Annotated in this window: 99 protein-coding genes, 8 tRNA genes and 1 riboswitch (1 of these 108 cut by a window edge); of the genes, 51 read left to right on the top strand and 56 right to left on the bottom strand. The window is 72.0% G+C overall.

Features of this window, described 5'->3' with window-relative positions; translation table 11 throughout:
• The 7 genes in view from ACZ6YG_RS19695 to ACZ6YG_RS19665 are tightly spaced (at most 9 nt apart) and all read right to left on the bottom strand, a layout consistent with a single transcriptional unit that may run on beyond the window.
• On the bottom strand, positions 1 to 167 hold the start of the coding sequence (locus ACZ6YG_RS19695) for an ADP-ribosylglycohydrolase family protein (protein WP_466018799.1). It extends 976 nt beyond the left edge of the window; the window shows 167 of its 1143 coding nt (coding positions 1-167); its start codon is at positions 165 to 167; its stop codon lies off the left edge, out of view.
• Entirely contained in the window at positions 164 to 1132 is a 969-nt protein-coding gene (locus ACZ6YG_RS19690) for an ADP-ribosylglycohydrolase family protein (RefSeq protein ID WP_466018798.1), read from the bottom strand. The genes ACZ6YG_RS19695 and ACZ6YG_RS19690 overlap by 4 nt, the downstream gene beginning before the upstream one ends.
• Before the next feature lie 5 nt (positions 1133 to 1137).
• Positions 1138 to 2328, bottom strand: a complete 1191-nt coding sequence (locus ACZ6YG_RS19685) for an ADP-ribosylglycohydrolase family protein (protein ID WP_466018797.1) — start codon at positions 2326 to 2328, stop codon at positions 1138 to 1140.
• Positions 2325 to 3635 (bottom strand): ABC transporter substrate-binding protein, encoded by a 1311-nt coding sequence (locus ACZ6YG_RS19680; protein WP_148030725.1) that lies wholly within the window; start codon positions 3633 to 3635, stop codon positions 2325 to 2327. The genes ACZ6YG_RS19685 and ACZ6YG_RS19680 overlap by 4 nt, the downstream gene beginning before the upstream one ends.
• 9 nt (positions 3636 to 3644) lie before the next feature.
• Positions 3645 to 4463 (bottom strand): carbohydrate ABC transporter permease, encoded by an 819-nt coding sequence (locus ACZ6YG_RS19675; RefSeq protein WP_148030724.1) that lies wholly within the window; start codon positions 4461 to 4463, stop codon positions 3645 to 3647.
• Positions 4460 to 5371, bottom strand: coding sequence for a carbohydrate ABC transporter permease (locus ACZ6YG_RS19670; protein WP_466018796.1), 912 nt, complete (start codon positions 5369 to 5371; stop codon positions 4460 to 4462). The genes ACZ6YG_RS19675 and ACZ6YG_RS19670 overlap by 4 nt, the downstream gene beginning before the upstream one ends.
• On the bottom strand, positions 5368 to 6417 hold the full coding sequence (locus ACZ6YG_RS19665) for a LacI family DNA-binding transcriptional regulator (protein ID WP_466018795.1): 1050 nt from the start codon (positions 6415 to 6417) through the stop codon (positions 5368 to 5370). The genes ACZ6YG_RS19670 and ACZ6YG_RS19665 overlap by 4 nt, the downstream gene beginning before the upstream one ends.
• A 563-nt stretch (positions 6418 to 6980) precedes the next feature.
• Here ACZ6YG_RS19665 and mihF point away from each other — a divergent pair.
• Positions 6981 to 7286 (top strand): integration host factor, actinobacterial type, encoded by a 306-nt coding sequence (gene mihF / locus ACZ6YG_RS19660; protein WP_101784984.1) that lies wholly within the window; start codon positions 6981 to 6983, stop codon positions 7284 to 7286.
• A 350-nt stretch (positions 7287 to 7636) separates the two neighbouring features.
• Here mihF and ACZ6YG_RS19655 read toward each other — a convergent pair whose 3' ends face one another.
• Both ACZ6YG_RS19655 and ACZ6YG_RS19650 read right to left on the bottom strand, forming a co-directional pair.
• Entirely contained in the window at positions 7637 to 8284 is a 648-nt protein-coding gene (locus ACZ6YG_RS19655; protein WP_148030722.1) for a response regulator transcription factor, read from the bottom strand.
• Positions 8275 to 9522 carry a sensor histidine kinase gene (locus ACZ6YG_RS19650; protein WP_148030721.1) on the bottom strand — a complete coding sequence of 416 codons (1248 nt, stop codon included), beginning with the start codon at positions 9520 to 9522 and terminating at the stop codon, positions 8275 to 8277. The genes ACZ6YG_RS19655 and ACZ6YG_RS19650 overlap by 10 nt, the downstream gene beginning before the upstream one ends.
• Positions 9523 to 9709: 187 nt before the next feature.
• On the opposite strand from ACZ6YG_RS19650, the gene ACZ6YG_RS19645 reads away from it, so the two are divergent.
• From ACZ6YG_RS19645 to ACZ6YG_RS19635, 3 genes are read left to right on the top strand one after another with little or no spacing between them, the layout of a single operon-like run.
• The gene (locus ACZ6YG_RS19645) at positions 9710 to 10981 is read left to right on the top strand and encodes an acyltransferase family protein (protein ID WP_466018794.1); all 1272 of its coding nucleotides are present in this window, start codon (positions 9710 to 9712) and stop codon (positions 10979 to 10981) included.
• Between the two features lie 6 nt (positions 10982 to 10987).
• Positions 10988 to 11491: a GNAT family N-acetyltransferase gene (locus ACZ6YG_RS19640; protein WP_148030719.1), complete on the top strand. Its 504-nt coding sequence runs from the start codon at positions 10988 to 10990 to the stop codon at positions 11489 to 11491.
• Positions 11492 to 11520: 29 nt separating this feature from the next.
• A complete protein-coding gene (locus ACZ6YG_RS19635) occupies positions 11521 to 14019 on the top strand; it encodes a DEAD/DEAH box helicase (RefSeq protein WP_148030718.1) in 2499 nt (832 codons plus the stop codon).
• Here the strand turns inward: ACZ6YG_RS19635 and ACZ6YG_RS19630 are convergent.
• From ACZ6YG_RS19630 to dusB, 3 genes are all read right to left on the bottom strand, one after another.
• The gene (locus ACZ6YG_RS19630) at positions 14016 to 14477 is read right to left on the bottom strand and encodes a GNAT family N-acetyltransferase (protein WP_148030717.1); all 462 of its coding nucleotides are present in this window, start codon (positions 14475 to 14477) and stop codon (positions 14016 to 14018) included. The two genes, ACZ6YG_RS19635 and ACZ6YG_RS19630, sit on opposite strands and share 4 nt — an antisense overlap.
• A gap of 272 nt (positions 14478 to 14749) precedes the next feature.
• Positions 14750 to 15313: a hypothetical protein gene (locus ACZ6YG_RS19625; protein WP_148030716.1), complete on the bottom strand. Its 564-nt coding sequence runs from the start codon at positions 15311 to 15313 to the stop codon at positions 14750 to 14752.
• Positions 15314 to 15364: 51 nt separating this feature from the next.
• Complete coding sequence (gene dusB / locus ACZ6YG_RS19620) at positions 15365 to 16474, bottom strand: tRNA dihydrouridine synthase DusB (RefSeq protein WP_466018793.1); 1110 nt, start codon at positions 16472 to 16474, stop codon at positions 15365 to 15367.
• A gap of 89 nt (positions 16475 to 16563) precedes the next feature.
• Between dusB and ACZ6YG_RS19615 the strand changes: the two genes are divergently transcribed.
• The 4 genes from ACZ6YG_RS19615 (at position 16564) to ACZ6YG_RS19600 (ending at position 19726) form a co-directional block, all read left to right on the top strand.
• Positions 16564 to 16635, top strand: a tRNA-Gly gene (locus ACZ6YG_RS19615).
• A 14-nt stretch (positions 16636 to 16649) separates the two neighbouring features.
• Positions 16650 to 16720, top strand: a tRNA-Cys gene (locus ACZ6YG_RS19610).
• Between the two features lie 4 nt (positions 16721 to 16724).
• Positions 16725 to 16799, top strand: a tRNA-Val gene (locus ACZ6YG_RS19605).
• A gap of 173 nt (positions 16800 to 16972) precedes the next feature.
• The gene (locus ACZ6YG_RS19600) at positions 16973 to 19726 is read left to right on the top strand and encodes a heparinase II/III family protein (RefSeq protein ID WP_466018792.1); all 2754 of its coding nucleotides are present in this window, start codon (positions 16973 to 16975) and stop codon (positions 19724 to 19726) included.
• Between the two features lie 82 nt (positions 19727 to 19808).
• On the opposite strand, the gene ACZ6YG_RS19595 is transcribed toward ACZ6YG_RS19600, so the two are convergent.
• On the bottom strand, positions 19809 to 20438 hold the full coding sequence (locus tag ACZ6YG_RS19595) for an alpha-ketoglutarate-dependent dioxygenase AlkB (protein ID WP_148030713.1): 630 nt from the start codon (positions 20436 to 20438) through the stop codon (positions 19809 to 19811).
• Between the two features lie 138 nt (positions 20439 to 20576).
• Between ACZ6YG_RS19595 and ACZ6YG_RS19590 the strand changes: the two genes are divergently transcribed.
• The gene (locus ACZ6YG_RS19590) at positions 20577 to 21335 is read left to right on the top strand and encodes a VOC family protein (protein ID WP_148030712.1); all 759 of its coding nucleotides are present in this window, start codon (positions 20577 to 20579) and stop codon (positions 21333 to 21335) included.
• A gap of 24 nt (positions 21336 to 21359) precedes the next feature.
• A complete protein-coding gene (locus ACZ6YG_RS19585; RefSeq protein WP_466018791.1) occupies positions 21360 to 22685 on the top strand; it encodes an MFS transporter in 1326 nt (441 codons plus the stop codon).
• Here ACZ6YG_RS19585 and ACZ6YG_RS19580 read toward each other — a convergent pair whose 3' ends face one another.
• Genes ACZ6YG_RS19580 through ACZ6YG_RS19560 form a run of 5 tightly spaced genes read right to left on the bottom strand, consistent with a single transcriptional unit; the run spans position 22686 to position 26283 of the window.
• The gene (locus ACZ6YG_RS19580; RefSeq protein WP_466018790.1) at positions 22686 to 23219 is read right to left on the bottom strand and encodes a CGNR zinc finger domain-containing protein; all 534 of its coding nucleotides are present in this window, start codon (positions 23217 to 23219) and stop codon (positions 22686 to 22688) included. It abuts the gene before it with no gap.
• Between the two features lie 18 nt (positions 23220 to 23237).
• A complete protein-coding gene (locus ACZ6YG_RS19575; protein WP_466018789.1) occupies positions 23238 to 24185 on the bottom strand; it encodes a WD40 repeat domain-containing protein in 948 nt (315 codons plus the stop codon).
• Between the two features lies 1 nt (position 24186).
• The gene (locus tag ACZ6YG_RS19570; protein ID WP_466018788.1) at positions 24187 to 25176 is read right to left on the bottom strand and encodes a WD40 repeat domain-containing protein; all 990 of its coding nucleotides are present in this window, start codon (positions 25174 to 25176) and stop codon (positions 24187 to 24189) included.
• A gap of 46 nt (positions 25177 to 25222) precedes the next feature.
• Positions 25223 to 25591: a DUF2203 domain-containing protein gene (locus ACZ6YG_RS19565; protein WP_148030708.1), complete on the bottom strand. Its 369-nt coding sequence runs from the start codon at positions 25589 to 25591 to the stop codon at positions 25223 to 25225.
• Positions 25592 to 25602: 11 nt separating this feature from the next.
• The gene (locus ACZ6YG_RS19560) at positions 25603 to 26283 is read right to left on the bottom strand and encodes a GntR family transcriptional regulator (protein ID WP_315970604.1); all 681 of its coding nucleotides are present in this window, start codon (positions 26281 to 26283) and stop codon (positions 25603 to 25605) included.
• A gap of 91 nt (positions 26284 to 26374) precedes the next feature.
• Here ACZ6YG_RS19560 and ACZ6YG_RS19555 point away from each other — a divergent pair, with 91 nt between their 5' ends.
• Positions 26375 to 27676 (top strand): MFS transporter, encoded by a 1302-nt coding sequence (locus ACZ6YG_RS19555; RefSeq protein WP_466018787.1) that lies wholly within the window; start codon positions 26375 to 26377, stop codon positions 27674 to 27676.
• A 75-nt stretch (positions 27677 to 27751) separates the two neighbouring features.
• On the top strand, positions 27752 to 28684 hold the full coding sequence (locus ACZ6YG_RS19550; protein WP_397197410.1) for an SPFH domain-containing protein: 933 nt from the start codon (positions 27752 to 27754) through the stop codon (positions 28682 to 28684).
• Here ACZ6YG_RS19550 and ACZ6YG_RS19545 read toward each other — a convergent pair.
• The gene (locus tag ACZ6YG_RS19545; RefSeq protein WP_466018786.1) at positions 28681 to 29976 is read right to left on the bottom strand and encodes an MFS transporter; all 1296 of its coding nucleotides are present in this window, start codon (positions 29974 to 29976) and stop codon (positions 28681 to 28683) included. The genes ACZ6YG_RS19550 and ACZ6YG_RS19545 overlap by 4 nt on opposite strands.
• A 200-nt stretch (positions 29977 to 30176) precedes the next feature.
• Here ACZ6YG_RS19545 and ACZ6YG_RS19540 point away from each other — a divergent pair, with 200 nt between their 5' ends.
• Positions 30177 to 30944, top strand: a complete 768-nt coding sequence (locus ACZ6YG_RS19540) for a sirohydrochlorin chelatase (protein ID WP_148030703.1) — start codon at positions 30177 to 30179, stop codon at positions 30942 to 30944.
• A gap of 73 nt (positions 30945 to 31017) precedes the next feature.
• Positions 31018 to 31536, top strand: a complete 519-nt coding sequence (locus ACZ6YG_RS19535) for a GNAT family N-acetyltransferase (protein ID WP_466018785.1) — start codon at positions 31018 to 31020, stop codon at positions 31534 to 31536.
• 1 nt (position 31537) lies between these two features.
• On the opposite strand, the gene ACZ6YG_RS19530 is transcribed toward ACZ6YG_RS19535, so the two are convergent.
• Positions 31538 to 32671 carry an epoxide hydrolase family protein gene (locus ACZ6YG_RS19530; protein WP_466018784.1) on the bottom strand — a complete coding sequence of 378 codons (1134 nt, stop codon included), beginning with the start codon at positions 32669 to 32671 and terminating at the stop codon, positions 31538 to 31540.
• Positions 32672 to 32715: 44 nt separating this feature from the next.
• Between ACZ6YG_RS19530 and ACZ6YG_RS19525 the strand changes: the two genes are divergently transcribed.
• Positions 32716 to 33669: a helix-turn-helix transcriptional regulator gene (locus ACZ6YG_RS19525; protein WP_466018783.1), complete on the top strand. Its 954-nt coding sequence runs from the start codon at positions 32716 to 32718 to the stop codon at positions 33667 to 33669.
• Positions 33670 to 33741: 72 nt separating this feature from the next.
• Positions 33742 to 34182, top strand: coding sequence for a hypothetical protein (locus ACZ6YG_RS19520; RefSeq protein WP_466018782.1), 441 nt, complete (start codon positions 33742 to 33744; stop codon positions 34180 to 34182).
• Positions 34183 to 34208: 26 nt separating this feature from the next.
• Here ACZ6YG_RS19520 and ACZ6YG_RS19515 read toward each other — a convergent pair whose 3' ends face one another.
• Positions 34209 to 41942 (bottom strand): CHAT domain-containing protein, encoded by a 7734-nt coding sequence (locus tag ACZ6YG_RS19515; protein WP_466018781.1) that lies wholly within the window; start codon positions 41940 to 41942, stop codon positions 34209 to 34211.
• Between the two features lie 163 nt (positions 41943 to 42105).
• On the opposite strand from ACZ6YG_RS19515, the gene ACZ6YG_RS19510 reads away from it, so the two are divergent.
• Complete coding sequence (locus ACZ6YG_RS19510) at positions 42106 to 42510, top strand: nitroreductase family deazaflavin-dependent oxidoreductase (protein WP_148030697.1); 405 nt, start codon at positions 42106 to 42108, stop codon at positions 42508 to 42510.
• Here the strand turns inward: ACZ6YG_RS19510 and ACZ6YG_RS19505 are convergent, their stop codons facing one another.
• Positions 42511 to 43989 (bottom strand): Nramp family divalent metal transporter, encoded by a 1479-nt coding sequence (locus ACZ6YG_RS19505; protein WP_148030696.1) that lies wholly within the window; start codon positions 43987 to 43989, stop codon positions 42511 to 42513. It lies immediately after the preceding gene.
• A 66-nt stretch (positions 43990 to 44055) separates the two neighbouring features.
• Complete coding sequence (gene glgA, locus ACZ6YG_RS19500) at positions 44056 to 45225, bottom strand: glycogen synthase (protein WP_466018780.1); 1170 nt, start codon at positions 45223 to 45225, stop codon at positions 44056 to 44058.
• Between the two features lie 170 nt (positions 45226 to 45395).
• Between glgA and glgC the strand changes: the two genes are divergently transcribed.
• Entirely contained in the window at positions 45396 to 46631 is a 1236-nt protein-coding gene (gene glgC / locus ACZ6YG_RS19495; RefSeq protein WP_148030694.1) for a glucose-1-phosphate adenylyltransferase, read from the top strand.
• 24 nt (positions 46632 to 46655) lie between these two features.
• The gene (locus tag ACZ6YG_RS19490) at positions 46656 to 46955 is read left to right on the top strand and encodes a hypothetical protein (RefSeq protein ID WP_466018779.1); all 300 of its coding nucleotides are present in this window, start codon (positions 46656 to 46658) and stop codon (positions 46953 to 46955) included.
• Between the two features lie 36 nt (positions 46956 to 46991).
• On the opposite strand, the gene ACZ6YG_RS19485 is transcribed toward ACZ6YG_RS19490, so the two are convergent.
• Positions 46992 to 47438, bottom strand: a complete 447-nt coding sequence (locus ACZ6YG_RS19485; RefSeq protein ID WP_466018778.1) for a MarR family winged helix-turn-helix transcriptional regulator — start codon at positions 47436 to 47438, stop codon at positions 46992 to 46994.
• A 91-nt stretch (positions 47439 to 47529) separates the two neighbouring features.
• On the opposite strand from ACZ6YG_RS19485, the gene ACZ6YG_RS19480 reads away from it, so the two are divergent.
• Together ACZ6YG_RS19480 and ACZ6YG_RS19475 are read left to right on the top strand one after the other, a co-directional pair.
• Positions 47530 to 47808 (top strand): DUF3040 domain-containing protein, encoded by a 279-nt coding sequence (locus ACZ6YG_RS19480; protein ID WP_187281075.1) that lies wholly within the window; start codon positions 47530 to 47532, stop codon positions 47806 to 47808.
• A 62-nt stretch (positions 47809 to 47870) separates the two neighbouring features.
• Entirely contained in the window at positions 47871 to 48410 is a 540-nt protein-coding gene (locus ACZ6YG_RS19475) for a hypothetical protein (RefSeq protein ID WP_219547537.1), read from the top strand.
• Here ACZ6YG_RS19475 and ACZ6YG_RS19470 read toward each other — a convergent pair.
• The 8 genes from ACZ6YG_RS19470 to ACZ6YG_RS19435 all read right to left on the bottom strand — a co-directional run bounded on the left by ACZ6YG_RS19470 (position 48400) and on the right by ACZ6YG_RS19435 (position 54298).
• Entirely contained in the window at positions 48400 to 48726 is a 327-nt protein-coding gene (locus ACZ6YG_RS19470) for a hypothetical protein (protein WP_148030689.1), read from the bottom strand. The genes ACZ6YG_RS19475 and ACZ6YG_RS19470 overlap by 11 nt on opposite strands.
• 53 nt (positions 48727 to 48779) lie before the next feature.
• Positions 48780 to 49262, bottom strand: coding sequence for a hypothetical protein (locus tag ACZ6YG_RS19465; protein ID WP_148030688.1), 483 nt, complete (start codon positions 49260 to 49262; stop codon positions 48780 to 48782).
• A gap of 155 nt (positions 49263 to 49417) precedes the next feature.
• A complete protein-coding gene (locus ACZ6YG_RS19460) occupies positions 49418 to 50005 on the bottom strand; it encodes a thioredoxin domain-containing protein (RefSeq protein WP_466018777.1) in 588 nt (195 codons plus the stop codon).
• Positions 50002 to 50526: a MauE/DoxX family redox-associated membrane protein gene (locus ACZ6YG_RS19455; RefSeq protein WP_148030686.1), complete on the bottom strand. Its 525-nt coding sequence runs from the start codon at positions 50524 to 50526 to the stop codon at positions 50002 to 50004. The genes ACZ6YG_RS19460 and ACZ6YG_RS19455 overlap by 4 nt, the downstream gene beginning before the upstream one ends.
• Before the next feature lie 6 nt (positions 50527 to 50532).
• Positions 50533 to 50817 carry a hypothetical protein gene (locus tag ACZ6YG_RS19450; RefSeq protein ID WP_148030685.1) on the bottom strand — a complete coding sequence of 95 codons (285 nt, stop codon included), beginning with the start codon at positions 50815 to 50817 and terminating at the stop codon, positions 50533 to 50535.
• A 587-nt stretch (positions 50818 to 51404) separates the two neighbouring features.
• Positions 51405 to 52133, bottom strand: coding sequence for a sulfotransferase-like domain-containing protein (locus ACZ6YG_RS19445; RefSeq protein ID WP_466018776.1), 729 nt, complete (start codon positions 52131 to 52133; stop codon positions 51405 to 51407).
• Positions 52130 to 53113, bottom strand: a complete 984-nt coding sequence (locus ACZ6YG_RS19440; protein ID WP_466018775.1) for an aldo/keto reductase — start codon at positions 53111 to 53113, stop codon at positions 52130 to 52132. The genes ACZ6YG_RS19445 and ACZ6YG_RS19440 overlap by 4 nt, the downstream gene beginning before the upstream one ends.
• Positions 53114 to 53152: 39 nt before the next feature.
• Positions 53153 to 54298, bottom strand: coding sequence for an argininosuccinate synthase domain-containing protein (locus ACZ6YG_RS19435; protein WP_466018774.1), 1146 nt, complete (start codon positions 54296 to 54298; stop codon positions 53153 to 53155).
• A gap of 873 nt (positions 54299 to 55171) precedes the next feature.
• Between ACZ6YG_RS19435 and ACZ6YG_RS19430 the strand changes: the two genes are divergently transcribed.
• The 9 genes from ACZ6YG_RS19430 to ACZ6YG_RS19390 are packed head-to-tail and all read left to right on the top strand — an operon-like array spanning position 55172 to position 68065.
• On the top strand, positions 55172 to 58252 hold the full coding sequence (locus ACZ6YG_RS19430) for a non-ribosomal peptide synthetase (RefSeq protein ID WP_466018773.1): 3081 nt from the start codon (positions 55172 to 55174) through the stop codon (positions 58250 to 58252).
• 5 nt (positions 58253 to 58257) lie between these two features.
• Positions 58258 to 58434: an MbtH family protein gene (locus tag ACZ6YG_RS19425; RefSeq protein ID WP_148030680.1), complete on the top strand. Its 177-nt coding sequence runs from the start codon at positions 58258 to 58260 to the stop codon at positions 58432 to 58434.
• Positions 58435 to 58451: 17 nt separating this feature from the next.
• Positions 58452 to 61745: a non-ribosomal peptide synthetase gene (locus ACZ6YG_RS19420; RefSeq protein WP_466018772.1), complete on the top strand. Its 3294-nt coding sequence runs from the start codon at positions 58452 to 58454 to the stop codon at positions 61743 to 61745.
• The gene (locus tag ACZ6YG_RS19415; RefSeq protein ID WP_466018771.1) at positions 61745 to 62566 is read left to right on the top strand and encodes a thioesterase domain-containing protein; all 822 of its coding nucleotides are present in this window, start codon (positions 61745 to 61747) and stop codon (positions 62564 to 62566) included. Before ACZ6YG_RS19420 ends, ACZ6YG_RS19415 begins: the two co-directional genes overlap by 1 nt.
• A complete protein-coding gene (locus ACZ6YG_RS19410) occupies positions 62563 to 63699 on the top strand; it encodes an acyl-CoA dehydrogenase family protein (protein WP_466018770.1) in 1137 nt (378 codons plus the stop codon). The genes ACZ6YG_RS19415 and ACZ6YG_RS19410 overlap by 4 nt, the downstream gene beginning before the upstream one ends.
• Positions 63696 to 64631: an acyl-CoA dehydrogenase family protein gene (locus ACZ6YG_RS19405; protein WP_466018769.1), complete on the top strand. Its 936-nt coding sequence runs from the start codon at positions 63696 to 63698 to the stop codon at positions 64629 to 64631. Before ACZ6YG_RS19410 ends, ACZ6YG_RS19405 begins: the two co-directional genes overlap by 4 nt.
• 30 nt (positions 64632 to 64661) lie before the next feature.
• Entirely contained in the window at positions 64662 to 66029 is a 1368-nt protein-coding gene (locus tag ACZ6YG_RS19400) for an aspartate kinase (RefSeq protein ID WP_148030675.1), read from the top strand.
• Positions 65992 to 67422, top strand: coding sequence for an MFS transporter (locus ACZ6YG_RS19395; protein ID WP_466018768.1), 1431 nt, complete (start codon positions 65992 to 65994; stop codon positions 67420 to 67422). Before ACZ6YG_RS19400 ends, ACZ6YG_RS19395 begins: the two co-directional genes overlap by 38 nt.
• Positions 67423 to 67462: 40 nt before the next feature.
• The gene (locus ACZ6YG_RS19390) at positions 67463 to 68065 is read left to right on the top strand and encodes a CGNR zinc finger domain-containing protein (RefSeq protein ID WP_466018767.1); all 603 of its coding nucleotides are present in this window, start codon (positions 67463 to 67465) and stop codon (positions 68063 to 68065) included.
• 20 nt (positions 68066 to 68085) lie between these two features.
• Here the strand turns inward: ACZ6YG_RS19390 and ACZ6YG_RS19385 are convergent, their stop codons facing one another.
• Positions 68086 to 68646 carry a GNAT family N-acetyltransferase gene (locus tag ACZ6YG_RS19385; protein ID WP_364232344.1) on the bottom strand — a complete coding sequence of 187 codons (561 nt, stop codon included), beginning with the start codon at positions 68644 to 68646 and terminating at the stop codon, positions 68086 to 68088.
• A gap of 226 nt (positions 68647 to 68872) precedes the next feature.
• On the opposite strand from ACZ6YG_RS19385, the gene cysD reads away from it, so the two are divergent.
• Together cysD and cysC are read left to right on the top strand one after the other, a co-directional pair.
• Positions 68873 to 69763: a sulfate adenylyltransferase subunit CysD gene (gene cysD, locus ACZ6YG_RS19380; protein ID WP_148030671.1), complete on the top strand. Its 891-nt coding sequence runs from the start codon at positions 68873 to 68875 to the stop codon at positions 69761 to 69763.
• Positions 69763 to 71607 carry an adenylyl-sulfate kinase gene (gene cysC, locus ACZ6YG_RS19375; RefSeq protein WP_148030670.1) on the top strand — a complete coding sequence of 615 codons (1845 nt, stop codon included), beginning with the start codon at positions 69763 to 69765 and terminating at the stop codon, positions 71605 to 71607. Before cysD ends, cysC begins: the two co-directional genes overlap by 1 nt.
• A gap of 124 nt (positions 71608 to 71731) precedes the next feature.
• On the opposite strand, the gene ACZ6YG_RS19370 is transcribed toward cysC, so the two are convergent.
• The 8 genes from ACZ6YG_RS19370 to ACZ6YG_RS19335 form a co-directional block, all read right to left on the bottom strand.
• Positions 71732 to 71806 (bottom strand) — tRNA-Pro (locus ACZ6YG_RS19370).
• A 176-nt stretch (positions 71807 to 71982) separates the two neighbouring features.
• On the bottom strand, positions 71983 to 73065 hold the full coding sequence (locus tag ACZ6YG_RS19365; RefSeq protein ID WP_466018766.1) for a mechanosensitive ion channel family protein: 1083 nt from the start codon (positions 73063 to 73065) through the stop codon (positions 71983 to 71985).
• Positions 73066 to 73085: 20 nt separating this feature from the next.
• Positions 73086 to 74081: a ribonucleotide-diphosphate reductase subunit beta gene (locus ACZ6YG_RS19360; RefSeq protein WP_148030669.1), complete on the bottom strand. Its 996-nt coding sequence runs from the start codon at positions 74079 to 74081 to the stop codon at positions 73086 to 73088.
• 12 nt (positions 74082 to 74093) lie between these two features.
• Complete coding sequence (locus ACZ6YG_RS19355; protein ID WP_466018765.1) at positions 74094 to 76259, bottom strand: ribonucleoside-diphosphate reductase subunit alpha; 2166 nt, start codon at positions 76257 to 76259, stop codon at positions 74094 to 74096.
• A 91-nt stretch (positions 76260 to 76350) separates the two neighbouring features.
• Positions 76351 to 76547: riboswitch (cobalamin riboswitch) on the bottom strand.
• Between the two features lie 32 nt (positions 76548 to 76579).
• The gene (locus tag ACZ6YG_RS19350) at positions 76580 to 77497 is read right to left on the bottom strand and encodes a tripartite tricarboxylate transporter substrate-binding protein (RefSeq protein WP_466018764.1); all 918 of its coding nucleotides are present in this window, start codon (positions 77495 to 77497) and stop codon (positions 76580 to 76582) included.
• Between the two features lie 75 nt (positions 77498 to 77572).
• Positions 77573 to 78295, bottom strand: coding sequence for an SAM-dependent methyltransferase (locus ACZ6YG_RS19345; RefSeq protein ID WP_261808453.1), 723 nt, complete (start codon positions 78293 to 78295; stop codon positions 77573 to 77575).
• A gap of 97 nt (positions 78296 to 78392) precedes the next feature.
• A complete protein-coding gene (gene glmS / locus ACZ6YG_RS19340) occupies positions 78393 to 80213 on the bottom strand; it encodes a glutamine--fructose-6-phosphate transaminase (isomerizing) (RefSeq protein ID WP_219547579.1) in 1821 nt (606 codons plus the stop codon).
• A 9-nt stretch (positions 80214 to 80222) separates the two neighbouring features.
• On the bottom strand, positions 80223 to 80498 hold the full coding sequence (locus ACZ6YG_RS19335) for a hypothetical protein (RefSeq protein WP_466018763.1): 276 nt from the start codon (positions 80496 to 80498) through the stop codon (positions 80223 to 80225).
• A 181-nt stretch (positions 80499 to 80679) separates the two neighbouring features.
• Between ACZ6YG_RS19335 and ACZ6YG_RS19330 the strand changes: the two genes are divergently transcribed.
• From ACZ6YG_RS19330 to ACZ6YG_RS19295, 8 genes are all read left to right on the top strand, one after another.
• The gene (locus ACZ6YG_RS19330) at positions 80680 to 83295 is read left to right on the top strand and encodes an N-acetylmuramoyl-L-alanine amidase (protein WP_466018762.1); all 2616 of its coding nucleotides are present in this window, start codon (positions 80680 to 80682) and stop codon (positions 83293 to 83295) included.
• Positions 83296 to 83381: 86 nt separating this feature from the next.
• A tRNA-Gly gene (locus ACZ6YG_RS19325) sits at positions 83382 to 83453 on the top strand.
• 15 nt (positions 83454 to 83468) lie between these two features.
• Positions 83469 to 83539, top strand: a tRNA-Cys gene (locus tag ACZ6YG_RS19320).
• A 51-nt stretch (positions 83540 to 83590) separates the two neighbouring features.
• A tRNA-Gly gene (locus tag ACZ6YG_RS19315) sits at positions 83591 to 83662 on the top strand.
• Positions 83663 to 83681: 19 nt separating this feature from the next.
• A tRNA-Val gene (locus ACZ6YG_RS19310) sits at positions 83682 to 83753 on the top strand.
• A gap of 221 nt (positions 83754 to 83974) precedes the next feature.
• On the top strand, positions 83975 to 84790 hold the full coding sequence (locus ACZ6YG_RS19305) for a mechanosensitive ion channel family protein (protein ID WP_148034451.1): 816 nt from the start codon (positions 83975 to 83977) through the stop codon (positions 84788 to 84790).
• A gap of 146 nt (positions 84791 to 84936) precedes the next feature.
• Entirely contained in the window at positions 84937 to 85206 is a 270-nt protein-coding gene (locus tag ACZ6YG_RS19300) for a hypothetical protein (RefSeq protein WP_219547583.1), read from the top strand.
• 33 nt (positions 85207 to 85239) lie between these two features.
• The gene (locus tag ACZ6YG_RS19295; protein ID WP_148030663.1) at positions 85240 to 86175 is read left to right on the top strand and encodes a ribose-phosphate diphosphokinase; all 936 of its coding nucleotides are present in this window, start codon (positions 85240 to 85242) and stop codon (positions 86173 to 86175) included.
• Between the two features lie 16 nt (positions 86176 to 86191).
• On the opposite strand, the gene ACZ6YG_RS19290 is transcribed toward ACZ6YG_RS19295, so the two are convergent.
• The 6 genes from ACZ6YG_RS19290 to ACZ6YG_RS19265 form a co-directional block, all read right to left on the bottom strand.
• Positions 86192 to 86503 (bottom strand): DUF6401 family natural product biosynthesis protein, encoded by a 312-nt coding sequence (locus tag ACZ6YG_RS19290; protein WP_219547587.1) that lies wholly within the window; start codon positions 86501 to 86503, stop codon positions 86192 to 86194.
• Positions 86504 to 86533: 30 nt separating this feature from the next.
• Positions 86534 to 87667, bottom strand: a complete 1134-nt coding sequence (pcaDC, locus tag ACZ6YG_RS19285; protein WP_466018761.1) for a bifunctional 3-oxoadipate enol-lactonase/4-carboxymuconolactone decarboxylase PcaDC — start codon at positions 87665 to 87667, stop codon at positions 86534 to 86536.
• Positions 87664 to 89136, bottom strand: coding sequence for a lyase family protein (locus ACZ6YG_RS19280; RefSeq protein ID WP_466018760.1), 1473 nt, complete (start codon positions 89134 to 89136; stop codon positions 87664 to 87666). The genes pcaDC and ACZ6YG_RS19280 overlap by 4 nt, the downstream gene beginning before the upstream one ends.
• 289 nt (positions 89137 to 89425) lie before the next feature.
• Positions 89426 to 89917, bottom strand: coding sequence for a dioxygenase family protein (locus ACZ6YG_RS19275; protein WP_466018759.1), 492 nt, complete (start codon positions 89915 to 89917; stop codon positions 89426 to 89428).
• Positions 89917 to 90582 carry a protocatechuate 3,4-dioxygenase subunit beta gene (gene pcaH, locus ACZ6YG_RS19270; RefSeq protein ID WP_148030659.1) on the bottom strand — a complete coding sequence of 222 codons (666 nt, stop codon included), beginning with the start codon at positions 90580 to 90582 and terminating at the stop codon, positions 89917 to 89919. The genes ACZ6YG_RS19275 and pcaH overlap by 1 nt, the downstream gene beginning before the upstream one ends.
• 14 nt (positions 90583 to 90596) lie before the next feature.
• Positions 90597 to 91754, bottom strand: coding sequence for a 4-hydroxybenzoate 3-monooxygenase (locus ACZ6YG_RS19265; protein WP_148030658.1), 1158 nt, complete (start codon positions 91752 to 91754; stop codon positions 90597 to 90599).
• Positions 91755 to 91834: 80 nt separating this feature from the next.
• On the opposite strand from ACZ6YG_RS19265, the gene ACZ6YG_RS19260 reads away from it, so the two are divergent.
• The 4 genes from ACZ6YG_RS19260 to ACZ6YG_RS19245 all read left to right on the top strand — a co-directional run bounded on the left by ACZ6YG_RS19260 (position 91835) and on the right by ACZ6YG_RS19245 (position 95618).
• Positions 91835 to 92590: an IclR family transcriptional regulator gene (locus ACZ6YG_RS19260; RefSeq protein WP_148030657.1), complete on the top strand. Its 756-nt coding sequence runs from the start codon at positions 91835 to 91837 to the stop codon at positions 92588 to 92590.
• 28 nt (positions 92591 to 92618) lie between these two features.
• Positions 92619 to 93461: an SDR family oxidoreductase gene (locus ACZ6YG_RS19255; protein WP_219547593.1), complete on the top strand. Its 843-nt coding sequence runs from the start codon at positions 92619 to 92621 to the stop codon at positions 93459 to 93461.
• Positions 93462 to 93549: 88 nt separating this feature from the next.
• Positions 93550 to 94125 carry a helix-turn-helix domain-containing protein gene (locus ACZ6YG_RS19250; protein ID WP_148030655.1) on the top strand — a complete coding sequence of 192 codons (576 nt, stop codon included), beginning with the start codon at positions 93550 to 93552 and terminating at the stop codon, positions 94123 to 94125.
• 77 nt (positions 94126 to 94202) lie between these two features.
• On the top strand, positions 94203 to 95618 hold the full coding sequence (locus tag ACZ6YG_RS19245) for an NAD(P)/FAD-dependent oxidoreductase (RefSeq protein WP_148030654.1): 1416 nt from the start codon (positions 94203 to 94205) through the stop codon (positions 95616 to 95618).
• Here the strand turns inward: ACZ6YG_RS19245 and ligD are convergent.
• Together ligD and ACZ6YG_RS19235 are read right to left on the bottom strand one after the other, a co-directional pair.
• On the bottom strand, positions 95615 to 96796 hold the full coding sequence (ligD, locus tag ACZ6YG_RS19240; RefSeq protein WP_148030653.1) for a non-homologous end-joining DNA ligase: 1182 nt from the start codon (positions 96794 to 96796) through the stop codon (positions 95615 to 95617). The genes ACZ6YG_RS19245 and ligD overlap by 4 nt on opposite strands.
• Positions 96797 to 96928: 132 nt before the next feature.
• The gene (locus tag ACZ6YG_RS19235) at positions 96929 to 100345 is read right to left on the bottom strand and encodes a BTAD domain-containing putative transcriptional regulator (RefSeq protein ID WP_466018758.1); all 3417 of its coding nucleotides are present in this window, start codon (positions 100343 to 100345) and stop codon (positions 96929 to 96931) included.
• 55 nt (positions 100346 to 100400) lie between these two features.
• Here ACZ6YG_RS19235 and ACZ6YG_RS19230 point away from each other — a divergent pair, with 55 nt between their 5' ends.
• Complete coding sequence (locus ACZ6YG_RS19230; protein WP_466018757.1) at positions 100401 to 101678, top strand: FAD-binding oxidoreductase; 1278 nt, start codon at positions 100401 to 100403, stop codon at positions 101676 to 101678.
• Between the two features lie 10 nt (positions 101679 to 101688).
• On the opposite strand, the gene ACZ6YG_RS19225 is transcribed toward ACZ6YG_RS19230, so the two are convergent.
• Together ACZ6YG_RS19225 and ACZ6YG_RS19220 are read right to left on the bottom strand one after the other, a co-directional pair.
• Positions 101689 to 102438: a crotonase/enoyl-CoA hydratase family protein gene (locus ACZ6YG_RS19225; protein WP_466018756.1), complete on the bottom strand. Its 750-nt coding sequence runs from the start codon at positions 102436 to 102438 to the stop codon at positions 101689 to 101691.
• 30 nt (positions 102439 to 102468) lie between these two features.
• Positions 102469 to 103731: an amidohydrolase gene (locus ACZ6YG_RS19220; protein WP_466018755.1), complete on the bottom strand. Its 1263-nt coding sequence runs from the start codon at positions 103729 to 103731 to the stop codon at positions 102469 to 102471.
• A gap of 135 nt (positions 103732 to 103866) precedes the next feature.
• Here ACZ6YG_RS19220 and ACZ6YG_RS19215 point away from each other — a divergent pair, with 135 nt between their 5' ends.
• From ACZ6YG_RS19215 to ACZ6YG_RS19205, 3 genes are all read left to right on the top strand, one after another.
• Positions 103867 to 104526 (top strand): trimeric intracellular cation channel family protein, encoded by a 660-nt coding sequence (locus tag ACZ6YG_RS19215; RefSeq protein WP_148034449.1) that lies wholly within the window; start codon positions 103867 to 103869, stop codon positions 104524 to 104526.
• Between the two features lie 84 nt (positions 104527 to 104610).
• Entirely contained in the window at positions 104611 to 105003 is a 393-nt protein-coding gene (locus tag ACZ6YG_RS19210; RefSeq protein ID WP_271278089.1) for a hypothetical protein, read from the top strand.
• A gap of 1 nt (position 105004) precedes the next feature.
• Positions 105005 to 107416: a DUF4132 domain-containing protein gene (locus ACZ6YG_RS19205; RefSeq protein WP_466018754.1), complete on the top strand. Its 2412-nt coding sequence runs from the start codon at positions 105005 to 105007 to the stop codon at positions 107414 to 107416.
• On the opposite strand, the gene ACZ6YG_RS19200 is transcribed toward ACZ6YG_RS19205, so the two are convergent.
• Both ACZ6YG_RS19200 and ACZ6YG_RS19195 read right to left on the bottom strand, forming a co-directional pair.
• The gene (locus ACZ6YG_RS19200; RefSeq protein WP_148030646.1) at positions 107394 to 107966 is read right to left on the bottom strand and encodes a DUF1707 SHOCT-like domain-containing protein; all 573 of its coding nucleotides are present in this window, start codon (positions 107964 to 107966) and stop codon (positions 107394 to 107396) included. The two genes, ACZ6YG_RS19205 and ACZ6YG_RS19200, sit on opposite strands and share 23 nt — an antisense overlap.
• A 42-nt stretch (positions 107967 to 108008) precedes the next feature.
• A complete protein-coding gene (locus tag ACZ6YG_RS19195) occupies positions 108009 to 108641 on the bottom strand; it encodes a TetR family transcriptional regulator (protein ID WP_466018753.1) in 633 nt (210 codons plus the stop codon).
• A gap of 12 nt (positions 108642 to 108653) precedes the next feature.
• Here ACZ6YG_RS19195 and ACZ6YG_RS19190 point away from each other — a divergent pair, with 12 nt between their 5' ends.
• A complete protein-coding gene (locus tag ACZ6YG_RS19190; protein WP_466018752.1) occupies positions 108654 to 108998 on the top strand; it encodes a type II toxin-antitoxin system VapC family toxin in 345 nt (114 codons plus the stop codon).
• A gap of 56 nt (positions 108999 to 109054) precedes the next feature.
• Here ACZ6YG_RS19190 and ACZ6YG_RS19185 read toward each other — a convergent pair whose 3' ends face one another.
• Complete coding sequence (locus tag ACZ6YG_RS19185; RefSeq protein ID WP_466018751.1) at positions 109055 to 109399, bottom strand: hypothetical protein; 345 nt, start codon at positions 109397 to 109399, stop codon at positions 109055 to 109057.
• 338 nt (positions 109400 to 109737) lie between these two features.
• Positions 109738 to 110178, bottom strand: coding sequence for a winged helix-turn-helix transcriptional regulator (locus ACZ6YG_RS19180; protein WP_271278084.1), 441 nt, complete (start codon positions 110176 to 110178; stop codon positions 109738 to 109740).
• 114 nt (positions 110179 to 110292) lie between these two features.
• On the opposite strand from ACZ6YG_RS19180, the gene ACZ6YG_RS19175 reads away from it, so the two are divergent.
• Positions 110293 to 111216, top strand: coding sequence for an NADP-dependent oxidoreductase (locus ACZ6YG_RS19175; RefSeq protein ID WP_466018750.1), 924 nt, complete (start codon positions 110293 to 110295; stop codon positions 111214 to 111216).
• Between the two features lie 155 nt (positions 111217 to 111371).
• Here ACZ6YG_RS19175 and ACZ6YG_RS19170 read toward each other — a convergent pair whose 3' ends face one another.
• A complete protein-coding gene (locus ACZ6YG_RS19170; protein ID WP_466018749.1) occupies positions 111372 to 112592 on the bottom strand; it encodes a DUF6119 family protein in 1221 nt (406 codons plus the stop codon).
• Positions 112593 to 112608: 16 nt separating this feature from the next.
• Between ACZ6YG_RS19170 and ACZ6YG_RS19165 the strand changes: the two genes are divergently transcribed.
• Complete coding sequence (locus ACZ6YG_RS19165; RefSeq protein ID WP_466018748.1) at positions 112609 to 113061, top strand: tetratricopeptide repeat protein; 453 nt, start codon at positions 112609 to 112611, stop codon at positions 113059 to 113061.
• Positions 113062 to 113107: the final 46 nt, after the last annotated feature.

Genomic DNA, 113107 nt, shown 5'->3' with positions numbered 1-113107 from the left:
CGGGCGTTGCGCCAGTCGTCGTTGAACGGCGGCACGATGCCCTCGACCCGGCCGCCGTAGCGTTCCACGATCTGCTCGGGGGTCCAGCCCTCGGTCGCGCCGCCCAGCGCGTCACCGACCGCCGCCCCCGCCACGCAGCCAGTCGCCCTGTCTTCAAGCGGCGTCATGAGAGTCCTTTCAGAAGTTCGATGAGATCTTTGCCCGCCAGCTCCGGCAGGCAACAGCCGGCGAGCGTGCGGGCCGGTGTGATCCACCCCTCCGGGATCGCACCGTACCCCCCGCAGGCCCCCGTGAGCGCGCCCGTGAGCGCGGGGGCCGAGTCGGCCAGCGCGGCCAGGCACGCGGCGGCGGGCACGGCCCGGCCGAGCTCGCCGTCCGACGCCTCGGTCAGGGCGAGCGCGGCGGGCACGGTCAGCGCGGCGCCCACCCCGTAGCTGTAGACATGGTCGAGCAGGGCCGCGTCCAGCGCGGGCACCGCGCCGAACGGGTCGCCCGCCGCGCGGGCGGCGGCCAGCGCCAGGCGGGCGTTGTGCCCGATGGCGGTGTCCTCCGGCAGTACGGCGAGCGCGGCGCCGACGGCCTCGGCCGCCGAGCCGGTGGCGACGGCCTCGGCCACGGCGGCGGCGACGGCGCGGGCCCCGAGCAGGCCGTCTCCGGCGTTGGTGACCTGGGCGTCCTCGTCCGGTGCCGCGCCGCGCAGGCCGTAGGCGACGGCTCTCACGGCGGCGGCGTCGTCGAAATGGTGCGGGTTGTCGTGGCCGCTGGCGGGCGGCTCGACGCCTCTGGCCAGGTTGTCCAGGGCGGTGGCGACCGAGACGCGGGCTCTGATGTCGTCGCGGCCGACGAGCGCCCGGAACGCGTCGGCGCGCGGCGTGTCCATGGTGAGCAGCGTCCAGGCGAGCCATTCCGCGTCGTCGGACGGGCCGACGGCCAGCGGCGCGGTCGGCTGGTTGAGCGCGAACGGCACCGGCAGCGTGGTGAGCCTGTGCTCCTCGGCGAAGGCGTCCAGCTCCCGGTGGAGTCTGCGGCTCCACGGGGCGTGCAGCGCGGCCCGATGCCTGGCCGCGGGCCAGCCCGCGGCGTCTCCCACGGCGAGCCCGATGACGGCTCCCGCGATCCTGTCCCCCGACATGCGTCCTACAGCCCTTCCATCCGCTCGTCGCCGGCATCCGGCCCCGCCGTTCCGCCTCCGGCCGCATCCGCGGATCCGCCCGGCCCCGCCGGAGGCCGTCCAGCCGCACCGGCAGATCCCGCCGGGCGGGGAAGTGCCGCCGATCCCGGCGTACCCGCGGATTCCGTCGTGGTTCCCCCGGGAGGCCCCGATCCCGCCGGGTTCTCGCCGGCGCGGCCGGGTCGCGTCGCCCGGGTGCTCGCGGTTGCGTGAGCGGTGGCGAGGTCGTCAGCGACGTCCCGTATGTCCCGGCCCGCTACGACCGGCAGGCACTTCCCGGTGGCGGGGCCGATCCTGGCCGCCCAGCGCGCGGGCACGCCGCGCTCGCCCCGCGACGCGCCCGCGACGGCGCCCGCGATGGCGCCGATGGTGTCGGCGTCCCTGCCCAGGCTCACCCCGAAGGTGACGGACTCCTCCACGTCGCCCGCGCCGTACAGGTAGGCGGCCAGAGCCAGCGCCACGGCCTCGGGGGCGACGTCGGTCCACGGGTAGTGCCTGACCACGACGGCCTCGTGCAGCGCCACGGCCGGGTCGGCGGCGCCGAGGGCGGCGCGGGCGCGGATGATGTTCCTGGCCGTCCACGAGTCGGCGGGCACCGCCGACAGCGCCGCCTCCACCGCGTCGGACGGATCGGCCCCGGCCATCGCGGCGGCGACGGCCGCGGCGACCGCGCGGCCGCCGAGTATGCCTTCGCCCGACTGGCTGACCCGCCCGTCCTCGGTCACGAGCCGGGCCGCCTCCGCCGGGTCCCCCGGGCAGAACACCCCGTACGGGGCGGCCCGCATGGCGAGCCCGTCGGACCACCCGTGCTGGTGGACCAGCCCGGTCAGCGGCGGCTCCAGCCCGCGCCGCAGCGCCTGGACGGTGCCGAGCTCGGAGAACCCGGCCCCGCGCATCGGCCCGGTCACGGCCGGGATCACCCGCTCCCGGTACGCGGCCGCGACCAGCGCGGACGTCAGCCCGTGCCCGTGCTCGGCCAGCAGCCCGGCGGCGAAGATCGCGTACTCGGTGTCGTCGGTGCCGCCGCCCTCGATCTCGGTGAGCCGCCCCCAGCGGTGGCGGATCTCCGCCGGGGTGAGGTTCTCGGCGGGCGCCCCGAGGGCGTCGCCGGCCGCCAGGCCGAGCAGACACCCCCGGGCCCTGTCGCGATACGTCACCGCTGATACCGCTCCAGCACGTCGTTGCCCTCCTCGACGAGCCGCTTGGCCGCCTCGTCCAGGGTGACCTTGTTGGCGAAGAACTCCTGCAGCACCGGCGTCGCCACCTTGCTCTTCCACTCGTCGTAGCCGTTCACCTTGAGGAACGGCGCCACCACGAGGTCCTTGGCGGAGGCGGTGGCGACGTCCCAGCCGTCCTCCTGGCCGGTGATCGACGGGTCGGAGGCGGCCTCCTGCGAGGTCGGCAGCAGCCAGTCGCCCTTGGCGAGGCGGGCCTGGTTCTTGCCGTTCAGGAAGAACGACATGAACTGGATGGCCTGCTCCTGGTGCTCGCTGTCGGCCGACACCGACAGGGTCTGCGACACCGCGCCCTGGTTGGAGGTGGTGCCCTTGAGCGGCGGCAGCGTCACCCACTCGAAGCCATCGGGGGCCTGCTCGGCCACCTGCTGGCGCAGGTAGACGCCGACCGGGAGCATCGCGTACTTGTCGGCGAAGAAGCCGGGCAGCGGGTCGGCGGTGCCCATGCCGAGCGCCGCCGGGTCGGCCGTCTTGTCCTTGTAGAGCTGGTCGTGGATGCGCTGCAGGACCGCCTTCTCCTCGGGGCCGACCTTGACGGTGGTCTTGCCGCCGGCGGTCTGGAAGAAGGTGCCGTCGAAGTTCAGCGCCAGGTTGAGCACCTTGTTGACCGGCGACTTCATCGGCCAGGCGACGCCGTACGTGTCGCCCTTGGTGAGCTTCTTGCTCGCGTCGGCGAACTCGTTCCACGTCCACGGCTCCGCGGGCGTGGGCATGCGCACCCCGGCCTCGGTGAGCAGCTTCTTGTTGGCGATGATGACCTGCGACTCCTGGAGGAACGGCACGCCGAACACGCCCTGGTTGCCGCTGCCGTCGTCGAAGGTGACGGTGTCCCAGGCGGCCTGCGGGATGTCGTTCTGCAGGGAGGCGGGCAGCTTGTCCTTCAGGTCGAGCAGGTAGCCCTTGGACGCGAAGCCGGCCAGCGCGGGCGAGTCGTCGTGGAAGACGTCCGGCGCGTCCCCGCCCTCGAACGAGGTGACGAGCTGGTCGTTGACGTTGTCCCAGCTGCCCTGGACGTAGGTGACCTGGATCTCCGGGTTGGCCTTGTTCCACTCCTCGACGATCGCCTTGTTGGCCTCCACCGACTCCTTCTGCCAGGCGAGGCTGAGGAAGTCCAGCTTGACCGGTTCGCCCGACCCGCCCGAGGAGTCGCCGGTGTCCCCGCCGCCGCTGCCGCACGCGGCGGCCAGCGCGACGACCGCCACCGCCGCCAACGCGGATTTGATACGCATCTGAGCCTCCTAGCCCTTCACAGCGCCGGCCATCAGGCCGGACCTGAGCCGTCGCTGGATGATTGCGAAAAAGATCAAGCTCGGGATCGTCGCCATCAGCGACGCCGCGGCCAGCGGGCCGAGCCTTGCCACTCCCTCGGGGCCGGTGAACCGCACCAGCGTCAGCGGGAGCGTCATCACGTCCGGGTCCTTCAGGACCACGAGCGCGAACAGGAACTCGTTCCACGACGAGATGAACGAGAACAGCAGCGTCGCCACCACGCCCGGCGCCAGCAGCGGGGCGACCACCTTGACGATCGCCCGCATCCGGCCGGCGCCGTCCACCGCCGCGGCCTCCTCCAGCTCGCGCGGCACCGAGCGCACGTACCCCTGGAGCATCCACAGCGCGAACGGCAGCGTGAACGTCACGTGCACCGCCACCAGCCCGGCCAGCGTGTTGACCAGGTCGAGCTCCCGCATGACCATGAACAGCGGGATGATGATCAGGATGAACGGGAACACCTGGCTGACCAGCACCCATCCGAGCGCGATCCGCTTCAGCACGCCCTGGTAGCGGGCGAGCGCGTACGCGGCGGGCAGCGCGACCGCCACGGTCAGGAACGCGCTGGCCAGCGCCACGACGAGGCTGCGCAGCCCGGCCCCGACCAGGTCCTGCTCGCCGAACGCGGCGGCGAAGTTGGCCAGCGTCGGCTCCCGGGGGATCCAGGCGGGGTCCAGGCTGGCCATCTCCTGCGGCGTCTTCAGCGCCGTCGACAGCAGCCAGACCAGCGGGAAGCCCAGGAAGACCAGGTAGACCAGCAGCGCCGCGTACTGGGGGATCCTTCTCATGACGCCTCCCTCAGCTGCCGCCACAGGTAGACGCCGAGCAGGGCGAGCACGACGACCACGATGGCGACGCCGAGCGCGGCCGCGTAGCCGAAGAAGCCGTAGCGGAACGCCTCCTCGTACGCGAACAGCATCGGCAGCCGCGTCCGCCCGCCGGGCCCGCCCTGGGTGAGCACGTAGACCAGGCTGAACTGGTTGAAGTTCCACACGAAGTCGAGCGAGGTGATGGCCACGATGACCGGGCGGAGCTGGGGCAGCGTGATGTTCCAGAACCGGCTCCAGGTGCCCGCCCCGTCCATCGCGCCCGCCTCGTACAGCTCCCTCGGGACGGTCTGCAGGCCCGCCAGCAGCACCACCGTGGTCTGCGGCATGCCGCTCCAGACGCCCATGACGATGACGGCGGGCAGCGCCCAGGTGAAGTCGGCCAGCCAGTTGATGTCGGTGCCGAGCGTGCTGTTCACGATGCCGGCGTCGGGGTGGTAGACCAGCCGCCACATCAGGCCGATCACCACGGGCGGCATCGCCCACGGCACCATGGCCAGCACCCGGGCCACGCCGCGCAGCGCCAGCCGCTCGTTGAGCAGCAGGGCCAGCCCCAGCGAGGCGAGGAACTGCAGCGCGGTCACCGAGACCGCCCAGATCATCCCGACCTGCATGGACTGCCAGAAGTCGTCGTCGCCGAGCAGCGCGGCGAAGTTGTCCAGGCCGGCGAAGCTGGTGACGTGGTTCCTGCCGGACTCGGCGTCGGTGAACGCCAGCGAGATCCCGTACAGCAGCGGCCCGACGCTGAAGATCAGCACCGGCACGAGCGCGGGCAGCAGGAGCACCCACATCTCGCGGTTCTGGCGCGGCCCGCGCCCACTCCGCCGGCGACCGGCGGGCGGCGCGGGCCGCGTCGCCGTGGCCGTCACGGCGTCCCCCTCTCCGCGCCGGGCGCCTGGTACGGTGCGGGCTCCTCCCCCGTCGTCGAAGCCCGTACCGCGAGGCGCGGCGGCACGGTCACCCTGCGGGGCTCCCTGTCGCCGTTCTTCAGCCGGTCGACCAGCAGCTCGGCGGCGGCCTTGCCACGTTCGGCCGACCCCAGCGAGACGCTGGTGAGCGACGGCCAGGAGGCCGCCGCCAGGTCGGTGTCGTCCATGCCGGCCACCGCCACGTCGTCCGGCACCCGCCGCCCGGCCGCGCGCAGCACGTCCAGCGCGCCGAGCGCGATCAGGTCGTTGGCGCACATCAGCGCGTCGACGTCGGGCCGCCGCTCCAGCAGCGCCGCGACGGCCCTGCCGCCCTCGGCGCGGTAGAAGTCGCCGATCTCGACCAGCTCCTCGTCGTACGGCATCCCGAGATCTTCCAGCGCCTCCCGGTACGCGGCCCCGCGTGCGGCGCCGGGCACCGTGTCGGTCGGGCCGTTGACCATGCCGATCGTGCGGCGGCCGAGCCGGTAGAGGTGGTCGATGGCCAGCTTCACGCCGGTGCGCGAGTCGGCCCTGACGTTGTCCACAGGCGTGCCCTCCGGCACCGACCCGATGATCACCACCGGGGCGCGGGCCGCGGCCAGCATGTCCAGGTGCTGCTCGGTGACGCGCAGCGGGCTCATGATCAGCCCGTCCACGTACCGCTCCCCCAGGCTGTGCAGCACGTCGATCTCGTCGGCCACCACCGCGTCCGTGGAGTGCAGGACGAGGCGGTAGCCGGCGGACTTGAGCACCGGCTGGATCTGGCGCAACATGGCGAGGTAGGCCGGGTTGCCGACGTCGGCCATGGCGAAGGCGACCTGGTGGGTGCGGCGGGACTTCAGGGAGCGGGCGACGGCGTTGCGCACATATCCGAGCTCCTCGGCGGCGGCCATCACCTTCCGCACGGTCTCCTGCCGGGTGGGCAGGCCGTTGAGCACCCGCGACACCGAGGCGATGGAGACACCGGCGCGCTCGGCGATCGTGGTGATCGTGGGTCCGTCGGCCAAGGCTGTCCCTTCCATGTACGTAAACGATTTCAGCAAAGAGACTGTAAACGTTTACTGCGTGTGCGCCATGTAACCCGCCCGCCACGTCCCCGGTCAAGTCACGATCCCATCACGCGCGACACGCCCGGAAAACAGGAGTGTGATGAAAACCACGCTTCAGGGGCAAAACCGGGCCTCGGGGGCATGACGCACCGGGTGCGCGGGCCGAGCGGGACGATCATCAGATGGCGGGCGTCCCGGACCGGCGGGCGGCACCCGCGCGAGCCTCCGCCCGGAGTCCGAATCCGAGGGCGTCATGCCTGGTCAAAGGCCCTTTCGGCACCATCTGACGCCGTATCCCGGCACCTCGGGGCTACGGTGAGTCGTAAAGCGTGGCCGGTGGCGCGGTCGTCCGCGGCGGCGCGCCCGGGTGGGAGACGCCGTGCGGCGGAGCGGCCGCCACGGCCCCGCGGACACGTTGAGCGGCGCTTTCCGCTACACGAACCGCTGGTATCCGCCATGATTAGCCACTGCACTACGGGTAACAGAATCCCCGATCGTTAACTCCCCGAGGAGAACTACTGATGGCACTTCCTACTCTCACCCCCGAGCAGCGCAAGGCGGCGCTGGAGAAGGCCGCGGAGGCCCGTGCCGCCCGCACCGCCCTGCTGGCGAAGGTCAAGGCGGGCGAGCTGTCGTTCTCGCAGCTGCTCGAGCGCGACGACGACATCGCCAAGAAGATCAAGGTGTCGCAGGCCCTGCGCGCCGTGAAGGGCGTCGGCCCGGCCAAGGCCACCGCTCTGATGGAGGAGGCCGGCGTCGACGAGAAGCGCCGCCTCGGCGGCCTGGGCGCCCAGCAGCGCAAGAAGCTGGTCGAAGCGCTCGGCTGACCACCGGGCGGCCAGGTCCGCGCGATGCCCGCGCGGACCGGCCGGCGACACCGGGATCGGCCGGCACCGAGGGATGCCGGCCGTCGCACGAAGGGGATGACCGGGCCGAGTGGGGGCTGACGGGCGGATGTCACCGCCCCGAGGCGGGCCCGGTTCCGGCTGGCGCGACCAACGGGCACGCCAGCTGCTCCGGCCCTCGCCGGGGCAGGCCCGGCGGTCGGCACGGCCGCCCGCCGCACCGGCACGACCACCGCCCAGGGCGGCCCCGGGTCGCGCCGCGGGGATGACACGCGCTCAGGAGCCGCGCGGCAGAGCGACGCGCTCAGGCGCGCGTCATCATCACAGCGCGCTCAGGACCGCAGATAGGCCAGGACGGCCAGGACCCGGCGATGCTGGTCGCTGTCGTCGGCGTAGAGGCCGAGCTTGCTGAAGATGCTCCTGATGTGCTTCTCCACGGCCCCGTCGCTGATGACGAGCTGCCTGCCGATGGCGGGGTTGGACTTCCCCTCCGCCATCAGGCCCAGCACCTCGCGCTCGCGCGGGGTGAGCGAGGCGAGCGGGTCGTCCCTGCGCCTGCGCACCATCAACTGCGACACCACCTGCGGGTCGAACACGGTCCCGCCCGCGGCGACCCGCCGCAGGCCCTCCAGGAACTCCTCCACGTCGACGACCCGGTCCTTCAGCAGGTAACCCACCGCGCCCCTGGCGTCGGCGAGCAGGTCGTCGGCGTACGACACCTCGACGTACTGCGACAGGATGAGCACCGGCGCCCCCGGCACCAGCTCCCTGGCCCGCACGGCGGCGCGCAGCCCCTCGTCGGTGAAGCTCGGCGGCATCCGCACGTCCACCACCGACACGTCCGGCCGGTGGGCGGCCACGGCCTCGACGAGGGCGTCACCGTCGCCGACGGTCGCCACCACCTCGCAGCCGAACTCCTCGAGCAGCCTGACCAGGCCCTCCCTGATCAGCACGGCGTCATCGGCCACGACTACACGCACGGCACCTCCGCTACGATCACCGTCGGCCCGCCTTCCGGCGAGCTCACCGCGAGCTCCCCGTCGACGGCGCGGAGCCGGTCGGCCAGCCCGGCGAGACCGTGTCCCTTGGCGACGTGCGCGCCGCCGACCCCATCATCCCCGATGCTCAGCACCAGGCGATCACCGGTGTGCACCAGCCGGATGGTGCAATGGGATGCCCGGCTGTGCTTGGCCACGTTGGTGAGCGACTCGGCGACGACGAAGTAGACCGCGTTCTCGACCGCGGCGTCGTACCGGCCGGTGGCCCGCACGTCCAGGTCGACGGGGACGGTGCAGCGGCCGGCGAGGGCGGCCAGGGCGGGCGCGAGCCCGCGGTCGGACAGGACGGGCGGGGCGATGCCGCGCGACAGGGCGCGCAGCTCGTCGAGCGTCTCTCGGGTCGAGGTGATCGCGGACCTGATCGTCGCCTGGGCGGCCTCGGGGTCCTTGTCGAGCTGCCGCTGCGCCCGCGACAGCTCCATGGCCAGCGACACCAGCCGCTGCTGGGGGCCGTCGTGGATGTCGCGCTCCAGCTTGCGCAGCGCGTTGGCCTCGGCGGAGACCGCGGCGGCGCGGCCCTCGGCCAGGTCGTCGATGCGCTCCTGCAGCTCGGCCACGCCGGTGAGCAGCACCCGGCCGAGACCGGCGCGCAGCAGCGAGGAGCCGCGCACCACGAACGGCATGATCAGCAGGAACAGGAACCCCAGCGTCACGTAGAAGACCAGGTTGACCAGGTAGCCGTCGCCCAGGCCGAGCAGCTCGGGCAGCTCGACGTTGCCCGGGATGCGCGAGGTGACCAGGCCGTAGATCGGATAGGTCAGACCGGCCAGGGGCACCGCCCAGAAGACCGTGGTGAGCACGAACGACACCAGCGCGAGCGGGAAGTTCACGATGGCGTGCAGCAGGTCGAGCCAGGACTGGCCGCTGGTGAGCGGGTTGATGATCCGGCGGAAGCGGCCGGCGCCCGGCGGCGGCGCCTTGTAGCGGGGGCGTACGGGCGGGCGTTTGAGCACGTCGGAGAGCCAGCCGCGCTCCGCGTCGGCGAACAGGCGGGCGGCCAGCATCGTCCCGGCCAGCACCGGCACGCCGATCCACACGACCATGCCGCCGAGGCCCGCGGCCAGCCCGGCGATCGAGATCACGAAGGCGAGCGCCGTCGCGGGGAACCCCACGAGCGTGTAGCGGGTGTCCAGCAGAACCCGCCTTGTCAGGGAGCGCATGCCCCAAACGCTAAGGCCCTCGCGTGCCCTTTTCGACCCGGTCTGCCGGTGTCAGGGGGTGGGGACAGCCCTACCCCCGGCGGTCCTGCCGGCCTGCCCGGAAGACGGTGGCGCGCGTCAGTGTGCCCGGGAGCCGCGGACGGAAGCCTTGAACCCATCGTTCCCCCGATGAATCGAGGCATCCCCGATGACCGTCCTGCTGGAGCGGCCGCGCACCGCGCCGCCCGCCGCACGCGATCCGTTCATCGACGTCCTGCGGGTGCTCGGCATGGCGCTGGTGGTGCTGCAGCACTGGACCATCCCGGTGCTCGGCTACGACGGCGCCCGGCTGACCACCGGCAACGCGCTGGCCACGCCGGGCGTGTGGGTGGTGACGTGGATCAGCCAGGTGATGCCGCTGGTGTTCTTCGCGGGCGGGGCGGCGAACGCGATCAGCTTCCGCCGCTCCGCCGCCGGCGGGCCGCGCTGGCTGACGGGCCGGCTGCGGCGGCTGGCCTGGCCGCTGCTGCCGCTCGCCGCGGTCTGGATCCCGCTGCCGCACCTGCTGCTCGCGCTGGGCGTGCCCGAGCAGCCGCTGCAGGTGGGGGCCCGGCTGACGGGCCAGCTGCTGTGGTTCCTCGCCGTCTACCTGATCGCCGTGGTCGCGACCCCGTACCTGCTGGGCCTGCACGAGCGGTACGGTGCGCGCGTGCCGATGGCGCTGGCCGCCGGGGCGGTGCTGACGGACGTGGCCCGGTTCGCGTCCGGGATCGACGCGGCCGGCTACCTGAACGTGGTCTTCGTGTGGCTGGCGGTGCACCAGCTCGGGTTCCTGTACGCGGACGGGCGGCTGAAGCGGCCGGGCCTGATGGCGGCCTGCGGGTACGGGGCGGCGGCGCTGCTGGTCGCGTTCGGCCCGTACCCGGGCAGCATGATCGGGCTGCCCGGCGCCGAGACCTCGAACATGGCGCCGCCCACGCTGGCGATCATGGCCGTCGGGTTCGGGCAGGTGGGGCTGGCCGTCCTGCTGCGGGAGCGGATCCTGCGGCTGCCGCTGCGCCGCCTGCTCGCCTGGGCGGGGCCGCGGATGATGACCGCGTACCTGTGGCACATGCCGGCGCTGTTCGCGGTGACGGGCGTGGTCGTGGTGGGGCTGGGCGTGCGCACGCCCGAACCCGGCGGCGGGGACTGGTTCGCGGGGTGGCCGCTCTGGTTCGGGCTGCTGTGCCTGGTGCTGTGGCCGCTGATGCGGTGGTTCGCCCGGTACGAGGAGCCGCCCGCGTTCGCGTACGGGATCGCCGACTGGGGCATCGCGCTGGCGGCGGCCGCGCTGGTCGGCGGCGGGCTGCTGACGCTGACCGTCGCGGGGTTCGCCCCGGGGGCGGCGCCGGTGGCGGCGGTCGCGGCGATCGCGGGCGGGCTGTGGCTGACGAGGGTGAGCGCGCCGAAACGCGACCGTCATCTCGCCGGGGCAGAATGACACGCCATGACGACCATCCGCCCGCCGGTCGAGTCCGATCTGCCCGCCGTCGCCGCGGTCTATGCCCACTACGTCACCGAGACCGTCGCCACCTTCGACGAGACGCCGCCGACCGTGGACGAGTGGCGGGCGAAGGCGGCGGCGATCACCGGGGCGGGGCTGCCGTTCCTGGTGGCCGAGGAGGACGGCGAGGTGCTCGGGTTCGCCTACGCAACCCGCTACCGGCCCAAGCCCGCCTACCGGCACACGCTGGAGGACACCGTCTACCTCGCGCCCGGGGCGACCGGGCGCGGGCTCGGCGGGATGCTGCTGGCCGAGCTGATCGCCGCCGCCCGGCAGGCCGGCGCACACCAGCTCGTCGCGGTCGTCGCGGGCAGCGGCGACGAGACGGCGTCGCTCAACCTGCACGCCGCCTTCGGGTTCGTGGAGGCGGGCCGGCTGCGCCGGGTGGGGTTCAAACACGGCCGCTGGATCGACACCACGCTGCTCCAACTCGGCCTGGGGTCCTAGCATCCCGCAGACTTCGGCAGGATAGAGGTGTGAGCCTTCTCATCGACCGCCTGCCCGACGAGATCGACGCCGATCCCGACACCATCTACGAAGCGTTCGCCTCCTGGAACGCCGAGAGGGGGCTCACGCTCTATCCCGCCCAGGAGGAGGCGCTGATCGAGGTGGTCTCGGGCAGCAACCTGATCCTGGCCACCCCCACCGGCTCCGGCAAGAGCCTGGTCGCCGCCGGCGCCCACTTCACCGCCCTGACCCGCGACCAGCGGACCTTCTACACCGCGCCCATCAAGGCGCTGGTGTCGGAGAAGTTCTTCGACCTGTGCGCCGTCTTCGGCACCGAGAACGTCGGCATGATGACCGGCGACGCCAGCGTCAACCCGGGCGCGCCGATCATCTGCTGCACCGCCGAGATCCTGGCCAACGTGGCGCTGCGCGACGGCGCCAGGGCCGACATCGGCCAGGTGGTGATGGACGAGTTCCACTTCTACGCCGAGCCCGACCGCGGCTGGGCCTGGCAGGTGCCGCTGCTGGAGCTGCCGCACGTGCAGTTCGTCCTGATGTCGGCGACGCTCGGCGACGTGTCCATGTTCGAGCGCGACCTGACCCGGCGCACCGGCCGCCCGACGGCCGTGGTCAAGAACGCCGAGCGGCCCGTCCCGCTGGTCTACTCCTACCGGATGACACCGCTGCACGAGACGCTCGAGGAGATGCTGTCCACCTCCCAGGCCCCCGTCTACGTGGTCCACTTCACGCAGGCGGCCGCCATGGAGCGGGCCCAGTCGCTGATGAGCATCAACATGTGCACCAAGGCCGAGAAGGAAGCGATCGCCACGATGATCGGCGGCTTCCGGTTCACCACGCGCTTCGGCCGCGCCCTGTCGAGGCTGGTCCGCCACGGCATCGGCGTCCACCACGCGGGCATGCTGCCCAAGTACCGGCGGCTGGTCGAGCGGCTGGCCCAGGCAGGGCTGCTCAAGGTCATCTGCGGCACCGACACGCTCGGCGTCGGCGTCAACGTGCCGATCCGCACGGTGCTGTTCACCGCGCTGTCCAAGTACGACGGCAACAAGGTGCGGCGGCTGCGCGCCCGCGAGTTCCACCAGATCGCCGGCCGGGCGGGCCGCGCCGGGTTCGACACCATCGGTTACGTCGCCTGCCAGGCCCCCGAGCACGACATCGAGAACGCCCGCGCGCTGGCCAAGATCGGCGACGACCCGAAGCGGCGGCGCGGCTACGCCCGCAAGAAGCCGCCGGAGGGGTTCGTCGGCTGGAGCGAGGAGACGTTCCAGAAGCTCCAGCAGGCCGAGCCCGAGCCGCTCCAGTCCCGGTTCAAGGTGAGCAACGCGATGCTGCTGGCCGTCATCAACCGGCCCGGCGACTGCTTCCAGGCGATGAAGCACCTGCTGACCGACAACCACGAAGACCGCAAGTGGCAGCGGCGGCACATCAGCCAGGCCATCGCGATCTACCGGTCGCTGCTGGCCGGCGGCGTCGTCGAGCAGCTCCGCGAGCCCGACGAGCAGGGCCGCCGCGCCCGGCTGACCATCGAGCTGCAGGAGGACTTCGCGCTCAACCAGGCGCTGTCGACGTTCGCGCTGGCCGCCTTCGAGCTGCTCGACCGCGAGTCGCCCGGTTACGCCCTCGACATGGTGTCGATCGTCGAGTCCATCCTGGACGACCCGCGCCAGATCCTGTCGGCCCAGCTGAAGAAGGCGCGCGGCGAGGCCGTCGCCGAGATGAAGGCCGACGGCGTCGAGTACGAGGAGCGCATGGAGGCGCTCGCCGAGATCATGTACCCGATGCCGCTGGAGGACCTGCTGCTCGGCGCGTACGAGACCTACCGGCGCGGCCACCCGTGGGTCGGCGACTACACCGTCAGCCCCAAGTCCGTGGTCCGCGACCTGTACGAGCGGGCGATGACGTTCAGCGAGTACATCCAGTTCTACGAGCTGGCCCGCTCCGAGGGCACCGTGCTGCGCTACCTGGCCGACGCCTACCGCACGCTCTCGCGTACCGTCCCCGAGCACCTGAAGACCGAGGAGTTCGTCGACCTGATCGAGTGGCTCGGCGAGCTGGTGCGCCAGGTCGACTCCAGCCTGATCGACGAGTGGGAGAAGCTCGCCAACCCCGGCGAGGCGCTGGAGCGGCGCGACCAGCTGGAGACCAAGGTGCGCCCGGTCACCGGCAACCCTCGGGCGTTCCGGGTGCTGGTGCGCAACGCCATGTTCCGGCTCGCCGAGCTGTGCGCGCTGGAGAAGGAGGCGGAGCTGGAGGAGCTCGCTCCCGACGTCGACTGGGGCGCCGCGCTCGACGCCTACTACGACGAGCACGAGGAGATCCTCACCGACGCCGACGCCCGCGGGCCGGCGCTGCTGCGCATCGAGGAGGAGCCCGGCGTGTGGAAGGTCCGCCAGACGGTGAAGGACCCCGCGGGCGACGGCGACTGGGGCATCGACGCCCAGGTCGACCTGACGGCGTCCGACGAGGAGGGCCACGCCGTCATCCACGTGCAGGGGCTCAACCGGCTCTAGGAAGTCAGCGCCCTCGTCATGAACACGCTGTTGGGGTCGGGGCGGTAGTCCGCGAACGGCTCGCAGAAGGTGAAGCCGAATTTCTCGTACAGCCGCCGCGCCGGCAGGTAGAACTCGGCGGAGCCGGTTTCGAGGCTCAGCCGCCGGATCCCCATCCGCTCCGCCTCGGCGATGATGTGGGCGAGCAGGAAGGACGCCACGCCACCGCGCTTGCGGGCGGTGGCGGTGCGCATGGACTTGAGCTCGGCGTGTCCGGGGTCGAGCCGCTTGATCGCGCCGCAGCCGACCAGCGTGCCGTCGTCCCACACGGACCAGAACGTGATCTCGGGGCGGCGCAGGCCGTCGAGGTCGAGGGCGTGTTTGCTCTCGGGCGGCGTGGTGGACAACATCTCTCTGACGTGCTCGTCCAGGAATTTGGCGATCTCGTCGCCGGTGAGGTCGTCGACCACGATCTCCATTTGCGCCCCCTCCGCTCGCCGATTGACGGTACATCTCCCGCGTTAAGGGGATGTTTCGGCGTTTTCACGGAGGGAGACTCTCTCCCCGGGGTCCTGGGCTGGCCCCCGCGAAGAGCAGCCCCGGCTCCCGGCGGGGAAAGAAAAAGCCGTGTGCCGGAATGGACTGGCAAGGGCATTCCGGCACACGCCTGTTAATTCATAATCGCTTCACGATGTTCGGCGTCTCGTCATGACAATGTCCCAAGATCGTGACATTTCGCCTTCCGGGCCTCTCAGCAGGCGGCAATCCTGCAGATCTTGCCCAGCATCTTCTTGCTGTCCTTGATCTGCATCTTGAAGTCCGAGGTGGCGGGCTTGCTCCACTCCCCCGCGACTGTGTAGATCACCAGCGCGTTCGCGCGCCGCGTCACGATGCCGCGCTCGCCGCCGATGGCCACCCGCCTGCCGCTGTAGGCCTGGCCGGTGACGGCGATCGACTCGTCGCCGAGCTTCACCCGCTTGCCCGTGAACCGGTAGCTCTTGGTGCCGCAGGCGGAGACCGCGGAACGGATGTCCCGCATCGCCTTCTCGGCCCCGGCCTTCGAGGTGTAGAGGATCACCTGCTCGGACTTCGAGTAGTCGGGCACGGCCGTGTAGATGAGGGTCTTGGCGGCCTTCCGGCCGGACCGGGCGAGCGTCGCCCTGTCACACGGGTTGACGACGAGCCGCGCGGCGGTCCGCCCGCTCACCGCCCAGCTGTGCTCGGGGTTGTCATCCTTCTTGGCGGCCGCCTTCTCGTACAGCATGAAACCGTCGGGAATGGCGACCGCTGCGGCTAACAGGAGTATGGAGATCATGGTCCCCGATGGTACGAGCCGCCGATGCAGGGATTCTTGCAGCCCGCTTGCTCAGCCGCCGGAGACGTCGGACTCGGCGTCCTCGGGGACGACGGTGTCCCAGGCGTCGTCGAGCCAGCCTTCAGGCAGGTGGACCTTGGTCCGCTCGCCGGACTTGCCGCGCGGCGTGTCGGTGTGCGGCGGCCACGGCTGGTCAGGGTCCAGCTCGGCCAGCCCGGCGCGCAGCTCGTCGAGCGAGTCCGCCGTCGTCACCCGCCGCCGCGCCTCGGCGCCCACGGTGAAGCCCTTGAGATACCAGCCGATGTGCTTGCGGAAGTCGGCGATGGCGTAGCGCTCGGTGTCGAACGCCTCGACCATCATCGTGGCGTGCCTGGCCATCGTCCGCGCCACTTCGCCGAGTGACGGCCTGGCCCGCTCGGCGCTGCCGTCGAACGCGCTCCGCAGATCCCTGAACAGCCACGGCCTGCCGAGGCAGCCTCGGCCCACGACCACGCCGTCGCATCCCGTACGGGCGACCATCCGCAGCGCGTCGTCGGCGGACCAGATGTCGCCGTTGCCCAGCACCGGGATGTCGGGCACCGCCTCCTTGAGCCGGGCGATGGCGTCCCAGTCGGCCGTCCCGCCGTAGTGCTGGAGCGCGGTGCGCGCGTGCAGCGCCACCGCCGCGACGCCCTCCTCGGCCGCGATGCGGCCGGCGTCGAGGTAGGTGAGGTGGTCGTCGTCGATGCCCGTCCGCATCTTCATGGTGACGGGCAGCGGTCCCGCGTTCGCCACCGCCGCACGCAGGATCCGCCGCAGCAGGTTGCGCTTGTACGGGAGCGCGGAGCCGCCGCCCCGCCTGGTGACCTTGGGTACGGGGCAGCCGAAGTTGAGGTCGACGTGGTCGGCCAGGTCTTCCTCGGCGACCATCTTGACCGCCCGGCCCACCGTCACCGGGTCGACCCCGTAGAGCTGGAGGCTCCTGGGCCGCTCCGGCTCGGCGAAGCGGATCATCTTCATGGTCTTGGCGTTCCGCTCCACCAGGGCGCGGGAGGTGATCATCTCGCACACGAACAGCCCGCCGCCCTGCTCGCGGCAGAGCACCCGGAACGGCGCGTTCGTGATGCCCGCCATCGGCGCCAGCACCACCGGCGGCCACACCTCGATCGGCCCAATCTTCATCCTTGAAGTTGTAGCGCAGGTCCGGCGGGAAGCGGTATTCGCACGGGTGAGGCGGGGCGGCGGGAAATTCGCTAGAGTAGTCGGGCAACGCGGAAGTGGCTCAGTGGTAGAGCATCACCTTGCCAAGGTGAGGGTCGCGGGTTCGAATCCCGTCTTCCGCTCGGACAGGTTGCCCGGTGGAGTGGCCGAGAGGCGAGGCAGCGGCCTGCAAAGCCGTGCACGCGGGTTCAAATCCCGTCTCCACCTCGACGGACGATTAGCTCAGCGGGAGAGCGCTTCCCTGACACGGAAGAGGTCACTGGTTCAATCCCAGTATCGTCCACCATCTCCACGAAGCCCCCGGACCACCCGGGGGCTTCCGCATGTACGGACCATGGTCAAGTCCGCGAGCCCCGGGGTGTTCCGAGGGCCGGGGAGCGTCGGCATACCGGCGACATACCGGGCGCTCGTACTCTTGCGCGGGTGCGTTTTCACAGGTGCTGGACCAGAACCGCTGCCGTGTTGCTCCTCGGCGCTCCCCTGCTCGTGACGGTTTCCCCCGCCGAGGCGAGACCCCTGTCGGACAGGAGTTTCTTCGGCGAGTGGAAGAACGGCGCCTGGGTCGCGGGGTCGCGGTTGTCGTACACAGAGCCGGGACTGACGGCCATGCAGAACGCGGTCAAGGCCGGCGACCATGCCCTGGCCAAACGGCGGTTGCTCGAATATTTCCGGACCCGTCCGCCGATCTCGGCCGGGACCTTCTCCCACCCCGACTGGCCGGGAGCCGTGGAACTGACCGCGGACCACATCTGGACGCTCGCCGGCGGCGAGGTCTACATCGACACGCTGACGGTCGGCCCCGCCGAGACCACGGTCACCACCGACGTGACGAGCAGCGTCACCGGCGGCCGGAGCGGCTTCTTCCTGATGAGCCGGTACAAGGACGCGGTCGTCGCGAACTTCCACAGCAGGAGCAAGGGAGAGGGCAAGCCCACCCTCCGGCTGACCTTCACCGACGGCTCGGCGAAGACCCTGGTGCCTACCGACGACACCCACATCTGGGCGGGCCACCCGGGCAACGTCTACGGCGACAAGTACCTGCTGCGGGTCGCCGACCAGGGCAAGGGCCCGTTCACGGCCGCGACGAGCAAGGCCTACTTGCAGTTCGACCTCGACGGGCTGCCCAAGGTGAAGAAGGCCGAGCTGACGCTGACCGGCAAGGCGGACGCCAGGAAACAGGTCATGCTGTTCGGCAACGGCGAATCCTTCGACGAGGACACCCGTACCTGGAACAACACCGTGCAGTACACCTACTCCTGGCAGGGCGACCCCGACGGTTTCGACTGGAAGCAGCCGGCCGGCGCCGACAAGGAGTACTACGTCCAGCTCCCCCGCTTCTACTTCGCGGGGCCGCTGGCCGCCGCCTACCAGCGCACCGGCGACGAGAAGCACGCCCGCGCCCTCATCGGCATCATGACCGACTTCATCAAGGACGCCGACGCCTACGACTCCGACGAGGGCGCCGGCTCGTACCCGAACAGCCTCTCCGTGGCGCGCCGCATCCAGAACTGGATCCCCGCGTACGAGATCCTGCGCAAGAGCCCGTCGCTGACCCCCGAGGCCAACGCCGAGATCCTCAAGGCGTTCAACAGGGCTGGCCTGCATCTGCAGGAGAGCACCCAGGGCGCGCCGAACTGGAGGCAGACCCAGAAGGTCGTGCTGCTGCACCTCGCGGTGTACTTCCCCGAGTTCCGCGTGGCGGACAAGTGGCGCGCCGACGCTCTCGGTTTCCTGGAGGGGCAGCTCGACGACTCGACCTACCCCGACGGCGGCTACTGGGAGGCGACGGACGGGTACGCCCGCGGTTACGCCTCCCAGTACGTGGACATCGCCCTGTTCATGCGCCAGCACGGGATCGAGTTCAGCTCCGCCACCAAGGGCAAGCTGCGCAAGCTGGCCCGTTTCCTGATGGATCAGACCTTCCCCAGCGGCTACAACGCCATGTACGGCGACAGCGACACGAAGGACATGCGCTCGACGCTGAGAAGGCTGGGCGAACTGCTGGGCGACCAGGAGCTGATCTACGTCGGCACCTCGGGCGGCTCGGGGCGAAAGCCCGCGCACACCTCGTCGCTGTATCCCGACACCCGGGTGGCGGTCAGCAGGTCCGGCTGGCACGCCCAGGACTCGTACCTGCGGCTGAACATCGACCGGGGCAACCACAGTCACCCGGACGAGCTGGCGGTCACCGTCTACGCCCACGGCAGGCCGCTGCTGCCCGACATGGGGACGTTCACCTACAGCCAGGACCCGCGGGCGGAATGGCTGAGGAAGAGCACGGAAGCGCACAACACCATCGAGATCGACAACAAGGCGCAGGATTCGAAGGCTCCGGGGGCGATCACGCACATGGTCACCAACCCGGTCTTCGACCGGATCGGAGCCCACAGCGAAGCCTCCGCCGGGGCGCTCCACGAACGGTCCATCCTGGCCCTGCACTCGGGCCTGTGGCTGGTCTCCGACCGGTTGAAGCCCAAGAGCGGCGGAGCGCACCGCTACGAGCAGAACTGGCACTTCGCCTCGGACGCCGAGCCCTCGCTGCGGTCCGGTTCGAAGGCGGCGGCCACGGCCTTCGGTACGGGCGCGAACATCACCGTGGTGCCCGCCGACCCGGGCCAGGTCAGCGCCTCGCTGCGGGCCGGTTACCACGCTCCGTACATGTACCAGGTGCAGGACGCCAAGTACGCGTCGTACGTCAAGACGGTCACGGGCGGGACCACCTTCGACACCCTCCTGCTGCCCTCCACCGGAGCTGCGGACCCATCGGTCGCCGTAAAACGCCTCCCCGTCAGCGGCGCCACGCCGTTCGAGGCGACCGCGCTGAACCTGAACCTGGGCGCGCGCGGCGAGGGGGTGTACTACAAGTCCTGGAACAAGCAGGCGTCCCGGTCGTTCGGGCCGTACGACTACGACGGGAAGATGTTCTACACCGAGACCGGCGCCGCGGGTCAGACGGTCGTGATGATGAGCGGCACGTCCATCGAGCATGACGGCGCCACCCTGGTCAAGTCGCCCGTCGAGGTGCCGGACCTGGCCGTGCGCGTCGGGACCGACGGCACCGTCCGCATCGACGGCAGCGGCCTGACCGCGAGTACCGACCAGGCGCGCGCCATCGCGATCGCCGCGCCGGGGGCCACGAAGGTGGTCCTGAACGGCACGCAGGTGCCCTTCACCCGTGACGGCGCACTCATCTACGCGGCGGCCGTCGCGTGACGACGGGTTCGGCCGGGCATGCCCTCATGGCGGGCGAGTGGGCCGCGGCCGCGCGGCTCAGGCGGGCCGGTGACCCGGGCCGTCAGCGGACGCCGCGAGGGCGGAACTGGATGCTGATGCGCGGCCCCGCCGGGCGGGTGGTCTTGGGGACGGCGTGTTCCCACGTGCGCTGGCAACTGCCGCCCATCACGATGAGGTCGCCGTGACCCAGGTCGTAGCGGAGTGACGAGCCGCCGCCGCGCGGGCGGAGCAGCAGAGGGCGCGCGTAGCCCACGGACAGGATCGCCACCATGGTGTCGTGGGCGGCGCCGCGGCCGATGGTGTCGCCGTGCCAGGCCACGCTGTCGCGGCCGTCGCGGTAGTAGCACAGGCCGGCCGTGGCGAACGGCTCGCCCAGCTCTTCGCGGTAGTGCTCATCGAGGACGCGCCTGGCGTCGGCGAGCACCGGGTGCGGGAGCGTCTCGCCCTCGTCGTAGAACTTCAGCAGCCGCGGCACGTCGACGACGCGGTCGTACATCTTGCGCCGCTCGGCCCGCCACGGCACCGACTCCGCCAGCCGCTCGAACAGCTCGTCGGCTCCCGACAGCCAGCCCGGCCGCACGTCGACCCAGGCGCCCCGGTCGAGAGGGACGCGGCGGACCGTCGAGCCGAGCGGCCCCACGGCGAGTTCCTCGTTCAGGCTCAGCAGAGATGCTTGGTAAACAGCCGCCATACCACCGAGTGTAGGTGATCGTTCAAACATGTTTTCGACTGTGCCGGATCCCGCGGGCGGGGCATGAAGGACGAGAAGAATCGCGTGGCGTCGTCCCGGGCCGCAGCGGGGCCGCCACATCCGATCGAGGAGCACGTCATGCTCACCACTGAGTTCCTGCCGGGCAGCCCGTGCTGGGTCGATGTCGGCAGCCCCGACATCGAGGCGACCGCAGGCTTCTACAGCGACCTGTTCGGCTGGCGGTTCCAGCCGGCGATGGAGGGATACGGCTTCTGGCAGGCCGACGGCAAGACGGTCGCCGCGGCCGGGTCGGTGATGGAGGAAGGGGCCGCCGCGTCCTGGATGGTCTACTTCCAGACGCCCGACTGCGACGCCACCGCCAAGGCGGTCGAGCTGGCCGGCGGGCTGGTCCGCGCCCAGCCGTTCGACATCGAGGGGCAGGGGCGGATGGCGCAGTTCACCGACCCCGCGGGGGCGGAGTTCGCGGCCTGGCAGCCGGGTGGCACGCGCGGCCTCGACGTGGTGACCGATCCGGGGTCGTTCGCCTGGGCCGAGCTGTTCGTGCCCGACACCGACGGCATCCGCGGCTTCTACCGGTCGGTGTTCGGCTGGCGGTTCGACGACGTCGACATGGGAGATCTGACCTACCCGGTGGTCTCGCCGGCCGAGGGCGGCGCCGACTCGTCGATGGCGGGGCTGGTGGGGCTGCCGCCGGGTGACCGGGCCCACTGGGTGCCGTTCTTCGAGGTGCCCGACTGCGACGGGGTGGTGGCCAGGTGCCAGGAGCTCGGCGGCACGGTGCGCACGCCGGTGGACGACGTGCCGGGGGTGGGGCGGATCGCCTACCTGTCCGATCCGCACGGGGCGCGGTTCGCGGTGATCACCAGCACGGCCTGAGCGCGCCGGTGTAACGTCTCCTGGGTGTTGACACGTTACATGCTCGGCGCCCTCGCCTCCCGTACCGGCGACGAGATGTCCGGGCCCGCGCTGCTGGTCGCCGGGCTGGCCGTGACCGGGTCGCCGGTGCTGGCGTCGTCGCTGCTGGCGGGGCTGACCGTGTCGGCGGCGGCCGGGGGGCCGCTGCTGGGCGTGGTGCTCGACCGTACCCGCAGGCCGGGGCGGGTGCTCGGGTGGTGCCTTGGGGGTTACGGCGCGGGGCTGCTCGTGGTGCTGGCCGGGCTGGGGCGGCTGCCGGACGCGGCGCTGATCGGGGTGGCCGTGCTGACGGGGTTGCTGGGGCCCTCGCTGAACGGCGGGTGGACGGCGCAGCTGCCGTCGGTCGTCGGGGCCGGGCGGCTGCCGCGGGCGAACGCGCTGGACGCGATGAGCTACAACGTGGCCGCGCTGGCCGGGCCTGCGCTGGTGGGGGTGATCGCGACCGCCGCCGGAGGAGAGGCGGCCGTCGTGGTCGGCGTGGTGCTGCTGGTGGCGGCCCTGCCCGCGGCCCGGGTGCTGCCGGCGCGGGAGGAGAGGCTCGGGAAGCCGGGGGCGGTCCGGGAGGAGCTCGCGGCCGGGTTCCGCGCCATCGCGGGGAACCGGGCGCTGCGGCGGGCGACCGTGACGTCCATGGTGTCGATGGCGGGTCTGGCCATGCTGATCGTGGCCGCGCCGCTGCTGGGGCTGCGGCTCGCGGGCGACGCCGGGTACGGGGCGCTCCTGCTGGCGGTGACGGCGGGAGCGGCCCTGGCGGCCAACGCCGTGATCGCGAGGGTGGGGGTGCGGTGGCGGCCTTTCCGGACGGGACGACAAGCTGGTATCGCGAGGGCGGGGGTGCGGTGGTGGCCTCTCCGGACGGGACGACAAGGCAGTGCCGCCGTGGCGCGGGCGGGGATGGGGTGGGACACGGTGATGGTCGTGTCCACCCTGTTGATCGGGGTGGGGACGTTGGTGGCGGCGGTGGCGGGGTCCTTTGCGGTGGCGGTGGTGGCAGCCGTGGTGGTGGGCGTGGGTGAGGGGCCGCAGCTCACGGCGCTGTTCGCGGTGCGGCATCGGGAGGCGCCTGAGCGGGTGCGCGGTCAGGTGTTCACGACCGGGGCCAGCTTGAAGATCACCTCGTTCGCGGCGGGTTCGGCGCTGGCGGGGCCGCTGGTGGCCTTGTCCCCGGGAGCCGCGCTGCTCGCGGGGGCGGGCGTCCAGCTTCTGGCCGTGGCGGCGTACGGTCTGCTCTCGCTCCCCCGGTCGGCCCTGGAAGGACCTACTCCGTACGGTCCTGACGAAGCCGCGGACGAAGAAGCACAGTCGGGGTGATCAGGCTGGGCGGGTGGAGCGGTAGGCGGCTACGCGTTCGCGGGTGGCGCAGCGTGGTGTGCAGTAGCGGCGAGGGCTGCCGCCGCCCGCGTGCAGGAAGGGGCGGCGGCAGGTCGCCGACGCGCACAGGCCGCCGGGGACGCGCTGGTGGTCGGCCAGGAGGACGGCGAAGGCCATCGCCGAGGACGCCTGGAACCATTCGCCCCAGGGCGCGTCGTCGTGGCCGTCGACGTGCACGTGCCAGCCGGTCGTGCCGTCGTGGCTGGTCAGGCGGGGCGGCCCGGCGGCGGCCGCCAGGAGGCCGTTGAGCAGGGCCGCCGCCGCGCCGGGGCCGGGCGCGGCGAGGACCTCGACGAGCCGCCCGGCCGCCTCCCGCATCGCCCGCACGTCGGCCCCGGTGAGGTCGAGCGGCCCCCGCTCCCCGTGGGCGCGCAGCACCCGGGCCACCGACTCCGCCGTCGCGTCCTCGTACAGCAGGACCGTGCACAGGTCGACGGCCCTGGCCGCGATCGCCTTGGTCGAGTGATCCTCCACGTTCCCGAGCGTAGGGGGTCAGCCGCCGCAGGCGGCGACCACGAGCGAGTCCTTCAGCACCGTGTAGCGGTCCCTGAGCCTGACCGCGCCGGTCCCGGTGTCGATCTGGACGACGTTCATCCGGCCGGCCTGGGTGGTGAGGTGGAGCGTGACCTGCCGGTCGCCGGTCCAGTCGATGGCGTTGAGGTCGCCCTTGGGCAGCTTGACCGGGACCCGGCCGAGCACCTGGTCGGTCTCGACGTCGTACAGCACGAGCTGGGACTTGCCGGCGACGAACGCGGCGGCGGTGCGCCCGTCGGCGGCCAGGGCGAGCGGCATGTTGGCGGAGACGAGCTGCGGCGGGGTGGCGCGGGAGACGAGCTCGCCGGTGTCGGCGCGGACCACGACGTCCGTCACGGCCTCGTCGGCGTCGACGGTGGTGAGGACCTCGCCGCCGTCGCCGCTGAAGTCCACCAGGGTCTCGCCGCGCGGGAGCGTGCCGAGGCGGGCGCCGTCGGAGGTGTCGAAGATCCGCACCTGGCCGGTGCCGATCGTGACGGCGAGCCGGCCGCCGTCGTCGGACAGGACGAGCCCGACCTCGTACTGCGGCACCCGGGGCACCGCGCCGGCCGGCAGCAGGGTGACGCCGCCGCCGAGGGTGCGGACGGCGAGGCGGTGGGAGTTCTTCGCGAAGTACGCGACCTTCGTGCCGTCGCCGCTGACCGCGACGGGCGCGGGGAGGTACTTGTAGGGCTTGCCGTCGGCCTTGAGCGCGACGGTCTGCGCGTCGGCCAGGACGCGCTGCTCGCCGCTGTGCATGACCAGCCGCCACGGGCCGCAGGGCAGCCGGCCGTCGTCGCCCCTGTCGCAGCCCTTGATGGAGGCGTAGCGGACGGCGTCGTGGTGCGGCGCGGCCTGGGCGGGCGCGGTCAGGGGCACGGTCAGTGGCACCGCCAGCAAGGCGGCGGCCAGCAGGATGACCTTCATGTCACTCTCCCGCGACGGTGTAGAAGTAGGAGTCCTTGCCGGTCGTGTAGCGCTCGGTCTGCTTGACGGCGCCGGTCGCGGGGTCGGCGGTGAGCACCCGGACCACGGCCGTGCCGCCCTTCCCTCTCCCGGGCACGGCGACCGTGAGCTTGCCGCCCTCGCCCCACCGGGCGGTGAACGGGGTGTCGCCGGGGTCGAGCGCGAGGTCCACGCCCTCGGTCAGCTTGCCGGTCGCCAGGTCGTACAGGCGCAGCCGGGGCGGTTTGCCGCGTTCGGGGTGGCCGGAGACGACGACCGCGACGGTCCGCCCGTCGCGGGCCAGCGCCTTGACCGGCGCGTTGGCCACGACCTGCGGCGGCGTGCGCCTGACGGAGGTGCCGTCGGGCTCGTGCACGACGAGCGCGGTGGTGTTGTCGGCGGTGACGCGCTCGGTGAGCACCCGGTCGCCGCCGGGGCTGAAGCCGATCGGGGTGTCTCCCCCGCGCAGCTCGGCGGTCCGGCGGGTGGCGAGGGTGTAGAGCTTGGTGGGCACGCGCTCGGCCTGGTCGAGGTAGTCGACCAGCACCCGGTCGCCGGCGGGCGACAGGGTGAGCGAGACCAGGTCGGTGCCGGCGCCCTTGGGCAGCAGCGACCTGGGCAGCACGGTGCGGCGGCCGCTGGGCAGGTGCCACACGACCAGGCGGTGGTCGCCGGACCGCTGGTGGGCGACGGACCGGCCGTCGGCGCTGACGGCGAGCGGGGCGGCCTCGCCGGTGCTCCTGCCGCGCCGGTCGACGCTGACCCCGGCGACGGCGGAGCTGGTGGTCACGCCGCCGCCGGGGGCGAGCAGCCGCCAGGTGGGACACGGGACCGTGATGCCGGATCTCTCCGTACAGGTGGGTATCCACGCCAGGCCCACCTGAGCGGGCCGGGCGTGCGCGGCGGGCGCCCAGGCGACCCCGCCGAGGACCGCGGACGCCAGGAGGGCGGCGGTCGCCGAGCAGATTCTCATGCTCACTTGGACAACCGGCGGGCCGCACCCGCGGATCACGGATGCGTCACGTTCGGGGCAACGGCCGGCGGCCGGGGAAGCCGAGCTCCGAGCGGTGGTACCAGCCCAGCTCCGGCTCGCCCTCGATCCAGCACAGCCGTACGGACGCGCCGTCGAGCACGGCGGGGAAGTCGAGCAGCACGGGCGCGATGCCCTTCACCTCCAGGCCCAGGCCGGCCCAACGGGACAGGATCTCCTGCATGCCCGCCTCGATGCCCTTGATCTCGGGCAGCCCGCCTAGCGGGGAGACGCCGCCGGTGTCGCGGTCGTAGGTGATCTCGGCGAGGTCGGCGCGGGCGGCGACGAGCTCGCGGGCCTCGGCGAGGATCCGCGGCATCAGCGAGCGCGCCTCGGCGACGGAGAAGAGCCTGTCCATAGCCGGGAACGTTAGCGGTTCGGCTCGTAGGCGCGGAGCAGGAGCTGCTCGGCGTGGTCGAGATAGCCGTCGAGGTAGGCGGCGGCGCGGTCGGGCTCGCCGGCCTCGATGAGCTTGAGCAGCTCGCGGTTGCGGTCGAGGAACGGCTCGTGGAAGTCGCGCGGGTTCTCCATCACGTGGAAGACCAGGCGCAGCTCGGCCAGGAGCTGGCGCATCGCCTCGTCGAGCCTGGGGCTCTGGTTGAGGGTGACGAGGGCCTGGTGGTAGCGGATGTTGGCGGTGCCGACGGCCCGCCAGTCGCCGGCCTCGGCGGCCCGCTCGGCGTCGGTCATCGCCTCGCTGATCTGCGCCAGCGCCTGCGGCGTCGGGGGGCGGCGGACGGCCGCGCCTTCGAGCACCCGGCGCACGCGGTAGAGGTCGGAGACGTCCTCGGCCGACAGCACGCGGACGAACACGCCCCTGTTGAGCCGGTGGTCGAGCAGCCGTTCGTGGCTGAGCAGCCGGAACGCCTCGCGCAGCGTGTTGCGCGAGACGCCGAGGGCCTCGCAGATCGACTCCTCCGACAGGCGCTGGCCGGGCATGAAGAGGCCTTCGATGATCCGGTCGCGCAGGATGTCGGCGACCCGCTCGGCGGTGCTGCTGCGCCCGAGGCGGGATCGGTCTTGTGCGAGGCCGGCTACTGCGTCGTCCACAGGCAACAGGAAATCATCGAACAAACCTCTTGTCGAATCGTTCAACGATCCTTACGTTGAAACGGTGACCCTCTGAACGAAGGAGCGATCGATGTCCGGCTCCACCCCCCAATCCCGGCGGGTGATCCTCGCCAGCCTGATCGGCACATCGCTGGAGTGGTACGACTTCTTCCTGTACACGACCGCCGCCACGCTGGTCTTCGGCAAGCTGTTCTTCCCTACCTTCGACCCGCTGAACGCGACCCTGCTGGCCCTGACCACGAACGCGGTGGCGTTCGTCGCCCGGCCGCTGGGCGGGATCGTGTTCGGGCACTTCGGCGACCGCACCGGGCGCAAGACGGTCCTGGTCGTGACGCTGCTCGTGATGGGCGTCTCGACGTTCCTCATCGGCGTGCTGCCCGGATACGACACGCTGGGCGTGCTGGCGCCTGTCATGCTCGCCACGCTCCGGTTCGTGCAGGGGCTCGGGCTCGGCGGCGAGTGGGGCGGCGCCGTGATCATGTCGCTGGAGCACGGCGACCCGCGCCGCCGCGGATTCAACGCGAGCTGGCCCCAGGTCGGCGTCCCGGCGGGATACGTGCTGGCCACCGGCCTGCTCGCGATCCTGTCGTTCACGCTCCCCGACGCCGCGTTCATGTCGTGGGGCTGGCGGGTGCCGTTCCTGCTGTCAGGGCTGCTGGTCCTCGTCGGCCTGTGGGTGCGCCTGAAGATCACCGAGTCGCCGCTGTTCGCCGAGGTCGAGCAGAAGGGCGCCAAGGCGCGGATGCCGCTGCTGGAGGTGCTGCGCACGCACCCGCGCGCGCTGCTGTCGGCCTTCACCGCCCGGATCGGCGTGGACGTCGCCTTCTACACCTTCACCGCGTACATCCTGGTCTACCTGACCGGCCCGCTGGGCCTGGACCGGCAGGTGGGGCTGAACGCGGTGCTGATCGCCTCGGCGCTGCAGCTCGGGCTGATCCCGCTGTTCGGCTCGCTGTCGGACCGGTACGGGAGGCGCCCCGTGTACTTCGCCGGCGTCGTGGGCGCCGCGGTCTGGGTGTTCGCGTTCTTCCCGCTGCTGGAGACCCGGTCCACGTTCCTGATCATCGTGGCCGCCGTGGTCGCGCTCGTCACCCACGCGGCGATGTACGGGCCGCAGGCGGCGTTCATCGCCGAACTGTTCAGCACCCGGCTGCGCTACAGCGGGGCCTCGATGGGCTACCAGGTGGCCGGCATCGCGGGCGGCGCGCTCGCCCCGGTCATCGCGATCAAGCTCGTCGACACGTTCGGCACCACGCTCGCGGTGTCGGTGTACGTGGTGATCGCGCTGGCGATCACCACCCTGGGCCTGGCCATCGCGCCGGAGACGCGGGACCTGGACCTGGCCGCCGAACCGATGCCGCAGCGCACCTGAGACCGCCCCTCCTGGAGTTGCCGCGAGAGCCGCGGGCGGCGGCTGCCACCGCCGCCCGCGGGGGGAAGGACGACCATGCGAACCGCCCTGCTCGTGATCGCCGCGCTGATCTGCGTGCCGACGCTCGTCGGACTCGTCGGGGGCCTGGAGAGGACCGACGCCGGCGAGGTGGCCGTGGTCCGCGACGGCGGCTGGTTCGACGACAACCAGGTGCGCGAGGTCATCCCGCCCGGCTCCGGCCTGACCTGGGCCGGCCTGTGGTCGTCGGTGCACCCGTACCCGGCGCAGCAGCGCTTCTACACGATCACCGCGGACGCCAGGCGCGCCACCACGCTGGGCGTGGACGTGGTGACGGTGCCCAGCGGCGACGGCGTGAACCTGGGCGTCGAGGGCACCCTGTACTTCACGCTCAACCTGGATCCGGCGACGCTGAAGACCTTCGACGACAAGTACGGCACCCGTACCTTCCGCGGCCAGGACGACTCCTTCCTGTACGCGTGGGAGGGCGACGAGGGGTGGACCGCGTTCTTCGGCCAGGCGGTCCGGCCGGTGATCGACAACGCGCTCCGCACCGAGGTGGGCGCCCGGCGCTGCGCCGAGCTGGTGCCGTCGTGCGCACTGCTGGAGAGCTCGGCGCTGAAGCCGCGCGACAGCAACACGAACATCAGGGCGGTGCAGGACGGGGTGAACGCCGCGCTCGCCCGCGACCTGCCGCGCACGCTCGGCGGCGCGTTCTTCACCGGCATGACCTTCTCACTGTCGCGGATCACGCTCCCGGCCGAGGTGCAGAAGTCGGTGGACCGCTCGCTGGCGGCCGGCGCCGCCGTCTCAGAGGCGCAGGCGAGGGTGGCGCAGGCCGAGGCGGAGGCCAGGGCCAACCAGGCCAGGCAGGACGGCTACGACAAGTGCCCCGCCTGCGCCGAGATCGACAAGCTGAAGTCACTCCCCCAGGGGATCACCGTCTACGCCCCGGGGAACCAGGACGCGGTCGTCGTGCCCACCCGCTAGGCCCGGGGCTCGCCCGGAACAGGGGCACGGGTGAGCCACGGGCCCTTGAAGGCGGCCAGGGTCAGCAGGAACAGCACCTGGCCGCCCAGCCCGACCATCAGCCACGTCTCCCAGCCGGCCGCGGCGACGACCTGCGGCGAGACCACCAGCATCGCCACGATCATGACGCGGACGACCATCCCCCACAGCCCGAGCGCGGAGCCCTGCAGACGGGCGTCCACGTCCTCGGCGTTCTCGGAGAAGTTGGCCATCCACGGCACGTACGCGATGCCCAGGGCCAGGAACAGCAGCGCGTACACGACCACCACGTGGGTGGCCGAGGCGCCGGCGCCGACCAGGCCGATGAAGTAGGCCAGCGCGGCGATGGTCAGCACGGTCCCGGCGGCGGTGAACGGCTTGCGCAGCCGCAGCCGGTCGGAGATCCGGCCGACCGCGATGACGGCCAGCGCGTTGAGCACGATGCCGAGCGCGACCACGCCGTTGGCGGCCGCCGCGGCCATGCCGAACGCGGTGACCAGGATCGTCTGGCCGAAGATGGCGAAGGTCCAGTAGAGCACCTGCCAGCCGGTGTTGCCGAGCACGTGCGCCCACAGGTGCGGGTGCCGGAACAGCTCTCTCAGCTTGCCCGGGTCGATCTTCTCCTCGGCGCTCACCTCCGCCTCGGCGTCCATGACCTGGGCCCGCAGCGCGGCGGACGGCTCGGCGATCTGCCAGATGATGATCGCGCAGAGGGTGAGCGAGACGACGCCCATGAGGATGGCCTGCGACTGCCAGGCGTTGCCGAACAGCGGCAGCGTCAGGCTCGCCAGCGCGGAGGCCAGGAACGAGGCGCCGACCGGGCCCCAGGTCCAGAACGCGAACGCCTGCGCCCGTCCCATCCGGGGCGAGAAGTCGCGCACCAGCGAGGCGGTGATGGTGATGCCCGCGCCCTCGATGAAAAGCATCAGGCAGCGGACCGCGAGCAGCCCGCTCACCGAGTCGACGGTGGCGAGCAGGAAGTTGCAGGCGGCGGTGACGGTGAGCGTGGGCACCAGGATGGCGACCCGTCCCCACCGGTCCGACAGGATGCCGCCGAACCCGGCGGACACCCCGCCCACCAGCACCGAGAGCGCCGCGATGAGCCCGTACTCCTCCAGCGACATGCCGAGGTCGGTCATCAGCAGCGGCAGGATGGTGGCGATCGTGGTCTCGAAGTTGGCCACCAGGCTGGCGAGCACCGCGATGGCGAGCAGGCGGACGCGGCGGGCGCCGACGGGATAGACGCTGAGCTCGCGGACGTAGAACGGCTTCATCCCCAACCTCCGGGGCACGAGCGGGACAAAGGGTCGCTCTAGAACGCGTTTCTAGTAGATCCACAGTTTGCTGCTGAACGCGCGCAAGTCAACGCCCACGAGCGTCACGATGTGATCTCGGTCACCATTTCGCACGTTGTAACGCAATCGCCGCCGATTCCCAGAACCTGATCGACCGTTTACGCATAAACTGCGCGCCTGTGAGCCTCCCTGTACGTGAACGTTCCCCCCGCCCGGGCGGCGGCCGGCACCGGCGGCCGGTCCCCACGTCCCTCCCGCCGGACGCGCCCGTACTCGTGCTCGCCGCGCCCGGCAGCGCCACCGGCGTGGCGGCGGACATCGCCGCCGTGGTGCGCGTCGACAACCCCCAGATCGAGGTACGGCTCACCACCGTGGACGAGCTGGCCCCGGCGCTGCCGGAGGGCCGGGACGCGATCGTGGTGCCCCTGCTCACCTGGGACGATCCGGCCGTCCTCGGCCAGATCGGCCGGGCCGTCGCCGACAGCGGCTCGGGCGCCGTCGTGACGGGCGCGCTCGGCCCGCACCCGCTGCTGGCCGAGGCGCTCCACATCAAGCTGGCCGAACGCGGCCTGGCCAGGGCCGACCGGGTGCGCCTGCTCAACGTCCACAGCCCCGTCGACGCGGTCATCCTCGGCACGACCGGTGGCGAGCAGGCCGTGCACGCGGCACAGGCGACCGCGGTGCTGCTGGCCTCCCGGCTGACGCTCCCGGTGGTGGCCGCCTCGCTTGACAGCGAGCCCGGAGTCGCCGTGGCCGCGGACCGGCTGCGTGCGGCCGGCGCCCAGCGGCTGGCGCTCTCGCCGTGTGTGATCGGCCACGAGGCACCGGCTGACCTGGGGCGACGCGCGGCGGAGGCGATCGGCGCCGGCCACGCGGAGCCGATCGGCGCGCACAGCATGATCGCCGAACTTGTCGCCCGCGCTTACGGCAGTCAACTGGCCACTTGACAAGGGCTTGTAGAGATCACTCAAGTAGCGTTACCGTCGGCCCATGTGCGAGGTCGTGTGCAAAGGTGAGCGTTTGTGGCTTCGTGAGGTCACCGAGTCGGATGCCGCGCCACTGCACGCGATCTACGGAGATCCGGCGGCCACCCAGCACATGCCGTTCCCGCCCCGCACGGTCGGGCAGGTGGCCGAGGTCGTGCGGGAGGCGGTGGCCGCCGCCGCCGAGAAGCCGCGCCGCCTGTACGCGCTGGCCGTGCTCGACCCCCACGACCGGAGCGTGATCGGCGTCGCGCGGCTGCACATCGACGCCGAACGCCCGCACTGCGCCGAGATCGGCCTCGGCCTGCGCCCCGACCACTGGGGCCGGGGCATGGGCACCGACCTGGTGCGGCTGCTGCTGACCTTCGGCTTCAAGCAGCTCGGCCTGCACCGCATCTGGGGCGCGCGGGCCCCCGCCAACCTGCCCGCCCAGCTGGCCATGCTGACGGCGGGCATGGTCGAGGAGGGTCGCCTGCGCCACCACGTGGCCGCCCCCGACGGCTGGCGCGACTCGGTGATCCACGCCGCGATCGAGGACGAGTGGCGCGGCCGCTGACTCAGCGGACCAGCGCGAAGAACGCCCGGACGTCCCCCACCAGCAGGTCGGGCGCCTCCATCGCGGCGAAGTGCCCGCCGCGGTCGAACTCCGACCAGTGCACGATCTTGTGCTCGCGCTCGGCGACGCGGCGGACCCCGGGGTCGCCCGGGAAGACGGCCACCCCGTGCGGGAGCGCCGACGGCTCCTGCCCGCGGCCCCAGGACGCGGCGCTCTCCTTGTACAGCCGGGCCGAGGAGCCCGCGGTCCCGGTGAGCCAGTAAATGCTGATGTTGGTGAGGAGCTGGTCGCGGTCCACCGCGTCCTCGGGCAGCTCGCGGGCCGGGTCGGTCCACTCCTTGAACTTCTCGGCGATCCAGGCGAGCTGCCCTGCCGGCGAGTCGTGCAGGCCGTACGCGAGCGTCTGCGGCCGGGTGGACTGGATCATCGCGTAGCCGGAGCCGTCCTGGTCGCCGTAGACGGCCAGACGGGCCCGCTCGGCCTCGGTCAGGCCCTCCAGCTCGGCCGGATCCCCGCTCGGGAAGCCGAGCCCGCCGTTGACGTGCACCCCGACGACCCGTTCCGGGTCGAGCCTGCCGACCATCGGGGAGATGACGGCGCCGGTGTCGCCGCCGTGCGCGCCGTACCGCCCGTAGCCGAGCCTGCGCATCAGCTCCTTCCACGCCGCCGCGACCCTGGCCATGTCCCAGCCGCGCTCGCGGGTGGGCCCGGAGAAGCCGAAGCCGGGGAGGGACGGGGCGACGAAGTGGAAGGCGTCGGCCGGGTCGCCGCCGTGCGCGCGGGGGTCGGTGAGCGGGCCGACGACCTTCATGAACTCGGCCACCGACCCCGGCCAGCCGTGCGTGACCAGCAGGGGCAGCGCGTCCGGCTCGGGTGAGCGCACGTGCAGGAAGTGCACGTTCTGTCCGTCGATCTCGGTGGTGAACTGCGGGAACGCGTTGAGCGCCGCCTCGTGCGCGCGCCAGTCGTAGCCGGTGCGCCAGTACTCGGCGAGTGCTCGCGCGTACGGGACCCCGTACGACCAGCCGGCGCCGTCCAGCTCGTCGGGCCAGCGGGTACGGGCGAGGCGCTCGCGCAGGTCGTCCAGGTCGGCCTGCGGGACGTCGATGCGGAAAGGCCGGATGTCGTTGTCCATGACGCCCACGCTAGAAGCCGGTTAGGACAGTTACAGTCCTAGGTGTGCTGGAGACCTCGGCTCGACTGCTGAAACTGCTGTCCCTGCTGCAGACGCGGCGCGACTGGCCCGGCGCGGAGCTGGCCGGGCGGCTCGGCGTCTCGGCCCGTACGGTGCGTCGCGACGTGGAGCGGCTGCGGGAGCTGGGCTACCAGGTGCACGCGTCGGCCGGGGTGCCCGGTTACCGGCTCGGCGCGGGCAGCGACCTGCCGCCGCTGCTGCTCGACGACGAGGAGGCGGTGGCGGTGGCCGTCGGGCTGCGCACGGCCGCGCAGGGCGGCGTGGCGGGCATCGAGGAGACCTCGGTGCGGGCGCTGGCCAAGCTGGAGCGGGTGCTGCCGTCGCGGCTGCGCCACCGGGTGAACGCGCTGCAGTCGATGACCGTGCCGCTGACCGGCGGCGCGCCCGCGGTCGAGGCGGGCACGCTGTCGGCCATCGCGGCCGCCTGCCGCGACCACGAGGGCCTGCGCTTCGACTACCGGGCCGGGGACGGGACGGTCACGGAGCGGCTGGTGGAGCCGCACCGGCTGGTGGCGTCGGGACGGCGCTGGTATCTGGTCGCGTTCGACCCCGGGCGGGACGACTGGCGGGTGTTCCGGGTCGACCGGCTGCGGCTGCGCACGCCGAACGGGCCGCGGTTCGCGCCTCGGGAGCCGCCTGCAGAGGACCTGGCGGCCTACACCTCACACAGGATCTCCAGCGCGCCGTACCGTTACCGGTGCCGGGTCATCGTGCACGCGCCCGCGGAGACGGTCGTGGCGCGCATGCCGCCGTCGGTGGCCGCCGTGGAGCCGCTCGACGGGGGCGGTTGCCTGCTGACCAGCGGCTCCAACTCGCTGGACGAGCTGGCGTTCTGGCTGGTGTCGCTGGGGATGGCCTTCGAGGTGCGCGAGCCGCCCGAGCTGGCGGCGCACCTGCGGGTGCTGGCGCGCAGGCTGGCCGACGCGGCGGGCGGCTGAGACGCCGGGTGTCGGCGCGGGGAATTGTCGGTGGCGGGCCCTACCATGAGGCTCCTCACGGAGGGATGGCCCATGCTCGACTCGCTGATCGTGCCCCTGTTCGTCACCACCGACCTGCCGCCCCGGGCCGAGCTGGCGGAGTTCGGCGAGCTGGTCGCCGGCACGGCGCGGACGCTCGGCTACGACGCCTTCCTGTCGGGCAAGGTGTTCTGGCTCGACCGCCCGGTGCTGCCCGGGCAGCGGCCCGCCGCCAAGACCGAGTCGCGCTTCGCCGGGATGCTGGGCCACCTGGCGGTCTCGGGGGACGCGCATCCGGTCCGTGAGGTGGTGGCCGACCTGCGCACGGCGATCGGCGCGGCCGTCTCGGTCCGCTACGGCGACGCCGGCGCGCCGCCCGCCGTGTTCGCCATCCGCGACCGCGACGTCCGCGAGCGCACCCCCGACACGGCGCTCCACGTCGACACCCGCGACGCCCCGGCCGAGCTGGTGACGGTAGCGCGGCCTTACCTCTGACGGCCCGGCCTGCTTGTCGTGGCCCTTCAGGCGGCCAGTCCTATCAGGGTGTAGGGGGCCCACAGGTCCGGGCGCGACGACCCGTACAGCTCGCGTGACTCCAGCATCGCCGCCCTGAGTGCCCTGCCCGGGCCCGCGGCGGCCAGCCGGGCGTGGAAGGACGGCAGCAGCTCCCGCGCCACCTCGGGGTGCGCCGGCCACTGCGGCAGCAGCGCGGCGGCGGCGCCCGCGCGCAGCAGGGCGTGCCCGAGCGCTGTCACGCCCGCGCCGCCGGGTGTCGGCTCGCAGCCGCTCACGGCGACGAGCCGGGCCTCGATCCGCAGGTCCATGAGCGCGCGGGCGTTCAGCAGCCCGCCGGGAAGGCGGATCCCCGAGCCGTACGGGTCGGCGCCGTCGTAGCAGGCCGGGCAGGCCAGGTGCACGGTGTCCCAGACGCCTTCCAGATCGCGGGCGGCCGCGGTGACCGGCGGGCTGCCCAGCACCGCGGCGACGGCGGCCGCGTCCTCGCCCTGGCCCGCCACCAGCGTCCGGCCGCCGTGACCGGCTCGGCGCAGCGCCTGCCGGGCCAGCGCGGCCGCCGACGGCGCGTATGCCACGGCGTAGCGGTCGAGCAGCAGCCGCCCGCCCGGGGCGAGCGCGTGCAGCGGCAGCCCGTGCAGGTCGCCGTGCGGCAGCAGATACAGCACGTCGAGATCGTCGCCGAGCGCCTCGATCGCCTCGCCGAGCAGCAGGTCGGCGACCACCCGCCACAGCTCGGCCCGCCTCCGCCCGCCGTCGCCAGCCCTCGCCGTCGCGGCGAACTCGGCCAGCAGCTCCGGCCCTGCCGAGGTGGCGAACGCGCGCGGCCTCGCCCATCCCGCGCGGTGCGCCACCACGCTGACGAGCGCCTCCCCGGTGTGGAACGCGACGACGCCGCTTCCTTCCGGCAGCAGGTCCAGGAGCCGGCCCGGGTCGACGCCGATGGACCGCGCGACGTTCTCCTCCAGCCCGAGCAGCGTCTCCTTGGCCCGTTCCGCATGCGCCCAGGCCCTGGCCCCGCGCCCCAGACGGACGGCCAGCCCCACCGCCCTGGAGCGGAGCCGCTCGGCCGCCGCCGAACCCGTGTCGTCCAGCTCACCGGCCCGCTCGGCGTCCGCCAGTGCGGCCGCCAGCTCACCCAGCTCCTCGCCCGCCGCCGCCCTGGTCGCATACGCGGCGGCCAGCTCCGCCCGATGCGCCCCGCCGAGCCCCGGCACGCGCCCCCCGCCATCGTCCCCGTCCGACCACAACCCCCCACCCACAGCCGCCCCCGGCCCACTCAGACGGCCCTCACCCACAGCAACCGGCCCTTGGGGCTCAGCTGCAACCACGTCCGACCGCCCCGCGCCCTCGACGGGCGGATTCTGCACCTCACCATCCGGCTGCCGCGTGCCCTCAACAACCGACCTCTGCTCGCCTCCAGCCCAGTCCGGCCGCCCCGCGCCCTCGACGGCCGACCCCTGCACCTCACCATCCGGCCGCCCCGCGCCCTCAACGGCCAGCCGCTGTACCTCACCATCCGACCGCCGCGCGCCCTCGACCACCGGCCCGGAGCCCTGCGGCTCATCTCCGGCCGGTTCCCGCTGGTGTAGGCCGCCGAACAGCTCCGCCCGCTGGGCGCCGCCGACATCAGGATCCGCCCACTGCGCGCCGCCGACACCAAGGTCCGGCGGCTGTCCGCCGGCGGCGGCAGTCGGTCGCTGGGTGCCGCCGCTGAACGGCGTCGGCCGCTGAACGTTCCCCGTTGTTGGCTGGGTGCCGGCTTCGAGGAGGTCGATGGCTGCCGAGGCGCGGGCACGGGCGGCGGTGAACCGGCCGGCGCGCAGGTCCAGAGCGCCGAGTTCGGCCAGCGCCACGGCCTGGCCCTCGCCGAAGCCGATCCGCTGTGCCAGCGACAGCGCCTCGGCCAGGCGGTCGACGTCGCCCAGCCGGCCCAGCGCGATCAGGTCGCGCACCACGGCTCGCTGCCGTCCGCGCGCCCGGTCGATGTCCAGGGCCCGTTCGGCGAGCCGTGCCGCGCTGTCGCGTTCTCCTCTGGCCGCGTGTACGGGGGCCAGTTCCCCGCACACGGTGGCCACGGTCGCGTCGTCGCCGACGGCCTCCCCGAGCGCCAGCGCCTCCTGGTAGAGAGTTGCGGCCTCGTCCACGTCTCCCTGGCGGAAGCGCGTCCTCGCCCGTACGGCCAGCAGCGACGCCCGCATGCCGCGCCAGGCAGGGCCGGCGGCGAGCGCGAGCGCCTCGGCGAGCACCGCCCCGGCGTGCGACCAGCGCCGGTCCTCCGCCAGCGCCGCGCCGAGCGCCCCGAGCGCGGCCACCAGCCGCACCGGCATCGCCTGCCCGGACTCGCGCGCCAGCCGGACGGACTCCGCCAGGTGACCGATCGCCTCGGCCGTGCGCCCCAGCGCGACCGCGGCGGCGCCACGCCCGCGCAGGTGCTCGCTCAGCAGGCCGTCACGCAGGTCGCACCCATGCTTCGCGTACTCGTACGCGGCCTCAGGATCGTCCGCCTCCAGCGCCAGCGCGCACAGTTTGGCCAGCAGCCCGGAGCGGCGGCGCGGGTCGGCGGCGGCGCCGGCCGCCTGCCGTGCCAGCGCGAGCGCCCCGGACAGATCGCCTGCCGCCTCGGCCTCCTCGATGCGCACCCGCTCGGCCAGCCGTTCGGCCAGCTCCGGGTCCGCGCCGCCGCGCCGCACCGCGGCCAGCGCCTGCGCCAGCGCCGCCCGCCCCCGCACGACCTCCCCGGCCGCGAACTGCAGCTCGGCCAGCCGCACCAGCACGGCCGGATCCGCTCCCCCGACCGGGATCACCTCGTACGGTGCGTCCCCCGTAGGCCCGGTCACCGCGCCACTGAGCCCTTCTTCCAGCGCCTTCCTCGCCCGGCGCAGGTCGCCCCGCTCCTCCAGCGCGAAGCCGAGACGCAACGAGGCGAGCGCGGCCAGACCAGCGTGCCCGGTCGCGCGGAAGCCGTCGGCGGCCAGCCCCAGATGCTCCACCACAGCCGCCGAGCCCTCCGCACGAGCAGCCCCCCAGCCACCCTCCCCCCGCTCCCCCAGCCCGCCCACCCCGGCGACCGGCCCACCTCCGGGCCCCACCGGCAGACGTCCCCCCACCCCCGCCGCCCGATCCCCCATGGAAGCCATCAACGGACGCTCTTCCCCCACCCCTGCTGCGCGGTCCACCGCAGAACCGACCGACGGTCGTTCCCCCGCCGCCGGACCAAGCCCGGAACCTGTGGGGGGATGCTGGCCGACTTGGGCTGGGCGGTGCTTCGGCGCTGGGCGGTTGTGTGCGTGGACTACCGCGAGGCGTTCGTGGACTACCGCTTCCCGCAGGGGGTCGCCCGCTGCCAGGCCGAGGGCGGCTCGGAGCCGGTCGAGTGCGTCGTCCGGGTGGCCGGTGCGGAGGTCGGCGGTGGCGCGTACCAGGGCGATGGAGAACAGGGCGCCGATGTCGCCTTCCGCCACGGCGGGGCGCATCGCCAGGTCCAGTTCGGCCGAGGCCTCGTCGCAGCGGCCCAGCTCAACCAGGCAGGCGGCGCGCATCGTACGGGCGGCGGCCACGCGTTCGAGGGCCGCGAACGCCTCGGCGGCCGTCCCGAAGTCCTGGGTGGCCTGTTCCATCCCGGCGCCGGTGAAGCCGATCACGCCGAGGTGGTAGCGCACGGCGGCGACCCCGTCCCGGTGGCCGAGCTGGTTGTAGGCGCGCTCGGCCCGCTCGAACGCCCGCCTGGCCCCGGGCACGTCGGCGCGGGAGAGACGGCGGCGGGCGATGTGGTACCACTCGTCGGCGGCCTCGCGCCGCTGGCCGCGCCGCCGGACCACGTCCACGATGGCGGCCTCGCACGCCGCCGCGTGATCGGCGTGCCCGCACTCGTACAGCAGCACCGCGTGCCCGTCCAGCGCCTGGCAGGCGTCGTCCCACTTGCCGATGGCCTCCAGCTCGGACGCGCAGGTGCTGATCAGCTCGGCCGCGGCGGGCAGGTGGCCCAGCTCGGCGCCGGCCCGCGCGCCGGGGATGAGCGCCCGCGCGGCCCGCTCGGCGTCACCGCGGGTCAGGTGCAGCTCGCGGGCGCGGCCCGCACGTTCCAGCGCCTCCGCCCGGTCGCCCGCGTCGAGGTACGCCGCGGCGGCCCTTTCCTGGTACGTGGCCTCGTCCGCGTGCAGGCCCGCTTCCCGGCACAGTTCGGCGGCCCGCCGGTAGCAGGCGGCGGCCCGGCGTGGCTCCCCTGCCCGGGCGCAGGCGTTCCCCATGGCGGCCCGCTGAGCCGCCTCCTCCCGAGGGTGTCCGAGGGCTCCGTAGCCGTCGGCGGCGTGTTCGAACGCCCGTAACGCGGCCTCCCAGGCGCCGAGTTCCTCGTGCTCGTTCCCGATCCTGGAGTACGTGTCGGCCGCCTGGACCGGTTCACCCGCCTCGGCGAAGGCCCTTCCGGCCCGCTCCAGCAGTTCGATCGCCATTCTCCGGCGCCCACGTCCGGCCAGGCCCGTTGCGGCCCTCACCAGATACGTCGCGGCGCGTACCTTCTTGCGTTCGTCGCCGGGGCCTTCCTCCGCGGCTCTTCCGCCGATCCCGGTAGCGCGACCGGGATCGGCGCTGTCGCCGGTTCCGGCCTCGTCCCCGCTTCTGGCGGCGACGTAAGTGGGTCCGGCATTGACGTCGGCGGGGCCGGCAGTGGCATTGGCGGGGCCGGTGACGACGTCGGGGGTTCCGGCGGTGACATCGGCTGGGCTGGCGACGTTCCAGGAACCGGCGCCGCCGCCGAACCCGAATACGGCGCCATCGTCAGTCCGGGAAACGCCTCCGGCTCCAGCGACGTGGGCAGTATCAGTGGTGTCGACGGAAATGTCGCTGTCGTCCGTTCTGGCGACGTCCTCGGTTCCGACGGAGATGTCGGCGGTACCGGCAACGTCGGTGGTTGTGCTGGTATCGGTGGTGGCTCGTGACTGCGATGCGCCCGGGGTTCTGGTCTGGCCGCCGGTTCGGGAGTCTCTGGCTGCCCTGGCGTGGCGTTCGCCGAGGCGGAGCAGGTCTCGGGTGGTTTCCTCGTCGTCGCAGACCATGGCGAGCCGGGTCGCTGCCTCGGCCAGCGGCTTGTCCGGCGTACCTGTCAAGGTGCCGAGCGCCAGGCGGAGCAGCGAGGTGAGCTCGGGATCGCCCCCGGGCACGTTCCCGGCGAGTTCCAGCGCCTCGACCAGGTCCTGCTCGTCACCTCGTACGGTGAACCGCACCAGCAACCCCTTGACCAGCGCAAGCGGTACGGGCGACGCTCCCGCCCCCGTGGGCGGCGGTGCTTCGGGGGTGCGTGGCCGAGGCGACGGCTCTCGCGCCGCACTCGCCGGGGTGCCTTGCGCCGAAGGCAAGCCGCCGAACGGGTCCCTCGGAGTCACAGTCTGCGATGTGGGTGATGCGCCCGGCGGCGGTACCGCTGAGGGAGGGCCGGACGGAGGCGCGGTGGTTCCGGTGGCGAGGTAGGCAAGCTCTGCGGCTTTGCGAGCCGCCTGAACGGCAGCGTCCAGGTCCGCGATCTGACGGGCCGCCTGAACGGCACCCCCCGCGTCGGCGGAGCTGCGAGCCTTCTGGATCGAACCATCCCAGTCCGCAGAGCGCCCGGCCGCCTGCACCGCCACACCCGACTCGGCGGGTCCGCGTACCTCCCGAGCCGCAGGATCCCGGTCCGCAGGGCGCTCGACCGCCTCCACGGCGTCCCAATCGGCGGGTCGGCGTCCCGCCGGGGCCGCAGCGTCCCAATCGGCGGGCTGGTGTCCTACCAGGGCCTCAGCGTCCCAATCCGCAGGGCGCCCGGCGGCCTGCACCGCCTCGTCCCAGGCGGCCGGCCGGCGTCCCGCCAGGGCCTCAGCGTCCCAATCCGCAGGGCGCCCGGTCGTCTGCACCGTCACGTCCGGCTCGGCGGGTTCGCGTACCTGCTGGGCTGCGCCGACGAGGGCGGCGCGGTGGCGTAGTACGTCGGAGAGGACTGTGTGCGCTTCCGCCTGGAAGCGCGGGTCCGTATGCGCCGCGAGTGCCTTCCGGAGGGTTGTCACGGCCTCGGCGGCGGTGTGCGCGGTGAGGTCCAGGCGTAGGGCTTGGCCGAGCAGGAGGAGGGCTCGGGGGCGCTGGGGGTGACGGCCTGGGCAGGCTGCGACGGCGGCGCGGGCGGCGGTGATGGCGGTGCGGGCGTCTCCTGTTCGTGTGGCGCGGTGGAGGAGGGCCCCGGCCAGGCCGGTGAGGAACGCGGGCCGTTCCGGATGTCCCTCCGGTGCGCGTACCACCGCCTGCCGCAGGGTCTGTACGGCGATCTCCAGGTCAGCCAGGTCGCCGCTCCCCCGGTAGCGCCGCCAGCGGCGGCGGCCGAGCAGGTCGAGGCGGGTCGCCGCGTCGTCCAGCCTGGCGGCGGCGTTCCCCAGCGCCGATGGTCCCGAATCCTCCGGCCAGGCGGCGGTGTGACCGTACGAACCGGAAAGGCCCACCGACCAGGTGGCGGCGTAGCCGTACGATCCCGGATGGCTCGCCGGATCCTCAGGCCAGCCGTCGCTGTGACCGTACGAACCCGGATGGCTCAGCGAATCCACCGGCCAAGCGGCGCTGTGACCGTACGAACCCGGGAGGTCCACTGAATCCACCGGCGAGGCGCCGGCGTGACCATACGGACCCGGAAGGCCCACAGGCTGGGTTGCGGAACGGTCCGGTCTCGGGGCGGTTTCCGGGGCATCCAGCGGGGCTGAGGATGCCGGGTCGTGCGGACGGGATGCGGGATGGGCGGGAGGCACCGGGGGGGTCGGAGCGGGGGGTAGGGCGGCGAGCATGTCGCGGCCGGCTTCGAGGGAGCGGAGGTCGCCCGTGACCACGTACCACTCCACCAGGGCCGTGCCGTAGCGGGACAGGACCGCCGGGTGGGCGCCGGCCTCGTGCCAGTGGTCGAGGCAGGCCTGGCCCACCCGCAGCAGCGCCAGCAGGTCGGCGTCGGCGCAGGACGCGGCGGCACGGGTGGACGCCAGGAGGAGGAGGTCCAGGAGCGCCGCGGAGCGTTCCGGTCCCGGAGGGCGGCCGGCGGCCAGGAGGTACGCCCTGATCAGGGGGGTGTCGCCGGGCAGCGCGTGCCCGAGCGCCGCCGCCAGGTCCGTCACGTGGCCCGGGCCGGCGAGCGCGGCCCGGAACAGGGCGTGCACCGCGTCGTCGAGCGCGCCGCCGTCGCCGGCCGTCCGGTACAGCCGCACCAGGCCGTTGCCCAGGATGGCCAGCGCCTCGGCGGCCCAGGCTGGTGCGGGCATGTCAAGGGCCTGCTCCAGCAGCACCTGCCCGAGCCGGTCGCACACCTCCGCCGTGGGCGTGGCGAGCGCGCGGCGGAGTATGGCGTGCAGGAGCAGCCCCACGTGCGGGTACGCGTCCACGTCCACGTGGCGGAAGACCTGCTCCGCCAGCTCCGCCCAGGTCTCGGCGGTGGCGGCGGCGGGGACGTGCGTCCCGCGCAGCCGTTCCGGCAGCCCGTCGGGGTCGAGCACGGCGACGGCGGCGAAGAACACGCCTGCCACGGCCGCCTCGCCGTCCTCCTCGGGGGCGAGCCGGTAGCGGGCCAGGTGGAGCACCCCGGCCAGCCGCCAGACGGCGGCGTCGCGTGGCCCGCCGTCGCAGGCCAGCATGGCGTCCTCGGCGTCGTCCAGCGCCGCGTCGTCCAGCACCAGCCGGGGGTCCGCCGCCCGCTCGAACTCCTCGATTCGGGCAGCGAGCACCCTGGCCGGATCTTTCATGGGGCCTAGGCTCTCATCAGCCCGTCCTTCACGTACAGCACCGTTCCGGACGAACCGCCGCGAGCCTGGCCGATGGGGCGAACGCCACGAACGAGGTCAACATCTCGTACAGGCCCCGGCGTGCCCGGGTGAGTGCCGGGCGCGCCGGGGTAGGTGCCTGGGCATGCTCTATGGCAAGGAACACGTCCGGCGCTACCGCGAGACCGGCGGCGCCGAAGGACACGACTGGAACGGCACCACGACCCTCCTGCTCACCACGAAGGGCCGCAAATCCGGCGAGCCGTACACGACGCCGCTCATCTACCAGCCGCACGGCGACGACTTCGTGGTGGTCGCCTCCAAGGGCGGTGACCCGTCGCACCCCGACTGGTACAAGAACCTGGCCGCCGACCCCGAGGTCGAGGTGCAGGTCAGGAGCGACCGGTTCAAGGCGCGCGCCCGCACCGCCACCGACGAGGAGCGGCCGGAGCTGTGGCGGCTGATGACCGCCACGTGGCCCGACTACGACGAGTACACCAAGAAGACCGACCGCAAGATCCCGGTCGTGGTCCTGGAGCCTCAGCGCTGATCAGAACGTCACCAGCGGCTCCCCGACGAAGTCCGCGATGAAGTTCACGAAGAAGAACCCGAAGAACAGGAAGTTGAGCACCAGGATGACGTGGTGCCACCAGCGCGCCCGCGCCGGCTTGGGCAGCTTGCTGTTGAGGTACATGAGCATGAACGGGTAGATCAGCGCGCCGAGGTTCGACATGTTCGCCGACCACTCCACCAGGGCCACCGGCAGCGACAGGTGGATGACGATCGCGATCACGATCAGCAGCACGATCATGAACGGGTAGTAGAAGCGCCGCGGGTCGCCCTCGATGAGCCTGCGCAGCCTGGGGCTGGTGGCATGGGCGGCGTCGGTGGTGACCCGCACCATCGCCTCGAAGATGCCCAGCTGCGTGCTGAACAGGATGAGCACGCCCATGATCAGCGCTAGGACGAACATCGCCTGCCCGTACTCGTCGCCGAGCGCGGCGGCGACGAAGGTGGGCACGGTCGCCCGGGTGGGCTGCTGTCCCGACAGGTTGACCGCGTGCGCCATGAGGATCGTCGGCAGGAGCATGCCGAGCATGGCGCCGACGAAGAACACGCCCCACATGTCGACCATGATCAGCCGGTACCACCGCCGCCACAGCCCCCGGTTGCGCTCGTCGTCGGGGAAGGTGACGCCGCTGGCCAGGATCTCCTGCCGGCCGCCGCGCAGGCCGGCGATGTAACCGGCGCGGTGGCCCATGCCGTAGCCCTTGTCGCGGTAGTGGCCCATCACGTACCAGTTCAGTCCGGAGGCCAGGGCGGTGAAGCCGGCCAGGCCGCCGAGCTGGGTGGCGGTGATCCCGGCGGGCGGCGCGGCCGGGGTGAAGAAGCCCCTGATGCCCTCCCACCACAGCTCCCACGGCACCACGAACAGGTCGATGAGCAGCAGGGCGACCAGGATGGAGCCGACCATGATCCAGTTGGCCAGCTCCAGGGCGCGGCTGACCCGCCGGGCCGCCGCGGTGATCAGGAAGACCAGCACGAGCAGCGCGATGGCCCACAGCCGGGGCTCCTCGGCCCCGGCGGGCGGGATGTCGCCGTGGACGAGCGCGTACACGCCCTGCCCCGCGGAGGCGGCCCAGCCGCCGGCGATGAACGCGAAGATGACGATGAACACCGATAGCGGGACCCACAGCTTCCAGCCCGGCGGCACCCTCCCCCAGCCGACCACCGGGGTCTCGCCGGTGGCCGTCACGTAGCGGGCGCACTCGACGTTGTAGAACGTCTGGAGCACGGCCGAGACCAGGATGACCCAGCCGACGCCGACGAAGCCGTACTGACCGACGCTGAGCGGGCCGAGCAGCCATTCGCCGCTGCCGATGGAGATGCCGAGGGCGATCAGGCTGGGCCCCACGGCGAACTTGAACAGCTCTACCTTGCCGATCCGGGGGACCTTGAAGACCTCCTCCGGCGTCGGCAGATCGGTGACTTCGAGGTCCGGGCGGCTGACTCCGAGGGGATGCGTCATCTCTGCCTCCTGCCGTTCAGGGTGATCCCGTACGGCGGGCAGGACAAGGCCCAAATGAGACCTACGTCACATAAGTGACGCGTACAGCTCCATCGTGCGGCGGGCGATCGCGGGCCAGGAGAAGTGTTCGACGGCCCGCGCCCGTCCGGCCAGCCCCATCGCGCGGGCCCGCGCCGGGTCCTCCAGCAGCGTGTTCACCCGCCCGGCGAGGTCGGCGGCGAACCGCTCGGGGTCGTGCGGAGTGCCGTCGGGGCCCTGGTCGATCGGTACGAGCAGGCCCGTCTCACCGTCGGCGACCACCTCGGGGATGCCGCCGGTGGCCGTCGCGACCACGGCGGTCTCGCAGGCCATGGCCTCCAGGTTGACGATGCCCATGGGCTCGTAGACCGACGGGCAGACGAACACCGAGGCGTGCGTGAGCAACTGGATCACCTCGGGCTTGGGCAGCATCTCGGAGATCCAGAACACGCCCTTGCGGTCGAGGCCACGCACCAGCCCGGCCACCTCGGCGGCGATCTCCGGCGTGTCGGGCGCGCCCGCGCAGAGCACGAGCTGCGCGTCGGGGGCGAAGGACCGCGCCGCGTGCAGGAGGTGGACCAGGCCTTTCTGGCGGGTGATCCGGCCGACGAAGATGACGTACGGTCGATCGCGGTCGATGCCGTACTTTTTCAGGATCTGATGGTCCTGGTCCGGGGCGTACTCGGCGGTGTCGATGCCGTTGTGGATCACGCTCACCTTGGCCGGGTCGATCTGCGGGTAGGCGGCCAGCACGTCGCGGCGCATGCCGGCCGACACCGAGACCACCGCGTCGGCGGCCTCCAGGGCGGTGCGCTCGGCCCACGACGAGATCGCGTAGCCGCCGCCCAGCTGCTCGGCCTTCCACGGGCGCAGCGGCTCCAGGCTGTGCGTGGTGACCACGTGCGGGATGCCGTGGAGGAGCTTGGCGGCGTGCCCGGCGAAGTTGGTGTACCAGGTGTGCGAATGGACCAGGTCGGCGCCCTCGCAGGCCGCGGCGATCTCCAGGTCGACGCCGAGCACCTGGAGCGCGGCGTTCGCGCCGGCCAGCCCGGCGGGCGTCCGGTAGGCCGACACCCCGGGCTCCTCCCTGGCGGCGCCGAAGCACCGCACCCGCACGTCGGCGAGCTCCCGCAGCTCGCGGGAGAGGTACTCCATGTGCACGCCCGCGCCGCCGTAGACCTCCGGCGGGTATTCGCGGCTGAGCAGATCCACTCGCATGACTCGACTTTACGAGGAATCGCGGGCGTCCGGACACGGTGACAGGCGCCCGAGCGGGAAACAACCGGTGCGCTGATGGCGGCACATAGAGGGATCACTCCGGACACCTCGGAAGAGGGCCGGACAGAGTTACGTCGATAGATGCGCCGATTGGGGGTAGCGTCCTGGACATGAGGTCCCGGAGGGTGCTTGCGGTCGTGCTGGCGGGTGGAGAGGGAAAGAGGCTGATGCCTCTCACGGCGGACCGGGCGAAACCGGCTGTGCCGTTCGGCGGGATGTATCGGCTGATCGACTTCGTGCTGTCCAACCTGGCCAACGGCGACTACCTGAAGATCGTCGTGCTGACCCAGTACAAGAACCACAGCCTGGACCGCCACATCTCCCGCACCTGGCGGCTCTCGGCCATGCTGGGCAACTACGTCACCCCGGTGCCCGCGCAGCAGCGGCTGGGGCCGCGCTGGTTCTCGGGGTCGGCCGACGCCCTCTTCCAGAACCTCAACCTGATCTACGACGAGATGCCCGAGCACGTGATCGTGTTCGGCGCCGACCACATCTACCGGATGGATCCCCGGCAGATGGTCGAGCAGCACGAGCAGTCGGGCGCCGACGTCACCGTGGCGGCGATCCGCCAGCCGCTGTCGCTGGCCGACCAGTTCGGCGTGATCGAGACCGACCCGCAGGGCAAGCGCATCGTGGCCTTCCGCGAGAAGCCCAAGGACGCGGTGGGCCTGGCCGACTCCCCCGACGAGGTCTACGCCTCGATGGGCAACTACGTGTTCAAGACGCAGGCGATGATCGACGCGCTGCGCGAGGACGCGCTCGACCCGACCAGCAGACACGACCTGGGCGGCAACATCATCCCGATGATGGTCAAGTCGGGCGGGGCCGACGTCTACGACTTCGCCCACAACATGGTGCCGGGCTCCACCGAGCGCGACCGCGGCTACTGGCGCGACGTCGGCACGCTCGACGCCTACTACGAGGCCCACATGGACCTCATCTCGGCCCACCCGATCTTCAATCTCTACAACGACAAGTGGCCCATCCACACCGGTCACGACCCGCTGCCGCCGGCCAAGTTCGTGCACAACGACGGCGACCGGGTCGGGCGCGCCCTGGAGTCGCTGGTCTCCCCCGGCGTGATCGTCTCGGGCGGCACGGCCGTCCGGTCGATCCTGTCGCCCAAGGTCGTCCTCCACTCCCACTCGCTGGTGGAGGACTCGGTGCTGATGGAGAACGTCAAGGTCGGCCGGGGCGCGATCGTCCGCAAGGCCATCATCGACAAGAACGTCGTCATCCCCGACGGCGCCCGCATCGGCTTCGACCTGGAGTACGACCGCACCCGCTTCGCCCTGACCCGGAGCGGCGTGGTCGTGATCGGCAAGAACGAGATCGTCGACCGCTGAGGGCGTTCCCCTAGAGTGGGCGGCGTGCATCCTGATGTCCGCCGGTCCCTGGTCAAAGAGCTGAGCGAGTCGGAGCGGCCGCGGCGTTACTGGCGCGGCGACGACGAGCGCGGCGGGGTGTGGCTGTTCGAGAGCGTCGAGGGCGACGGCGAACACTGGGCGATCCGGCAGGCGGAGATCGACGGGGCGCGGCGGCTGCGCCGCTACTGGTGGCGCCACCCGCAGGACGAGCACGGGTTCCTCACCGACCAGCCGCTCGACATCTGGGACCTGACCGAGATCGACGGGGCCGCGTTCGAGGCCGTCTGGGCCGCCGGCGAGTGACCCGCGCCGGGTCCGGCCGGTGGGCGTGGTCCCTGGTCACCCGCTAGCGTCCCAGGCCGGCGGGGTGAGCATGGTGTCGATGCGGCGCAGCTCGTCGCGGTGCAGGGCGCTCAGCAGGGCCAGGACCCGCTCCCCCTCGGCGGTCAGCAGCACGCGGACCGCCCGGCCGTCGTCGGGGTGGGCGCTCCGGCGTACGAGGCCCTGCCGCTGGGCGCGGCTGACCAGCTCGACCACGCTGTGGTGACGCAGGAGCAGCCGTTCGGCCAGCTCCCGCACGGTCGCCCAGTCGCGGCCGGGGAACCCTTTCAGCGCCAGCATGAGCTGATACTGCTGGGGGGCGAGGCCGGCCGCGCGCACCGCGTCCTCGCTGAACCGCAGGTAGCTGCGGATCCCGAAACGGAACCGGGCGAGCGCCTCGAAATCCTGCTTCGACAGCGGCTCGCTCTCTGCCGCCGCCTCCCGAATCCCCCCGTAACCATCCATGGGATCCATTTTATATCGTGCTACGATGTAAATCATTCAGGTGGGATACGAGATGAGATCGCACCTGGCGCGAGCGCCCAGGAGGTGTGTCGTGCTCGACGACCGCGAACGCGACGAGTTGCGTAGGATCCAGCGCCGGCTGCGCGACGAGGATCCGGATTTCACCGAGTCCTTCCACAGTGACGCGCGGCACCTGCCCCGGCGAGCGCCCGACCTGTCCAGACGGACCTACACGGTCCTGCTGGTCATCAGCTCCACGTCCTGCCTGATCATGATGGCGGCCGGGTCCCCGTTCATCGCCCTGCTGTTCGCCGGGCTGGCCGCGTGGGTCTGGTACGCGCGCGCCCACCCCTACGAGGACGACCAGTGACGACCGCGGACCTCGGCGCATGAGGATTTGAGGTCTTCGGCATCACTCGGTGTTGTAGTACGTTGGCGGTGATTTCCTTTCATCCGCCTTTTCTGGGGGTCCGCTTGATGCGGTCGCGCCACGTCATGGTGGCTGCAACGCTCCTTCTCTCCGCCGCCTGCATGAATGACAGCTCTCCAACTCGGCCACAGCCGACCCAGGCCGCCGTCGATTCCGTCACCACGGCACCGTGCGAGTTCCGGGCCGTCAAGGGCGAACCGCCATCCTGGGCCCGGACGGGATTCACCCCCGGCGTGGAAATGCATTATGCCTCCAGCAGCCGCGGTGACATGCTCGCCATCCTTTTCGGCTATCCGCTTTACAGCCCACCGCTGCCGGACCGGGGCAACAAAATTCTGTGGCGTTCCAGAGCGCCGCTGATTCCGTCCGAGCCGTTGCGCATCGAGGCCCGGCTGAACGGCGTGGGCGCGCCGACGCGCATCACCGTCGAGGGCGGCCCCGGGCCTTCTGCGGTCGACCTGCCGAGCCCCGGATGCTGGCGCCTGGACCTCGCGTGGAGCTCTCACACGGACTCCATCGACCTGGAGTTCGTCAGTCGATGACCGGCTCCCCCGCCGCCGCGTCGAACAGCACCGTCCGCCAGTCCCCGACATTGGCGAAAACGGCGCCGCGGGTCCGGACACCGAACCGGCGGGTGACCCGCGCGGCCTTGATGTGCGCCGGGATCCTCCCCATCTGGTAAACCTGGCCGAGGTTGTGGAAGAGGGTGACGCTCAGCACCCTGCGTGCCGCCACGTCCGTACGGGTCGCGATGAAGACGAGCCCTTCGAGCCGCGGCGTGATGCGCGCCGAGATCCAGGCGTGCGCGATCCGGAAGGCGAGCAGCCGCCACAGCCCGCCACAGTCGAACCTGGTCACGACGACGACGCCACCGTCTGGATCCGGGGCACAGCGCCCGGCGGCGGCGGCCACTACACGATCTGGAGCAAACCCAGGCATATCAGCACTACTCCGCTCAAGGCCCGTACAGTACGGATGAACACCCGCTCTCCGCCCAGGAACGCCCGGCCGGGAACGTGGTTGAGTGCCGTCCCGATCACCGTCCCCGCCACCGAGCCGATCACCATCCCGACCAGGAACACCGGTGCCGCCATGGGGTTGAGCAGCACCGTGACCACGAGCGCGCCCCAGATGAGCGACGTGGTCTTCTGCGTGGTGAACAGCAGACCGAGGTCGACGCCCCAGAGCACACCGCGCCAGCCGGGCCGGAGCGCCCGCGCGTAGTCCTGGGGCACCTGCCGCATCACGTGCGGAGTGCGGTTCAGCACGTCCGCGACGCCCACCCCGACCAGCAGCGTGCCCGCCGCCACCTCGCGCCACCGGAGCGGGAGCACGCTCCCGAGCCCTTCCGCCACGACGGCGGCCAGCAGCGCGATGACCGTTCCGCCCACCACGAGACCCACGGAGTAGCCCGCGATGAAGCGGCGTGCTGCGCCAGGCGACCGCCTGGACAATGGACCGGCCACGCCGACCATCGAGCGGCCTCAAGGGCTCCAGTACTGCAGGACGAAGCCGGCCAGGGCCAGTGCCACGATCGCCGGGACGTCCATCAGACGAGGTCCTTTCCCGGCGCGACGCTCACGCCGCCCGCTGCGCCGGAGGGGTCGTCGAGGGAGGCGATCCAGCTCGACAGGGCGTTGAAGGAGCTGAACACCACAGCGGACCGCACGACCCCATCGGGGGAGAGCGCCACCGCCGCCGGGCTCATGCCGACGCCGAGCGCCGACATGCTGAATTGTCCTGAGACGTCCACGTAGCCGGGCAGGTCAGCCAGCCCGTACTGCGCCACGAACTCCCTGCCCGAGGCGGCCGACGCGCACGACACCACGACGCCGACGAGGTCCACGCCCGAGGAGGCGAAGAAGCCACGCGCCTCGGGAGCCAGTTCCTGGCACGCCCCGCAGGTCGTACTGAGGACGAGGAGCACGCCCGGCGGCCGGGCGAGCCCGTCGGGGAACTCGATGACCGTCGCGCCGAGCTTGGCGTCGGGCAGCGGCTGCACGGACTCGGGGCGCCTCGTCCCGCCGCCCGCGGACGACTCGGAGATCCGCGCGTTGAGCTCGCCCAGCATCGCGAAGAGGATCACGACCGCCAGGCTGAGCAGGGCGAGCAGGGTGACCATCAGTGCCGTGATCATGTTTCGGTCCGTTCGCGCGCCATGGTCCCTCTCACGAAGACGATCAGATGGCGGCGGTTCGCCCAGACGGGGACGAACATCGCCGTGTTCAGCGCGAGCAGCAGGACAGCCTGATCGTAGGCGGTCTCACGCAGCGCCGGCACCAAGGCCCAGGCCAGGATCGCGGCGCCGGCCAGCACGTTCCAGGCCCCGAACGACCGCGAACCGCTCCGGCCGAAACAGCCGCAGGGCAGTGAGCTCGCCCGCAGCCGTCCCAGGACCCCCACCACCGCGAATCCCGTTCCCAGCAGGGCCGCCAGCAGCAAGGTGAGCAGGTGCTCCTGGCCGAACACGGCCAGGACGGCCAGCGCGATCTCCGCGGCGGCGACCGCCCGGACCAGGGCCACAGGCGGCGGTCTCCGTGCGCCGGTCAGCTCACCGAGAGCCTCGGCCAGACCGTGCGGGCTGACCAGCTTGCCGGCGCCCGAGCTGAGCAGGGCCGCTGCGAGCAGCGCGCTGAGGACGGCAGGCAGCACCCCCATCGCCGGCTACGACCGGAGCCCGGCCGCGGTCAGCCCTTCGCCCACGGCTACCTTGCGGAGGTGGACCACGTGGTCCTCGCCGTAGACGGCGACGGGCGCGGTCGAGTAGCGGGCGCCCTTCTCCCCGGTCAGCTGAACGGCCGTATCGACCTTGATCTGCTTGGTACGGAAATGAATGGCGATGACGTCGACAGGCTTCTCGTCCTCGATGCGCGCGCAGACCGCCACGTTCACCGAGCCTTCGTTCTCGAAGATGTAGGCGTAGCCGTGATTCGTCGGGGTGATCGACATTGCGGGCCTCCGGATCGTCCGTCCGTTGCTCAGGGATAGCAGCTGATGGAGGCCCTTCCGGAGGCCTCACAGCATTGACAGAAGGACGCCCCCGAATAGCAGCCCCAAATGTAGTACGCGTTGTTCGCGCACGTGCTGTAGGGGAAGGTCGGGCAGTAGACCAGGCGGCAGCACAGGTATTCACAGATGGCCTGTGCGGAAGCGGGCCGCGCCTGAGTGGCGACGGTCGTGGCGGCGGCCAGCGCGCTGGCGCCCATGGCCCGGGTGAAGAAGCGACGAGTCAACCGGCGGTTGCGCTGCGGGGGCTCATGAACTGCCACGGCCACTCCATCAGAGTCGATCGTTTTGAATTGATCTCTTCAGGAGAGTACAACATCATTCACCCATCAACAAGAATATCTTTTTGGAGGAGTCGGACTTTCTGTGTTAACGTAAAACACCTATTAAGGTCAGGCTGCAACGACCTTCAGGAATTCGATTCCCGCTCTTCTTCGGCCGGACAGCGGCCTCGCCAGCTGATCGGTCCGGGCGCCAGCGGTTTCACGGCGAGCCGGGCTCGACGACCGCGAACGCGACGAGGATCTGCGTCAACCGGCGAGGCGGTGGCGGGCGAGCGCGTCGTAGAACGGCTGGTGGTGCTCGGCGACCCGGCGCAGGTGCTCGTTCGTGTCGGGCGTCTCACGTCGCTCGGGCGCCTTCCCGGCCACCAGGCCGCTGCTCTCGGCCACCTCCGCGTGCCACTGGTCGGTGCGCCGCCAGTTGTCCCGTCGACCGGGTTCCCAGCGCATCGCCTCGGGCTTGAAGTCGAGCCCGACCCGCTCGCAGTACGCCCGGACCGTCGGCTCCGGATCGGCCACGAGGTCGTCGCCGTCGATCACCAGCGGGATCTCGCCGGTGGCCGACCGCACGGCGTCGAAGATGGTGTGCAGGTACTCGAAGCCGTACTCGTCCAGGGTGGCCCCGGGGTTCATGGCGTAGTGCGAGGAGATCGCGGCCCGCGGCTCCCGGATCATGAACGTGTTGACGACGTCGCTGAACAGGCGCTTGTCCTCGAGCAGCGGCGTGTAGGTGTAGTCGGAGGTCTCCTTGGCGAACACCCGGCGCTCGCCGACGCTGACGTCGAGCATCAGGTCGAGCATCTCGATCGGCGAGGTGACCCGCCTGCCCGCGAACTCGACGTGGCCGTCCGCCTGGAGGTACGAGAACGGCTCGTGGGCCACCTCCAGATCGCCGCGCTCGATCATGACGCGCAGGAACGCCGTGGATCGCGATCGGGGCACGGCCCACAGCAGGATGGGCTTGCGCGCGGCGCTCATTGCGACCACTCCGTGGGCCGGCGGTCCCAGCGGAATCCGCGCAACCGCGCCATCAGCTCCTCGCTCAGCGGTTCGGCGTCGCTGGTGGCGATGTTGGCGCGTACGTGCGTGAGTTTGCGCATGCCGGGGATGACGGTGGCGACGTCGGGGTTCTGGAGGATGAAGCGGAGCGCGAGTTCGGGCATGGTCATGTCCTCGGGCACGATCCGCGCCAGCCGTTCGGCGCGCTCCACGCTCGGGACGAGGTTCTCGGGGACGAAGTACGTGTTGCGCCAGTCGCCCTCGGGCCAGCGGGAGTCGCGGGTGAGGGTGCCGGTGAGGGTGCCCTCGTCGAAGGGCACCCGGGCGATCACCGCGACGTCCAGCTCACGGCATGCCGGGAACAGCTCGTCCTCGGGGGCCTGGTCGAAGATGTTGTAGATGACCTGCACCGTGTCGATCAGCCCGGTGCGCAGGGTCTCCAGGACGTTCCAGGGCTCCCAGCGGTTGACGCTGATCCCGACGCCTCTGATGAGCCCGCGTTCCTTCATCTCGATGATCGCGTCCTGCCAGGCCGCGTCGTGCGCCCAGGCGTCCTCCCAGACGTGGAACTGGAACAGGTCGACGGACGGCGTGCCCAGCCCTTCGAGGCTGCGGTGCAGGTACTCCCACAGGTGATCGGGCGGGTAGACGTCGGACAGTTTGGAGTCGCGGGTGGACGGCCAGGCGCGGTCCATGGGCGGCGGCTTGGTGGCCAGGTGGAGGCGGCGTTCCGGGTGCCGTTCGACCAGCCGCCCGAGCATCCTCTCGCTGTGTCCCCGGCCGTAGATCCAGGCGGTGTCGAAGAAGGTGCACCCGAGCCGCACGGCCTCGTCCAGCGCGGTGTCGCCGGTCTCGTCGTCGGCGCCCGTCCAGCCGCCCTCTCCACCTGCTATCCCCCACATTCCGTAGCCGACCTCGCTGACCTTCCAGCCGAGCCGGCCGAATCGACGCTCACGCATCCCCTGCTCCTTCCTTGTCTGTAAGCCTTCTCTTGCCGTCTAGCTCCAGCGGTTCCCGCCGGAGCCGAACCGGGTCTGCCGCACCACGGGGCCGGCGACCTTCATCCGCTCGACCCGGACGACGCCCCGGTGGACGGACAGGGTCACGCTGCCGTCGATCTCGCCGACGAGCCGGTCGATCGCCTCCCGCGCCGCCCGCGCGGCGGGTTCGAGCCACCGCGCCTCGTACATCGCCGAGCCCAGGACGGCGGACAGCCGGTCGTAGAGCTCGCGGCTCGCCCCGTCGAGGCTCGCCTGCAGGACGCGGGTCCACGCGCGGTCGAGCAGTTCCAGGCCGGGCGCCTCGTAGACGCCCCGGCAGACCGTGCCGATGATGCGCCGTTCGACCACGTCGCGCAGCCAGACCCCGTGCCGCGCGCCGAGGTCGTTGGCGCGCTTCATCCACTCGACCGGGTCGGGCCCGCTCCCGTCGAGGTCGGCGACCCGTCCTTCGCGGAAGAGGACCGTGACGGTCTCGGGCTCGGCCGTGGCCTGCTCGGGCCACTCACTCCACCGGGGGTCGAGCCGGGTGACCGGCGTTTCGAGGTCCTCCAGCTCCGCCGACTCGTGCGAGACGCCGGCGAGGCTGGCATCGGTGGACCGTTCTGCGCCGCTGCCCGGGTCGAGGCTCAGCCCGTGCTCGGTGACAGCCGCGAGCATGGTCTCGCGGCCGGGGAACCGTTCGAGCGCCCGCGGATCCGTCCACGGCTCGACGACCGGCAGGTCCGGCGCGACGTGGGCGCCGTAACGAGCGAAGCGGCGCTGGTCGTTGCCCCCGCCGACACAGCCGTGCGCGAGTGCCCGGCATCCGTCGGCCCGCATCAGCGGCGCGAGCCCGCTGACGAGCACGAAGCGCGCCGCGCCGGTCGTGTTCCAGTAGCCGCCGTCGTGGCGGGCGCGGTACCGCAGGAGATCCGACGCCACGGCGGCGATGGACGGCCGTAGATCCACGACCACGGATTCGTCCCCGAATCGTCGCACCGAAGAAGCGAGCGCGTCCAATTCCGGAGGATCCGCCTGGCCGATGTCGGCGATATAGTGCCTCGCCGGCGTCGGCAGTTCACGAAGCCAGACCCCGACGGCCAGGGAGGAAAGTCCTCCCGATTGGAATAATCCGACAGGTGCGTTGTCGCCGGTTTGCCGCACGACTCCCCCTTACGTCGACAGATGGGGCGCGATGCCGGCGCTGAATGGGCCGACCGTCACCGACCCTACCCATGGATTCGGGACCTTCACGTCCGGAGCGCCCGGTATCGCGGACGCGAACTGTCCGGCCCTTGTCGAATTTCAGCGCCGTCGAGGCGTTCTGCTGCGGCTCGCCTCCGGCCTCATTCTTCGGGCCGGGACGTGCGCTTACCTGGTCATTGACAGGCGACGATCATTTCGCGGGCGTCCGCTGATCATTTTTCGCTCTTCGGCAGATTGTCACAAAACAGCGCGTCCGCAGATTGGCGCGCGCCGCCTCGGGTAACGCCGAATATGCTCTTCGCGACTTCCCCCAGGCCGTGCCTGTCCGGCGTGCCCGGCGCCGCACGGCGTCCGGCCGGCCCGGTCGTCGCTCCACACCGATTTCAGTCCGCGGCACATTCTCGTTCCCGCAGGCCATACCGCCTCACACACCGGCATCCTGGCCCGCGGCGGCGACACCCGGGTTGCGCATCCCGGTCTCATGTTCCAAGATGTGAGTAACTTGTAATTCAACTGATATCGGTTACTTCGGTTCGAACGTGCGGCACTCCAGTCGTCTGACGAAAGGAGGAAACACGTGGTCAGCGCACGCCCGAAGGCGCCACCCGCTTGATCGGCCGGGCTCGCGATATCCGGCGGGCCGCTCATGCCCGCGGGCAATTCTGTGGATTTCCGGCGCCCGAACTCGGCCGCCGAAAACTCCGAATCTCACCAGAACCCTCGCCATGCCTGCCGAAGGACCGGTTTCCGCTGTCCGGAAACCACAAATCCGAATGGTCACCGATCTGCCTGACACGACGATCTGTTGCCGTCGAGAACATCGGGAGCACGATGACACGCCAACCGCATGAGAATCCAGACGAACACCATCTGGCCGCCATTCACTTATTCCTTGGGCCGCACCACGATTTCCCCCGGCGGAGCACCGTCCTCGATCTGTTCCACGCACAAAAGGAGAACGCGCCGGACCGTCCCGCGATCCGCTATCGGGACATCACGGTGAGTTATGCCGACCTCGACGCCTGGGCCAATGTGACGGCCGATCGACTGATCAGCGGCGGTGTCCGGGCCGGACAATTGATACCCGTGTTGATAGCGGACGGGCCCGAATTCCCGATCTCGCTCTTCGGGGTGATGAAGACAGGATCGGCGTTCGTACCGCTTGATCCGGCCTGGCCGGTCGACCGTCTCCGCGCGATCGTGGCCGAGTTGTCGCCGCCCGTCGTCGTGGTGTCGCCGGCGACCGCGGGCATCATCGGCGAACTGGAGCAGGCCCTCCCGACGGTGATCGTCGACTGCGCGGAGCCGCCCGGTCCGGCCGACCGGAAACCGCCGCCGGCCGGCCGCGCGCCGGGGCCGGAAGACCTGATCTACGGGTTCTACACCTCCGGCTCGACCGGCGCGCCCAAGTGCGCGCTCAACCACCACCGCGGCCTGGTCAACAGGCTGACCACGATGTCGCGCCGGTTCGGTGACGGGGCCGATCACGTGACGCTGCAGAACAGCCGGTCCACGTTCGACTCCTCGATGTGGCAGGTGCTGTGGCCGCTGGTGTCGGGCGGGCAGGTCGTGCTGCCGCACCGCGACGGCATCCTCGACCTTGAGGAGACGGCCACGACCATCGGCCGCTACGGCGTCACGATGACCGACTTCGTGCCGTCCGTGCTGGAGGCGTTCGTGTCGCTGCTGGAGGTGCGCGAGGACCTGCGTGAGGCGACGTCGAGCCTGCGGCGCATGCTGATCGGCGGGGAGGCGGCGGGCGCCGGCGTGGTGCACCGGCTGCGCGCGCTGCTGCCGGGGCTGGAGGTCACCAACACGTTCGGGCCGACGGAGTGCTCCATCGGGTCGGTGTTCCACGACGTCACGGACGCCGACGCCGACCGGATCCCCCTCGGGCGGCCCATCGACAACACCGCCGCGATCCTGCTCGACGACGACCTCAAGCCCGTCCCGGTGAACACTCCCGGCGAGATGTATCTCGGCGGCGAGTGCGTCGGAGCGGGCTACCTCAACGATCCCGAGCGCACCGCGCGGGTGCTCGTGGCCAACCCGTTCCCCCAGATCCCGGGTGGGAAGCTCTATCGGACCGGCGATCTGGCACGGGTCGACGAGGACGGCCTGATGTACTTCATCGGCCGGCGCGACGAACAGGTGAAGCTCGGCGGGGTGCGCGTCGAGCTGGGCGATGTCGCCTCGGCCGTGGCCGACCATCCGCTCGTGGGCAACGCGGTGGCGATCGTGCTCGGCGAGGCGCCCGAGTCCACGCTCGTCTGCTGCGTCACGCCGCGCTCGCCGGACGACCCTCCGTCGCCGGAGCTGCTTCGCGGGTACGCGGCGGAGAAGCTGCCGGCCGAGCAGGTGCCGCACCGGATCGTGGTGCTCGACGCGCTCCCCCTCAACCACAACGGCAAAGCGGACCGCAAGGCGCTGGCCGCCCTCATCGTGGCCCAGACGGCGACGCAGGAGGGCCCGGCGGAGCCTGTCGAGCCGCCGGCCGACCCGATGGAGGAGCTGGTCTGCTCCGCCTGGCGCGACGTGCTCGACCGGGAGCAGGTCTCGGTGGTCGTGCCGTTCTCCGACTACGGGGGCACCTCGCTGCTCGCCTACCGGCTCACCGCCGCGATCAGCGAACGGCTGGGGAAGCCGGTGCCGCCCCGGGACCTGCTCGTCGCCTCGACCGTGCGCGCGCAGGCGGCGCGGCTCACCCAGGGCGTCGACGACGACTGCGCCGAGCTCGCCTACATCAGGCACGACCTGGCCTGGAGCCCGCCGCAGACCCTGCTGCTCACGGGCGCGACCGGCTTCGTCGGGGCACACGTCCTGGCCGAGCTGCTGACGCGCTCCAACGCCGGGCTGATCTGCCTGGTGCGGTGCGCCGACCCCGCCGACGGCGCCCGGCGGCTGACCGAGGTCCTCGAACAGTACGGGCTGACGTCCGCCTGGCAGCTGCTGCCCACGGCGCTCAAGACCGGACGGGTCGAGGTGATCCCCAGCGACCTGGGCAGCGAGCTGCTCGGCCTGCCGCAGCGGCGGTTCGACGCGATCGCCTCCACGGTGTCCGGCGTCGTCAACGCCGCGGGCGCGGTGAACTTCCTGTCCGGCTATCTGGACCACCGCCCCGCCAACGTGCTCGGCGTACAGGAGATCATCAAACTCGCCTCGGGCGGCGCGCGCGTGCACACCCTGTCGACCTTGAGCATCTTCCCGCCCGCCGGGCCGGGCGCGCCGCCCGTCACCGAGGACCGGCTCCCGGCGACGGAGGAGGTCGCCGCGGACGGCTACAACCGATCGAAGTACGTCGCCGAGTCCCTGCTCGCCGACGCGCACCGGCAGGGCGTCAGATCCGTGGTGTACCGCCTCGGCGAGGTCTGGCCGCACCGCGCGACCGGCGTGGCCAACCCGGACTCGCTGGCGCACAACCTGTTGTACGCGTGCGCGCGCACCGGATGCGTGTTCCCGACCGGGGCCGAGATCGACGTGACGCCCGTCGACGTGGTCGCCGAGTTCGTGGCCCACGCGGCGACCGGCGACATCGAGGTGCCCGACGGCGCCATGCACGTGCTGTGGCCGGCCCGGCTGCGCTTCGCCGAGGCGTTCGGCGTGCTCGCCGAACGGTCCGCGCTCGACCGGGTCGGCTACCCCCGGTTCCGCGACCGCCTGGAGGCCATCGCCGAGACCGACGAGCGGCTCGCCGGGCTGCTCCTGCTGCTGCCGCCCCCGGTCGCCGACCAGGACGCGGCACCGGCCGAGTTCGACCGGATGTTCACCGACGGCTCCCGGCACTTCGACACCCGGCGGTTCAGCCGCCACGCGACCTCGCTGGCCAGGCCGGAGACGGACGGGCTCAGGACGCTCGACCGCTACCTCGGTGAACTGACCGGCATTCACGCCTTCGTACCACAAGAAAGGTGAGCGTCATGGAAGAGAGATTCGTCGTGGTGATCAACCACGAGGAGCAGTACTCGATCTGGCCCGCGGGCCGGGAGATTCCGGCCGGCTGGACCGAGGCCGGTGCGGAGGGAAGCAAGAGCGACTGCCTTGCACACATCGCGCGGGTGTGGACCGACCTGCGCCCGATGAGCGTGCGACGGTGAAGGAGGAGAACGAGATCATGTCCACACCCGACAAGCGTGACGCAGCCGACATCAGACGCGCCCTGCTGGAGAGGAAGGTCCGCCAGCGCGTGGCGGAGAAGGCCGAGCGGGAGCGGATCGTCCCCGTCCCGCGTACGGGCAAGATGGCCATCGCCGAGCAGCAGCGGTTCCTGTGGTTCCTGCACCAGATGGTCGCGGGCGCGCCGGTGTACAACGTGCCGTTCGCGATGCGCCTGCGCGGCCCGCTCGACGTGCCCGCCCTCTCCAAGGCGCTGCGCGGCATCGTCACGCGGCACGAGAGCCTGCGCACCCGGTTCGGCGACGAGCACGGCGTGCCTTTCCAGACGGTCGATCCGCCGCCCGAGACGTGGGACCTGCCGGTGACCGACGGGACCGAGGAGTCCGTCCAGGACTGGATCGACGGGCAGGTGCGCGAGGAGTTCGACCTGCGCAACCACCCGCCGTACAGGTTCGCCCTGCTGCGGCTGGGCCCCGAGGAGCATGTGCTGTCCATCGTCTGGCATCACATCGTCATCGACGGATGGTCCTCGCGGCAGTTCGCCGAGGAGCTGACGGCCCGTTACACCGATCCGGACGGCTCGGAGTTCCCCGAGCTGACCCTCCAGCCCGCCGACTTCGCGGCCTGGCAGCGGCTCTGGCTGCTCAGCGACGGACCGGCCAAGCAGATCGACTACTGGCACTCCGCGGTGGACGGCATGGAACCGCTGGAGTGGCGCACCGACCGGCAGCGCCCGTCGGCGCCCACCGGTGCCGGCCGCATCCACGAGACCCGCCTGCCCGACGACCTGGCGCGGAAGATCCGCGACATGGCTCAGGCCGAGGGGGTCTCCCTGCTCGCCCTGACGATGGCCGGCTACCAGGTGCTGCTGAACCGCTACACCGGTCAGCAGGACATCGCGCTCGGGTCGGTACTCTCCGGGCGGACCCGCTCGGAAGTCGAGCCCATGATGGGGTTCTTCGCCAACACGGTGGTGGTCCGCGGGAACCTGGAGGGCGATCCGGTGTTCCGCGACCTGGTGCACGCCGCCAACGACAACATCCTGGAGGCGATGGCCAACCAGGACGTGCCGTTCGGCCGCCTGGTGGAGGAGCTCAAGCCGGAGCGGCTGCCGGGGCGGAACCCGCTGGTCGCCCACCTGTTCACGCTGCTGCCCGAGCCGATGATCGCGCGCTGGCGGCTGCCCGGCGTCGAGGTCGAGATGCTGACCCCGCAGCCGGAGACGACCCGGTTCGACATCACGTTCCAGATCAACGACCTGCCGGACGGCGGCCTGGGCGTGTGGATCGAGTACTCCTCCGAGCTGTTCGACCACGAGCGCATCGAGCAGCTGGTGGAGCATTTCAGCACGGTCATGGCCGACGCGCTGTCCCGGCCGGACGCCCGGGCGAGCTCGCTGGACATCATGCCCGACAGCGAGTACCTGCGCGTGCTCACAGCGTGGAACCCCGAGCCCGGTGAGCGCGACGAGCGCCTGCTGCACGAGCTGTTCGCGGCGCGCGTGGCCGAGGCGCCCGACGCGGTCGCGATGCGTTTCGCGGGCGAGGACCTGACCTACGCGCAACTGGACGAGCGGTCCAGCAGGCTGGCGCACGCGCTGGTCGAGGAGTTCAAGGTGACGCCGGGGCGCGTGGTCGGCGTGCTGCTCGAACGCGGCTTCGACCTGCCGGCCGCCGAACTCGGCGTGCTCAAGGCGGGCGGCGCGTGGCTGCCGCTCGACCCGCAGTACCCGGCGGAGCGGCTGGCCTACCAGCTCGGCGACGCCGACGTGGCCGCGGTGGTGACGACCTCGGATCTCGCCGACCGCCTGCCCGCTGAGGTGGAACGGATCCTGCTGGACTCCGACACGCTCGACGGACGGCCGGTTTCGCCGCCTTCCGTGCAGGTGGCGCAGGAGGACACGGCGTACATCATCTACACCTCTGGCTCGACCGGCACACCCAAGGGGGTCATGGTCCCCCACCGGGCGGTGGTGAACTTCTGCACCACCTTCCAGCGGATGTTCTCGGTGACGCCGGACGACCGGATCCTGCAGTTCTCCAACCCCGCCTTCGACGTGAGCGTGTCGGACGTGTTCTCGACGCTGACCGCCGGCGGGACCATCGTGGGCGCGCCGCGCTCCGAACTGCTCGACCCGGAGGCGTTGCAGGGGCTGCTGGCCCGCGAGCGGGTGACGATGGTGGACATCCCGCCCGCCGTCCTGGGGCTGCTCGACCCGTCCGAGCTGGACGACCTGCGGGTGTGCTTCATCGGCATGGAGCCGTTCGGCCCCGACCTGGTCAACCGGTGGAGCAAGCCGGGGCGGGAGTTCCACAACGGGTACGGGCCGACCGAGGTCACCGTGACGTGCGTGGACTACCTGTGCCCGCCGGAGCCACTGGAAGGGACGCCGCCCATCGGGCGGGCGATGGCCAACCAGCGGGCCTACGTCCTGGACAAGGGCCTGCGGCCGGTGCCGGTCGGCGTGCCCGGGGAGCTCTACATGGCGGGCGCCGGGCTGGCCGTCGGCTACCTCGGCCGGCCCGACCAGACCGCCGAGAAGTTCCTGCCCGACCCGTTCGCCACCACCCCGGGCGAGCGCATGTACGCCACCGGCGACCTGGTGCGCTGGAACGGTGACGGCAACCTGGAGTTCCTGGGCCGGGTCGACCGCCAGGTGAAGCTGCGCGGGCTGCGCGTGGAGCTGGGCGAGATCGAGCACGCCATCGAGAGCTTCGACGGCGTGCGGCAGTGCGTCGTGACCGTACGCGACGCGGGCACGCCCTCGGCCTGGCTGGCCGCGTACGTGGTCGGCGACGTCGAGCCGGACGAGCTGCGCGAGTTCCTGAGCGGGCGGCTGCCGCTGCACATGGTGCCCACCGACTACGTGCGGCTGGACCAGCTCCCGCTGACCTCGACCGGGAAGGTGGACCACGGGAAGCTGCCCGACCCCCGCCCCGACGGCGGCACCGGTCAGGCCGAGCTGACCACCGAGACCCAGCGCAGGGTGGCCGAAATCTGGCAGAGCCTGCTGAGCCTCGACCCCGGCAGCGTCGGCGCGCAGGACAACTTCTTCCTGCTCGGCGGCAACTCCCTGCAGGTGACCCAGATGATCTCGCGGGTGCGCGACGCCTTCCAGGTGACGCTCGACCCGCGGCGGCTGTTCAGCTACCCGCTGCTCAGCCAGTTCGCCGCCCAGATCGACGACGCGCAGCACGCGCTGCTCGGCGAGGACGAGGTGGCGAAGCTGGAGGCGCAGGTCGCCGATCTGCCCGAAGAGGAGGTCGATCGGCTGCTGAAGGAGTCGAGCTGATGGCCGGGTCGCACCCCTCCGCCCTGGCGGAGAAACGGCGCGCGCTGCTGGACCTGCGGCTGCGGCGCCGGCGGGAGGAGGCCCTCGCCCAGCAGGAGGCCGCGCCGCCGGAAGGGCGGCCGCGGCCCTCCGGCCGGACGGTGTCCCCGCTCGTGCCGCTCGGCCCGGCGGGCACCGAGCCGCCGCTGTTCCTGGTGCACGCGGCCGGCGGATCGGTGGCCCCCTACGTCGCGCTGGCCGGGCTCCTGGGCGACGACCGCCAGGTCTGCGCCCTGGAGGACCCCGGCCTGCACGGCGGCGCGATCGGGGAACGCTCGCTCGCGGACCTCGCGGCCACCTATCTGGCCGCGGTCCGCGAGGCCCGGCCCGACGGGCTGCTGCACGTGGGCGGCTGGTCGGTCGGCGGCGCGGTGGCGCTGGAGATGGCACGCCAGGACGGCGACGTCGCGCTGACGTTCGTGCTCGACACCGCCGTCCCGGACGCGCCGTCCCGTCCCGGCGACGACGAGCTGAGCGCGTGGTTCGCCTCCGACGTCGCGGCCATGGGCGCCGAACCCGGCGAGGCCGAGCTGGCCGAGCGGTTCCCGGTGTTCGCCGCGAACGTGCGCGCGCTCCTGACGTTCCGTCCGTCGCGGGTGGACAGCCGGGTCGTGCTGCTGTGCGCCGAGAAGTCCGAGGGCGAAAAGCTCAGCCGGTGGCGGCCCTACGCCGACGAGATCCAGGTGGTGCCGGGCGACCACTACACCATGCTCCGGCCCCCACACATCGAGGCGCTGGCGGAGGCCATGCGCCACAGATTGAGCGAGGTGAGTGTCCGATGATCCCGGCCTTCACGCCGGAACAGGACGACTTCCGGGAAGAAGTCTGCAAGCTCCTGTGCGAGGACGAGGTGCGCGCGGAGATCGCGCAGTCCCGGCGGACGCCGTACGGGCAGGAGACCGGTCTGCTCGACGTGCATCGGCGGCTGGGCAAGCTCGGCTGGCTCGCGATCAACTGGCCCGAGCGCTACGGCGGAGCGGACGCCACGATCGTGGAGAAGGCGATCCTCACCGAGGAGATGATCCGCCACGGCGTGCCCGACAACGTGCACTCGCTGGGCGTCGACATCGTCGGGAACGCCATCCACCTGTTCGGCACCGAGGAGCAGAAGGAGCGGTTCCTGCCGGGACTCGCACGCGGCGAGATCACGGCCAACGTGCTCTTCAGCGAGCCGGACATCGGGTCCGACCTGGCGTCGCTGACCACACGCGCCGAACCCGACGGCGACGGCTGGCGCCTGCACGGCCGGAAGATCTACAACATGAAGGCGCAGCACAGTGACTTCGCGCTGTGCGCGGCCCGCACGTCGACCGGGCCGGTGAACTTCGCCGGGATCACGCTGTTCCTGGTGCCGCTGCAGTCCATGGGCGTGGTCATCGAGCCGGTGTGGAACCTGTCCGAGGAACGCTTCGACCTGGTGACGCTCGACGGGATCCGGATCGGGCCCGAGGACGTGCTCGGCGAGGCCGACGACGGCTGGCAGGTGCTGGGCAAGGTGCTCCCGCTGGAGCGCACCGGGCTCGACCACTCCGCCAAGGCGGAACGCACGCTGGCCGCGCTGCGCGAGCACGCCCCGCCGGGGTGCGAGCAGCGGCTCGTCGAACTGGACACGCGGGTGCGCGCGGCCCGGCTCCTGGCCTGGCGGTGCGTGGCCAACCTGCACGAGGGCCGGCCCGACGAGGTCCACTCGGCGACCGCGAAATGGTACACGTCGGAGACGGCCAAGGAGGTGTCGGTGGCGGCGGTCGAGATCCTCGGGCCGCGGGCGCTGCTGGACGCACGCGATCCCGACGCGATCGCCGACGGCGTCCTGGACGCCGCGTTCCGGGAGGCGCCGGGGCTCACGCTCGCCCAGGGTTCCTCGGAGATCATGCTCTTCTTCGTCGCCACATCGAAACTGGGGTTGCCGTCATGACCACGATGATCGCCGACTTCTTCGACGAGGAACTGGCCCCGCTGGTGCGGCGGATGGCCGACCGGCCGCGCGCGGAGGGCTGGGACGACGACGACAGCCGGGAGACCCGCGCGATGGTGTGGCAGGGGCTGGCCGAGCTCGGCGCGCTCGACGCGTCCGGCCCCGACGCCGTGCGGCTGGCCGAGCTCCTCGGGTCCGTGCTGTACCAGGGCCCGCTGCTCGACACGCTCACCGCGCGGGAACTGCTCGGGGACGACCACATCGGCCGGTCCCCGGTGGCGCTGGCGGTGGCGGACGAGCCGCTGTCCGAGCAGGACGGTGTGGTCTCCGCGCGGCGGACCTTCGTCGGGTTCGCCGCGGAGGTGGACCACTTCCTTCTGGGCGGCGCCGGACCGCGCCTGGCGCTCGTGCCCGCCGGCCATCCCGCCATCACGACGCGCCGGTACGAGGAGACGGGCCGGGGCGAGGCGTACGAGGTCGTCTTCGACGGCGCCCCCGTGACCGCGTGGGCCGACCCCACCCGGTGGGAGGCGGCGCTGGCCGGCGCACGGGTGCGCCAGGCCGCGTACCTGGTGGGCCTGGCCCAGGCGGCGCTCGACCACGCCGTCGGCTACGCGAAGACCCGCCGCCAGTTCGGCCAGCCCATCGGCAAGTTCCAGGGCCTGGCGTTCCGGCTGGCCGAGCTGTCGATGCACATCGACGCGACGCGCCTGCTGGTGCACGACCGCGACGCGGCGGCGCACGCGGCGGCCGACCTCGCGGCGGCGTCGGACCTGGCCCGCACCGTCACGACGCGGACCATGCAGGTCCACGGCGCCGCGGGCATGCGGTCCGACGACGACGCCCAGCTGTACTACCGGCGGGCCGCGGCCGAATCGGTCCGCCTCGGCACGCCGGACCAGTTGCGACGCGAAAGCCGGGAGACGCGATGACGATCGTCGTGGCGCAGGAAGAGGAAACCAATGGACCTGGTGATACAGAAGTACGGCGGAACATCACTGGGTGACGCGGGCAAGATCCGTCGCGTGGCGCGGCGCATCGCCGCCGCGGACGGGTCCGTGGTCGCCGTGGTCTCCGCGATGGGCCGCACCACCAACTCCATGATCGAGCTGGCCCGGGACCTCACCGACACGCCGCACGCCCGGGAGCTGGACCTCCTGCTCAGTACCGGTGAACAGGCCTCCGCGGCCGCGCTCGCCATAGCGCTGCACGAGCTGGGCGTGCCCGCCCGCTCGTTCAGCGCCCACGACTGCGGCATCATCACCGACGGAGTGCACGGCCGCGCGCGTATCGTCAACGTCGATCCCGTACGCATCCGCGAATGCGTCCAGGACGGCCACGTCCCCGTCGTCTCCGGCTTCCAGGGCCTGTCCGCCGACAACGGCGAGCTCACCACCCTGAGCCGGGGCGGCTCCGACACCACCGCCGTCGCCCTGGCGGCGGCGTTACGGGCCAGGGTGTGCGAGATCTTCACCGACGTCGAAGGCGTGTTCACCGCCGACCCGCGACACGTCGCCGACGCCCGCAAGGTGGACCGCCTCTTCTACGAGGACATGGCCGAGCTGGCCGCCTGCGGCGCCACGGTGCTCGCGCATCCCAGCGTGGAGTACGCCGGCGCCCATCGCGTTCCCGTGCACGTCCGCTCCAGCACGACCGAGGCCGCCGGCACCTGGGTGACCGGCTTCCGCTCGGCCGCCCCGCTCGACGGGGAGCGGTTCACCGCCGTCGGCGTGGCGCACCGGACCGGTCAGCTCCGCTGCCGGCTCGACGGGGTCGACCCCGGCGCCCTGACCACGATCGCCGCCGCGCTGGCCGATCCGATGCCGCCGGTGGACATGCTCGGCCAGCCGGCCGCCGACGCCTCCGCCGGTTCGCTGGGGTTCATCGTGAACGCCGCCGACCGGGACAAGGTGGACGAGGCGCTCGCCGGCCTGCGCGCGGCCGACGCCTTCACCGGATGCCACTGGTCCGGCCCCATGGCGAAGGTGTCGCTGGTGGGCTGCGGTTTCTGTGCCCACCATCCGCAGGTGCGGCTCCTCGTGGACGCGCTCAAGGCCCGCGGCGTCACCGTGACGGACGTGATCGTCCGCGCCCGGCGCATCTCCATCACCTGCGCCGAGCACGACGTGCTCAACGCCGTGACGCATCTCCACCGCATGTTCCTCGGCCCCGGCACGCTCGCGGACGCCCATCCGCACGGCGGTCGCCGCCACGCGGAACACCGCGCCCACGCGCCGGGACCGCAGCGGAGACATCCGGACCCGCAGTCGACAGAAGCAGAGGGGATACGCCATGAAGGAAGCATCGGCGCGCACGGCCGGAAGGGATGAGAGCACCTTCCGGTCCCGGCATCTCTGGCAGCTCACGGTCATCTGCGGCACCCAGTTCCTGGTCGCCCTCGACTATTCGATCATCAATGTCGCGGCTCCGAGCATCCGAGAATCCATGGACTTCTCCTCCGGTGGAGGCGTCGCGTGGGTTCTTTCCGCCTATCCGCTCGCCTTCTGCGGCTTCCTCCTTCTCGGGGGGAGGATCGCCGATCTGTACGGAAGAAAGCGGGTGTTCATCTGGAGCCTGGCCGGATTCCTGCTCGCCTCGCTGCTGGCGGGCCTCGCCTGGTCGCCGGCGGCTCTCATCGCGGGCCGCGCCCTGCAGGGGGTCGCCGCCGCGTTCATCGCTCCGGCGGGTCTGGGGCTCCTCCAGGCGGCCATCCCGGAAGGACCGCCACGGGAGCGCGCCCTCGGCATCTACGGGTCGGCGCTGTCGGCGGGATTCGTCTCGGGCATGGTCCTCGGGGGCGTCCTCACCGAGTTCGCCGGATGGAGGTCCGTCTTCCTGATCAACGTGCCCATCGTCGTGGCGTTCGGCCTGCTGGCCAGAGCGCATCTTGAGGAGAGCCGGGACAGGCACGCGTCGCGCCACCTCGACCTCACCGGCGTCGTCCTGGCGACCGTGGGCATGGTCGCGTTCGTGTTCGCCCTCACCGAAGGGGAGAAGTACGGCTGGTCGTCGGCCCCGATCCTCGCCTGCGCGGCGGTCGCGGTGCCTGCCGTCGCCCTCTTCGTCTGGGTGGAGTCCCGCAAGGACAACGCCCTCGTGCCGATCTCCATCTTCCGCACGGCCGCCATCGGCGCGGCCAACCTGGTCAACGTCCTGCTGATCTGCTCCTACGGGGGAATGCTCTTCGTCCTCACGCTCTATCTGCAGACGCATCTCGGTCTGGGCGCGCTCCAGACCGGCCTGACGTTCGCCGTCTCGGGCGCGATCGCCATCGTCGTCGGAATCTACGCGGGCAGGTACGTCGAGCGCTTCGGGCTCTACCGGGTCCTCCTGTGCGGGATCGTCATCGAGACGGCCGGCATTCTCATCATGGTGGGCCTGCCGGAAGGCTACGGGTTCGCCCTCGTCCTGATCGGCACCTCCGTGAACGCGTTCGGCCACATCATCGCCCTGGTCACGACGAGCATCGCCGGCACGAACGGCGCCGAGGAGGGGCGGCGGGCCACGGCCGGCGCGCTGCTCAACGTCTCCCAGCAGCTGGGACTGGCCGTGGGGGTGGGAGTGGTCACCTCGGTGGCGGCCCACTTCGCCGCGGCCTCCGGCGGAGCCGTCGACGGCTGGCGCTGGGCGCTCTGGTGCTCGGTCGTGTTCGCGGTGGGGGCGATCGTCGCGACCGTCCTTCTCCGGAAGCGTTTCCAGGGGGAGGCCACGGCTCCGGCCTGACGCCTAGCCAAGGGCCGCGTAACCATTTAAACTAGACGTAATGGTTACTCTAGCTATCAAGGCCCAGTCTCCCTGGCAGGACGCCCACTTCGTCGGCGGCCACCCGGTCCTGGACCTCACGAACACCGTCTTCGACCGCAACCACCCGGCGGAGGACGGCGAGTTGCTGAACACGCCCTCGGACGTCCTGACGTGGTGCGCGTCCGCGGGGCTGTTCGAGGAGACGCCGCCCTTGCCGGAGGAGTCCGCCAAGGATCTCGTACCCGAGGTCCAGGCCGTCAGGGAACAGGCGTGGGCCGTGTTCAGCGCGATCGCGCGCGGCGAGGCGGCGCCGGCCGGGCCCTTCGGCGCGCTTCTCGAACGGGCCGGAAAGGGCGTGGGAGCCGACCAGGTTCAGCGGATCGACGCCGCGCTCGACCGGTACACCGCGGACTGGACGGCGCCGGGAGCGATTCCGGCCGTCCTGTCGCTGCTGGCGGTCCACGCGGTGTTCACCCTTCCGTCCGGCCGCGTCAGGGCCTGCGGGAGGTGCGGCTGGCTGTTCCTGGATTCCTCGCGGGGCGGACGCCGCCGCTGGTGCAACATGAGCATCTGCGGGAACCGGGAGAAGGCGCGCCGCCACCGTCAGGGCCGGACGCCCTGACCGGCGCGCCTTCCCAGGGATCAGGTGAGCTGCCGCCGCATGATCGGCCGGTCCTTGCGCGGGCGAGCCACCTCGGAGAACCCGGCCTTGAGGAAGGCGCTGGCTATCCCCGTCATCGCCGTGTCCGAGCCCGCGCGTTTCCCCTCGGGAGGCTCGACCGGATATCCCTCCGCGGTCGTGTAACCCTCGGACGCCGCGTACGCGCAGACGGCTTCGAGGATGCCCGGCAGCAGCCCGGAGCCACGATGCTTCTTGTGGACGAAGACGCACGCGAGCGCGCAGACCGGCTCGTCGTCCACGCTCGACAGGAGCGGCGAGCGTTCGAGCCTCGGGAACGCGGAGCGCGGCCCGAGTGAGCACCACGCCACCGGCGCGCCGTCGTCGTAGACGATGACGCCCGGCACCGGTTTCCGCTGGGCGAGACGGCTCATGGCCTTCTTGTTCCCTTCGCCCTTTCCTTCCGTCCACTCCGCGATGGAGAGCCGCCAGTGCATGCACCAGCACCCCCGGGCGCCTCCGTTGTCGCCGAGAACCGTCTCGAAGTCGTTCCAGGTCTTCTTGGACAGTTCTTCGACGGTCAAAGAGCCGTTCCGCTTGCCACGAGCGTTCATCCGCCACACCGCCGATCTGGTTGTTCGTAGCGTTTCCGGCCGCGCGTCCTGGGAAGTTGATGACCTCTCCTCCGCTCGGCCGGTCCGGGTCTTGCGTGAGACCGAGTAACCCGATATCACCTATTTATAGGTTACTATAGACACGTACGGCCGCGAAGACGGTCTATCTGGCACAGCGACGACGGAGGGTCTGCACATGGCCGGAGAAGACGTCCTGGACATGCTCGAAGCCGAGGCGATCCATGTGCTGCGCGAGGTCGCCGGCGCGTTCCGCCGCCCGGTGCTGCTGTACTCGATCGGCAAGGACTCCTCGGTGCTGCTGCACCTGGCGATGAAGGCGTTCGCGCCGGGCCGGATGCCGTTCCCCGTGGTGCACGTCGACACCGGCTGGAAGTTCCGCGAGATGATCGCCTTCCGGGACGAGACGGCCGAGCGGCTGGGGCTCGACCTGCGGGTGCACACCAACCCTGAGGGAGCCACGCCGTTCACCCACGGCGCTCACGAGTACACGCGGATCATGAAGACCGTCACGCTGCGCCGGGCGCTCGACGACGGCGGGTTCGACGCCGCGATCGGCGGCGCGCGACGCGACGAGGAGCGGTCACGGGCCAAGGAGAGGATCTTCTCGCTGCGTGAGCCCGGTCATCGCTGGGAGCCGCGCTCGCAGCGTCCGGAGTTCTGGTGGCGGGCGAACACCGAGCTGGCGGAGGGCCAGACGATGCGGGTGTTCCCGCTGTCGAACTGGACGGAGCTGGACGTCTGGCGCTACATCAAGCGAGAGGACATCCCCGTGGTGCCGCTGTACTTCACCGCACCCCGCCCGGTCGTCGAGCGGAACGGCTCGTTGATCATGGTGGACGACGAGCGCTTACCGCTGGAGCCCGGCGAAGAGCCGCGACTGCGCCACGTACGGTTCCGCACACTCGGCTGCTACCCGCTGTCCGCGGCGGTCGAGTCGAAGGCGGCGACCGTCGACGAGGTCATCGACGAGATGAGACGCGACCGCAGGTCCGAACGCGCCGGCCGGCTCATCGACGGTGAGGGCGGCACCTCCATCGAGAGCAAGAAGTCGGAGGGATACTTCTGATGATCTCCATGCTTCGAGTGGTCGCGTGCGGCTCGGTCGACGACGGCAAGTCCACCCTCATCGGACGGCTGCTCGCCGGCACCGGCGGCGCCACCGACGACCAGCTCGACTACGCGCGGCGGACCAGGCGCGGCGGTTCCACGATCGCTGCGGGCGCGGTGGACTACTCACTGCTGACCGACGGGCTGGAGGCGGAGCACGAACAGGGCATCACCATCGACGTCGCCCACCGCTTCCTGGACCTGCCGTCCGGGCGCCGGGTGATCATCGCCGACGCGCCGGGACACGAGCAGTACACCCGCAACATGGCGGTCGCGGCGTCCACCGCGGACGTCGCCGTGTTACTCGTCGACGCCACCAAGGGGGTCCGCGAGCAGACCCACAGACACCTGGCGATCTGTGCGTTGATGGGTGTGCGGGCGGTCATCGCGGTGGCGAACAAGCTCGACGCGGTGGACTACGACCAGGCGGTGTTCGAGAAACTCGCGAGCGAGGTCCTGGCGGCGGCGAACGGCCTCGACATGGCGGCGAGCGTGATCCCGGCCAGCGCCGTGCAGGGCGACAACGTGGTCGAGCCCTCGCCGAACCTGCCCTGGTACGACGGGCCGACGCTGCTCGGCGCGCTGTCGGAGTGGGAGCCGGCCGAGGGGTCGCGGGCGGACGACGCCGGCGGCTACCGGCTGCCCGTCCAGTACGTGATCCGGGCGGACGACTTCCGCGGTTTCGCGGGCACCGTGATCGGCGCCCCGGTCCGGCGGGGCGACGCCGTCGCGGTCGCCGGCAGCGGGGTCGCGTCCAGGATCGACCGGCTGATCGGCCCCGGCGGCGGCGACCTCGACCAGGCCGCTCCCGGCACCCCGGTGACGGTGACGCTGGCCGACGACGTCGACGTCCGGCGCGGAGACCTGCTGACCACGCCGGAAGCCCTGGGCGACGGACTGTCCCCGGCCACGGCGTACTCCGCCACCCTGATCTGGACCGCCGGGGAGCCGCTGCGGCACGGCCGCTCCTACCTGATGCTGGCCGGGCCGCGGACCGTGCCCGCCACGGTCACGGCCGTGCGCGGCCGGATGGAGGTGGTGTCCGGCAAGCGGCTCGCCGCGCGCGCCCTCGGCCTCAACGACATCGGCACGGTCGAGCTGGCCACCGACACCCCTCTCTGCCTGGACGGTTACCAGGAGTGCCGGGACACCGGCAGCTTCCTGCTCGTGGACCGGGTCAGCAAGGAGACGGTGGCGGCCGGCATGGTCCGGCACGCGCTGCGGCGCGGCCGCAACGTCGTCCGGCAGACCTTCACCGTCGACCGCGACGCCAGGCAGGAGCTGAAGGGGCAGCGGGCCAAGGTGCTGTGGCTGACCGGTCTGCCGGGCTCCGGGAAGTCGACCATCGCCAACGCGCTGGAGCGGCGGCTCCACGCCATGGGGCTGCACACGTACGTGCTCGACGGCGACAACGTCCGCAGCGGACTCAACAGAGACCTCGGGTTCACCCCGGGAGACCGGGCGGAGAACGTGCGCCGGGTCGCCGAGCTGACCCGCATCCTGCTGGACGCCGGGCTGATCGTGATCGTCGCGCTGGTCTCGCCCTTCCGGACGGACCGGGCGGCGGCGCGGAGCCTGTTCCCGCCGGGCGACTTCGCCGAGGTCTGGGTGGACACCCCGCCCGAGGTGTGCGCGAGCCGGGACCCGAAGGGCCTGTACGCCCAGGCGAAGGCCGGCAGGCTGCCCAACATGACCGGCCTCGGCCAGGCCTACGAACCGCCGGAGCACCCTGACCTGGTGGTCGACGGCTCCGGATCGCCCGACGAGGTGGCGGAGAAGCTGGCCGGACTGCTGCAGGGTTAAGAGGGTGGGCCCCGGGCCGGGCTGGCGTGGGCCGTGCCCGGGGCGGAGGGCCGTGTCCGGCCGGGGGTCGCCACTCCCGCCGGTCCAGATCAGTGCCCGCGGCCCTCTTCTTTCAGGGCCGGTGTCCGAGTGGCAGGATTCGAACCTGCGACGCTCCTGCTCCCAAGGCAGGCGGGCTGCCAAGCTGCCCCACACTCGGGTGGTGAAGAACCGCCTGTGAACCCCGGCGGCCGGGTCGGGTCAGCCGGATGCCGGGCAGGCGCCGGGAGACGGGGGAAGCGGTTCGCGCTTCAGGCCGGTCACTGCTCGCCCCCTTTCTCCTCGGTCTTGACGCTGTCAACGCTAGACCGATGATCGGCCGGAGCGCCAGCGGTTTTACGGCGAGCCGGGCTCGCCGGGCCAGGGGACGCCCGCGCGGGTCTCGGGCGACTCGACGCGGAAGCGGGGCATGGCCTCGGGGTGGTTCTCGCGCACGTACGTGATGAGGTGCTCGCGCACGTCGCACTTGAGATCCCAGGCGGAGGCCGAGTCCGCGGCGCTCATCAGCGCGCGCAGCTCGACCAGGCCGTTCAGCTGGATGTCGGTGACCTGGAGGGTCCAGTCCTTCTGGTCCCACAGCGGGTTGGTCTGCAGGTAGCGGTAGAGCTCCTCACGCAGCTTCTCGACCGGTACCGACCAGTCGACGCGCAGGTAGACGACGGCGAGGACCCGGCTGCCGTGCCGGGTCCAGTTCTCGAACGGGGTCTGCGTGAAGTAGGAGACCGGCAGGACCAGGCGCCGCTCGTCCCACAGCCGCACCACGACGTAGGTGAGCGTGAGCTCCTCGATCCTGCCCCATTCCTCCTGCACCACGACGACGTCGTCCAGGCGCAGCGCGTCGCTGAAGGCGAGCTGCAGCCCGGCGAGCATGTTGCCGAGCGTCGGCTGGGCGGCGATGCCGACGACCGCGCCGGCGATGCCCGCGGACGCGAGCAGACCCGCGCCCAGCGCCCGCACCTGCGGGAAGGTGAACAGCATCGCGCCGAACGCGATCACCACGACGGTCGCGGTGGCGGCCCGGCGCACCAGCGTGATCTGCGTCTTGATGCGGCGGGCCCGCCGGTTGCGCTCCCCCTCCACGAGGTCCAGGCGCTCCAGGGCGACGTCCGTGAACGCGTACGTCGCCTGGATGATCAGCCAGGTCGCCGCGCCGATGATGAGCAGCGTGACGACCCGCTCGACGGACTCGCCGAACGCCCGCTGCTGCGGCTCAGGGCCGATCATCAGCGGGTAGAACATGATGTTGAACGTCATCAGCAGGACGGTCGTCACCACCGGCCAGTGGCAGTGCTTGACCAGGCGGCTGCTGAAGGTCCACTTGCGCCCGACCCTGAGGAGCACCTGCCGGGTCAGCTCCAGGACGATGACCGCCCCGATCATCGCGCCGGCCAGGTTCAGCCAGGCGCTGGAGAACTGCACGTGAGCGACCCCCCGAAGATTCAGAAGTTCTCGTCAAAACTCACATTGCCCTCAACCGCCACCTGATAAGCGGACACCCGGCGTTCGAAGAAGTTGGCCAGCTCCTGCACGTCCTGGAGCTCCATGAAGGCGAACGGGTTCTCGGTGCCGTAGCGGCGGGGCATGCCCAGCCTGACCAGCCGCTGGTCGGCGACGTACTCCAGGTAGGCGCGCATCTGCTCGGCGGACATCCCGGGCATGCCGTCGCCGCACAGGTCGCGGGCGAAGGCCAGCTCGGCGGCGACCGCCTCCTCCAGCATGCGGCCGACCTGCTCGCCCAGCTCCTCGTCGAACAGCTCGGGCTCCTCCGCCCGGACGGTGTCGACGACGCTGAACGCGAACTCCATGTGCATGGACTCGTCGCGGAACACCCAGTTCGTCCCGGTGGCCAGCCCGCTGAGCAGGCCGCGGGAGCGGAACCAGTACACGTACGCGAAGGCGCCGTAGAAGAACAGGCCCTCGATGCAGGCGGCGAAGCAGATGAGGTTGAGCAGGAACCGCCGCCGGTCGCCCGCGTTCTCCAGGCTCCGCAGGTCCCCGATGGAGTCGATCCACCGGAAGCAGAACTCGGCCTTGTCGCGGATCGACGGGATGTGCTCGATCGCGGCGAACGCCTTGACCCGCTCGTCCGGGTCGGGCAGGTAGGTGTCGAGCAGCGTCAGGTAGAACTGCACGTGCACCGCCTCCTCGAACAGCTGCCTGCTCAGGTAGAGCCGGGCCTCGGGGGCGTTGACGTGCTGGTAGAGGTTGAGCACCAGGTTGTTGGCGACGATCGAGTCACCGGTGGCGAAGAACGCGACCAGCCGGTTGATCAGGTGCCGTTCCTGGGCGGTCATCTTTGCCAGGTCGGCCACGTCGGAGTGCAGGTCGACCTCCTCCACCGTCCAGGTGTTGCGGATGGCGGCCCGGTAGCGCTCGTAGAAGTCCGGGTAGCGCATCGGGCGCAGGGTGAGGTCCATTCCGGGGTCGAGAAGCATGAGGGGATCTCCTTACTGGCAGGCTTCGCAGACGTCGGGGTTCTCCAGCGAGCAGGCCACCTGCTCGACGGCGGCGGCCGGCTGGACGGTGGTCTGCGCGATGCGGGTGGCCGGGCGGGAACGCAGGTAGTAGGTGGTCTTCAGGCCCTGCTTCCACGCGTAGGCGTACATCGACGAGAGCTTGCCGATGGTGGGGGCGGCCATGAACAGGTTGAGCGACTGGCCCTGGTCGACGTACGGCTGGCGGGCGGCGGCCAGGTCGATGAGCGCCTTCTGCGGCAGCTCCCAGGCGGTGCGGTAGAGCAGCTTGAGGTCGTCGGGGATGCCCGGCAGGTGCTGCACGGACCCGTCGGCGCGCTTCAGCGCGTCACGCGTCGCCTGCGTCCACAGCCCGCGTTCCCGCAGGTCGGCCACCAGATAGCGGTTGACCTGGAGGAACTCGCCAGACAGCGTCTCGCGCTTGAACACGTTGGACACCTGCGGCTCGATGCACTCGTAGCAGCCGGCGATGGACGCGATGGTGGCCGTCGGCGCGATGGCGATCATGAGCGAGTTGCGCAGCCCGGTGGCGGCGATCTTCTCGCGGAGCGCGTCCCAGCGCGGCGAGCCGGCGGCGGCGTAGTGGTCGGGGTGCAGCACGCCCGCCGCGGCGCGGGTGTCGTCGTACGAGGGATGCCGCCCGCGTTCGGCGGCCAGGTCGGCCGAGGTGTCGTAGGCCGCCAGCGCGATCTCCTCGGCGATACGGGTGGACAGCTCCAGCGCCCGCGGCGAGTCGAACGGGAGGCGGAGCGCGAAGAACACGTCGGCCAGCCCCATCACGCCGAGCCCGATCGGCCGCCAGCGCCGGTTGGCCGCCCCGGCCTCGGGCGTCGGGTAGAAGCCCAGGTCGATGGTGCGGTCCAGGAAGCGCACGGCCGTCCGGACGGTGGCGCGCAGCCGCTCCCAGTCGAGGCCGTCGCGCCCGTCCAGGTGGGCGGCGAGGTTGACCGAGCCGAGGTTGCACACCGCGGTCTCGGCGTCGCTGGTGACCTCCAGGATCTCGGTGCACAGGTTGGACAGGTGGATGACGTTCTCCGGCCGGGCGGTCTGGTTGGAGGTGCGGTTGGCCGTGTCCTTGAACGTCATCCAGCCGTTGCCGGTCTGCGCGAGCGTCCGCATCATCCGCCCGTACAGGGTCCTGGCCGGGATCCGCCGGGTGTGCCGGCCCTCGGCCTCGTAGGCCCGGTAGGCGCGGGTGAACGCCTCGCCGTGCAGGTCGGGCAGGTCGGGGACGTCCTTGGGGTCGAACAGCGACCAGTCCTCACCGGCCTCGACGCGGCGCATGAACTCGTCCGGCACCCAGTTGGCCAGGTTGAGGTTGTGGGTGCGGCGGGCGTCCTCGCCGGTGTTGTCGCGCAGCTCCAGGAACTCCTCGATGTCGGCGTGCCAGGTCTCCAGGTAGACGCAGGCCGCGCCCTTGCGCCGGCCGCCCTGGTTGACCGCCGCGACCGAGGCGTCGAGGGTGCGCAGCCACGGCACGATGCCGTTGGAGTGGCCGTTGGTGCCCCGGATGAGCGAGCCACGTGAGCGCACCCGGGTCCACGAGATGCCGATGCCGCCCGCGTACTTCGACAGCCGGGCGACCTGCGCGTACCGGTCGTAGATCGCCTCCAGCTCGTCGCGCGGCGAGTCGAGCAGGAAGCACGACGAGAGCTGCGGGCGGCGCGCGCCCGCGTTGAACAGGGTCGGCGAGCTGGGCAGGTAGGACAGCGTCGCCATCAGCCGGTAGAGCTCGGCGGCCTCCGCGACGGTCTCCGACAGCCCGCAGGCGACCCGCAGGAAGAAGTGCTGGGGCCGCTCCAGCACGGTCCGGGTGACCGGGTGGCGCAGCAGGTAGCGGTCGTAGACGGTGCGCAGCCCGAAGTACTCGAACCGCTCGTCGGCGGCGTCCGAGACGAGCGCGTCCAGCTCGGCGGCGTGCGCGGCGACGAACTCCGCCAGGCCGTCCTGGATCAGCCCCGCCGCGTGGGTGGCGGCGATCGAGCCGGAGAACGACCGCACCCCGTGCGCGGCCGCCTCGTCGGCGATCTCCTCGGCGAGCAGCCCGGCGGCCACCCGCGAGTTCGCCGGGTCGGCGATCACCCGGGCGGCGGCCTCCTCGATGGCCAGGCGCCGATCACCCTCGACGATCTGTGTCACGTGCTCTCTCCTCGCGAGCTCATCCCCGTGAGGGCGCGCGAGAGCACGGCGGCGCACGCCGCTAGGCCCCCGGGCCCTCCCTCGAGGCCCTGGACATGGTCCATCGCCGGCAGGTCTTCGGGCTCGCGGGCGTCTCGCACTCTCCTACTGGCCGTCGCTTCCCGGATCTTTCCAGTGCTCGTTGACGGCGGTCGTTCCCGCTCACCGCTGCGGGGCAGCCCCGGAATCGCACCGGGTTCCCTTTTGCTCCGCCCCGGGCGGGGGCGAACCGGCGAACGATCGAGATCCTACATCTAGTGGCTGCTTTCGCAACCGCCACATCATGTTGTGCCCTTGCCGCTTTCGAGGAGGCCGAGATCGCGGAGCACGGCCTTGGTGCGGCGGACCTCGGAGACGACCCAGGCGGCGAAGCGGTCGCCGGCCAGCGGGATCGGCGTCCAGTCGCCCTCCCGGCAGGTACGCTGCCAGCCGGGCGAGCCGGTCACCTCCTCGCACATGCCGATGGCCGCCTCCCGGCTCTCCTGCGGCATGCCGCCGGGCCCGACGGCGGCGCACCAGCTCGCGAAGTCCACCCGGACCCCGAGCTCCAGCAGGCTGGGCGCGTCCAGCCCGGGGAACCGCTCGGCACAGGACACGGCCAGCACCCGGACCCGGCCCCGGTCGATGTACGGGCGCCAGCCGGCGAGCGGGCCCGTCGCGGCGACGGCGCGGCCGGCGAGCAGCGCGGTGGCGACCTCGGAGATGCCGGGGTAGCCGGTGTAGTCCACCTGCCGGGTGTCGGCGCCGAGCCCGCGGGCGATGAGCCCGAACAGCAGGTGGTCGGGGGCGCCCTGCGGCCCGCCGGCGAGCGGGGTGCCCGTGGGGTCGGCGCGCAGGCGGGCGCCGAACGCGTCGAAGGTGGCCAGACCCGAGTCGCGCGGCACCAGCACCACCTCGACCTCGCCGGCCAGCCGGGCCAGCGGGGTGGTGCCGTGCAGGGGCGACTCGGCCGCGTTCAGCTCGGCGGCGGCGAGCGCGGGCAGCCCGGTGATGGTGATCGTGGTGACCGGCCCGGCCCCGCCGACCGGGTAGCCGGCTCCGCGGGCCACCTGGGTGAACGCCTCGGCGACGCGGCTCCAGCGCTCGCCGCCGCCGAGGATCTCGTACGCGCCGGGCGCGCGTCCGGCGTGACGGTCACCGCAGCCGGCCAAGCAGGCGGCCACTCCCAGGCCTGTCACGAGGAACCGCCTGCGCCGCATGACCCGCCTCCCCCGAAGTGTCCACTTCAGGTTATTTACAGATCACGCAGAGTTACACATGCCGGATATCACCTACTAAGGTTTCCAGGCCATCCCGGCCAGCAGCGGCAGCCGTGTGGCGCCGACCAGGCGTGGCCGGTCGGGCCGCCACTCGTGGGCCTGCACCAGACCGGGCTCGATCATGACGAAGTCACCGAAGAACGCCTGGATCTCCTCCGGTCCCCGGCCGGTGCCGCCCGCCGGGGCGTCGCCGGACGAGGTGGCGTGCGCGATCGCCAGGTGGCTGCCCGGCGCCAGCGCCTCCCGCAGGAGGGCGACCACGGCGTGCGGGTTCATGCTGTCGGGCACGAAGTGGAGCACCGACACCAGCAGCACCCCGACCGGCCTGGCCGGGTCGAGGAAGCCGGCGGCGCCGTCCAGCATCCGCGCGGGGTCGAGCAGGTCGGCCTCCACGAAGACGGCCCCGGCCTGCTCCTCCAGCAGTTCGCGGCCGTGCGCGGCCACCACCGGGTCGTGGTCGACGTAGACGACCCTGGCGTCCGGGACCACCTCGTGCACGTTGCCCTGGGTGGGCAGGCCGCTGCCCACGTCCAGGAACTGGGTGACGCCCTGCGCGGCGGCGTAGCGTACCGCACGCTGGAGGAACTCCCTGGCGGCGCGCGCCTGCGGCACCGCCTCCGGTATCAGGTCCGCCAGCCGGTCCAGGGCCTCGCGGTCGACCGCGAAGTTGTCCTTGCCGCCGAGCAGGTAGTCGTACATTCGGGCGAGATTGGGAGTGTCGGGGTCGGACTGGGGCACATTTTCGACCCTAGGCGCTCCCCTCCCGGGGCGACACCGGCCGGATTCCGACTATGACCCAGCCGAACGGTAAGGGTTTACTAACCCCCTCTTGCCGCTATTCCACCGTGACACTCTTGGCCAGGTTGCGCGGCTTGTCCACGTCCCTGCCGAGGGCCACCGCGGCGTGGTAGGCCAGCAGCTGGAGCGGGATCGTGAGCAGGATCGGGTCCAGCTCGATCTCGTTCTTGGGCACCACGATGCAGTCCTCGGCCAGCTTGGTGTCCGGTTCGCGGTGGCCGACCATCAGCACGCTGCCGCCGCGGGCGCGGATCTCGCCGAGCGTGGTGAGGTTCTTGTCGAGCAGCTCGTCGTCGGGGACGACCGCCACCGTCGGCATCTCCGGGCCGATCAGCGCGAGCGGGCCGTGCTTGAGCTCGCTGGCCGGATAGGCCTCGGCGTGCACGTACGAGATCTCCTTGAGCTTCTGGGCGCCCTCGCGGGCCACCGGATAGCCGCGGACCCGGCCGACGAACATCATGCTCGCGTGCTTGGCGTACTTCTGCGCCAGCTCGGCGATCTTGTCGCCCTGCGTGAGGATCTCCTCGATCTGGCCCGGCAGCCTGCGCAGGCCCTCGCAGATGCGCCGGCCGTCGGCCGGCGACAGGTCGCGCACCCGGCCCAGGTGCAGCGCCAGCAGCGCGAACGCGACCGCGGTCGAGGTGAACGCCTTGGTCGAGGCCACCGACACCTCAGGGCCCGCGTGCAGGTAGACGCCGCCGTCGACCTCGCGGGCGATGGCGCTGCCGACCGCGTTGACGATGCCGATCACCCGGCCGCCCTTGCGCTTGAGCTCCTGCACGGCGGCGAGCGTGTCGTAGGTCTCGCCGGACTGGCTGATGGCGACGTAGAGCGTGTCCTGCTCGACGACGGGGTTGCGGTAGCGGAACTCGCTGGCGGGCTCGGCGTCGGCCGGGATGCGGGCCAGCTCCTCGATCAGCTGGGCGCCGATCTGGCCGGAGTAGTACGCCGAACCGCAGCCGATGACCTTCACCCGGCGGAAGGAGCGGGTCTCGCGGGCGTTCATGTTGAGCCCGCCCAGGTGGGCCACGTTGAAGCGCTCGTCCAGGCGGCCGCTCATCGTGCGGGCGGTGGTCTCGGGCTGCTCGGAGATCTCCTTGAGCAGGTAGTGCTCGTAGCCGCCGGTGTCGTAGTGGCCGGCGTCCCAGTCGACGGTCAGCGGCTCCTTGGCGGTCTCGCGGGCGTCGCTGGCGAAGGTGTGGAACCCGTCGGCGCGCAGCACGGCCAGCTCGCCGTCCTCCAGGTGGACCACCTGGCGGGTGTAGCGGACGAGCGCGGCCACGTCGGAGGCGGCGAACATCTCCTTCTCGCCGATGCCGAGCACGATCGGGCTGCCGTTGCGAGCCACGACCACCTCGCCCGGCCGCTCGGCGTCGATCACCGCGATCCCGTACGTGCCGACGACGCTCTTGAGCGACTTGCGTACGGCCTCCTCAAGGGAGTCGTTCTCGTCGACGGCGGCGGCGATCAGGTGGGCGAGCACCTCGGTGTCGGTCTCGGACCGGAACTCCACGCCGTCGGCGACGAGCTTGGCCCGCAGCTCCCCGGCGTTCTCGATGATGCCGTTGTGCACCACCGCGATGCGCTCATCGCCCGACAGGTGCGGATGCGCGTTCTCGTCGCTGGGCACGCCGTGCGTCGCCCACCGGGTGTGGCCGATGCCGAGAGCGCCCTTGAACCTGGCCGGCACCACCTTGGCCAGGTCGGCGACCCTGCCCTTGACCTTGCGGACCTTGAGTCCTTTGCTGGAGACGACGATCCCGGCCGAGTCGTAGCCGCGGTACTCCAGCCGCTGCAGCCCTTCGAGCAGGATGGGTGCCGCGTCCTTCGGCCCCACGTACGCGACGATTCCGCACATCCGAGTCTCCTATCCGTAGACGATCCGGCGCAGTTGCCGCAGCGACAGCTCGGGCGCCGCCACCCGGCGGGCCCTCAGCTCGGCGGCGATCCTGGGAAAGATCTCATCGTTGGTGAAGCCACGGGCCTGCAACTCCCCGTGGCGACGCCGGACGAACTCCTCCGAGGACTCGGAGAAGTACGACAGCACGTCGGCCACCACGCGCGCCGCCTCGCCGGGCCCGAGCGGGCTCGTCCGGGTGAGGTGGACGATGAGGTCCTCGTAGGGATGCCGCGCCGTAGACACAGACGAGGACATTACGCAGATGGAACGAGACACGCCAACATCCTGCCCGATTTCGGGCAGAATCAGCTCGGACGAGGGCTCAGCTTCTCCCAATCAGGTGTGCGGCTTTAGGTAGATCCCATGCGGGCGCGGGAATGGTGACGCACAGTGTTCGCGTCGTACCGTCGCGTGGAGGTCCGTCATGCTGTTGCAGGTCGCCGTCGCCGCCGCCGTCCTGGCCGGCCAGCCGGGGGGACGCCAGGACGACTTCGCCTCGGCGGCCAGGGAGTACGGGGTGCCGGTCAGCGTGCTCCTGGGCGTGTCGTACCTGCAGTCGCGCTGGGACGCGCACGCGGGCGAGCCCTCCACGGCGGGCGGTTACGGCCCCATGCACCTGCTGGACCCCGCGCTCATCACGGGCGCCGGTCCCCGCTCCGGCGGCCGGCCGCACGGCCCCCTCCCCCGCGCCGCCGCACCGGGCCACCAGCACGGCGACGCCCGCGGCGACGCTGCCCGCCCCCGCCCGCACCTGGATCCCCGGGGCGAACCCGCGACGGGCCCGGCGGAAGGCAAGGGGACGACACCCCACGAGACCACCCGGCCGGCATCCGGCTCCCCGCGAGCGACCTCGAAAGAGGCGGCGCGGACCGGAAGCGGCGATCGGGGCGCGACCGCGGGCGAAGCGGCCTCGTCCGGAGGCGACTGGGGGGCGACTCTTGGGGAGGCCGCGCGGTTGACGGGGGTCAGCGTCGAGCGGCTGCGCAGGGACGCCGCCGCGAACATCCGGGCCGGCGCCGCCCTGCTCGCGTCCTACCAGGGCGTGCCCAGCGCCGACCCGGCCCGCTGGCACGCCGCGGTCGCCCGCTACTCGGGCTCGCCCGCGTTCGCCGACGAGGTGCTGCGGGTGATCCGCGACGGCGCGGCCCGACGGGCGGACGACGGCTCCCTGGTCCGGCTGCCCGCGCACCCGGCGCTCCGCTCCCCCGTCCGTCCGACCGATCCGGGGGACGGGGCCGAGTGCCCGCCGTCGCTGGAGTGCCGATGGATGCCCGCCGCGTACGCCAGGACCGGCGAGCAGGACTACGGCAACCACGACCGCATGAGCCGCCCCCGCCGAATCGACTACATCGTCATCCACGACACCGAGGGCCCCTTCCGGGGCATCCCACGCCTGATCCGCGACCCGGAGTACGTGAGCTGGCACTACACGATCCGCTCCCGCGACGGCCAGATCGCCCAGCACGTGAAGACCCGCGACATCGCCTGGCACGCCGGCAACTGGGACGTCAACACCCGCTCGGTCGGCATCGAGCACGAGGGCTACCTGGCCAGGGGTGGCACCTGGTACACCGAGGCCATGTACCGCGCCTCGGCCCGGCTGGTCCGCCACCTGGCCGCCGAGCACGACATCCCGCTCGACCGGGCCCACATCCTGGGCCACGACAACGTCCCCGGCACCACCCCGGACACCCTCGCCACCATGCACGAGGACCCCGGCCCCTACTGGGACTGGGCCCACTACTTCGACCTGCTCGACGCCCCCTTCGACAAGCGCCCCCGGCGACTCGACACCCTGAGGAAGGCAGCCACCGACGAGCCCGCCACCTCGTACGGCGAAGAACCAGACCACCCCGACACCACCAGTCCCTCCCACGCCCAGCCTCCGGCGGCCCCAGCCATACGCGACCACACCACCGCAGACCTGCCCATGCACCACACCGCCGCGGACCCGACCGCGCACGACGGAACCGCCGCGGACCACCACACCCCTGCGGATCCTGCCGCACATGACCAGACCACCGCGGACCCCGCCATGCGTCACCACACCGCTGGAGATCCGGCCGCGCACGACGGGACCGCCGCGGACCCTGCTATGCATCACCGCACCCCTGCGGATCCGGCCGCACATGACCAGACCACCGCGGACCCCGCCACGCACCACCACACCCCTGCAGACCTAGCCGCGCTTGACCGGCCCGCCGCGGATCCGGCCGCGCGTGATCAGACCGCCGCCGACACCATCGTGCTTGATCAGGCCACAGCGGACGCGGTCGTGCGCGGTCAGAGCGGCCCGGTGGTGCGTGACCAGGACTCCATGGGCTCGGCCATGCGCGACCAGACCGCCGCAAGCTCGGTCGTGCGTGATGGGGTCGGGTTCGGCAGGGTTGTGCGGGAACGGCCCGGGCGTGGGGGATCCGTCCTGATCCTGCCGGAGTACGACGAGCACCGGCCGCGTTTCACCGGCTGCAAGAGCGCCAAGCCCGACCGGCCGTGCCCGCCGCACGGCGCGTCCGCGGTGTGGCTGCACACGGCGCCCCGCCACGACGCGCCGCTGGTGGACGACATCGGCAAGCGCGTCGGCGAGCCCAGCACGTACAGCGTCTACGACCACAGCGCCCGCGCCTCCGCCGGGCAGCGGTTCGCGGTGGCCGGGCGGCGCGGCGACTGGACGGCCATCTGGTATCTCGGCCGCCGTGCCTGGTTCCACGACCCGCACGAGCACCCGACCGCCGTCCGCGCCCGCGGCCCCGTGGTGGTCCCGCGCAACCCGGACGTCAAGGTGTACGGGCGCGCCTACCCGGAGAAGTCGGCCTATCGCGGCACGGGAGTCGCCTACCAGCCTCACGTCGCGCTCCCGTACCGGATCGGCCCCGGCGAGGCGTACACGGTCGGCGACACCCTGACCGGTTCGTACCATGCGGCCGGATACAAGCCCGCGAACCACGTCACCGTGAGGGGCAGGCAGCGCTACCACCAGATCCAGCTCGGTCACCGCGTCGCGTTCGTCAAGGCGGAGGACGTCCGCCTCGTCCGCTGATTTTCGCCCCGGGAGCTGCTCCATGGACACGGGCACTCCCGGAAAGCGATATGGTTTTCTTCGTAACCGGCTGGCGCCGGAGACACGCGGAAGTGGCTCAGGGGTAGAGCATCACCTTGCCAAGGTGAGGGTCGCGGGTTCGAATCCCGTCTTCCGCTCGGAGTTCAACTCCTGGTGGAGTGGCCGAGAGGCGAGGCAGCGGCCTGCAAAGCCGTCTACACGGGTTCAAATCCCGTCTCCACCTCGGCAGGTTCGGCGGATCTCACGAGATCCGCTAAGGTAAGAGCAGTGCCATGCGGAAGTGGCTCAGGGGTAGAGCATCACCTTGCCAAGGTGAGGGTCGCGGGTTCGAATCCCGTCTTCCGCTCTGAGTGACAACTCAATACGGACGATTAGCTCAGCGGGAGAGCGCTTCCCTGACACGGAAGAGGTCACTGGTTCAATCCCAGTATCGTCCACCCCACAAAGCCCCAGATTCTGGCACCCGCCAGGTCTGGGGCTTTCTCGTTGCACCGGGCCAGGGCGAATCATCGAGCGGCCTTGACCTCAAAGGCGTCCATCATCACGCTCTGTTTACCATTTGGCCGCTTCTGCGCAGATTATGTCACGCTGCGTGCATATAGCCACTCCGAGCGGGTAGCGCGCTGACATTGGCTCCTCGGAGGGGGAAACCGTGGACATCAACATAGGCCAGGGCATATCCGATGCCTGGCGAATGATCGCGACATTCGTACCAAGACTCATCGCGTTCCTGGTCATACTCATCATCGGCTGGATCGTGGCGAAGCTGCTGGAGAAGGTCGTCGACAAGGTTCTGGAGCGGGTCGGGTTCGACCGGGCCGTCCAGCGCAGTGGCGTGCAGAGGTGGCTGGAGCGCAGCCAGTACGACGCGAGCAGCCTGCTCGCCAGGATCGTCTTCTATGCGATCATCCTGGTCACCCTGCAGATCGCGTTCAGCGTGTTCGGGCCGAACCCGATCTCCGCGCTGCTGAACGCCGTGGTGGCGTGGCTGCCCATGGCGATCGTGGCCATCGTGATCATCGTGGTGGCCGGCGCGATCGCGAAGGCCGTCGGCGACATCATCAGGGGCGCGCTCGGCGGGCTGTCCTACGGCCGCCTGCTGGCCGTGGCCGCGGAAGTGTTCATCTGGGCGCTGGGGATCATCGCCGCGCTCAACCAGATCGGCGTGGCCACGGCGGTCACCACCCCGGTCCTGATCGCGGCGCTCGCCACAGTGGGCGCGATCGCGGCCATCGGCGTCGGCGGCGGGCTCGTGCGGCCCATGCAGCAGCGGTGGGAACGCTGGCTCAGCCGGATCGAGGAGGAGGCGCCGCAGGCCAGGGCGCACGCGGAGGCGTACCAGCAGGGGCGTGAGCACGCCCGTGCCATGACGCCCGAGGAGATGGCCGAGCGCGGCACGTCGGAGCAGCGGATCACGCCGCAGACCGGCACCGGGACGGTCGGCTCCACCCGGCCGGACATCCGGGAGCCCTGACTCCCGCCGACCTCCGGGACGATGCAGGGGCGGGCGGGCCGACTCGGCCCGGCCGCGACCCCGGTAAGGAGGTCTGGACGCTGTGACACCGCGCCGACCCTGGGCAGGGGGAAAGCAGAGCGAGCGCTTCCTGAGAGGTAGGTCAGATGTCCGAGCCCCAGCCTGACGTGGTTTCTTCAGAAGAACGAACTCATGCGCTCGAGGCCGAGCTGAACGCTCTCAGGGCCCGGGCCGACAAAGTCGACCAGCAGCTCCAGGCGTTGGCGGAGGCGAGTCTGGCCCTGGCCCGCGGCCTGGAGAGCCCTCCGGTGGAGGAGCCCGGGCAGCCGCATGCGGAGCGGGCCGCACGACTCGCCCACGAGCTGCTGCTCGCGGCCGGCCTGGGCCGGAGGGGGAGCGAGGGCAGCGAGGGGTAGATGCCCCGCCACGAGCGGAGGTGGACCACACCGATGACACTGCAGATCGTGGCGGGAACGGCCAACCACGCGCTGGCCGGCTCCGTGGCCGGGATTCTCGGCATCGCGCCGGTCTCCGCGGCGGTGGAGCGATTTCCGGACGGAGAGCTCCGGCCCGTCGTGGGCGGGATGCGGGGTGCGGACGTCTATCTGGTCCAACCCACGAGCCCGCCGGTCAACGAGCACGTGATGGAGTCGCTGTTGCTGATCGACGCCTGCCGTCGGGCGGGCGCGGCGCAGATCACCGCGGTCATGCCGTACTTCGGGTACGCCCGTCAGGACCGTCGTGGCCGGTCCGGGCAGGCGATCGGAATCCGCGTCGTCGCGGACGCGCTCGCTTCGGCCGGGATGCGGCGTCTGATCGTGACGGATCCGCACACGACCGCGCTGGAGGCGATCTGCGCTGTTCCGGTGGAGATGCTGACGGCCGTGCCGTCCCTCGCCCGCGTGCTGGGTGAGCAGGTGCCGGACGAGGCCGTGGTGGTGGCGCCTGATCTCGGCGCGGTCAAGCTGGCGGAGCATTACGGCGCTCTGCTGTCGTGTCCTGTGGCGGTGGTGCGCAAGACCAGGCTGAGCGGGACACGTGTGGTCGCCGAGGAACTGGTGGGGGATGTACGGGATCGTCCGGTGGTCATCGTCGACGACATGATCAGTACGGGCGGCACTATCGAGGCTGCCGCGGAGGTGGTGGCCGGCCACGGTGCCGCGCCGGAGATCGTGGTGGTGGCGACGCACGGGTTGTTCGTGGCATCGGCGGCCGAGCGCCTCGGCCGTGCCATGATCCGGCGGATCCTGGTCACCGACACCGTCGCACAGCGGCCCGACTCGGGAATGCCGCTTGATGTGTGCTCGGTGGCGCCGCTCCTGGCCGATGCCATCGGGCGCCTGTACCGGAACGAGCCGCTGGACAAGCTGCCGGCGCGGGCATGACGGTCCCGCGGACGGCCTAGGCGGGGAGGTCGCCGGTGAGGAAGCCGTGCCGGTGGGCGAGCCAGCACGCGGCCGTCAGGCGGAGCGCCGGGGGGTCGGGCAGGCCGTCGTAGAACCAGCCCCACTCGCGCAGTCCGTCCAGGAAGCCCAGCACGTAGTCGCCCAGGATCTCGGGGTCGAGCGGGATCGTGTCCCGCAGGATCGCGGCGTGCTGGTCCACCGCGGCGACCAGCGCGGGGTCGGTGGCCATCCTGGCGAGCTGGTCCTGGCCCAGCTCCCCCATCACCCACTGCAGGGGCGCAGCCGCCCACCCATCCTCGAAATGCACCTTTAAACCATAAACCACCCCAAAACCCCTTTACCCTTCGGCGTCGATGTCCGCGAGCGTGCGCTGCGCCACCGCGAAGGCCGAGTTGGCCGCCGGTACCCCGCAGTAGACGGCGGTCTGCAGCAGCACCTCCTTGATCTCCTCACGGGTGAGCCCGTTCCGCAGAGCCGCCCGTACGTGCATCGCGAGCTCTTCCATGTGACCGCGCGCCACCAGCGCGGTGAGCGTGACGACGCTGCGGGCGCGCCGGTCGAGGCCGGGACGGTTCCAGATCTCGTCCCAGGCGTAGCGGGTGATGAAATCCTGGAAGTCGCGGGTGAAGTCGGTGATGGCGGCGTTGGCCCGGTCGACGTGCGCGCCGCCGAGCACCTCGCGCCGGGTCCGCATCCCGTCGGCCCGGCTCTCCCCCGCGGCCTTACCCGCGCCCGCCGGCCAGGTGTCGGAGAGGTGGCGCAGGATCGCGGCCGTCGCCGGGACCGGACGCTGGACGGTCGCCAGGTGCGAGGCCGCCGGGATGGCCGCGAGCAGGGCGCCCGGGATGCCGGTGGTCAGGGTGAGCGCGTGCTCCAGCGGCGTCGCCGGGTCGTCGGCCCCCGCCACGATCAGCGCGGGCGCGGCGATCTCCGGCAGCCCGGCCCGCAGGTCGTAACCGGCCAGCGCCTCACAGCAGGCGGCGTAGGACTCGTCGTCGACCTGGCCGAGCATGTCGATGACCCAGCCTTCGTCGTACCCGTCGGTGAACCAGCGTGAGGCCAGCACGGGCCCGAGCGACCGCACGCCCGCGTTCCGTACCTGTGCCGCCCGCTCCCGCCACGGGCCCGGCTCGCCGAACCTGGCGGACGAGCAGCACATGATCAGGCTCCGCACCCGCTCCGGCGCCCTGAGCGCGGCGGTCGCGGCGACCGCGCCGCCTACCGAGATCCCGCCGATGGCGAAGTACGGCTCGTCCACCAGGTCGAGCACGGCCAGGGCCAGGTCGTCGAGCGTGAACCCGCCGGCCGCGGGCGAGCCGCCGTGACCCGGCAGGTCGTACCGCAGCACCCGCCACCGGTCGGTCAGCGCCGGCAGCTGGGGCTTCCAGACGTCCAAGGTGGTGCCCAGCGACGGGCCGAGCACGAGCAGCGGCCCGCCGGCGGGGCCGTCGACGCGATGATGGAGCTTCACTGGTGTCCTTCTCTGTCTCGGTACGCGGCCAGGACTCGGTCGGTGAGGGCCGGGGCCGCGCCCAGGTAACCGGACGGGTCCAGCAGGTCGGCGGGGGCGTCGAGGGGGCCGTCCCGGCGGAGCGTCTGGGTGAGCGCGTCCCGGCCGAGGTGGGCGGCCAGGCGTTCGGAGACGATGCGGCCGCCGGTGAGCCCGGCGTTGGCGCGCATCTGGCCCGGGAAGACCTGGAGGCCGGCGGTCAGTTCCGCGGCGGTCTCCGCGGCGCCGCCGGTCAGCCGCAGGCACTCGCGGAGCGGGCTCCACTCGGCCTGCCAGGCGCCCGCCGCGCGTTCGTGCTCCCCCACCTGGGCCAGCGCCTGCGCGTAGACGGGGACCTGGAGCGAGGCGGCGCGGATCAGGACGGACAGGGCGGGGTTGCGCTTGTGCGGCATGGCGGACGAGCCGCCCGGTGACGCCTCGGCGACCTCGCCGACCTCGGTCTGGGACATGAGCACGACGTCGGCGGCGATCTTGCCGAGCGTCGTCGACACCCCGGCCAGCGCCGCGCCCAGGTCGGCGACGACCGACCGTTCGGCGTGCCACGGGATCTCGGGCGCGACCAGCCCGGTCTCCTGGGCGAACAACTCGACGACGCGCAGGGCCCGTTCCCCTGCCGAAGGCGGGTGTCCACCGACGCCAGAGGCCGCCCGCCCTTCACGCGTACGACCTTCGCCGGGCTGGTGTGGAGTGGGAGAGGGTGTCTCTGCGGCTCCCGCTCCTTCGGAAGACTGCGCCCTCGCGGAAGCGCCTTCGGCCGCTTCGGCGGGAGCGGAGGGGGAACGCTGGTCTGGAGTGGGAGAGGGTGTCCCCGCGGCTCCCGCTCCTTCGGGAGACTGGGCGCTCGTGGGAGGGCCTTCGGCGGCTTCGGTGAGGGCGGAGAGGGTGCCGGCGGCCCCGCCGAGCTGGGCGGGGAGGGGGACGGCCGCCAGGCGGTCGCGGGCGCGCAGGACGCCTGCCAGCCAGGTGGCCGCCTTCAGGCCGAAGGTGGTGGGGACGGCCTGCTGGCCCAGCGTGCGGGCGGCCATCACCGTGGTGCGGTGCCGTTCCGCCAGCTCGGCCAGGGACGCCGCGACGGCGTCGAGGTCGGCGAGGATGGCTTCGGATGCCCGGCGGGCGACCAGCATCGCGGCGGTGTCCAGGATGTCCTGGCTGGTGGCGCCCAGGTGCACATGGGGGGCCGCCGCGCCGGCGGCCTCGCGCAGGTCGGACACCAGCGGCACGACGGGGTTGGCCGACCGGCGGGCGCGTCGGGCCAGGGCGGGCACGTCCACGTCCAGCTCCGCCGCCGCGCGGCCGATCAGCGCCGCCGCCTCCTCCGGCACCAGGCCCGCCCGCGCCTGCGCTCGGGTCAAAGCCGCCTCGGCGTCCAGCATCGCCCGTACCCAAGCCTGGTCGGACGTCAACTCCTCGACGCGGACGCCCGCACGCACCGGAGCCAGGAGCCCGCTATCGAGCGCCCCGGAACCCTCTCCGGAGCTACCCGCGCCGGCGGCGGTCCCCCAGGAGGCGGCACCAGAACCCCCGGACGCGCCCGCTGCCGCACCGCCGGAACCTCCGGAAGCGGCACCAGAACCTCGGGAGGCGCCCGCTGCCGCGCGACCGGAGCCCTCGGAGGCAGGACCGGAACCCCCCGACGCGCCCGCTACCGCACCGCCGGAGGCAGCACCAGAACCCCCGGGGGGAGCGCCGGAACCCCCCGATGCGCTGTCGGGGGTGTCGTCAGAAGTCAAGGAACACCGTCTCCCCTTCGCCCTGCAGGCGTACGTCGAACTCGTAGGTGTCCCCCTTCCCCGTGGCGAGGAGTGTCGCACGCCTGGCCGGGTCGAGTCCGTCCAGCAGCGGGTCAGGAAGGTCCTCCAGGTACACGCGGGTCAGGACGGAGCGCAGCAGGCCGCGGGCGAAGATCTGCAAGGAGAGGTACGGCCCGGAGGGACGGATGGTTCGAAAGCGGTAGCGGCCGTCGGGATCGGTGGCGCAGCGGCCGAATCCGGACACGCCGCCGTCGCCGCGGCGGAGCCCGCCCCGGTCGCCGGTGCGGCCGAGCCACAGCTCCAGCAGCGCGTCCGGGACCGGCTCGCCGGCGCCGTCCCAGACGCGGCCGGTGAGCGTGATCGCCTCCGGGTGCCGCTCGGGGACGAGCTCCCAGTCGTGCTCGTACGGGAGCGCGTGCGCGAAGAAGGGGCCGACGGTCTGCGAGGGGGTCGCGGGCATCAGGACTCCATGGGGGTACGGCCGAGGACGACGTCGAAGGTGTAGCCGAGCGCCCACTCGGGCTGGGTGACGTCGTGCGCGTACGAGGACACGAGCCGCTGGCGGGCCGCCTCGTCCGGGATGGACTGCATGATCGGGTCGAACGGCATGAGCGGGTCGCCGGGGAAGTACATCTGGGTGACGAGCCGCTGGGTGAAGGCGGTGCCGAACACCGAGAAGTGGATGTGGGCGGGCCGCCAGGCGTTCGGGTGGTTACGCCAGGGGTACGCGCCCGGCTTGATCGTGACGAACCGGTAGCGGCCCTCGTCGTCGGTGAGGCAGCGGCCGGCGCCGGTGAAGTTCGGGTCGAGCGGGGCCGGGTGCTGGTCGCCCGCGTGCGCGTACCGTCCGGCGGAGTTGGCCTGCCAGACCTCCACGAGCGTGCCGCGGACCGGGCGTCCGCCGTCGTCCAGGATGCGGCCGGTGACGATGATCCGCTCACCGATCGGCTCGCCGGCGTGCTGCCGGGTCAGGTCGGCGTCCAGGGAGCCGACCTCGTCGTGCCCGAAGACGGGGCTGCTCAGCTCGATCGCGTCGGGGTCGGCCTTGAACGCCACCGGGGGCCGCGACGGGGCGCGCAGCACGGTGCTCTGGTAGCCGGGATACAGGTAGGGCGGATGAGTCATGATCTGTCCTTCGGTCACCATTCGTAGCCGACGTAGTTCTCCGCCAAGGTGGTCGCCGCCGCCTCGGACGAGGTCACGTAGTCCAGGTAGGAGAGCTGCAGCCGCCGCCCGTAGGCGTCGTCGGAGTCGAACGTGTGCAGCAGCGTCGTCATCCACCAGGAGAAGTGCTGGGCCCGCCAGACCCGCTTGAGGCAGGCGGCGGAGTAGCCGTCGAGCAGTTCGGCCGAGCCGTCCTCGAAGTACGCCGCCAGCGCCTCGGTCAGCACGCGCACGTCGGCGACGGCCAGGTTGAGGCCCTTGGCGCCGGTGGGCGGCACGATGTGGGCGGCGTCGCCGGCCAGGTAGAGCCTGCCGTACTGCATGGGCTCCACGACGAAGGAGCGCATCGGCGTGACGCCCTTCTCCACGATCTCACCGGTGGTGAGGGTGAAGCCGGGCACGGTCTCCAGGCGGGCCTTCAGCTCGTCCCAGACGCGCCCGTCGGGCCAGTCGTCGACGTCGGCGTCCGGCGGCACCTGCAGATAGAAGCGGCTGACCGTGGGTGAGCGCATGCTGTGCAGGGCGAAGCCGCGTTCGTTGCGCGCGTAGATGAGCTCTTCGGACGAGGGCGCGACGTTGGCGAGGATGCCGAGCCAGGCGAACGGGTACTCGCGCTCGTACGCGGTCAGCACGCCCTCGGGCACGGCCGGTCTGGACACGCCGTGGAAGCCGTCGCAGCCGGCGATCACGTCGCAGTCGAGCCGTTCGCCGCCGAAGGTCAGGTAGGGCCGGTCCTCCAGGGAGTGCAGCGCCACGTCCTCGACCTCGAACCGGATGTCGCCGCCCGCCTCCAGCCTGGCGGCGATGAGGTCCTTGACCACTTCCTGCTGCCCGTACACGGTGATGGCCCGGCCGGGCACCAGCTTCTCGAACGGGACGCGGTGTCCCGCGCCGCCGTACCTGAGCTCGATGCCGTGGTGCGGCAGCCCCTCCCGGAGCATCCGCCCGCCGACGCCCGCCTCGACGAGCGTGTCCACCGTGCCCTGCTCCAGCACCCCGGCGCGCACGCGCCGCTCGACGTAGTCGCGGCTACGCCTCTCCAGCACCACCGAGGAGATGCCGCGCAGGTGGAGCAGGTGAGACAGAAGCAGGCCGGCGGGCCCGGCTCCGATGATCCCTACCTGAGTCCGCATGCGGAAAGCATCCTGCCTTCCCGCCCCGCGGATCGAGGGGGCGCTTCCACTGAGCGGAAGAATCCTGCGAGGATGGGCGCATGGCAGGTGGAGCACGGGAGCCGGGCAGGAGCGTGACGTCGAAGGTCCTGGCGATCCTCGGCGCGTTCGACGCCGCGCACCCGCGGCTGACGCTCACCGAGGTGGCGGCGCGCAGCGGGGTGCCGCTGACGACGGCGCATCGGCTGGTGGGCGAGCTGGAGCGGTGGCAGGCGCTCGGCCGCGGCCCCGACGGGCGGCTGAGCGTGGGGCTGCGGCTGTGGGAGCTGGGGCAGCTCGCGCCCGGCCGGCTGCAGGACCTGGCGCACCCGTGGCTGCAGGAGGTGTTCGCCGGCACCGGCGAGAACGTCCACCTGGCCGTCCGCGAGGGCCTGGAGGTGCTGTACGTCGACAAGGTGTACGGGCGGCGGGCGGTGCCGATCGTGTCCAGGGCGGGCGGGCGGCTGCCGATGCACCCGACCGGGGTGGGCAAGGCGCTGCTGGCCTACGAGCCCGACTGGTTCGTCCGCGCCTATCTGGCGCGCGAGCTGGAGCGGCCCACCCCGCACACCATCACCGAGCCCGGCCGGCTGGCCCGCGAGCTGTCCACGGTCCGCGCCCAGGGATACGCGCTCACGTACGAGGAGATGACCTTGGGCTCCTGCTCGGCCGCCGCCCCGGTGCTGGTGGAGGGCCGGGCCATCGCCGCGCTGGGCATCGTGCTGGCGTCCCGCCGGGCCCGCGAGCTGCCGCGCCTGGTCGACATCCTGCGCACGGCGGCGGGGGGCATCGCCGAGTCGTACTCCGCCGCCGCCTGAACCCGCAGGTGGGGGGTAGTAGCCCGGCATGCGCATTCTGATGTCGGGAGCGGGCGGGGCGCTGGGCAGGGCGACCGTGCCCGCCCTGGTCAAGGCGGGTCACGAGGTCCGCGCGCTGGGCCGGGGACCTGGTGAAGGCGGCGACTCCCGGTGGTTCCCCGGCGAGCGGGTGAAGGACGCCGTGCGCGGCTGCGACGCCGTCCTGCTCCTGCCTGAGCGGCGCGCGGACCCGGCGGCCGCTCGCGCGCTGGTGGCCGCCGCGTGCGGGGCGGGCGTGCCGCACCTGCTGCGGGTGGCGGCGCCGGCGACCGGGCGGGAGCGCCGGCGCCGGGAGGACGCCGAACGCGTCGTCAGGAGCAGCGGCCTGGGCTGGACCCTCGTCCGCCACAGCCACCTGCACCAGTCGCTGGACCTGCTGCTGCGGCAGTGGGCCGCCTCTCCCGTGCTCCCGGTGGACCCGTCGCTGCCCTGGCAGCCGGTGGACGCCCGGGAGGTGGCCGGCTACCTGACGGGGCTGCTGGCGGGCGAGCCGCGCCGGGCGGCGCTCGCGTACGGCGGACCGGAGGTGCTCAGCACCTCCGAGCTGGTCAGGACCTGGCTCAGGGCGCGCGGGCTGCGCCGTCTGTGCCCGCGGGTGCGCTATCCCGGCAAGGCGGCGGCCGAGCAGCGGGCGGGCTGGCTGATGGTCAGGAACGCCCCGCTGGGCACGCTCGGGTGGCGGGAGTGGCTGACGCCGGCGGCCGAGCTGTCGGACGACTTCGCCGAGGAGCACACCGCGTCGCCGACCAGCCCGGCGAACCAGCCGGAGCGCGATCCGGATGTGCGGGTGTACGGCGGCGACGAGGGTTACCAGCGGCAGACCCGGGCGTAGTATGCCGTTTTGCTGGGGTTTCTCCTAACCTGTACGGTCCCTTCCGTTACACTGAACACCTTGTTCAGTGCCGCCGACCGAGGGTTCGATGACGGAGCCAGAGACCGCCCGCCTGGGTGCGCGCATCCGGACGTACCGGAACATGCGCCGCATGACCGTGCGCGGACTGGCCGTCGAGGCGAAGGCGAGCCCGAGCTTCATCAGCCAGCTTGAGCGCGGCCGGACCAGCGCCAGCATCGGCATGCTCAGGCGGATCGCCACGGCGCTCGGCCTGACCGTGGCCGACCTGTTCAGCGAGGAGGACGAGATCGGGCACCGCGTGGTGCGCCGCCCGTCGCGTCCCGAGTTACGCACCGCCCCCGGCACCCGCAAGTACCTGATCTCCCAGCGTCCCCTCCAGAACGTGGAGGTGTACGCGGGCGAGTTCGACCCCGGTGCCTCCACCGGGGACGAGCCGTACTCCCACGGCGAGTCGCAGGAGATCCTCCTCGTGCTCCACGGCCGGATCACCGTGTGGCTCGGCCCGTCGGGCTCTGCCTCCCCGCACGTGCTCGGGCCGGGTGACAGCGTGGAGTACCGGACCTCGGTGCCGCACCGCGTGGCCAACGAGGGCGACCAGCCGGCCGAGGTCATCTGGGTGATCAGCCCGCCCACCCCGGCCTGAGCACCCGGATCACCGACGGGGCGCCCGGCTCCGTTCCTCTCTTCCCCACTAGCCTGACATGGAAGGCGGTTTCAGACGTGAATGGGATCCCGCTGACGGGGGACTTCGCCAACGGCGGGGTCTCGTTCTGGTACCGGCAGGCCGGACTGCCGGCGCGCCGGGCGCCGCTGCCCGGCCCGCGCGTGTACGACGTGGCGATCGTGGGCGGCGGTTACACCGGCCTGTGGACGGCCTACTACCTGAAGAAGGCCCAGCCCGACCTGCGGATCGCGGTGCTGGAGAAGGAGTTCGCCGGGTTCGGCGCGTCCGGCCGCAACGGGGGCTGGCTGTCGGCGGAGTTCGCCGGGTCGCGCAAGCGGCACGCCAGGGCGCGCGGCCGCCAGGCCATGATCGACCTGCAGCACGCCATGTTCCGCGCGGTGGACGAGGTCATCGACGTGGCCCGTGAGGAGGGCATCGACGCCGACGTCCACAAGGGCGGGCTGGTGCACGCCGCCACCAACCCGGCGCAGCGCCGCCGCCTCCGCGCCGAGGTCGCCGACCTGCGCACGTGGGGGTACGGCGAGGACGACATGCGCCTGATGGACCGCGACGAGATGGGCGAGCGGCTGCACGTGGCCGGCGCCATCGAGGGCGCCTACTCGCCGCACTGCGCCCGCATCCAGCCGGCCAAGCTGGCGATCGGACTGGCCCGCGCCGCCGAGGCGCTGGGCGTGGACATCTTCGAGAGCACCACGGTGACCGAGATCCGCCCGCGCGAGGCGGGCCGGGCGTCGGCCGTCACCACGCGCGGCACGGTCACGGCCGAGTACGTGATCCGCGCGACGGAGGGCTTCACCGCCAGCCTGACGGGCCAGCACCGGCAGTGGCTGCCGATGAACAGCTCGATGATCGTCACCGAGCCGCTGCCCGCCGAGATGTGGAAGCACATCGGCTGGTCGGGCAACGAACTGCTCGGCGACCAGGCGCACGGCTACATCTACGCGCAGCGCACGGCCGACGACCGGATCGCCATCGGCGGGCGGGGCGTGCCCTACCGGTACGGGTCGCGTACCGACGTCTGGGGGGCCACGCAGGCGCAGACGGTCGCGTCGCTCTGGCGGATGCTCGTCAAGTTGTTCCCCGCCACCGCCGACGCGCGGGTGCAGCACGCGTGGTGCGGCGTGCTCGGGGTGCCGCGCGACTGGTGCTCGACGGTGCACCTGGACCACGAGACGGGGCTCGGCTGGGCGGGCGGCTACGTCGGCAGCGGCGTGACCACCACCAACCTGGCCGGGCGCACGCTGCGCGACCTGGTGCTGCGGCGCGACACCGAGTTGACGTCGCTGCCGTGGGTGGGCCGCCAGGTGCGGCAGTGGGAGCCGGAGCCGCTGCGCTGGATCGGCGTGCAGCTGATCTACGCCCTCTACAGGGCCGCCGACCGGAGCGAGAACGACCACGGCACCACCACCTCGCCCTACGCCCGCATCGCCGACCTGATCTCCGGCCGCTAACTCCAGGGGTCGTAGTCGACCTCCAGCGGCTCCTGCGGCGGGCGCTCCGCCTCGGGGACGTGCTGGAGGTTGACGCGAATCCGGTACCACACACTGCTGCGCCCGCGCATGCCGTCGACCAGCACGTCGGCGGGCTCCAGCCGGGCGGCGACGCCGGGGTGGCGGGCCTTCCAGCGTTCGAGGCCGGCCAGCGCCTCGTCCTTGTGCTGGGCCTTGGCGATCTCGATGACGGGTCTGGTCTGCCGCCTGCGGCCGGTGCCCTTGGGCGGCTTGGCCGGCGGGCCGAGCTCCTCCGCCAGCGCGAGCAGGCCGTCGAGGGAGCCGGGGTGCAGGTCCATGTCCTCCCACGGGTCGCCCGACTCGGCCAGCCGGGCGGGAACGGTGTCGACGGTGAACGCCTCCGGCCGGCAGCCCGGCACCTCGTCCCAGGTGAGCGGGGTGGAGACGCGGGCGTCGGGGACGGCGCGCACCGAGTAGGCGGAGGCGACGGTGCGGTCGTAGGCGTTCTGGTTGAAGTCGACGAACACGCCGTGGCGCTCCTCCTTCCACCACCGGCTGGTGGCCAGGTCGGGGGCGCGCCGCTCGACCTCGCGGGCCACGGTCTCGGCCGCCTTGCGCACCTGGGCGAACGGCCAGCGCCGGTCGATGCGGGCGTAGACGTGGAAGCCGCGCGAGCCGGACGTCTTGGGCCAGGCGGTCAGGCCGTGGTCGGCGAGCACCTCGCGGGCCACCTGGGCGGTGCGCAGCACGTCGTCCCACTCGACGCCGGGCACCGGGTCGAGGTCGATGCGCAACTCGTCGGGGTGGGCCAGGTCGTCGGCGCGCACGGGGTGCGGGTTGAGGTCGACGCACCCGAGGTTGACCACCCAGGCGAGCTGGGCCAGATCGGTGCAGACGACCTCCTCGGCGCTGAGCCCTGACCGGTATTTCAGCTCGGCCACCTCGATCCAGCCGGGCCGCTTGGCGGGGGCGCGCTTCTGGAAGAACGGCTCCTCCTCCACGCCGCGCACGAACCGCTTGAGCACCATCGGCCGCCCGTGGACGCCGCGCAGCGCCGCCTCGCCCACGGCCTGGTAGTAACGCACCAGGTCGAGCTTGGTGTGGCCGGTGCGGGGAAAGATCACCTTGTCGGGGCTGGTGATGCGGACTTCGCGGCCGGCGACCTCGATGTCAGACATGTGGTCACGATACGCGCACCCCCCGACATCCCCACGGCACCGGCACGACGCGCTTCCGGACAGGGAGACGCTGTCCCGGCCCGATCGGCGCGGACTGGACGGGGTGCGCGCCGTGCCGGCTGGTTCGGGGTTCTATGACCGGGGGTTCGCTCGTTCGGTGGCGGACTGCCACTGGTCGTGGCTGTGCTGCTCCCAGTACGGCAGGCCCAGCCGCTGGTGCGCGGCGATCGCGGCCCGCGCGTGCTCCGCCGCCTCCTCCGTACGGCCGAGCCGGAGCGCGAGCTGGGCCAGCGCGTCGCGGACCGAGCCGAAGACGGCGCTGCCCGAGCCCATCACCACGAGCTGGTCGGCGATGGGCAGCAGCCGGGCGTAGAGGTCGTCGGGCGAGGGGGTGCCGAGCCTGGCGGCGACCAGGCCCCACACCGGCCACAGGAAGTCGGCCGACCAGTCTTCCCGCAGGGTGCCGCCCCATCGGGCGAGCAGCTCGCGGGCCAGGACCTCGCGGCCGTTCTCCAGGGCGGCCAGGATCGCGACGGGGCGTACCGGCGCCATCAGCGCGGGCTCGGAGGCGGCGACCAGCTCGTCCACCAGCCCGGCGGCCTCGCCCCGCGCGCGCCCGCACAGGTAGCGGGCGATCAGGCGGCGCGCGTCCAGGCCCCACAGGCTGGCGCCGTAGCGGGGCGCGGGGAAGCGTTCCAGCAGCGACTCGGCCTCCGCCCAGCGGGCGCGCAGCATGAGCCCGCCCGTCTGCGCCACCCGGACCATCGCCTCCAGCTCGGGCCTGCGCAGCTCGCGCAGGAGCTGCTCGCAGCGGGACAGCTCGTGCTCCCACTCGGCGAGGTCGCCGGCGCGCAGCAGGCACGACATGCGGATGACGCGGGCGACCAGCCTCTCCTCGCGGCGCAGGCACGGGATGGCGAGCAGCTCGTCGACGGCGCGCAGCCGCTCGTGGTTGCGTCCCGGTACGAACGCGGCCAGGAGGTAGTTGTTCAGCGTCCTGGCCAGCAGGGCGGGGTCGCCGGTGGCGCGGGCCAGCTCGACCGCCTCGGCGGCCCGGCGCTCCCCTTCCGCGCGGCGCGGCCCGTAGTGCAGCTCGACGCCGAGCGTGCCGAGCAGGGCCGCCCTGTCGTGGTCGCCGAGCGGGCCGGCGAGCAGGTTCTCCAGCACGTCGGCCAGGTCGTCGTCGACGAACCCGTACGGCCGCCAGTTCCACACGGCGGGTGCGCCGAACGCCGTCACCGCCGGCACCAGCGCCGCCCGGTCGCCGATCCGCTGCGCCTGCGCGACGGCCTCGGCCAGGTCGCGGAACGCGCCCTCGGCGTCGCCGACCGCACGCCTGGCCTGGCCCAGGCCGGTGAGCGTGCGGCAGCGGGCGGCCGAGTCGCCGGGCGGAAGGTGGGCCAGCGCCAGCTCCCACAGCGCGACGGCCTCCTGGTAACCGTGCCGCCCGGCTGCCTGGCGCGCGGCCTCGGTGGCGTACGCGACAGCCTTCCCGGCGGGAGCCAGCGGAGCGGCGGCGGCGAAGTGCGCCGCGAGCACCGCGGGATCGGGACCCGCGTTCCGCCCACCGAGATCCCCACCCCACGCCCGCTCCGCCGACCGGCCCCCGGCATCGGCGCCCGACACCCGCTCAAGGCGCTGTCCAACGGCGCCGTCGGGGCGGCGTTCCAGGTGGTCGGCGGGGCCGGGAGCCGACGCGCGTTCAAGGTGGTCGGCGGGCTCGGTAGCCGCCGCGCCTTCCAGATGGTCGGCGGGGCCGATAGCCGACGCGCGTTCGAGGTGTTCGGCGGCGCGGAGGTGGAGGCGGGCGCGGTCGAGGCGGGTGAGGCCGGTGTCGAGGGCCTCGCGGACCAGGGCGTGGGAGAAGCGGTAGCCGGTGGCCGACTCGGTGATCAGGCCGGTGGCGAGGGCAGGCTCCAGGGTGGTCATGACGTCCTCGACCGGACGGCCGGCGAGGGCGGACAGCAGGTCCACGTCCGCCTCGCGGCCCGCCACGGCGGCGGCTTTGAGCAGGTCTTGGGTGGGGCCGGGCAGCCTGGCCAGGCGGCGGCCGATGACGTCGCGGGCGCCGGGCGGCACCCGGTCGCGCTCGCTCTCCGGCAGCCGGAGCAGCTCCTCCAGGTAGAACGGGTTCCCACCGGACCGGTCGAGCAGCGCCACCGGGTCGGCGCGCACGTCCCGCTGCCGCAGGTAGGCGCGTACCTCGTCGGCGCCGAAGGGGACGAGAGGCAGCCGCAGCCCCTCTCTCGACAGCGCGCCCAGCGTCTCGCCGAGCCGCTCCCGCTGCTCGTCCGGCCGCAGCGTGACGATCGCCAGCGTGGCGGTACGGGGCAGCTCGGCGGCGACGTACTCCAGGAGCTTCAGCGACGAGGCGTCGGCCCAGTGGAGATCCTCCAGCACCAGCAGGGTCGGCTCCTCGCGCAGGTATGCCAGGACGTCGTCGTACAGGTCGAACAGCTCGGCGTGCGGCCGCGCGGGCAGCGCCCCCGCCTGGCGCCAGGGCCAGAACGCGGGCGCGCCGCCCTCGTCGGGGCACCGTCCCCAGACGACCCGGAACCCTCGGGACCCGGCGACGTCGGCGGCGGCGCGGGCCAGGCTCGTCTTCCCGATGCCCGCCTCGCCGCTCACGATGACCAGCCCGCCACGCCCTCCCCTGGCCTCGGCGAGCCGCTCCTCCAGCGCCCGCACCTCTCTCTCCCGCCCGACCAGCCTTTCGCGTCCGCCCTCCCGATGCCGCGCCACCCCGGCCGCCGCACCCGGCTGCGGTCCCACCTCGGTCGCCGAAGGGGTCTCCAGCTCGGGCGACTGGGTGAGGACAGCCTGTTCCAGGCGCCTGAGCGCCGGTCCCGGCTCGATGCCGAGCTCGTCCGACAGCAGCGCGCGCACCCGGCGCAGGGCGGACAGCGCCTCGGCCTGCCGCCCCGCCCGGTAGAGGGCCAGCACCAGCAGCGACCAGGCCCGCTCCCGGTACGGGCCGGCCGTGACCAGCTCCTCCAGCTCGGGCACGCTCGCCTCGCCGAGCTCCAGCCGGGCGGCGAGCCGGTCCTCGACCACGCCCGAGCGCAGCTCCGACAGCCGCGCCGCCTCCGCCCCGGCGAACCCCAGCCCGGGGAACTCCGCCAGCGGCTCCCCGCGCCACAGCCCGAGCGCGCGGTCCAGCACGCCCGCCGCCTCGGCGGGCCGCCCCGCCGCCAGCAGCCGGCGCCCGTCGGCCGCCCACGCGGCGAACCGGCCCACGTCGGTCTGGGCGGGGGTGATGTCCAGCAGGTAACCGGGTTCGCGGGTGAGCAGCAGGCGCGGCGGGGTGCGCGGCCGGCGGCCGGGCTCCAGCACCCGCCGCAGGTGGGAGACGTACGCCTGGAGGGTGGCCGTCGCCTTGGCCGGAGCCTCGCCCGCCCACAGCTCCTCGACGAGCCGGTCCAGCGAGACCGGGCGGCCGGGGCTGAGCGCGAGCATGGCGAGCACGGCCCGCTGCTTGCGGGTGCCGGGGTCCAGCCGCGCCCCCGAGGCGTCGGCCACCTCCAGGGGGCCGAGCAGTCGCACGTCCACGAACCCCAAGTCAACCCCAAGTCAGCCGCAAACAGGAAAACGCATGCTTGTCCCCATGAACGAGCTGAAGAACATGATCAAGGGCAGGCTGTGGCTCCCGGGTGACGCGGGGTTCGACGAGGCTCGTACGCCGTGGAACCTGTCGGTGGACCAGCCGGTCGCGGCGGTCGTGGAAGCGGCGGGCGCCGACGACGTCGCGGCGACGGTCGGCCACGCCGCGCTGCACGGGCTCACCGTGACCACCCAGGCGAGCGGGCACGGCGCGGTGACGGCCGAGGGCGTGGTCCTGCTGCGCACCCACCTGATGGACACCGTCGAGATCGCGGACGGCGTCGCGCGGGTCGGCGCGGGCGCGAAGTGGGGCCAGGTGCTGTCGGCGGCCGGGCCGCTCGGGCTGACCGGCGTCGCGGGCAGCTCCCCGGTGGTGAGCGTGACCGGGTACACGCTGGGCGGCGGGCTGGGCTGGTTCAGCAGGAAGTACGGGTTCGCGTCCGCGAGCGTGCTGGCCGCCGACGTGGTGGACGCCACCGGGGCGCGGGGGCGGGTGACCGCCGAGTCGGACCCGGAGCTGTTCTGGGCGCTGCGCGGGGGCGGCGGCGACTTCGCGGTGGTGACCGGGCTGGAGTTCGCGCTGAGCCCGGCGCCCGTCCTGTACGGCGGGCGGATGATGTGGCCGGCCGAGCGGGCGCCCGAGGTGCTGGCGGCCTTCCGCGAGGTCACGGCCGGCGCGCCCGAGGAGCTGACGGTCTGGTTCGACCTGCTGAAGTTCCCCGGCGCCCCGGGGCTCGTCGCGGTGGACTGCACGTACCTGGGCGAGGACCCCGGTGAGCTGCTGCGCCCGTTCGACGCGGTCGGCGGCGCGATCGGCGACACCAGGGCGGTGCTGCCCGTCGCCGACCTCGGCTCGATCTGCGCCGAGCCGACCGACCCGACCCCGTCGGCCGGGCGGGTGGAGCTGCTGACCGGGCTGGACGACGCGGTGGCGGCCGCGCTGCTCGCGGACCCGATCGATCCGCTCTTCAACGTCCAGGTGCGGCACCTGGGCGGCGCCCTGACCCGCCCCTCGGGCGGCGCGGCCGGCGAGCTGACCGAGCCGTACCTGCTGTACATGGTGGGCCCGGCCATGCCCGGCACCGCCGAGCGGATGGACGTGCTGTCGAAGGCCCTGGTGCCGCACACGAGCGGGCGCAAGCCGTACACGATGCTGCACAGCGGGGAGCAGGCCGCGTCCGCCTTCGACGCCGGGACCCTCGCCCGGCTGCGCGACCTCAAGCGGGCCCGCGACCCGCACGGCGTCCTCAGGGCCAACTACCCGGTCCTGGGCACCGCGTAGGAGCCCGGGGTCAGATCGCTCCGAAGTCCCCGTGCCGGCCCACGCCCCCGGCGAAACGCGCGGCACCGGAGGCGGCGTCCGGCAGGGAGACCAGGCCGTGACGGAGCTCGTTGCGCATGGCCTCCCGCTCCCCCAGCCCTTCCTGCTCCAGGATGGACATCCGATCCCCCCGCAGGCACGCCTGCGGGAATCGGGCGATCTCCAGGGCCAGCGCCTCCGCCTCCCGGCGGGCCGTCCCGTCGGCCACCACCCGGTTGGCCAGGCCCATCTCGTACGCCTCGCGCGCGCCGACCGGGCGGCCGGTGAGGATCAGGTCCATCGCCCTGCTCCGGCCGATGAGGCGCGGCAGCCTGACCGTGCCGCCGTCGATGAGCGGCACCCCCCACCGCCGGCAGAACACCCCGAACACCGCGCTCTCCTCCGCCACCCGCAGGTCGCACCAGAGCGCCAGCTCCAGCCCGCCCGCGACCGCGTGGCCCGAGACGGCGGCGACGACCGGCTTGGACAGCCGCAGCCTGGTCGGCCCCATCGGCCCGTCGCCCTCCTCGCCGACGTGGTTGTCCAGCTTCTTGAGGTCGGCTCCGGCGCAGAACGTGCCGCCCTCGCCCCACAGCACGGCCACGTCGGCGTCGGACGCGTCGAACTCGCGGAAGGCGGCGGCGAGCGCGCCGGCGGTCTCGCGGTCGACCGCGTTGCGCGCCTCCGGCCTGCTGATCACCACCGTGGTGACCTGGCCCCGGCGCTCCACGCGTACGGTCATGCTGCCTCCTCGGGGGAACCCGTGCCGAGCCTACGACGCCGATGTCACGAGCCATGAGGCGGCGGCGGCCACGATCGCCCGCACCCCGGTGTCGAGGGTGGGCTGGATCACCGGGGCGAAGCGGGCGTTGTGGTTGACCGGGATGTCGCTGTCCAGGGTGCCCTGCTCCGCCGCGCGGGCGTACCGGCCGGGGTCGGTGCCGCCGATCCCCCAGTAGGTGTACGGGACGCCGAAGGCGTCGGGGATCCTGCTGAAGTCCTCGCTGGCGGTCTGCGGGTCGAGAGTGCCGGCCCGGTCGCCGAAGTGCCGGGCGAACGCGCCGGCGACCCGGCGGGTGGCCGCCTCGTCGTTGACGGTCGGCGGGAAGCTCCCGAAGCGCTCGATGTCCGGTGGTTCGGGGGCGCCGGCCGCGGCGCACTCGGCCCTGGCGATGCGCTCGACGGCCGCGCGCACCTTCGCCCGGGTGTCTTCGTCGTAGGTGCGGACGTTGATCTCCATCCGGGCCGACTCGGGGATGTTGTTGGGATTGGTACCGGTGTGCAGGCTGCCCACGGTCACCACGGCGGGGGTGAGCATGCCGATCTCGCGGGAGACGATGGTCTGCAGCCGCACCACGATCATGGACGCGATCACCACCGGGTCGATGCCCGACTCGGGCCGCGAGCCGTGCGCGCCGCGCCCGTGCACGGTGATCCGGTAGTTGTCGGCCGACGAGAGCACCGGGCCTGGGCGGGTGCCCACCCGACCCGACGGGAACGGCAGGACGTGCTGGGCCAGGCACACGCCGGGCCGGGGGACACGGTCGGCCAGGCCGTCGGAGAGCATGGCGTCGGCGCCGTCGCCGGGCTCCTCAGCGCACTGGAAGAGCGCCACCAGGGTGCCGTTCCAGGCGTCGCGGGCTTCGGCCATGAGCCGGGCGGCGCCGAGCAGGCAGGTGACGTGGACGTCATGCCCGCAGGCGTGCATCACCGGCCGCGGCTCGCCGCCGTCGCCCGGGGCGGTGACGGTGCTGGCATAGGGCAGGCCGGTCCGCTCCCGGATCGGGAGCGCGTCCATGTCCGCGCGGACCAGCACCACCGGCCCGTCGCCGTTCTCCAGCACGCCGGCCACTCCGGTGCCGCCGATCCCGGCGCGCACGTCGTAGCCGCAGCCGGTAAGCCGCCTGGCGGCTTCGGCGGACGTGCGGTGCTCGGCGTGGCCGAGTTCGGGGTGGGCGTGCAGGTCCTTGTAGAGCGCTTCCAGGCCGGGCCTGATCCGGTCCAGGCCGGCGAGGATCTCTGTGCCGCCCGGCATGCCGTGCCCCTCTCATGAGTACGGACATACCTGGTCATCCCCGACGGGCCGGTTCGTATACGCCAACCTGCGGCAACATCCTTACCAACACCCGCGACCCCGGACACGGTGATCATTACCCTCGGGAGGGTGCGGATGGACACGGCCACCACGGTCCTCGACCTGGTCGGGGTGTTCCTCAACGCCCTGCTCGGCGGGACGGTGGCGCGGCGCGACCGGCTGGACCTGTTCGGCTTCCTCGTGATCGGGATCGCCTCCGGGCTCGGCGGCGGGCTGATCCGCGACGTGCTGCTGCAGCACGGCCCTCCGGCCGCACTCACCGACCCCGCCTACATCCCCACCGCGCTCGCCGGCACCGGGGTCGCCTTCCTGCTCGACATCTCACCGCCCGACTGGAGCCCGGCGTTCAAGTTCCTGGACGCGGCGGCGCTCAGCGTGTGGGCGTCCGTCGGGGCGCAGAAGACCATGGGGGTCGGCCTGGGCTGGCTCCCGGCGATCCTGCTCGGCACGATCACCGCGGTCGGCGGCGGCGCGATCCGGGACCTGCTCCTGCAGCGCGTCCCCGCGGTGCTGCAGGACACCCGCTGGTACGCCTCCGTGGCCGTCCTCGTCGCCGCCGTGGAGGTGCTGGGCATCGCCACCGGATTCCCGGTCGCGGGCACCGTCGCCGCCATCACGCTCGGCGTTCTGCTGCGGATCGTCGCCGAGTGGCGCGGCTGGACCGTGCCGCGCGGGCTGGAGGTGCGTCCGTCGGCGGTGCTGCGCAGGAGGCGCCGGCGCGACGGCGACCCGTGAGCCTCTCCGACCCCACCGTGATTTGTCACCCGCCGCTGCTATGAAGAACGTGATCATCCAACCCCCCACGGAACGGGTGCGTTCATGACGACGGTGACCTTTCGCGATGAGACCGCGACAGGCCGGGCTCTGGAGGAGTTCTCCCTGCCCGGGCTGCCGGAGCGGATCTCCGCCAGAGAGCTGGTACGGCTCCGCGTACGCGAGGAGGTGGCCCGGCACAACGCCGCCCCCAGCCACCACTTCCGAGGCCTGGTCAAGCCCACCGACGCCGAGACCGAGCTGAACGGCTACCGGATGCGCACCGCACGCAGGCTCGACTGGGAGAGGCAGGCCGACGCGGCCGAGGCCGCGTTCGCCCGCAACGGGTTTCTGCTGCTGGTGGGCGACCGGCAGATCGAGGACCTGGACGAGGAGATCGCGCTCACGACCGACCCGGTGGTGTCGTTCGTCAAGCTCGTCCCGCTGGTCGGAGGCTGACGTGGACTATCAGATCCTCAAGGACTCGCCGCTCAACAACGACTACACCTCCGTGTACTTCGCCAACGACCACCGCGACCTGTTCGACCGCCTCGACGCCGCCTTCGCGGCGGAAGAGGAGCTGGTCTGCGGGGAGGACGAACGCGTCCCGTTCGCCGTCTGGGCGCAGATGCGGCTCAGCCTCGGCTGGGACGGCGGCCACGAGCACGACGAGCGCCGCTTGGCGGTGATCCGCGACGTGATCGACCGGATGCCGGACCTGCCCATGGAGACCGTCAAGCAGTTGTGGGGCGTGGCCGACAGGCTCATGACCTGGGAGCACACCAACATCCACGAGCTCTACAGGCTGCCACTGGACGCCACCGCCCGGCTGCCGTACCACGAACGGCGTGACGTGCTGAACCACCGGCCCAGTTGGCTGGCCCAATACTGGAAACCCGCCTGGGAGGTGCTGCGCGAGCCGATCGGGACGTTGCTCACCGAGCCCGAGACCGATGACCCCGCCGCGACCGTCCGCAACATCATGTGGGAGGACGACGCCTTCGCCCGGCGCATGATCGAAGCGCACGCCGCCCGGCTGGCCGCGCCCGAGGTGCTGCCGCTGCTGCGCCACTGGAACACGGCGACCGCGTCGAAGCCGAGCGCCCGGTGGCTGAAGCGGGCCGCCGCGCTGCTGACCCCGGAGGCGGACGAGGTCGTCCGGGACGTGCTCCGGATGGTCGTCGCGCACCGGGAGGTCACCCACCGCCACCAGTACCGCGGCGGCGGCGAATGGACCGAGACCGTCTTCCTGCGCGAGCGCACCGCCGTGCCGCTGCGCGGCATGGTCTGGACGTGCGAGCTCGTCGACCAGCCGTGGGTGACCTCGCTGCTGGGTGACGTCGCCGTGACCACCGGCACCGGCATCGGCGGCACGGGCGCCAACGCCCGCAGCGAGAAGCTGGCCAACGCCGCGGTCGGCGTGCTGGGCCGGCGCGGCGGCCTGGAGGTGGTCGCCCAGCTCGCCCGCGTCCAGGCCAAGGTGCGCAAGAAGACCATTCTCGCCGGAGTGGCCAGGACGATCGGCGCGGTGGCCGCGCAAGCGGGGCTCTCCCCGGAGCAGCTCCTGGAGCGCACCGTGCCCGGCTTCGGGCTGGGGCCCGACGGCGTCCGCACCGAGCAGGGCCTGCGCCTGGCCGCCGACGGCACCGTGACCTTCACCGATCCATCCGGCAAGATCCGCAAGACCATCCCCAGGAGCGTCGACCGGGAGCTTCTGGCCGAGTTCAGGGCCGCCGCCAAGGAGCTGAGGAAGACCCTGCCGGCCGAACGGTTCCGGATCGAGCGGGCCCTGGCCACCGAGCGCACCTGGCGCTGGCGCGACGTGTGTGCGTTCTATCTGGACCATCCGGTCACCGGCACGCTCGCCCGTACGCTCATCTGGGAAATCCTCCAGGGCCCCGCCGGGATTCCGGTGCGGCGCGAGGACGGCTGGGAGCTGACCGGCCCGGACGGGCGCCGCATCCAGCCCGGCCCTGACACCCCGGTCCATCTGTGGCATCCCATCACGCACGGCGTGGAGGAGATCCGAGCCTGGCGCGACCATCTCATGGACGCCGGCCTGCGCCAGCCGTTCAAACAAGCCTTCCGCGAGGTCTACCTGCTCACCCCGGCCGAGGAGGCGAGTCACGACCACTCACGCCGCTTCGCCGGTCACCTCCTGCGGTACGGCACGGCCAAGGCGCTGCTGACCGAGCGCGGCTGGACCGGCATGTCGCTGGGCCACTGGGGCTGGGAGTACGGCTCCGACCAGGCCGAAGCCACCCGCGAACTGCCCGGCGGGCTGGCCGCGCACTGGGACTTCCACCTCGACGAGCACTCCTTCGACCGCGACGGCGTCGGCACGGTCTCCATCTGCGTCAGCGGAAACCTCCGCTTCACCGGCGCGGACGGCCGGACCATCCCCCTGGAGCGGGTCCCTCCCCTGGTGCTCTCCGAGACGCTGCGCGACGCGGACCTGGCCGTCGGCGTCACCTCCACCGGCCTCGACCTCCAGGGCGACGGCGACTACTGGCAGTCCTACAGCTTCGGCGCGCTGTCGGAGACCGCCCGGATCCGCCGCGACGCCCTGACCCGGCTGCTGCCCCGCCTCTCCATCGCGAGCCGCTGCGAGCTCACCGAACGTTTCCTCCGGGTCCGCGGCGACCTGCGCACCTACAAGATCCACCTCGGCTCGGGAAACATCCTCATGGAGCCCGACGACGCCTACCTGTGCATCGTCCCCGGCGGCGTCGGCGACCAGGTCTTCCTGCCCTTCGAGGAGGACGGCGGCATGCTGTCGGTCGTGCTGTCCAAGGCGTTCCTCCTGGCCGCCGACACAGCCATCGCCGACCCGTCGATCACCCGGCAGCTCACGAACCGGAGGCCTTCTTGACCTTCGTGCCGACGCCCCCGAACAGGGCGAGGCCGCTGACGACGATCCGCGGCGCCCCCCGCTCCCGGCGCACGGCGCTCCTGTCGAACGCGCCGAACAGGCCGAAGCCCTTGACCTCGACCTCCACGTCGTCGGGCACGATCACCTCGGTGTAGCCCCACAGGGCGAAGGCGCGCACCCGGATCTCCCGGCTCGCGAAGCGGGCGTCGCGCAGGTCGATCTCCCCGCCGCCGAACACCGCCAGCGAGGTGAACGCGGGCGGCGCGACCCAGCGGCCCCTGCGGCTGAACCAGCCGAACACGCTCAGCGCGAACCGGGAACTCGGCTCGTCCCGTACCACCAGCGTCTCCGCGCGGGCGGGCTCGGGGAGGCCGCGGCCCGCGTACGCGAGCTCGTCCTGGGTCCTCGCCTCGTAGATCTCGCTCAGCCGCTGGTCCAGCTCGCCCAGTTGGATCCTGCCGGTGGCGGCGGCCGACTGGAGCCGCTGGGCGGCCTGGTCACGCTCCTCGTCGGAGGGGCGTACCTGCCGGCTCGGGGGATGCTCGACCATGCTTCGGAGTCCTGTCTGTGCGGTCAGCGTGACCACACCATCTTATTCTCCAACTGGAGAACAAGCCTCCTCCACCATGTGCGCCCCCATCATCCGGGCGAGCTGAACGCGGAACTCCGCTTCGTACGCCGGGTCGTCGGGATCGTGACCCAGGCCCGCCAGCCACGACCGGCCGCCGATGGCGAACCCGTACGCGGCCGACAGGCCGACCAGCACGACCGCCTCGATGCGCGCCCGGCTCGGCACCGGCCCTCCCGCGAGCGCCGCGCGGATGCCGGCCTCCATCGTGTCGACCAGCTCCACCAGCTCCGGCCGCGCGGCGCCGCGGTACTCCGCGTGCATCTCGGCCCAGACGAACAGCCGCAGGTAGCTCTCGTCCGCCAGGGTGTCGAACAGCACCCCCATGATCCCCGCGGCAGTGGGCACGCCGTCCTCGGCCTGGATGCGCTCGCGCACCCGCGCCTCGATGCGATCGTTCTCGGCCCGCAGCACCTCCCGGACCAGGGCGGCATAGGTGCCGAAATAGTGGGAGGCGAGCCCGTGCGCGACCCCGGCGGCCTCCGCGATCTGCCGCAGGCTGACGTTGTCCGGCCCTCGCTCCCTGATCAGCCCGGCCGCCGCCGCCAGCAGCTCGGCGCGCGATTCCGCGGGGCTCCGCCTGCGTCTGGGTGCCATGACCAGCAGTTTATGATCCGCCGGACGATCAAGACCGGGACCCGCGTCGCCGAGAACCGGCTCCACATTCCTCACCTGCTCGACTACGAGTTCCGTAACGCCCTGCGCGGCCTGCTCCTCGGCGGGAAGATCAGTGAGGCCCGCGCCGAAGGCGCCCGGATGGTCAAGGCGGGCCTGCCCTTCACCCGTCACGCCGACGACCTCACCGCCGATCGCGCCTGGGACCTGAGGGCCGACTTCAACGGCTACGACGCCGCTTACGTGGCCCTGGCCGAAGCACTGGGCTGCACTCTGGTCACCACCGACGAGAAGATCCACAAGGTGGCCCGTAAGTACGTCAACGTCGACTTCTGCTGATCTGTCGTCGCAGGCGCGTCGCTCCCAGCGGGGTGACAGCCCGCGGCCCTTCCGCCTCAGAGACAGGCCGGCGCGGTGCCGGGCTGCATGCGGACGAGCGACGGGCGGCTGAATTCCGGCGGTACGAACCCGCGCCCCACGCACAGCACCAGGCCGGCGCCGGACTGGTTGACGAGGACGGCCTGGCAGCCGGGAGGCGGCTGGTTGCGGAACGACTGGAGCTGAGCGAGCTGCGGCTGGAGCTGTCTCGGAGGCTGACAGCTCTCGTAGACGATCGTGCGGCTGCCGGTCTCGCTGATCAAGGTCAGCTTCCCGTCCGCCGCATGGGCTGTGCCCGTGCCCGCCAGGGTCAGAGCGGCCAGGGCCGCCCCGGCGATGAATGTCACCTTCGGAAATCCCATGCGCCCAAGCCTGAGTCACCGCAAGAGGAGGCTCCAGGACGACAGCCGGACTTCAGCCGGTCATTTCCACTGCCTTCACCTGCGCGGCTACTGAACGGTTCGGCGGGCGCCGCGATCTGACGCGCCGGAACTGTCGTCCTCGACCGCCGGGGACTCTCCGCCCGGGTCGCGGCGGCGTGACCCGGCCGCGCGGGCGCCGGAGAGCCGCTCCGAGGGCCGCGCCGCCGCGGCGCAGGTCGTAGCCGTGACTCCAGCTCGCGCCCGTCTCGGCCAGGGCGATGAGCACCGCGGCGGTCTGCGCGGAAGGGCGTCGCGCTCGTGCCATCTGCAACCCCTGGTCACGCGGTACGGGTGTCGTACTGCTCCCGGTTGGCGAGGACCTCGTCCATGTGCGTCTCCGCCCACGCCTTGATGCCGTGCATGAGGTCGCGGAGCGAGAGGCCGAGGTCGGTCAGCTCGTAGGTGACCGTGACGGGCACGGTCGGCGTCACCGTGCGGGTGATCAGGCCGTCACGTTCGAGGCTGCGCAGGGTCTGGGTGAGCATCTTCTGGCTGACTCCGGCCAGGCGGCGGGACAGCTCGGAGTAGCGCATCGGTCTCGGCTCACCGGCGCAGTCCCCGCCGGGGCGCGGGCCGTCGCTCCCGAGCGCGGCCAGGATCAGGGACACCCACTTGTCGGAGATCCGGTCCAGGAGCCGGCGGCTGGGGCAGCCGGCCAGGAACGCGTCGTACTCCATCTTCGCCTGCGCCCGCTGCTGGGCCGCCGTCGTCGTCGGCATCGGCCGCTCCTTCCTACCGCCGGGTGAGATACGCACTCCGGAGTGCGTACTTCCCGTCAGAGAGTAACCCCTCCATGGTGGTGCAAAAGCTCCCGTTTCTCCATAGGAGGCAACATGTCCACCACCTTCCGCACCGCCGTCGTCCGCACTCCGGGCGGCCCCGACTCCATCGAGATCATCGACGTGCCCCTCGTCGAGCCCGGACCGGGTCAGGTCCGGGTCGAGATCGCCGGGGCCGCGGTCAACCCCGTCGACCTGGCGGTCGCCGCCGGGGTGTTCCACGGGCGAGGACTGGTCGACCAGCCCCACCACACCGGTCTGGGCTGGGACTTCTCCGGTACGGTCGCCGCTACCGGACCGGGCGTCGGCTGGGCGGTCGGCACCCGGGTCGCGGGACTGATCGACGGGTTCGACCGCGACTTCGGCACGTACGCCGAGCAGCTGATCGTGTCGGCCGACGACATCGCGCCCGTGCCCGCCGGCCTCGACCTGGTCGCGGCGGCCGCCGTCCCGCTCAACAGCCTGGCCGCGGCCCAGCTCGTCGACCTGCTCGGCGACGGTGACGGCCGGAGCCTGCTGGTGACCGGCGCGGCGGGCGCTGTCGGCGGCTACGTGCTCTCGCTGGCCCAGGATCGCGGGTGGCGGGTCACCGGACTGGCCCGTACGCAGGACGAGGAGTTCGTGCGCGGCCTCGGCGCCGGCTTCACCACGCGGGCCACGCCAGGCTGGGACGCGGTGGCCGACGGCGCCGCGATGCAGGAGCAGGGCATGCCCCTGGTCCGCGACGGCGGCCTGTTCGTCGGCGTGCAGCCGGGGGCGGCGCCGGCGGAGGTGCGGGGCATCACCGTCCGCGTGGTGGTGGCGCGGCCGGACGGCGCCCGGCTCGCGCAGCTCCTGGAGGCCACCGCCGATGGCCGCCTCCCGGTGCGGGTGCACGCCGTCGTGCCTCTCGACGAGGTCGCCTCCGCCCACCGCGCGGTCGCCAAGGGCGGCGTACGCGGAAGGTACGTTCTCACGCCGGGCACAGCGGTGGACTGACAATACGTGACCGCACTCATCACCGGTCGGGAAGATCACCACCGGCGGGCATGGGAACAATCGACGTACTGGTGATCTTCGACCGGCGCCCCGAGCCTCGCTGTGGAAGGAACGAGGCGCCATCGAGCAGGCGACCACGCCGTACGGCCGCCACATCACCCTTCTGCTCGGATAGTCCCGCCCGCGCTATCCGAGGAGTCGCTGGGTATCCCGACGACCTCGACGATCACCCCGTGGTCACGCCGGAGCGTATCGGCGAGCGCGACAAGGGCGACCTGGGCGAACGGGTAAAGCGAGTCGGGCGTCAGTTCCTTGCCCTTGAGGAGGATGGCCAGCACGACCTTGCCCGGCACGAAGTTCTCCGGCACGGTGAGCTGGCCGCCGCTCAGCTCGGCCACCTTCGCGCTGAACTTCGCGCGGGCGTCCGGCTCGTTGTACAAGGTCCGGGTGGAGATCAGCGCCTGGGCGAACTGGTGGCTGAGAGGCTCCGAGCTCTCCGCCGCCTTGACGTGCACCAGCGTGTGCCGGTCGGTGAGCCCGTCGCAGGCCTCGTAACCCTTGCCCCTGCTCTGCTGCCGGGTCCGATTGAACTTGCGGTCGAGGCACAGGTACCGGCCTCGACCGAGCGTGTCCTGCATGCGGATGTTGTAGTCCTCCTCGGACTCTCCGGCCTTCCAGGGCAGCATGTCCACCTCCGGCTCGGGCACGATGAGCTCCTTCATCCGGCGCTTCATCGACTCCACATAGGTGGCGCCGCACTCGTACCAGTTCCCGTCGCTGAGCTGGTAGACGTGCGGCCCGATCGCCACGGCGGCCTCGAGCCACTGGATGGCACGGGCCTTGCCGATCGATTCCTTGCCTTCGCGGTCGGCGTACATCTCGACGATCCCGTCACGAAGCGCGGCAGAGGGACTGACGCAGTACTGCACCTTGCACCGTCGGCGGAGATCGTCAAGATCGAGCTCCTCTCGGACGAGGGGGACGCTACCGACCTTGATCCGGTACGAGCGAGCCTCGTGACGCCGGTCGACCAGAGCGGACGGGATCACCAGGTGCAGCATGAGGTCGCCCTGGCCTCGGAGCCCTTCGTCGAGCAGTGCGTCCAGCTTGCTGAGGAGCGGCTCGGAGCTGACCGGCCGGATGGCCTCCAGGCGCTCGAAGTCGGGAGGCACCTGCCGCTCGCTGATCTGGTTCAACCGGTGCAGCAGGGCCAGGAATTCTGCCGGATCCAGCGGGATCGGCAGACGCAAGCCATCCGCGCCTTCGATGGTGACGGTCTCCCGGTGGCTGAGGCCGAGGTCGGAGGCCTTGATCAGACCGCCGAGCTTCTTGACCAGCTCGGCATAGTCCCGAATGCCGACGCCGCCGATGGGCATGCCGGCCGGGACGTAAGTGGAGTCGTGCCGCGACGAGCGCTACGTCCAGGCCGCGGACGCCCTCCAGGAAGTGATCGACTCGGGTTCGGCCGCCCTCGGTGCCCGCCACTCGCGAGTCCTCGCCCTGCGCAAGAAAAGGGCGGCGATTCTGTTCGTCGGCGGCGATTATCGCGAATCGCTACCGGAGTTCGACGACCTCGCCCGTGCCTACGAGGTCGCCGAAGGACCGGCAAGCAACAACGTCATCGACTGTCGCCGCCATGCGGCCGACTGCCGCGCCGAACTCGGCCACGCCACCAGCGCACTCCAGCAGTACCAAGACGTACTGGATCTGGTCCGTACGAAGGAGAGCGACATTTCTCAAACCGCCGTCGAGGTCCGGCGCAGCATCGGAATGCTCCTGGCCAGCGAGGGCAATGACACTGAGCCTTTTGCATCCCCTGGCGGCGGGTCGCTGGTCACAGCATGATCGCGAGCTTGGTGTTCGCCTGACGACGTAAGAAACCCCTGGTAGA

The organism is Nonomuraea sp. NPDC054003 (assembly GCF_055585125.1).
Note: the sequence above shows the minus strand (reverse complement) of the source record. Positions and strands in the feature narration are given on the sequence as shown.

Coding starts and splice junctions, on each gene's coding strand:
- ACZ6YG_RS19690 (WP_466018798.1), bottom strand. CDS start 1,132: ATGTCGGGGGACAGGATCGCGGGAGCCGTCATCGGGCTCGCCGTGGGA.
- ACZ6YG_RS19680 (WP_148030725.1), bottom strand. CDS start 3,635: ATGCGTATCAAATCCGCGTTGGCGGCGGTGGCGGTCGTCGCGCTGGCC.
- ACZ6YG_RS19675 (WP_148030724.1), bottom strand. CDS start 4,463: ATGAGAAGGATCCCCCAGTACGCGGCGCTGCTGGTCTACCTGGTCTTC.
- mihF (WP_101784984.1), top strand. CDS start 6,981: ATGGCACTTCCTACTCTCACCCCCGAGCAGCGCAAGGCGGCGCTGGAG.
- ACZ6YG_RS19650 (WP_148030721.1), bottom strand. CDS start 9,522: ATGCGCTCCCTGACAAGGCGGGTTCTGCTGGACACCCGCTACACGCTC.
- ACZ6YG_RS19645 (WP_466018794.1), top strand. CDS start 9,710: ATGACCGTCCTGCTGGAGCGGCCGCGCACCGCGCCGCCCGCCGCACGC.
- ACZ6YG_RS19640 (WP_148030719.1), top strand. CDS start 10,988: ATGACGACCATCCGCCCGCCGGTCGAGTCCGATCTGCCCGCCGTCGCC.
- ACZ6YG_RS19630 (WP_148030717.1), bottom strand. CDS start 14,477: ATGGAGATCGTGGTCGACGACCTCACCGGCGACGAGATCGCCAAATTC.
- ACZ6YG_RS19625 (WP_148030716.1), bottom strand. CDS start 15,313: ATGATCTCCATACTCCTGTTAGCCGCAGCGGTCGCCATTCCCGACGGT.
- dusB (WP_466018793.1), bottom strand. CDS start 16,474: ATGAAGATTGGGCCGATCGAGGTGTGGCCGCCGGTGGTGCTGGCGCCG.
- ACZ6YG_RS19595 (WP_148030713.1), bottom strand. CDS start 20,438: ATGGCGGCTGTTTACCAAGCATCTCTGCTGAGCCTGAACGAGGAACTC.
- ACZ6YG_RS19590 (WP_148030712.1), top strand. CDS start 20,577: ATGCTCACCACTGAGTTCCTGCCGGGCAGCCCGTGCTGGGTCGATGTC.
- ACZ6YG_RS19575 (WP_466018789.1), bottom strand. CDS start 24,185: ATGAAGGTCATCCTGCTGGCCGCCGCCTTGCTGGCGGTGCCACTGACC.
- ACZ6YG_RS19570 (WP_466018788.1), bottom strand. CDS start 25,176: ATGAGAATCTGCTCGGCGACCGCCGCCCTCCTGGCGTCCGCGGTCCTC.
- ACZ6YG_RS19565 (WP_148030708.1), bottom strand. CDS start 25,591: ATGGACAGGCTCTTCTCCGTCGCCGAGGCGCGCTCGCTGATGCCGCGG.
- ACZ6YG_RS19555 (WP_466018787.1), top strand. CDS start 26,375: ATGTCCGGCTCCACCCCCCAATCCCGGCGGGTGATCCTCGCCAGCCTG.
- ACZ6YG_RS19550 (WP_397197410.1), top strand. CDS start 27,752: ATGCGAACCGCCCTGCTCGTGATCGCCGCGCTGATCTGCGTGCCGACG.
- ACZ6YG_RS19545 (WP_466018786.1), bottom strand. CDS start 29,976: ATGAAGCCGTTCTACGTCCGCGAGCTCAGCGTCTATCCCGTCGGCGCC.
- ACZ6YG_RS19530 (WP_466018784.1), bottom strand. CDS start 32,671: ATGGACAACGACATCCGGCCTTTCCGCATCGACGTCCCGCAGGCCGAC.
- ACZ6YG_RS19520 (WP_466018782.1), top strand. CDS start 33,742: ATGCTCGACTCGCTGATCGTGCCCCTGTTCGTCACCACCGACCTGCCG.
- ACZ6YG_RS19515 (WP_466018781.1), bottom strand. CDS start 41,942: ATGAAAGATCCGGCCAGGGTGCTCGCTGCCCGAATCGAGGAGTTCGAG.
- ACZ6YG_RS19510 (WP_148030697.1), top strand. CDS start 42,106: ATGCTCTATGGCAAGGAACACGTCCGGCGCTACCGCGAGACCGGCGGC.
- ACZ6YG_RS19505 (WP_148030696.1), bottom strand. CDS start 43,989: ATGACGCATCCCCTCGGAGTCAGCCGCCCGGACCTCGAAGTCACCGAT.
- glgA (WP_466018780.1), bottom strand. CDS start 45,225: ATGCGAGTGGATCTGCTCAGCCGCGAATACCCGCCGGAGGTCTACGGC.
- glgC (WP_148030694.1), top strand. CDS start 45,396: ATGAGGTCCCGGAGGGTGCTTGCGGTCGTGCTGGCGGGTGGAGAGGGA.
- ACZ6YG_RS19485 (WP_466018778.1), bottom strand. CDS start 47,438: ATGGATGGTTACGGGGGGATTCGGGAGGCGGCGGCAGAGAGCGAGCCG.
- ACZ6YG_RS19460 (WP_466018777.1), bottom strand. CDS start 50,005: ATGATCACGGCACTGATGGTCACCCTGCTCGCCCTGCTCAGCCTGGCG.
- ACZ6YG_RS19455 (WP_148030686.1), bottom strand. CDS start 50,526: ATGGGGGTGCTGCCTGCCGTCCTCAGCGCGCTGCTCGCAGCGGCCCTG.
- ACZ6YG_RS19450 (WP_148030685.1), bottom strand. CDS start 50,817: ATGTCGATCACCCCGACGAATCACGGCTACGCCTACATCTTCGAGAAC.
- ACZ6YG_RS19445 (WP_466018776.1), bottom strand. CDS start 52,133: ATGAGCGCCGCGCGCAAGCCCATCCTGCTGTGGGCCGTGCCCCGATCG.
- ACZ6YG_RS19440 (WP_466018775.1), bottom strand. CDS start 53,113: ATGCGTGAGCGTCGATTCGGCCGGCTCGGCTGGAAGGTCAGCGAGGTC.
- ACZ6YG_RS19430 (WP_466018773.1), top strand. CDS start 55,172: ATGACACGCCAACCGCATGAGAATCCAGACGAACACCATCTGGCCGCC.
- ACZ6YG_RS19425 (WP_148030680.1), top strand. CDS start 58,258: ATGGAAGAGAGATTCGTCGTGGTGATCAACCACGAGGAGCAGTACTCG.
- ACZ6YG_RS19420 (WP_466018772.1), top strand. CDS start 58,452: ATGTCCACACCCGACAAGCGTGACGCAGCCGACATCAGACGCGCCCTG.
- ACZ6YG_RS19415 (WP_466018771.1), top strand. CDS start 61,745: ATGGCCGGGTCGCACCCCTCCGCCCTGGCGGAGAAACGGCGCGCGCTG.
- ACZ6YG_RS19410 (WP_466018770.1), top strand. CDS start 62,563: ATGATCCCGGCCTTCACGCCGGAACAGGACGACTTCCGGGAAGAAGTC.
- ACZ6YG_RS19405 (WP_466018769.1), top strand. CDS start 63,696: ATGACCACGATGATCGCCGACTTCTTCGACGAGGAACTGGCCCCGCTG.
- ACZ6YG_RS19400 (WP_148030675.1), top strand. CDS start 64,662: ATGGACCTGGTGATACAGAAGTACGGCGGAACATCACTGGGTGACGCG.
- ACZ6YG_RS19395 (WP_466018768.1), top strand. CDS start 65,992: ATGAAGGAAGCATCGGCGCGCACGGCCGGAAGGGATGAGAGCACCTTC.
- ACZ6YG_RS19390 (WP_466018767.1), top strand. CDS start 67,463: ATGGTTACTCTAGCTATCAAGGCCCAGTCTCCCTGGCAGGACGCCCAC.
- cysD (WP_148030671.1), top strand. CDS start 68,873: ATGGCCGGAGAAGACGTCCTGGACATGCTCGAAGCCGAGGCGATCCAT.
- cysC (WP_148030670.1), top strand. CDS start 69,763: ATGATCTCCATGCTTCGAGTGGTCGCGTGCGGCTCGGTCGACGACGGC.
- ACZ6YG_RS19360 (WP_148030669.1), bottom strand. CDS start 74,081: ATGCTTCTCGACCCCGGAATGGACCTCACCCTGCGCCCGATGCGCTAC.
- ACZ6YG_RS19350 (WP_466018764.1), bottom strand. CDS start 77,497: ATGCGGCGCAGGCGGTTCCTCGTGACAGGCCTGGGAGTGGCCGCCTGC.
- glmS (WP_219547579.1), bottom strand. CDS start 80,213: ATGTGCGGAATCGTCGCGTACGTGGGGCCGAAGGACGCGGCACCCATC.
- ACZ6YG_RS19330 (WP_466018762.1), top strand. CDS start 80,680: ATGCTGTTGCAGGTCGCCGTCGCCGCCGCCGTCCTGGCCGGCCAGCCG.
- ACZ6YG_RS19300 (WP_219547583.1), top strand. CDS start 84,937: ATGTCCGAGCCCCAGCCTGACGTGGTTTCTTCAGAAGAACGAACTCAT.
- ACZ6YG_RS19295 (WP_148030663.1), top strand. CDS start 85,240: ATGACACTGCAGATCGTGGCGGGAACGGCCAACCACGCGCTGGCCGGC.
- ACZ6YG_RS19275 (WP_466018759.1), bottom strand. CDS start 89,917: ATGCCCGCGACCCCCTCGCAGACCGTCGGCCCCTTCTTCGCGCACGCG.
- pcaH (WP_148030659.1), bottom strand. CDS start 90,582: ATGACTCATCCGCCCTACCTGTATCCCGGCTACCAGAGCACCGTGCTG.
- ACZ6YG_RS19265 (WP_148030658.1), bottom strand. CDS start 91,754: ATGCGGACTCAGGTAGGGATCATCGGAGCCGGGCCCGCCGGCCTGCTT.
- ACZ6YG_RS19260 (WP_148030657.1), top strand. CDS start 91,835: ATGGCAGGTGGAGCACGGGAGCCGGGCAGGAGCGTGACGTCGAAGGTC.
- ACZ6YG_RS19255 (WP_219547593.1), top strand. CDS start 92,619: ATGCGCATTCTGATGTCGGGAGCGGGCGGGGCGCTGGGCAGGGCGACC.
- ACZ6YG_RS19250 (WP_148030655.1), top strand. CDS start 93,550: ATGACGGAGCCAGAGACCGCCCGCCTGGGTGCGCGCATCCGGACGTAC.
- ligD (WP_148030653.1), bottom strand. CDS start 96,796: ATGTCTGACATCGAGGTCGCCGGCCGCGAAGTCCGCATCACCAGCCCC.
- ACZ6YG_RS19230 (WP_466018757.1), top strand. CDS start 100,401: ATGAACGAGCTGAAGAACATGATCAAGGGCAGGCTGTGGCTCCCGGGT.
- ACZ6YG_RS19225 (WP_466018756.1), bottom strand. CDS start 102,438: ATGACCGTACGCGTGGAGCGCCGGGGCCAGGTCACCACGGTGGTGATC.
- ACZ6YG_RS19220 (WP_466018755.1), bottom strand. CDS start 103,731: ATGCCGGGCGGCACAGAGATCCTCGCCGGCCTGGACCGGATCAGGCCC.
- ACZ6YG_RS19215 (WP_148034449.1), top strand. CDS start 103,867: ATGGACACGGCCACCACGGTCCTCGACCTGGTCGGGGTGTTCCTCAAC.
- ACZ6YG_RS19210 (WP_271278089.1), top strand. CDS start 104,611: ATGACGACGGTGACCTTTCGCGATGAGACCGCGACAGGCCGGGCTCTG.
- ACZ6YG_RS19200 (WP_148030646.1), bottom strand. CDS start 107,966: ATGGTCGAGCATCCCCCGAGCCGGCAGGTACGCCCCTCCGACGAGGAG.
- ACZ6YG_RS19195 (WP_466018753.1), bottom strand. CDS start 108,641: ATGGCACCCAGACGCAGGCGGAGCCCCGCGGAATCGCGCGCCGAGCTG.
- ACZ6YG_RS19190 (WP_466018752.1), top strand. CDS start 108,654: ATGATCCGCCGGACGATCAAGACCGGGACCCGCGTCGCCGAGAACCGG.
- ACZ6YG_RS19185 (WP_466018751.1), bottom strand. CDS start 109,399: ATGGGATTTCCGAAGGTGACATTCATCGCCGGGGCGGCCCTGGCCGCT.
- ACZ6YG_RS19180 (WP_271278084.1), bottom strand. CDS start 110,178: ATGCCGACGACGACGGCGGCCCAGCAGCGGGCGCAGGCGAAGATGGAG.
- ACZ6YG_RS19175 (WP_466018750.1), top strand. CDS start 110,293: ATGTCCACCACCTTCCGCACCGCCGTCGTCCGCACTCCGGGCGGCCCC.
- ACZ6YG_RS19170 (WP_466018749.1), bottom strand. CDS start 112,592: ATGCCCATCGGCGGCGTCGGCATTCGGGACTATGCCGAGCTGGTCAAG.